The 115,343-nt window shown below is 55.6% G+C and carries 99 protein-coding genes, 1 tRNA gene, 5 pseudogenes and 1 riboswitch (2 of these 106 cut by a window edge); of the genes and pseudogenes, 45 read left to right on the forward strand and 60 right to left on the reverse strand.

Annotated features, from left to right (window positions below; genetic code table 11):
* The 9 genes from ACT3RU_RS01610 to ACT3RU_RS01650 form a co-directional block, all read right to left on the reverse strand.
* Positions 1 to 999, reverse strand: partial view of an amino acid ABC transporter substrate-binding protein gene (locus ACT3RU_RS01610; protein WP_192527769.1) — the 5' portion only. The gene continues 12 nt to the left of window position 1, outside the view; only the first 999 of its 1,011 coding nucleotides appear in the window; its start codon is at positions 997 to 999; its stop codon lies off the left edge, out of view.
* 83 nt (positions 1,000 to 1,082) lie between these two features.
* Positions 1,083 to 1,943 carry a polyamine aminopropyltransferase gene (gene speE / locus ACT3RU_RS01615; RefSeq protein WP_192527768.1) on the reverse strand — a complete coding sequence of 287 codons (861 nt, stop codon included), beginning with the start codon at positions 1,941 to 1,943 and terminating at the stop codon, positions 1,083 to 1,085.
* A complete protein-coding gene (hemE, locus tag ACT3RU_RS01620) occupies positions 1,943 to 3,055 on the reverse strand; it encodes a uroporphyrinogen decarboxylase (RefSeq protein ID WP_192527767.1) in 1,113 nt (370 codons plus the stop codon). Before hemE ends, speE begins: the two co-directional genes overlap by 1 nt.
* Before the next feature lie 220 nt (positions 3,056 to 3,275).
* The gene (gene mnhG / locus ACT3RU_RS01625; RefSeq protein WP_192527766.1) at positions 3,276 to 3,677 is read right to left on the reverse strand and encodes a monovalent cation/H(+) antiporter subunit G; all 402 of its coding nucleotides are present in this window, start codon (positions 3,675 to 3,677) and stop codon (positions 3,276 to 3,278) included.
* On the reverse strand, positions 3,674 to 3,952 hold the full coding sequence (locus ACT3RU_RS01630; protein WP_087110601.1) for a K+/H+ antiporter subunit F: 279 nt from the start codon (positions 3,950 to 3,952) through the stop codon (positions 3,674 to 3,676). Before ACT3RU_RS01630 ends, mnhG begins: the two co-directional genes overlap by 4 nt.
* A 12-nt stretch (positions 3,953 to 3,964) precedes the next feature.
* Positions 3,965 to 4,462, reverse strand: a complete 498-nt coding sequence (locus tag ACT3RU_RS01635) for a Na+/H+ antiporter subunit E (protein WP_192527765.1) — start codon at positions 4,460 to 4,462, stop codon at positions 3,965 to 3,967.
* Entirely contained in the window at positions 4,459 to 6,078 is a 1,620-nt protein-coding gene (locus tag ACT3RU_RS01640; protein WP_192527764.1) for a monovalent cation/H+ antiporter subunit D, read from the reverse strand. Before ACT3RU_RS01640 ends, ACT3RU_RS01635 begins: the two co-directional genes overlap by 4 nt.
* Positions 6,078 to 6,419 (reverse strand): Na+/H+ antiporter subunit C, encoded by a 342-nt coding sequence (locus tag ACT3RU_RS01645; RefSeq protein WP_192527763.1) that lies wholly within the window; start codon positions 6,417 to 6,419, stop codon positions 6,078 to 6,080. The genes ACT3RU_RS01640 and ACT3RU_RS01645 overlap by 1 nt, the downstream gene beginning before the upstream one ends.
* The gene (locus ACT3RU_RS01650) at positions 6,419 to 9,325 is read right to left on the reverse strand and encodes a monovalent cation/H+ antiporter subunit A (protein ID WP_192527762.1); all 2,907 of its coding nucleotides are present in this window, start codon (positions 9,323 to 9,325) and stop codon (positions 6,419 to 6,421) included. The genes ACT3RU_RS01645 and ACT3RU_RS01650 overlap by 1 nt, the downstream gene beginning before the upstream one ends.
* Positions 9,326 to 9,670: 345 nt before the next feature.
* Here ACT3RU_RS01650 and ribA point away from each other — a divergent pair, with 345 nt between their 5' ends.
* From ribA to trhA, 3 genes are all read left to right on the forward strand, one after another.
* Positions 9,671 to 10,306, forward strand: coding sequence for a GTP cyclohydrolase II (gene ribA, locus ACT3RU_RS01655; RefSeq protein ID WP_087110611.1), 636 nt, complete (start codon positions 9,671 to 9,673; stop codon positions 10,304 to 10,306).
* A gap of 240 nt (positions 10,307 to 10,546) precedes the next feature.
* Positions 10,547 to 10,810 (forward strand): hypothetical protein, encoded by a 264-nt coding sequence (locus tag ACT3RU_RS01660; RefSeq protein ID WP_225733842.1) that lies wholly within the window; start codon positions 10,547 to 10,549, stop codon positions 10,808 to 10,810.
* Positions 10,811 to 11,000: 190 nt separating this feature from the next.
* Complete coding sequence (trhA, locus tag ACT3RU_RS01665; RefSeq protein WP_087110613.1) at positions 11,001 to 11,672, forward strand: PAQR family membrane homeostasis protein TrhA; 672 nt, start codon at positions 11,001 to 11,003, stop codon at positions 11,670 to 11,672.
* Between the two features lie 14 nt (positions 11,673 to 11,686).
* On the opposite strand, the gene ACT3RU_RS01670 is transcribed toward trhA, so the two are convergent.
* Together ACT3RU_RS01670 and djlA are read right to left on the reverse strand one after the other, a co-directional pair.
* Positions 11,687 to 12,307, reverse strand: a complete 621-nt coding sequence (locus ACT3RU_RS01670) for a glutathione S-transferase family protein (RefSeq protein ID WP_087110615.1) — start codon at positions 12,305 to 12,307, stop codon at positions 11,687 to 11,689.
* 151 nt (positions 12,308 to 12,458) lie between these two features.
* Positions 12,459 to 13,226, reverse strand: a complete 768-nt coding sequence (gene djlA / locus ACT3RU_RS01675) for a co-chaperone DjlA (protein ID WP_192527761.1) — start codon at positions 13,224 to 13,226, stop codon at positions 12,459 to 12,461.
* 639 nt (positions 13,227 to 13,865) lie between these two features.
* Here djlA and cheZ point away from each other — a divergent pair.
* A complete protein-coding gene (cheZ, locus tag ACT3RU_RS01680) occupies positions 13,866 to 14,549 on the forward strand; it encodes a protein phosphatase CheZ (RefSeq protein WP_192527760.1) in 684 nt (227 codons plus the stop codon).
* A gap of 125 nt (positions 14,550 to 14,674) precedes the next feature.
* On the opposite strand, the gene dxs is transcribed toward cheZ, so the two are convergent.
* Genes dxs through ACT3RU_RS01695 form a run of 3 tightly spaced genes read right to left on the reverse strand, consistent with a single transcriptional unit; the run spans position 14,675 to position 17,769 of the window.
* On the reverse strand, positions 14,675 to 16,597 hold the full coding sequence (dxs, locus tag ACT3RU_RS01685) for a 1-deoxy-D-xylulose-5-phosphate synthase (RefSeq protein WP_172116924.1): 1,923 nt from the start codon (positions 16,595 to 16,597) through the stop codon (positions 14,675 to 14,677).
* Positions 16,598 to 17,488 (reverse strand): (2E,6E)-farnesyl diphosphate synthase, encoded by an 891-nt coding sequence (ispA, locus tag ACT3RU_RS01690; protein WP_192527759.1) that lies wholly within the window; start codon positions 17,486 to 17,488, stop codon positions 16,598 to 16,600. It lies immediately after the preceding gene.
* Entirely contained in the window at positions 17,482 to 17,769 is a 288-nt protein-coding gene (locus ACT3RU_RS01695) for an exodeoxyribonuclease VII small subunit (RefSeq protein WP_172116926.1), read from the reverse strand. The genes ispA and ACT3RU_RS01695 overlap by 7 nt, the downstream gene beginning before the upstream one ends.
* Positions 17,770 to 18,032: 263 nt before the next feature.
* Between ACT3RU_RS01695 and serA the strand changes: the two genes are divergently transcribed.
* Positions 18,033 to 19,277 carry a phosphoglycerate dehydrogenase gene (gene serA, locus ACT3RU_RS01700; protein ID WP_192527758.1) on the forward strand — a complete coding sequence of 415 codons (1,245 nt, stop codon included), beginning with the start codon at positions 18,033 to 18,035 and terminating at the stop codon, positions 19,275 to 19,277.
* Between the two features lie 120 nt (positions 19,278 to 19,397).
* Here serA and ACT3RU_RS01705 read toward each other — a convergent pair whose 3' ends face one another.
* Positions 19,398 to 20,087: a pirin family protein gene (locus ACT3RU_RS01705; protein WP_172116928.1), complete on the reverse strand. Its 690-nt coding sequence runs from the start codon at positions 20,085 to 20,087 to the stop codon at positions 19,398 to 19,400.
* Between the two features lie 240 nt (positions 20,088 to 20,327).
* Between ACT3RU_RS01705 and trhO the strand changes: the two genes are divergently transcribed.
* The 4 genes from trhO (at position 20,328) to ybiO (ending at position 25,301) form a co-directional block, all read left to right on the forward strand.
* Positions 20,328 to 21,287, forward strand: coding sequence for an oxygen-dependent tRNA uridine(34) hydroxylase TrhO (trhO, locus tag ACT3RU_RS01710; RefSeq protein WP_172116929.1), 960 nt, complete (start codon positions 20,328 to 20,330; stop codon positions 21,285 to 21,287).
* A gap of 177 nt (positions 21,288 to 21,464) precedes the next feature.
* Positions 21,465 to 22,286 (forward strand): IclR family transcriptional regulator, encoded by an 822-nt coding sequence (locus tag ACT3RU_RS01715; RefSeq protein WP_172116930.1) that lies wholly within the window; start codon positions 21,465 to 21,467, stop codon positions 22,284 to 22,286.
* Between the two features lie 18 nt (positions 22,287 to 22,304).
* A complete protein-coding gene (locus tag ACT3RU_RS01720; protein ID WP_172116931.1) occupies positions 22,305 to 22,739 on the forward strand; it encodes a YqaA family protein in 435 nt (144 codons plus the stop codon).
* Between the two features lie 216 nt (positions 22,740 to 22,955).
* Positions 22,956 to 25,301 carry a mechanosensitive channel protein gene (ybiO, locus tag ACT3RU_RS01725; protein ID WP_216657992.1) on the forward strand — a complete coding sequence of 782 codons (2,346 nt, stop codon included), beginning with the start codon at positions 22,956 to 22,958 and terminating at the stop codon, positions 25,299 to 25,301.
* 107 nt (positions 25,302 to 25,408) lie between these two features.
* Here the strand turns inward: ybiO and ACT3RU_RS01730 are convergent, their stop codons facing one another.
* Positions 25,409 to 26,155, reverse strand: coding sequence for an SDR family oxidoreductase (locus tag ACT3RU_RS01730; protein WP_192527757.1), 747 nt, complete (start codon positions 26,153 to 26,155; stop codon positions 25,409 to 25,411).
* 160 nt (positions 26,156 to 26,315) lie between these two features.
* Between ACT3RU_RS01730 and folK the strand changes: the two genes are divergently transcribed.
* The 3 genes and pseudogenes from folK to hglS all read left to right on the forward strand — a co-directional run bounded on the left by folK (position 26,316) and on the right by hglS (position 28,683).
* Positions 26,316 to 26,762 (forward strand): 2-amino-4-hydroxy-6-hydroxymethyldihydropteridine diphosphokinase, encoded by a 447-nt coding sequence (folK, locus tag ACT3RU_RS01735; protein ID WP_192527756.1) that lies wholly within the window; start codon positions 26,316 to 26,318, stop codon positions 26,760 to 26,762.
* Positions 26,763 to 26,832: 70 nt separating this feature from the next.
* A pseudogene (locus tag ACT3RU_RS01740) lies at positions 26,833 to 27,063 on the forward strand (flagellin); the annotation flags it as partial.
* Between the two features lie 258 nt (positions 27,064 to 27,321).
* Positions 27,322 to 28,683, forward strand: coding sequence for a 2-oxoadipate dioxygenase/decarboxylase HglS (gene hglS, locus ACT3RU_RS01745; RefSeq protein ID WP_192527755.1), 1,362 nt, complete (start codon positions 27,322 to 27,324; stop codon positions 28,681 to 28,683).
* A gap of 56 nt (positions 28,684 to 28,739) precedes the next feature.
* Here the strand turns inward: hglS and ACT3RU_RS01750 are convergent, their stop codons facing one another.
* From ACT3RU_RS01750 to ACT3RU_RS01760, 3 genes are all read right to left on the reverse strand, one after another.
* Positions 28,740 to 29,636 (reverse strand): LysR substrate-binding domain-containing protein, encoded by an 897-nt coding sequence (locus tag ACT3RU_RS01750; protein WP_192527754.1) that lies wholly within the window; start codon positions 29,634 to 29,636, stop codon positions 28,740 to 28,742.
* A 94-nt stretch (positions 29,637 to 29,730) separates the two neighbouring features.
* Positions 29,731 to 31,284, reverse strand: a complete 1,554-nt coding sequence (locus tag ACT3RU_RS01755) for a BCCT family transporter (protein ID WP_192527753.1) — start codon at positions 31,282 to 31,284, stop codon at positions 29,731 to 29,733.
* A 260-nt stretch (positions 31,285 to 31,544) separates the two neighbouring features.
* Entirely contained in the window at positions 31,545 to 32,279 is a 735-nt protein-coding gene (locus tag ACT3RU_RS01760; protein WP_192527784.1) for a DUF481 domain-containing protein, read from the reverse strand.
* Between the two features lie 134 nt (positions 32,280 to 32,413).
* Here ACT3RU_RS01760 and ACT3RU_RS01765 point away from each other — a divergent pair, with 134 nt between their 5' ends.
* From ACT3RU_RS01765 to ACT3RU_RS01785, 5 genes are all read left to right on the forward strand, one after another.
* Positions 32,414 to 34,105, forward strand: coding sequence for an ATP-binding protein (locus ACT3RU_RS01765; RefSeq protein WP_172116946.1), 1,692 nt, complete (start codon positions 32,414 to 32,416; stop codon positions 34,103 to 34,105).
* Between the two features lie 26 nt (positions 34,106 to 34,131).
* Positions 34,132 to 34,863 carry a response regulator gene (locus tag ACT3RU_RS01770; RefSeq protein WP_172116947.1) on the forward strand — a complete coding sequence of 244 codons (732 nt, stop codon included), beginning with the start codon at positions 34,132 to 34,134 and terminating at the stop codon, positions 34,861 to 34,863.
* A 172-nt stretch (positions 34,864 to 35,035) separates the two neighbouring features.
* On the forward strand, positions 35,036 to 36,034 hold the full coding sequence (locus ACT3RU_RS01775; RefSeq protein WP_192527752.1) for a Bug family tripartite tricarboxylate transporter substrate binding protein: 999 nt from the start codon (positions 35,036 to 35,038) through the stop codon (positions 36,032 to 36,034).
* Positions 36,035 to 36,134: 100 nt separating this feature from the next.
* A complete protein-coding gene (locus ACT3RU_RS01780) occupies positions 36,135 to 36,617 on the forward strand; it encodes a tripartite tricarboxylate transporter TctB family protein (protein ID WP_192527751.1) in 483 nt (160 codons plus the stop codon).
* Between the two features lie 84 nt (positions 36,618 to 36,701).
* Positions 36,702 to 38,195: a tripartite tricarboxylate transporter permease gene (locus ACT3RU_RS01785; protein WP_087110673.1), complete on the forward strand. Its 1,494-nt coding sequence runs from the start codon at positions 36,702 to 36,704 to the stop codon at positions 38,193 to 38,195.
* Between the two features lie 65 nt (positions 38,196 to 38,260).
* Here the strand turns inward: ACT3RU_RS01785 and ACT3RU_RS01790 are convergent, their stop codons facing one another.
* The 3 genes from ACT3RU_RS01790 to atzF all read right to left on the reverse strand — a co-directional run bounded on the left by ACT3RU_RS01790 (position 38,261) and on the right by atzF (position 44,512).
* Positions 38,261 to 38,956 (reverse strand): GntR family transcriptional regulator, encoded by a 696-nt coding sequence (locus tag ACT3RU_RS01790; protein ID WP_087110675.1) that lies wholly within the window; start codon positions 38,954 to 38,956, stop codon positions 38,261 to 38,263.
* 67 nt (positions 38,957 to 39,023) lie between these two features.
* A complete protein-coding gene (gene uca / locus ACT3RU_RS01795) occupies positions 39,024 to 42,656 on the reverse strand; it encodes an urea carboxylase (protein WP_087110677.1) in 3,633 nt (1,210 codons plus the stop codon).
* Between the two features lie 14 nt (positions 42,657 to 42,670).
* Entirely contained in the window at positions 42,671 to 44,512 is a 1,842-nt protein-coding gene (gene atzF, locus ACT3RU_RS01800; protein WP_087110679.1) for an allophanate hydrolase, read from the reverse strand.
* A 371-nt stretch (positions 44,513 to 44,883) separates the two neighbouring features.
* Between atzF and urtA the strand changes: the two genes are divergently transcribed.
* The 5 genes from urtA to urtE all read left to right on the forward strand — a co-directional run bounded on the left by urtA (position 44,884) and on the right by urtE (position 50,590).
* Positions 44,884 to 46,203 carry an urea ABC transporter substrate-binding protein gene (gene urtA, locus ACT3RU_RS01805; protein WP_140398999.1) on the forward strand — a complete coding sequence of 440 codons (1,320 nt, stop codon included), beginning with the start codon at positions 44,884 to 44,886 and terminating at the stop codon, positions 46,201 to 46,203.
* Between the two features lie 84 nt (positions 46,204 to 46,287).
* Positions 46,288 to 47,898, forward strand: a complete 1,611-nt coding sequence (urtB, locus tag ACT3RU_RS01810) for an urea ABC transporter permease subunit UrtB (RefSeq protein WP_087110683.1) — start codon at positions 46,288 to 46,290, stop codon at positions 47,896 to 47,898.
* Positions 47,899 to 47,901: 3 nt separating this feature from the next.
* Positions 47,902 to 49,050, forward strand: a complete 1,149-nt coding sequence (urtC, locus tag ACT3RU_RS01815) for an urea ABC transporter permease subunit UrtC (RefSeq protein WP_087110685.1) — start codon at positions 47,902 to 47,904, stop codon at positions 49,048 to 49,050.
* The gene (gene urtD / locus ACT3RU_RS01820; RefSeq protein ID WP_087110687.1) at positions 49,047 to 49,883 is read left to right on the forward strand and encodes an urea ABC transporter ATP-binding protein UrtD; all 837 of its coding nucleotides are present in this window, start codon (positions 49,047 to 49,049) and stop codon (positions 49,881 to 49,883) included. The genes urtC and urtD overlap by 4 nt, the downstream gene beginning before the upstream one ends.
* Positions 49,883 to 50,590: an urea ABC transporter ATP-binding subunit UrtE gene (gene urtE, locus ACT3RU_RS01825; RefSeq protein ID WP_087110689.1), complete on the forward strand. Its 708-nt coding sequence runs from the start codon at positions 49,883 to 49,885 to the stop codon at positions 50,588 to 50,590. The genes urtD and urtE overlap by 1 nt, the downstream gene beginning before the upstream one ends.
* 107 nt (positions 50,591 to 50,697) lie before the next feature.
* On the opposite strand, the gene ACT3RU_RS01830 is transcribed toward urtE, so the two are convergent.
* From ACT3RU_RS01830 to ACT3RU_RS01860, 7 genes are all read right to left on the reverse strand, one after another.
* Complete coding sequence (locus ACT3RU_RS01830; RefSeq protein ID WP_303393867.1) at positions 50,698 to 52,800, reverse strand: TonB-dependent receptor; 2,103 nt, start codon at positions 52,798 to 52,800, stop codon at positions 50,698 to 50,700.
* Positions 52,801 to 53,048: 248 nt separating this feature from the next.
* A complete protein-coding gene (locus ACT3RU_RS01835; protein ID WP_172116955.1) occupies positions 53,049 to 54,020 on the reverse strand; it encodes a siderophore ABC transporter substrate-binding protein in 972 nt (323 codons plus the stop codon).
* Positions 54,017 to 54,793, reverse strand: a complete 777-nt coding sequence (locus ACT3RU_RS01840) for an iron ABC transporter ATP-binding protein (protein WP_087110694.1) — start codon at positions 54,791 to 54,793, stop codon at positions 54,017 to 54,019. The genes ACT3RU_RS01835 and ACT3RU_RS01840 overlap by 4 nt, the downstream gene beginning before the upstream one ends.
* Positions 54,790 to 55,737 carry an iron chelate uptake ABC transporter family permease subunit gene (locus tag ACT3RU_RS01845; RefSeq protein WP_087110697.1) on the reverse strand — a complete coding sequence of 316 codons (948 nt, stop codon included), beginning with the start codon at positions 55,735 to 55,737 and terminating at the stop codon, positions 54,790 to 54,792. The genes ACT3RU_RS01840 and ACT3RU_RS01845 overlap by 4 nt, the downstream gene beginning before the upstream one ends.
* Positions 55,737 to 56,678, reverse strand: coding sequence for an ABC transporter permease (locus tag ACT3RU_RS01850; protein ID WP_087110699.1), 942 nt, complete (start codon positions 56,676 to 56,678; stop codon positions 55,737 to 55,739). Before ACT3RU_RS01850 ends, ACT3RU_RS01845 begins: the two co-directional genes overlap by 1 nt.
* Positions 56,678 to 58,438: an ABC transporter ATP-binding protein gene (locus ACT3RU_RS01855; protein WP_225733845.1), complete on the reverse strand. Its 1,761-nt coding sequence runs from the start codon at positions 58,436 to 58,438 to the stop codon at positions 56,678 to 56,680. Before ACT3RU_RS01855 ends, ACT3RU_RS01850 begins: the two co-directional genes overlap by 1 nt.
* 2 nt (positions 58,439 to 58,440) lie before the next feature.
* Entirely contained in the window at positions 58,441 to 60,243 is a 1,803-nt protein-coding gene (locus ACT3RU_RS01860; RefSeq protein ID WP_192527748.1) for an ABC transporter ATP-binding protein, read from the reverse strand.
* Between the two features lie 201 nt (positions 60,244 to 60,444).
* On the opposite strand from ACT3RU_RS01860, the gene ACT3RU_RS01865 reads away from it, so the two are divergent.
* The gene (locus ACT3RU_RS01865; RefSeq protein WP_087110705.1) at positions 60,445 to 61,062 is read left to right on the forward strand and encodes a TetR/AcrR family transcriptional regulator; all 618 of its coding nucleotides are present in this window, start codon (positions 60,445 to 60,447) and stop codon (positions 61,060 to 61,062) included.
* Between the two features lie 63 nt (positions 61,063 to 61,125).
* Here ACT3RU_RS01865 and ACT3RU_RS01870 read toward each other — a convergent pair whose 3' ends face one another.
* The 6 genes from ACT3RU_RS01870 to ACT3RU_RS01895 form a co-directional block, all read right to left on the reverse strand.
* Positions 61,126 to 62,046, reverse strand: a complete 921-nt coding sequence (locus ACT3RU_RS01870; RefSeq protein WP_087110707.1) for a metal ABC transporter permease — start codon at positions 62,044 to 62,046, stop codon at positions 61,126 to 61,128.
* On the reverse strand, positions 62,043 to 63,134 hold the full coding sequence (locus ACT3RU_RS01875) for a metal ABC transporter permease (protein WP_087110709.1): 1,092 nt from the start codon (positions 63,132 to 63,134) through the stop codon (positions 62,043 to 62,045). The genes ACT3RU_RS01870 and ACT3RU_RS01875 overlap by 4 nt, the downstream gene beginning before the upstream one ends.
* A gap of 3 nt (positions 63,135 to 63,137) precedes the next feature.
* Entirely contained in the window at positions 63,138 to 63,920 is a 783-nt protein-coding gene (locus ACT3RU_RS01880) for a metal ABC transporter ATP-binding protein (protein ID WP_087110711.1), read from the reverse strand.
* A 15-nt stretch (positions 63,921 to 63,935) separates the two neighbouring features.
* Complete coding sequence (locus tag ACT3RU_RS01885) at positions 63,936 to 64,910, reverse strand: metal ABC transporter solute-binding protein, Zn/Mn family (RefSeq protein WP_087110713.1); 975 nt, start codon at positions 64,908 to 64,910, stop codon at positions 63,936 to 63,938.
* 398 nt (positions 64,911 to 65,308) lie between these two features.
* Positions 65,309 to 66,679: a PepSY-associated TM helix domain-containing protein gene (locus tag ACT3RU_RS01890; protein ID WP_087110715.1), complete on the reverse strand. Its 1,371-nt coding sequence runs from the start codon at positions 66,677 to 66,679 to the stop codon at positions 65,309 to 65,311.
* An 85-nt stretch (positions 66,680 to 66,764) separates the two neighbouring features.
* Positions 66,765 to 68,936, reverse strand: coding sequence for a TonB-dependent receptor domain-containing protein (locus ACT3RU_RS01895; RefSeq protein WP_087110717.1), 2,172 nt, complete (start codon positions 68,934 to 68,936; stop codon positions 66,765 to 66,767).
* 213 nt (positions 68,937 to 69,149) lie between these two features.
* Between ACT3RU_RS01895 and ACT3RU_RS01900 the strand changes: the two genes are divergently transcribed.
* From ACT3RU_RS01900 to ACT3RU_RS01910, 3 genes and pseudogenes are all read left to right on the forward strand, one after another.
* Positions 69,150 to 69,356 carry a hypothetical protein gene (locus tag ACT3RU_RS01900; protein ID WP_225733841.1) on the forward strand — a complete coding sequence of 69 codons (207 nt, stop codon included), beginning with the start codon at positions 69,150 to 69,152 and terminating at the stop codon, positions 69,354 to 69,356.
* A gap of 403 nt (positions 69,357 to 69,759) precedes the next feature.
* Complete coding sequence (locus tag ACT3RU_RS01905) at positions 69,760 to 70,644, forward strand: urease accessory protein UreD (RefSeq protein WP_087110721.1); 885 nt, start codon at positions 69,760 to 69,762, stop codon at positions 70,642 to 70,644.
* Positions 70,645 to 70,666: 22 nt separating this feature from the next.
* A pseudogene (locus tag ACT3RU_RS01910) lies at positions 70,667 to 70,756 on the forward strand (urease subunit gamma); the annotation flags it as partial.
* On the opposite strand, the gene ACT3RU_RS01915 reads toward ACT3RU_RS01910, so the two are convergent.
* Positions 70,755 to 71,608, reverse strand: a protein-coding gene (locus ACT3RU_RS01915) for an IS5 family transposase (RefSeq protein WP_087110723.1) whose coding sequence is annotated in 2 segments (ribosomal slippage) — positions 70,755 to 71,252 and positions 71,255 to 71,608 — 852 coding nt in all. Because the reading frame shifts where the segments join, the coding sequence is not laid out codon by codon here. The pseudogene ACT3RU_RS01910 and the gene ACT3RU_RS01915 sit on opposite strands and share 2 nt — an antisense overlap.
* Positions 71,609 to 71,670: 62 nt before the next feature.
* On the opposite strand from ACT3RU_RS01915, the pseudogene ACT3RU_RS01920 reads away from it, so the two are divergent.
* The 6 genes and pseudogenes from ACT3RU_RS01920 to ureG all read left to right on the forward strand — a co-directional run.
* A pseudogene (locus tag ACT3RU_RS01920) lies at positions 71,671 to 71,889 on the forward strand (urease subunit gamma); the annotation flags it as partial.
* A gap of 80 nt (positions 71,890 to 71,969) precedes the next feature.
* Entirely contained in the window at positions 71,970 to 72,290 is a 321-nt protein-coding gene (locus ACT3RU_RS01925; protein WP_087110727.1) for an urease subunit beta, read from the forward strand.
* The gene (gene ureC, locus ACT3RU_RS01930) at positions 72,287 to 74,002 is read left to right on the forward strand and encodes an urease subunit alpha (RefSeq protein ID WP_192527747.1); all 1,716 of its coding nucleotides are present in this window, start codon (positions 72,287 to 72,289) and stop codon (positions 74,000 to 74,002) included. Before ACT3RU_RS01925 ends, ureC begins: the two co-directional genes overlap by 4 nt.
* Before the next feature lie 401 nt (positions 74,003 to 74,403).
* Entirely contained in the window at positions 74,404 to 74,928 is a 525-nt protein-coding gene (ureE, locus tag ACT3RU_RS01935) for an urease accessory protein UreE (RefSeq protein ID WP_192527746.1), read from the forward strand.
* Positions 74,918 to 75,628, forward strand: a complete 711-nt coding sequence (locus ACT3RU_RS01940) for an urease accessory protein UreF (protein ID WP_087110732.1) — start codon at positions 74,918 to 74,920, stop codon at positions 75,626 to 75,628. Before ureE ends, ACT3RU_RS01940 begins: the two co-directional genes overlap by 11 nt.
* A 12-nt stretch (positions 75,629 to 75,640) precedes the next feature.
* Positions 75,641 to 76,273, forward strand: a complete 633-nt coding sequence (ureG, locus tag ACT3RU_RS01945; protein WP_087110734.1) for an urease accessory protein UreG — start codon at positions 75,641 to 75,643, stop codon at positions 76,271 to 76,273.
* A gap of 416 nt (positions 76,274 to 76,689) precedes the next feature.
* Here ureG and ACT3RU_RS01950 read toward each other — a convergent pair whose 3' ends face one another.
* The 5 genes from ACT3RU_RS01950 to ACT3RU_RS01970 are packed head-to-tail and all read right to left on the reverse strand — an operon-like array spanning position 76,690 to position 82,729.
* The gene (locus ACT3RU_RS01950; RefSeq protein WP_087110736.1) at positions 76,690 to 76,938 is read right to left on the reverse strand and encodes a formate dehydrogenase subunit delta; all 249 of its coding nucleotides are present in this window, start codon (positions 76,936 to 76,938) and stop codon (positions 76,690 to 76,692) included.
* Positions 76,939 to 76,966: 28 nt separating this feature from the next.
* Complete coding sequence (fdhD, locus tag ACT3RU_RS01955) at positions 76,967 to 77,806, reverse strand: formate dehydrogenase accessory sulfurtransferase FdhD (RefSeq protein WP_087110738.1); 840 nt, start codon at positions 77,804 to 77,806, stop codon at positions 76,967 to 76,969.
* Entirely contained in the window at positions 77,803 to 80,685 is a 2,883-nt protein-coding gene (fdhF, locus tag ACT3RU_RS01960; protein ID WP_483392489.1) for a formate dehydrogenase subunit alpha, read from the reverse strand. Before fdhF ends, fdhD begins: the two co-directional genes overlap by 4 nt.
* Entirely contained in the window at positions 80,682 to 82,238 is a 1,557-nt protein-coding gene (locus tag ACT3RU_RS01965) for a formate dehydrogenase beta subunit (protein WP_192527745.1), read from the reverse strand. The genes fdhF and ACT3RU_RS01965 overlap by 4 nt, the downstream gene beginning before the upstream one ends.
* Positions 82,235 to 82,729 carry a formate dehydrogenase subunit gamma gene (locus ACT3RU_RS01970; protein WP_087110744.1) on the reverse strand — a complete coding sequence of 165 codons (495 nt, stop codon included), beginning with the start codon at positions 82,727 to 82,729 and terminating at the stop codon, positions 82,235 to 82,237. Before ACT3RU_RS01970 ends, ACT3RU_RS01965 begins: the two co-directional genes overlap by 4 nt.
* Positions 82,730 to 82,885: 156 nt before the next feature.
* Between ACT3RU_RS01970 and ACT3RU_RS01975 the strand changes: the two genes are divergently transcribed.
* Positions 82,886 to 83,953 carry a substrate-binding domain-containing protein gene (locus ACT3RU_RS01975; RefSeq protein ID WP_192527783.1) on the forward strand — a complete coding sequence of 356 codons (1,068 nt, stop codon included), beginning with the start codon at positions 82,886 to 82,888 and terminating at the stop codon, positions 83,951 to 83,953.
* A 150-nt stretch (positions 83,954 to 84,103) separates the two neighbouring features.
* Here the strand turns inward: ACT3RU_RS01975 and ACT3RU_RS01980 are convergent.
* A pseudogene (locus ACT3RU_RS01980) lies at positions 84,104 to 84,238 on the reverse strand (TRAP transporter large permease subunit); the annotation flags it as partial.
* A 232-nt stretch (positions 84,239 to 84,470) separates the two neighbouring features.
* On the opposite strand from ACT3RU_RS01980, the gene ACT3RU_RS01985 reads away from it, so the two are divergent.
* Positions 84,471 to 85,523, forward strand: coding sequence for a GlxA family transcriptional regulator (locus ACT3RU_RS01985; RefSeq protein ID WP_192527744.1), 1,053 nt, complete (start codon positions 84,471 to 84,473; stop codon positions 85,521 to 85,523).
* Positions 85,524 to 85,609: 86 nt separating this feature from the next.
* Here ACT3RU_RS01985 and ACT3RU_RS01990 read toward each other — a convergent pair whose 3' ends face one another.
* Genes ACT3RU_RS01990 through ACT3RU_RS02000 form a run of 3 tightly spaced genes read right to left on the reverse strand, consistent with a single transcriptional unit; the run spans position 85,610 to position 87,574 of the window.
* Positions 85,610 to 86,872: a TRAP transporter large permease gene (locus ACT3RU_RS01990; RefSeq protein ID WP_192527743.1), complete on the reverse strand. Its 1,263-nt coding sequence runs from the start codon at positions 86,870 to 86,872 to the stop codon at positions 85,610 to 85,612.
* The gene (locus ACT3RU_RS01995) at positions 86,869 to 87,396 is read right to left on the reverse strand and encodes a TRAP transporter small permease (RefSeq protein WP_087110751.1); all 528 of its coding nucleotides are present in this window, start codon (positions 87,394 to 87,396) and stop codon (positions 86,869 to 86,871) included. Before ACT3RU_RS01995 ends, ACT3RU_RS01990 begins: the two co-directional genes overlap by 4 nt.
* Position 87,397: 1 nt before the next feature.
* Positions 87,398 to 87,574, reverse strand: coding sequence for a hypothetical protein (locus tag ACT3RU_RS02000; RefSeq protein ID WP_192527742.1), 177 nt, complete (start codon positions 87,572 to 87,574; stop codon positions 87,398 to 87,400).
* Between the two features lie 272 nt (positions 87,575 to 87,846).
* Here ACT3RU_RS02000 and ACT3RU_RS02005 point away from each other — a divergent pair, with 272 nt between their 5' ends.
* Positions 87,847 to 89,232: an FAD-binding oxidoreductase gene (locus ACT3RU_RS02005; RefSeq protein WP_192527741.1), complete on the forward strand. Its 1,386-nt coding sequence runs from the start codon at positions 87,847 to 87,849 to the stop codon at positions 89,230 to 89,232.
* 87 nt (positions 89,233 to 89,319) lie between these two features.
* Here the strand turns inward: ACT3RU_RS02005 and ACT3RU_RS02010 are convergent, their stop codons facing one another.
* A complete protein-coding gene (locus tag ACT3RU_RS02010) occupies positions 89,320 to 90,318 on the reverse strand; it encodes a TRAP transporter substrate-binding protein (RefSeq protein WP_192527740.1) in 999 nt (332 codons plus the stop codon).
* Between the two features lie 141 nt (positions 90,319 to 90,459).
* Between ACT3RU_RS02010 and ACT3RU_RS02015 the strand changes: the two genes are divergently transcribed.
* Positions 90,460 to 90,536: transfer RNA gene (locus ACT3RU_RS02015), tRNA-Arg, on the forward strand.
* A 279-nt stretch (positions 90,537 to 90,815) separates the two neighbouring features.
* Here the strand turns inward: ACT3RU_RS02015 and ACT3RU_RS02020 are convergent.
* The 4 genes from ACT3RU_RS02020 to ACT3RU_RS02035 all read right to left on the reverse strand — a co-directional run bounded on the left by ACT3RU_RS02020 (position 90,816) and on the right by ACT3RU_RS02035 (position 95,122).
* Positions 90,816 to 92,120: a TRAP transporter large permease gene (locus ACT3RU_RS02020; protein WP_087110758.1), complete on the reverse strand. Its 1,305-nt coding sequence runs from the start codon at positions 92,118 to 92,120 to the stop codon at positions 90,816 to 90,818.
* Positions 92,114 to 92,737, reverse strand: a complete 624-nt coding sequence (locus ACT3RU_RS02025; protein WP_087110760.1) for a TRAP transporter small permease — start codon at positions 92,735 to 92,737, stop codon at positions 92,114 to 92,116. Before ACT3RU_RS02025 ends, ACT3RU_RS02020 begins: the two co-directional genes overlap by 7 nt.
* Positions 92,738 to 92,783: 46 nt before the next feature.
* The gene (gene dctP / locus ACT3RU_RS02030) at positions 92,784 to 93,806 is read right to left on the reverse strand and encodes a TRAP transporter substrate-binding protein DctP (protein WP_087110762.1); all 1,023 of its coding nucleotides are present in this window, start codon (positions 93,804 to 93,806) and stop codon (positions 92,784 to 92,786) included.
* Between the two features lie 377 nt (positions 93,807 to 94,183).
* Complete coding sequence (locus ACT3RU_RS02035; RefSeq protein ID WP_087110764.1) at positions 94,184 to 95,122, reverse strand: LysR family transcriptional regulator; 939 nt, start codon at positions 95,120 to 95,122, stop codon at positions 94,184 to 94,186.
* Positions 95,123 to 95,306: 184 nt separating this feature from the next.
* Between ACT3RU_RS02035 and ACT3RU_RS02040 the strand changes: the two genes are divergently transcribed.
* The 5 genes and pseudogenes from ACT3RU_RS02040 to ACT3RU_RS02060 all read left to right on the forward strand — a co-directional run bounded on the left by ACT3RU_RS02040 (position 95,307) and on the right by ACT3RU_RS02060 (position 100,261).
* A complete protein-coding gene (locus ACT3RU_RS02040) occupies positions 95,307 to 96,650 on the forward strand; it encodes an omega-aminotransferase AptA (RefSeq protein ID WP_087110766.1) in 1,344 nt (447 codons plus the stop codon).
* A 49-nt stretch (positions 96,651 to 96,699) separates the two neighbouring features.
* Complete coding sequence (locus ACT3RU_RS02045) at positions 96,700 to 98,190, forward strand: CoA-acylating methylmalonate-semialdehyde dehydrogenase (RefSeq protein WP_087110768.1); 1,491 nt, start codon at positions 96,700 to 96,702, stop codon at positions 98,188 to 98,190.
* A gap of 77 nt (positions 98,191 to 98,267) precedes the next feature.
* Positions 98,268 to 98,695: pseudogene (locus ACT3RU_RS02050) on the forward strand (alanine dehydrogenase); the annotation flags it as partial.
* Between the two features lie 55 nt (positions 98,696 to 98,750).
* Positions 98,751 to 99,017, forward strand: coding sequence for an Abi family protein (locus ACT3RU_RS02055; protein WP_176372233.1), 267 nt, complete (start codon positions 98,751 to 98,753; stop codon positions 99,015 to 99,017).
* Positions 99,018 to 99,139: 122 nt separating this feature from the next.
* Positions 99,140 to 100,261: a DUF8606 domain-containing protein gene (locus ACT3RU_RS02060; RefSeq protein WP_087110770.1), complete on the forward strand. Its 1,122-nt coding sequence runs from the start codon at positions 99,140 to 99,142 to the stop codon at positions 100,259 to 100,261.
* A 114-nt stretch (positions 100,262 to 100,375) separates the two neighbouring features.
* Here ACT3RU_RS02060 and ACT3RU_RS02065 read toward each other — a convergent pair whose 3' ends face one another.
* Positions 100,376 to 101,116 (reverse strand): SDR family oxidoreductase, encoded by a 741-nt coding sequence (locus ACT3RU_RS02065; protein ID WP_087110772.1) that lies wholly within the window; start codon positions 101,114 to 101,116, stop codon positions 100,376 to 100,378.
* 224 nt (positions 101,117 to 101,340) lie between these two features.
* On the opposite strand from ACT3RU_RS02065, the gene ACT3RU_RS02070 reads away from it, so the two are divergent.
* Positions 101,341 to 102,285: an AraC family transcriptional regulator gene (locus tag ACT3RU_RS02070; RefSeq protein ID WP_087110774.1), complete on the forward strand. Its 945-nt coding sequence runs from the start codon at positions 101,341 to 101,343 to the stop codon at positions 102,283 to 102,285.
* Positions 102,286 to 102,353: 68 nt separating this feature from the next.
* Complete coding sequence (locus ACT3RU_RS02075) at positions 102,354 to 103,250, forward strand: LysR family transcriptional regulator (protein ID WP_087110776.1); 897 nt, start codon at positions 102,354 to 102,356, stop codon at positions 103,248 to 103,250.
* On the opposite strand, the gene ACT3RU_RS02080 is transcribed toward ACT3RU_RS02075, so the two are convergent.
* The 7 genes from ACT3RU_RS02080 to ACT3RU_RS02110 form a co-directional block, all read right to left on the reverse strand.
* Positions 103,251 to 104,756 (reverse strand): AbgT family transporter, encoded by a 1,506-nt coding sequence (locus tag ACT3RU_RS02080; RefSeq protein ID WP_087110778.1) that lies wholly within the window; start codon positions 104,754 to 104,756, stop codon positions 103,251 to 103,253.
* Between the two features lie 46 nt (positions 104,757 to 104,802).
* Entirely contained in the window at positions 104,803 to 105,957 is a 1,155-nt protein-coding gene (locus tag ACT3RU_RS02085) for a M20 metallopeptidase family protein (protein ID WP_087110780.1), read from the reverse strand.
* Positions 105,958 to 106,207: 250 nt separating this feature from the next.
* A complete protein-coding gene (locus ACT3RU_RS02090) occupies positions 106,208 to 106,732 on the reverse strand; it encodes a TonB-dependent receptor domain-containing protein (RefSeq protein ID WP_217883886.1) in 525 nt (174 codons plus the stop codon).
* Between the two features lie 233 nt (positions 106,733 to 106,965).
* Entirely contained in the window at positions 106,966 to 107,442 is a 477-nt protein-coding gene (locus ACT3RU_RS02095) for a LabA-like NYN domain-containing protein (RefSeq protein ID WP_087110782.1), read from the reverse strand.
* Positions 107,443 to 107,811: 369 nt separating this feature from the next.
* Complete coding sequence (locus tag ACT3RU_RS02100; RefSeq protein ID WP_087110784.1) at positions 107,812 to 109,761, reverse strand: methyl-accepting chemotaxis protein; 1,950 nt, start codon at positions 109,759 to 109,761, stop codon at positions 107,812 to 107,814.
* Between the two features lie 569 nt (positions 109,762 to 110,330).
* A complete protein-coding gene (locus ACT3RU_RS02105) occupies positions 110,331 to 110,756 on the reverse strand; it encodes a pseudoazurin (RefSeq protein WP_225733914.1) in 426 nt (141 codons plus the stop codon).
* A gap of 81 nt (positions 110,757 to 110,837) precedes the next feature.
* Positions 110,838 to 111,851, reverse strand: coding sequence for an ABC transporter substrate-binding protein (locus ACT3RU_RS02110; protein ID WP_087110786.1), 1,014 nt, complete (start codon positions 111,849 to 111,851; stop codon positions 110,838 to 110,840).
* A 73-nt stretch (positions 111,852 to 111,924) separates the two neighbouring features.
* Positions 111,925 to 112,117: riboswitch (cobalamin riboswitch) on the reverse strand.
* A 112-nt stretch (positions 112,118 to 112,229) separates the two neighbouring features.
* Here ACT3RU_RS02110 and ACT3RU_RS02115 point away from each other — a divergent pair.
* Both ACT3RU_RS02115 and ACT3RU_RS02120 read left to right on the forward strand, forming a co-directional pair.
* Entirely contained in the window at positions 112,230 to 112,694 is a 465-nt protein-coding gene (locus ACT3RU_RS02115) for a DUF2243 domain-containing protein (RefSeq protein ID WP_087110788.1), read from the forward strand.
* 2 nt (positions 112,695 to 112,696) lie between these two features.
* On the forward strand, positions 112,697 to 113,506 hold the full coding sequence (locus ACT3RU_RS02120; protein ID WP_192528424.1) for a cytochrome c oxidase assembly protein: 810 nt from the start codon (positions 112,697 to 112,699) through the stop codon (positions 113,504 to 113,506).
* A 24-nt stretch (positions 113,507 to 113,530) separates the two neighbouring features.
* Here ACT3RU_RS02120 and ACT3RU_RS02125 read toward each other — a convergent pair whose 3' ends face one another.
* Together ACT3RU_RS02125 and ACT3RU_RS02130 are read right to left on the reverse strand one after the other, a co-directional pair.
* Positions 113,531 to 114,805: a vWA domain-containing protein gene (locus ACT3RU_RS02125; RefSeq protein WP_192528423.1), complete on the reverse strand. Its 1,275-nt coding sequence runs from the start codon at positions 114,803 to 114,805 to the stop codon at positions 113,531 to 113,533.
* 39 nt (positions 114,806 to 114,844) lie between these two features.
* On the reverse strand, positions 114,845 to 115,343 hold the 3' portion of the coding sequence (locus ACT3RU_RS02130) for a hypothetical protein (RefSeq protein WP_225733913.1). 2 nt of this gene lie beyond the right edge of the window; only the last 499 of its 501 coding nucleotides appear in the window; only part of the start codon is in view: it crosses the right edge, with 1 base visible at position 115,343; it ends in the stop codon at positions 114,845 to 114,847.

Consider the following 115,343-nt stretch of genomic DNA (forward strand, 5'->3'; position numbering starts at 1 on the left):
CGGGGCGTACTGAATGCCGCCATCGCGCCATAGGGCATTTAAGCCACGGGTAATATTGAAGTTAGAGTCTATGCCCACGTTGCGATCATACATTTCGGCGTAGTTGCCCACCTGCTTGACGATCTGATAAGCCCAGTCGTCATTGAGTCCCATGCCTTCACCAAAATTGCCGTCCTGGCCCAGCAGGCGGGCAATATCTGGATTATCGGAATCCGCGTGTTCATCAATATTGGTGCTTGAGACACCCAGTTCTTCAGCGTTGAGCATGGCAAACAGCGACCATTTTACGATATTGAACCACTGGTCATCGCCTTGGCGTACGGCGGGGCCAAGCGGTTCCTTGGAAATAATCTCTGGCAGCACCACCGCCATGTCGGGGTCGGCAAGCTGCATGCGTTGGGCATACAACTGCGAGGCATCGGAGCTTAGGACGTCGCAGCGCCCGGCTTCAAAACCGGCAATCGACTGTTCGGGAGAATCAAACACCACTGCGTCATAGTGCATGTCGTTAACACGGAAATAGTCTGAAAGGTTCAGCTCGCTGGTCGTGCCTGACTGCGTGCACACCGCCGCGCCGTCAAGGTCTTCAGCACTTTGCACGCCCAGGTCGCTTGCCACCATGAATGCTTGGCCATCGTAATAGCTCACCCCGGTAAAGTGCATACCTTGGGTGGTATCGCGGCTGGAGGTCCAGGTCGTCGTGCGCGAGAGCAGGTCCACTTCGCCGGATTGCAGGGCGGTAAAGCGCTCCACCGAGTCGAGCGGTACGAAATCAACCTTGCTGGCATCGCCCAATGCCGCTGCGGCAATCGCGCGGCAGACATCGGTGTCCAGGCCGCGATACGTATCGTTATCGTCCAGTGAGGAGAAGCCGGGCTGGGCGGCGTTCACCCCGCAGCGTACGCTATCGCGGGATTGAACGGTTTCTAATGTGGTGCCCAAGGCAACCGTCGGGGCCAGGGCGCACGCGCCAATGCTTATCCATTTAAGGGTTTTCATTGTTGGTTCCTTAACGTGGTGACACAAAAAAGGCCGAGCAGTGCCCGGCCTCATCGCTTGCTGGCGTGCTATTCAAATAAACGTCAGCTGAACGCTTTACGCATGAACGGTGGCAGCGCCAGGGCGCCCCGGTGGGCATCTACTGTGTAGTACTGTAGCGGCATTTCGTGGCTAGCGGCAGCCTCTTCGCGGAAGCTTTCCACGTTGGTGCCTTTACCGGCCAGTGTCACGCTCCACCAGCCGGAAGGATAAACCGGCTGTGGGAAGGGCAGCGTGGCGACACTGGCAAAGCCCGCTTCGCGCATGTCATGGCGCAGCTCACGAATAATCGAGCCACTGTGATAAAGCGGTGATTCACTCTGCTGTACCATCACGCCATCGGCTTTCAAAATGCGGTGGCAGCGCTTAAGGAAGTCAGTCTTGAACAACCCTTCGGCGGGGCCGACCGGGTCGGTAGAGTCGATAATCAGCACGTCGATGCTTTCATCGGCAGCGTCATCCACCCACTTGACACCATCAGCGAACAAAAGCTCGGCACGCGGGTCGTCGTTGGCTCCCACCAGTGCCGGGAAGAAGCGCTCTGCGGCCTTGGTGACTTCTTCATCGATATCGATCTGGGTGACTTTTTCAACGCCCGGGTGGCGCAGCACTTCTTTCAGTGTGCCGCAGTCTCCGCCGCCGATAATCACCACACGCTTGGGCGCCGGGTGAGTAAACAGCGCCGGGTGAGCGATCATTTCGTGATACAGGAAGTTGTCACGGTCGGTGAGCATCACGCAGCCGTCCAGCACCATTAGGTTGCCGTAGGTCTCGGTGGCGTACACTTCCAGGTGCTGGTACTCACTCTGCACATCCAACAGCTTTTCAGAGATCTTCAGCGAGAAGGCGCTGCCGTGGCTATCAAACACTTCGGTAAACCACTGGTCGTCGCGTAATTCGCTCATCAATTGGCTCCTGGTTGTGATGGGTTGGATTGGGCCGGAATACCCCGGTGATATTGCGGGCTTAGTTCGTGCAGCGCTTCCATAAAGGCGGTGACGTTATCCGGATTGGTAAACTGGCTAATGCCGTGGCCCAGGTTGAAAACATGCCCCGGGCCATGGCCGTAGCTTTCCAGCACGCGGGCGACTTCGGCACGAATCGCAGACGGGCGAGCAAACAGCACGTTGGGGTCGAGGTTGCCCTGAAGCGCAACTTTATGGCCTACACGAGCGCGGGCGTTGGAAAGCTCGGTCGACCAGTCGATACCGAGTGCATCAGCACCGGCGCAGGCGATATGTTCAAGCCACTGGCCGCCGTTTTTGGTGAACAGAATCACCGGTACGCGGCGCCCGTCGTGCTCGCGGATCAGCCCGGAGACGATCTGCTCCATATAGCGCAGCGAGAACTCCAGGTACGCAGGGGTAGACAGCGCCCCGCCCCAGGTGTCGAAGATCTGCACCGCTTGGGCGCCTGCGCGAATCTGCGCGTTCAGGTAATCGGTCACCGACTGCGCTAGGGTATCCAGCAGTTGGTGCATGGTGTCCGGCGTATCGTAAAGCATGGTTTTCAGGTGGCGGAAGTCTTTGCTGGAGCCGCCCTCCACCATGTAGGTCGCCAGCGTCCAGGGGCTGCCTGAAAAGCCGATCAGCGGCATGCGCCCGTTCAGCTCACGGCGAATGGTCGATACCGCACGCATGACGTAGTCCAGATCGCGCTCGGCGTTGGGCACGCTTAGCGCGGCTACTTCTTCTGGAGTGCGCACGGTCTTGCGAAACTTGGGGCCTTCACCGGTTTCAAAATAGAGCCCCAGGCCCATGGCATCGGGGATCGTCAAAATATCTGAAAACAGAATCGCCGCATCCAGCGGGTAACGTTCCAGCGGCTGGAGCGTTACTTCGCAGGCCAGGTCCTGGTTGCGGCACAGGTCCATAAAGCTGCCCGCATCGGCGCGGCGCTCACGATACTCAGGCAGATAGCGGCCTGCTTGACGCATCATCCATACCGGCGTGCGGTCAACGGGCTGGCGCGCCAGGGCGCGGAGAAAACGATCATTTTGCAACGGTGTGGAAGTCATAAACACGTGCCCTTGGGAAATTTACCTGTAGTGTATTTTAAACGGTATACAAACCAGTGCTGACACTTTACTTGAAACATGATTGAGAAGGCGCTTGGCTCAGGTCTCTAAACCTTAAGGCAGAGGTGAGAGTGTACTTGAGAACGCCCCAGTAAGCGGCATGCCGACGTCAAAACGTGCCTCAACCTATCTTCTACGAACAGGCCAGAGCGTCACGAAGCTACGGCTCTTCCTTTGATGAAAAGGGATAAACCTCGGTCGTTGTCTTGCTCTTGTTCGCGCTAACGATTGGGCGGCGGTCACGAGCACGCAGGTCACGATAAACAGCGGTGCGCATCAGCAGCATGGCCACCACCGGTGCGGTGATCATCACAAAAACAGTGATCAATAGCTCATGAATGACCAGCCGTGACTGTAGTGCCGAGAAGTAGATCATGGAGGCAATCAGAATAGAGCCGGTGCCTAGCGTAATCGTAATCGCAGGGCCATGAATGCGCTGGAAGAAGTGCGGCAGCCTAACAAGACCCAATGCACCGATCAGTACAATCGCGCTTCCAAGTAGCAATAACAGGGTAATGGGCAGGCTGGCCCATAGTGGCAGTGACTCCAACTGCGGGTTCATTCAATCACCTCGCCACGCATCAGAAATTTGGTAAGCGCGATGGTTGATACAAAGCCCGTCAGGGCAATCAGCATCGCGGCCTCAAAATAGATCACGCTGCCAAACCGGATGCCCAGCGCCAGGGCAAACAGCATGGCGCACATCCATAGTGTATCGAGTGCCAGTACACGGTCTTGTGCGGTTGGCCCACGCAGTAAGCGCACCGTACACAGCAGCATGGCTAACAAGACGCTAAGTAGCGTGATATTAATCGCCAGAGAGAGCAGCGTAGTCATACAGAACGCCTTTTATTCATGTTCAAAGATCTCGATTAATGGCTGTTCGTAGCGCGTTTTAATCGTGTCGATCCACCACTGTTCATCGTGAAGGTCAAACACATGCAGCGCCAAATCATTGGAGTCTGGCAGCTGTTCTACCCACACGGTGCCGGGAGTTGAATTGATCAGGCACGAAAGCAACGCCAAGCCGTACGGGTCTTTAAGATCCAGCGGCACTTGGATGAACTGCGATTGCACGCCCTTGGCATTGAACAAGATGATGCGGCTGACGTTAAAGCAAGAGCGTATGATTTCGATCATCGACATCAACAGCAGGCGTGCCAACACCCGCGGTTTACGCAGTGGCGCCGGGGCAAGCGGACGCAGTGGCTTGGCAAGCAGCGGTGCGGCAATGGCCAGGGCGCTGCCCAGTAGCATTTGCGCAGGCGCAATGCTTTGATTCAACAGCAGCCACATGATTAACAAGGCGCCCGATAAGGCAGGAGAGGGAAGCCAGCGCAGTGTCATTGGTCCGACTCCCCGAACGTACCGCCCACCGCAGCGGTTGATCCTAGACGGTTCAAATAGACCTCAGGCTGGTTGAGCGCGTCTGTACTGCGCTCCAGATACGCCATCGTGGGGCCTGCTTGAACGGTGAGCAGCAGGCAGGCCAGTAGCAGGGTGATGACAGGCATGACTTCGGAGCGCTGCAAGTGGGGCGCGACCGGGTTCTGGACGGCCCAGAAGGTCCGTACCCCAAAACGCATTAACGAAATAATACCTGCCAACCCGGAAAGCACGACCAGCGCAATGACGACCCAAGTGACTATCCCTCTCTCGATCAGCATGTCGGTAGGATTCAACAGCCTATGAAAAAGACTGAATTTGGCGATAAACCCTGACAGCGGCGGCAACCCGGTAATAATCAGGGCACAGCAGGCGAAGGCCAGCCCCAAAAAGGCCAGCGCGCCTGGAATCGCCTTGCCGACAGGCTCCTCGGGCGTATCCTCAACCGCGAAAGCCTCCATGGTTAATGCCAGCATCGCTGCTCCCGGTGTGCGGATACGCTCAATTAACTCTATCAGCAGCAAAAACGCGGCAACCGCCAGTGTCGAGCTGATCAAGTAAAACAGCGCCACGTTGATAAGCGCCGGTTGGCCGTAACCGACGGCGGCCAGCAGCGTGCCTGATGAGATGACCGCCGCGTAGCCTGCCATACGGCCAGGTTCCTGGCTTGCAAGAATACCGATGGTGCCGAAAGCAAGCGTGACAAGGCCTCCCCAGAGCAGTAGGTCAAAGCCGAAACCGGCGGCAGGACCTTCCGAGAACAGCAGTAACCACAGCCGAATCAGCACGTACACGCCGACTTTGGTCATCAGCACCATCATGGCAGCCACCGGCGGCGAGGCCGCCGAGTACGTCGTGGGCAGCCAGAACCCCAGTGGCCACATGGCGCTCTTGGTGAGAAAGGCTAACGCCAGAATAACCACGCCAATTTTTAACAACATGAGGTCTTCCGGCGATAGCATGCTCAAGCGCATTGCCAAGTCGGTCATGTTAAGCGTGCCGGTCGTCGCGTAAATCAGGGCCACGCCAATCAGGAAGAAAAACGACGCTAACAAATTCACCACAATGTACTGCATGCCTGCTCGGATGCGCACGCTGTTATAGCCGTGCAGTATCAAGCCATACGAGGCCGCCAACATGACCTCGAAGAACACAAACAGATTGAACAAGTCATTGGTAAGAAAGGCCCCGTTAATGCCCATTAGCAAAAACTGGAATAACGAGTGAAAGTGCACGCCAATGCGGCTCCAACGGATCATGGCAAAGATCAGAGAAACGCTCGCCAATATTGATGCAAGTAGCAGCATCACCGCTGTTAGCCGGTCAACCAACAAGACAATGCCAAAGGGAGCTGTCCAGTTAGCAGAAAGGTAGAGGCCAATGCCATCGGGCCAGTATTCATTGTCTGCCAGCAAAAGCAGTGCTACCGAAGTCGCCAGCATCGCCAGCGTACTGGCCAGGTTAATAAAAAACTTTTTTTGGTGATGGCGCTCATTCACCAATATCAGCCCCGCCCCGAATATCAAGGGCAGCAAAACAGGAGCCAGCATTAAATGGTGCAGCCAGGGAAGACTCATCAATGGGGCTCCTTGCCATCAACGTGGTCGGTGCCTGTAAGACCGCGAGCACCAATCATCACCACCAGATAAAGGGCTGTTGTGGCAAAGCCGATCACGATAGCCGTTAAGACCAGCGCCTGGGGCATCGGGTCGGCATACAAAGCGGGGTCAATAGTGCCCTCGGCAAGCGTTAAGGGGGGCTGGTTGATGGAGAGACGCCCCATGATGAAGATGAACAGATTAACGGCATACGAAATAAGCAATAAGCCAGTAATGACCTGAAAGGTACGTGGACGCAGCAGCAGCCACACCCCGGAGCCGAACATGACGCCCATTGCAATGGCCATAACAGCTTCCATTAGTGGGTCTCCTGTTGAGGGTTGAGAGGCGCTGGCGCCGTGGTAGCGGGTAGGCGGTGGCTGCGTACGGATTGGTGTGCCAGCGCCACAAGAATGAGTATCGAGGAGCCAACGACCACGCCAAACACACCTAAATCAAATATAAACGCACTCGGCAAGTGCACCTCGCCAAGCACAGGAAGCGTGAAGTGTGCGGTATGAGTGGTCAGGAAAGGATAACCCAATAGCCAAGCGCCCAAACCCGTTGTGCAGGCCGTCAGCAAGCCAAACGCAATCCAGCGATGAGGACGAAGCCGTAGATGCGTTTCAACCCACTGCGTGCCTGCCAGCATGTATTGAACAATAATCGCAACCGCAAAGATCAAACCAGCAACGAAACCGCCGCCGGGCAGGTTATGGCCTCGAATAAAGAAGTAGGCCGCCATCACTCCCATAACGGGCAGCAGCAAGCGTAAATAAACGCTGGGGATCCTGAGATAGCCTGTTGCCACTTGCTGGATAGGTGTTTGCCCTGCCGCCGGGTCAACGCTGTTGGTCTGCTGAGCGGGAATGGGCAGGCTTTCAGGCGCGGGGCGAAAGCGCCGCAGCAGTGCGTAAACGGTCAAGGCGACAATGGCCAACACCGCAATTTCGCCCAACGTATCGAAATTACGGAAATCGACCAGTAGTACATTGACCACGTTACTGCCCCCGCCTTCACTTAAGGCATGGGTAAGGAAAAAGTCAGAAATACCGCCTTCAGAAGGTGTGCGTAGCAGTGCCGTATAGCTGACCAACGCCATTGCCAGCCCCGCACACACCGCAATGACGATATCGCGTGAGCGACGAAATAGTGCGCGGTGGGTGGTGGTAATGTTCAATTCCCGCGGCGCGATACGCGGGGGAAGCCAGCGTAGACCCAACAGGATCAGCACCGTGGTAATGGTTTCCACCATTAGTTGGGTAAGGGCCAGGTCGGGCGCCGATAGCCACAAAAACGACAGACTGGTAATAATGCCTACGCCGCCTACCAGGCTAAGCGCTGCCAAGCGATGATATTTTGCCTGCCAGGCCGCCGCGACGGCGCAAATCGCCCCCATCAGCCATAGCCCGGCAAAGAGCCAAGAAAATTCCCCATTGGCAGGCAGAGCAAGCAGCGAGATGGGGCGTATCAGCAAAATGGGCGCCGCCAGGAGCATCACCACCATGAGTAAGAGCTGAGGCTGTAGGCGCCGTGTGCTGAGTATTTTTTCCAGCAAAGAGGCGATGGATGAGATCCGCAGCATGGTGTTTTCGTAGGCTTGCTTGCCGTTAAAGCGTCCCAACAACGGAACATGGGTGGCTTGGATTAGCCCATAGCGGACACGTAGCCAAATATAGAACGCCACACCGCCGATTAACGCGACGAAACTCATTGCCAAGGGCAGATTGAAGCCGTGCCAAACGGCGAGGCTGTAGTAGGGCGTTGCCTCGCCTAATACGGAGGTAACGGCAGCGTGCAGGAAGGGGCCAATACTCAGGCCTGGGATAATGCCCACCACCAGGCAGCAAAGCACCAAAAACTCGACAGGGAAGCGCATCCAGCGCGGTGGCTCATGCGGTTGGCGAGGCAAGTCATCGGGCAGCTTGCCGAAAAAAACGTAGGTAAAGCGAAGCGAATACGTAACGCCAAATACACCCATCAACACGGCCGCAATGGACATCCCCCAGTTTTGCGCGGAGCCAACGCTCAGCGCTTCGGCAAAGAACATCTCCTTGGAAATAAACCCGTTAAGAAACGGGACGCCGGCCATCGCCGCACTGGCGACAATCGCCAGCGTGGACGTATAGGGTAGCGCTTTATAAAGGCCGCGCAGGTGGCGCATATCCCGGGTACCCGTCTCATGGTCAATAATGCCTGCGGCCATGAAAAGCGAGGCTTTGAACGTGGCATGGTTAACGGTATGGAAAATCGCGGCCACTAGGGCCAAAGGGGTGCCAATGCCCAACAGGACCGTAATCAATCCCAGGTGGCTGATGGTTGAGTAGGCCAGCAGGCCTTTTAAATCGTGCTGGAAAATAGCGGTGAAGGCACCAATCAACATGGTGCATACCCCCGCCCCCATGATGATCCAGCTCCACTCAGGCGTTCCCGACAGCGACGGCCAAAGCCGCATGAGCAAAAAAAGGCCCGCCTTGACCATGGTGGCTGAGTGCAAAAAAGCCGATACCGGTGTCGGCGCTGCCATAGCATGCGGCAACCAAAAGTGAAAAGGGAACTGCGCGCTTTTGGTCAGCGCCCCTAACGCCACCAATACCAGCATGGGGCGATAAAGCGCGTGATTACGGATGAGATCACCCGAGGCCAACACAACATCAAGCGAGTAGCTGCCTACCATATGGCCAAGCATCAAGACACCGACCAGCAGACAAAGCCCCCCGGTTGCTGTCACGGTGAACGCCATGCGTGCGCCGCGGCGGGCGTCGGCGCGATGATGCCAATAGCCAATCAACAAAAACGAGGTAATGCTGGTTAACTCCCAGAACAGCACCAGCTGTATGAGGTTGCCTGATAACACCACCCCCAGCATTGAACCCATAAACGCGAGCAGAAACGAAAAAAAGCGAGGCACGGGATCAGCAGGCGACATGTAGTAGCGGGCATAAATAATGACCAGTAGGCCGATGCCCTGAATGAGCATGGCAAATAACCAGGCCAGGCCATCCATACGTAATACGACGTTTAGACCGGCACTGGGAAGCCAGCCAAATTCACTCCGAACAATCTCCTCGGCGCCTACCTGGGTATAGAGAAAACCGGTAATCAGCAGCCCCAAAAGCGTTACGCCGCCCGCCAGCCATGCTTCCCGATTACGGGCATTGGCGGGCATTAATGCGGCCATCATACTGGCGATAAAAGGCGCTGTGATAAGTATAAGTAGCAGCATAATGTTCCGTCAGATGGTGAAAATTCGGTTGTCTCAGCGGTTATCACGCTGCGGGTAAATGGTCTGACTGTTAATTAAGCGAGCTTGTGAAGCACCCGCGTTGTTGCATTATTGCAACCCTATAGGGTTTTACATCGTAAAACCTGCGTGCATGAGGGCGTTGCATTATCTTAATCCACGCACGGTAAATGTATATGCTAGAACAGGGTGAACCACGCTCACTCTTCTCTGCTTTAATTTTAGCGAGTAACAGCCGTGAGGCATGGCTCGCTTCCTGATAAACTACCCGCCCACTTTGCCCATACTGTTGTGGTTAACTGGTTTGGTTAATCTGCGAGGTAACCTGTGACCATTCGCTTCATTGCTGCTTCCCGACTGCCCACTCCCTGGGCCACGTTCACCATGCACGGTTTCGAAGACAACGCGACCGGTAAGGATCATATCGCCCTGACGCTGGGCGACCTCACGGGTGACGCGCCGGTACTGGGGCGTGTTCATTCCGAATGCCTGACCGGCGATGCGCTGTTCTCCATGCGTTGCGACTGTGGCTATCAACTGCAGGAAGCGCTTAAGCGTATTGCGGAAGAGGGCCGCGGCGTACTGCTTTACCTGCGCCAGGAAGGCCGCGGCATCGGGCTTCTAAACAAGATTCGCGCCTATCACCTGCAAGACCAAGGGGCGGATACGGTAGAAGCCAACGAACAGCTCGGGTTTGGCGCCGATATGCGCCGTTATGACCTATGCGTGCCAATGCTCAATCATCTAGGCGTTACCGCGCTTAAGCTGATGACCAACAATCCCCGTAAAGTTGATGCGCTGACTCGGGATGGCGTTAATGTGGTCGAACGGCTACCCATCACCACCGGTTTAAATCCGCACAATGAACAGTACCTTGCCACCAAAGCGGGCAAGCTTGGCCATATGATGGCGCTGGGAGATTTTACTCAGGCAAGCGATGTCGATATTGAGCGAAAGGGCTGAAATAACGCTTTATTGCTGCTAAAACCTCGAAAAATTGCTTTTCCTTAAACTTTTTTGCCTAACGTCTGAGCTATGTTGATAAAGGCCGGTGTCGATACAGAACAAAGTTGATGCAGACCATCGTTGATACAGACCATCGTTGATACAGGCCGACACTGATACATAGCAGGATGCTAATTATCTGCAAAAGAGTAAGGAGGAGCAACCACGAAAACACGTTGCTGGCACGACAAAAACGACGTGCGCTACGATACGGTTCCCGATCACGAAATAGAGCATCCCCGTGATGCGATTACCAACGTAAGCAGTTGTGCGATCTGCGGCTCCTACCTTCATCTTTACGATCACTTTATGCCCGGCATGATGGCCGCCGTGGATATCTGCTGGGCTCAAGCTTTCACCAAGCGGCACGCCTACCGGCGGGTATCACGCCGGATTGCAGCCACCGCAGGATTTGAAGCGCCCCGTGGAATAGAAAACGCGCTGCCCTATCCTCCCATTTAACCTATTTATTTAACTGCCTATTCACGGCGCTCATCAACATCCAAACAAAACCCAAGCGCTGTATCTTCCGTGTTTGGGTTTTGTCATGTTTCAGCGCTATGGTGATGGCTCTATTATCCAGAACTCTATTATCCAGGTTAGCCGCGTCGTTCGCTGCTACTCATGACCGTTAACACACGGTGGAGGGGATATGAGCCACACAGCCAGCGTCAAGTCTGAAGAGTTCAGTGCATTAGAAGAGCGCTTACATAGCATCAGCCATGGGGTGGGCGCATTGTTAAGCGTTGTTGGGGCAGTGGTACTGCTGGTCATGGCGAGTATTGCCGCTCAGGTAGACCCATGGAAACTGACAAGCCTTGGCTTGTACGGCATGACGCTGGTATTGCTATATACCGCCTCTACGCTTTATCACGGTATCCCGCATCGGCTTTGGAAGCAGCGCTTTCAACTGTTGGACCACTGCGCGATTTACTTGCTGATTGCAGGCACCTATACGCCTTTCTTACTGGTGAATATGCGCGGCCCAACGGGCTGGGCACTGTTTGCCGCCGTGTGGTCGCTGGCGCTGATAGGCATTACCTGCAAGCTGCTGTGGCCGCAGCGGCTGTCGATTTTTCGCGTGGTTATTTATTTGCTGATGGGGTGGATGATCCTGCTGGCATCAGAAGAAATGGCGGCGAAGCTCTCGGTAACCGGCATCGCCTTACTGGCCGCGGGCGGCATTACGTATACGGTGGGCGTCATCTTCTATGCCGTGCGTGCGATTCCCTACAATCACGCTATTTGGCACCTCTTTGTGGTGGGAGGAAGCATCTGCCACTACTTTGCAGTAGTGGCAACGGTACTGCCTCATACGGTGTAAAACGCGGTGCTGGCTTACTGAGCGGCGGCTTGCTCGCGCTCACCGGCTTTTGCCAAGCCCGGACGCTGCGTATGGCGTTTGTGGTAGATCAAGAACGGCTCGGGGAGGCGATGCTTCATGCCGATGGCCCAGGAAAGCGTATGGGTGAGAAACAGGTCGGCCAAGGTGAAGTCGCCGCCAAGTAGCGTTTCCTGGCCCTGAAAACGGCGTTCAAGAGCGCCCAATGCGCGCTGAAACTCCCACTCTGCGGTAGGAATTACGGCCGGTACGCGTTTGTCTTCAGGTAGCGCAAAGGTGTGCTTGGCTTGGGTCCAGAGCGGCTGTTCGACTTCGGTCACGATAAAGCTTAACCACTGGTCGACCAGGGCACGCTCGGCGGCGTTAGTCGGCAGCAGTTTGCCGTTACCGTAGTGCTCGGCCAGGTAGCGGCAAATGGCCGACGATTCAAACAGGGTAAGTTCGCCATCCTCCAGTACCGGTACTTTGCCAGCCGGATGATGTGCCAGATACGCCGAGGTTTGGCCTTCCCCTTTATCCAGCGCAACATGCTGACACTGGTATTCAAGGCCCAGCTCTTCAAGCGTCCAGGCGGCACGTAGCGAGCGTGAGCGAGGATAGGTGTATAGCGTGATCATGGCGCGCTCCTGACAAGGTGCCAGCCGAGGCTGGCGAAAAGAAGACACTTCCAATTTAGCGGCCTGGTGTCAGGATGTCGATATTGGCAGGATGGTGGACGCGGCCTTTGCGGGGCCGCGTGCTTGGACTGACCTTCATCTTATAAGCAGCTTACGCTTGGTTATCGCGCGCCTTGCGAATGCGTTCGTAGGCATTGCCGATTTCACTGGTGCGCGCCTGGGCCACTTCACGCATGCTTTCAGGCAAGCCTTTACCGGCCAGCTTATCCGGATGGTTTTGGCTCATTAAGCGACGGTAGGCTTTCTTGATCTCGGCATCGCTTGCCTCTTCACTCACACCCAGCACGCGGTAGGCGTCCTTAAGTGCCTCTTCACTGGCTCCTTGGGAGTTGGCGGCTGCGCCATGCAGCATGGCTTCAATCTGCTGTACCTCTGCTTCACTACAACCAATCCCACGCGCTACCCGCACGATCATTTCATGCTCTTCAGGATGCAAGACACCGTCAGCGGCGATAGCCGACAGCTGAACCTGTAAAAACACCTGGCGCATAACCGGTTGATGGCGGGTTAGGCGCCCGACGTTGGCAAGCTCAGCATCCAGGTCAAAGTTATCCGCACGGCCTCGCTCAAAGGCAGCGCGTGCCTTGGCCCGCTGCGCCCCCTGCAAATGCATCTGGTCAAACAGCTTTTCGGCAACGCTAAGCTCGCCTTCGGTCACTTTGCCATCGGCCTGGCAAAGGCAGCCCATAACGGAAAAAATCGACTCTAAAAAGCCTTCCTGAAGGCGCATGCGCGCCTCTCTTAACCGCTTGGCGAGGCGTCGTGCCAGCCACCATCCCAGCACACCGCCAATGAACAGGCCAGTGGCGCCGCCGATGGCATAACCCACCAGGGCAAAAAATATAATCAGAAGTAACATGGCTCTCTCTAAGCGTCAGAAGTCGTGGGTTTGCAGCTAGGGGCGGGCATTTTCAGCTATTGTCGCTTGACCAAACGGCGTTTTTCGCTGAACGTAAGGCGGTAAAAGAAAGCGTGCTAACTTTTGTTGCCAGGCTTTCTGTCCGTTTGTTTGGAGAAGCGCAATGCCCTCGTTCCACCCGGGTGCCCCAAAAAAACTCTACGGTACACGATCTCAGGGTTTTTGAGTATCACAACCCGGCAGGCGGCCAACGCCCGTGCCCGTTCACTGTTTAAGCTCAACCAGCCCGATGGGTTCGATTACCCCGGATGCACATAGGGCGACCCTGAATATGACTCCTCGTTTGAGTTCTGCGAGAACGGGGTAAAAGCCGCTTGAGATGCTGCATAACGGTACTTCTTCCCAAGTTGGGTGGCGCGTGCTGGTACTGCGTGAGTGATCTCATCCGTTGAATAGGTCTAAAAGCGCCAGACAAGGGCTTTCAAATAAAGCAAACGCTCAAGTTTTAGGAGGGTACGCCGAAGATAGTTAACGGGCTTTAACGCTTGTCTGTCTGAAAACCATAGCGGATACGTATATTGATGGTGACCAGATCATCAACAGCGACATTCAACAAGTTTTTTCCACAAGAGGATTGTCATGAGCACTGTTAACAACGCCCACGACACGACCATGCCGTCGGTGCTGGGTAAAAAAGACAGTAATGATGAGATGGTGCATCGTATAGGCCACTTGACCCGCCTGCTGCGGGATAGCATGAAGGAGCTGGGCCTGGATCAGCAGATCAGCCAGGCAGCGCAGGCCATACCCGATGCCAATGACCGGCTCAACTATGTGGCCTCAATGACGGAACAGGCGGCTGAGCGGGCACTGAATGCCGTTGAACGTGCGCAACCCGTGCAAGACAAGCTTGAGGAGGAGGGCGCCGCGCTTAATACGCGCTGGCAGGCAGCGGCGGCTCTAGCCGTTGTAGAAAGCGACCCATCGCTTATCAAGGACACGCAGCTCTATTTGAGTGATTCGCTTCCGACCGCCACGGGGTCTACGCAGAAAGAGCTGCTTGAAATCATGATGGCTCAGGACTTCCAGGATCTAACCGGCCAGGTGATCAAGAAGATGATGGAGGTCATCCAGCTAATTGAAGAGCAGCTTGTTCAAGTGTTGGTCGACAATGTTCCTAACGTCACCGATGGGGTGAACATTGATGATAATCGCGATGAGCATGCCAAACTGCGCAATGGCCCGCAGGTAAGTGAAGGCAAGGTAGATGCCGTGTCAGGGCAGGACCAGGTAGATGATTTGCTGGATGAACTCGGTTTTTAAACCAGCATCTCTTTCCCGGTGGCTTGGCGCCCATTGTCTGGCACTTGCTTTGCGATGGCCGCCCGTAATAGGGCGGCGCTTATCTCGCTAATGAGGGTGCTTGTCGATCAGTCACGGTGTTGCTTTTAACTTGAGAGTGAAGGCAGCCGCTGGCGAATGGCGGCTTCGATGCCCTCTGCGTCCAGACCACAGTCCCGCAGCAATTCATCCGGCGTGCCGTGCTCTACAAATGCGTCGGGCAGGCCGAGATTGAGCACTTCTACCTGCACACCTTCAGCGTTGAGCAGTTCGTTAACAGCGCTTCCCGCGCCACCCGCAACGACGTTCTCTTCAAGCGTTATTAGAAGCTCATGCTCGTCGGCCGCGTGGAGGACCGTGTCGCGGTCCAGCGGCTTGATAGAGCGCATGTTGATATGCGTGGTGTTGAGCTTTTCGGCAACTTCAGCGGCTGCGGTGTTCAGGCTACCAAACGCGAGTAGCGCAATGCGCACGCCATCGCTTTGTGACTGACGGCGTACCTCCGCCTTGCCAATCGGAAGCGATTCCAGGTGCTCAGGGATTTCCACGCCGGGGCCAGTGCCGCGCGGGTAACGCACTGCCGCAGGGCCGGGATGATGATAGGCCGCACTCAACATGGCGCGACACTCGGCTTCATCGGCAGGTGCCAGGATGACCATGCCGGGTACGCAGCGTAAAAAGGACAAATCCATGCTGCCGTGGTGAGTGGGGCCGTCTTCACCCACAAGCCCTGCCCGGTCGATGGCAAAGGTGACGTCCAGCTCCTGCACCGCTACGTCATGAATGAGCTGGTCATAGCCGCGCTGCAAAAATGTTGAGTAGATGGCCACCACCGGCTTCATGCCTTCGCAGGCCATGCCCGCCGCGAGCGTCACGGCGTGCTGTTCGGCAATGGCTACATCAAAGTAGCGCGCTGGGTACTCTTTGGAGAAACGAATCAGGTCGGAGCCTTCGCGCATGGCGGGAGTAATCCCTATCAGGCGTGAATCGCTTGCGGCCATATCGCACAGCCAGTCGCCGAATACGTTGCAGTACTTTCTCTTGGGGGCGGATGGCGCTTTGAAGGGTGGGGCGGGCGCCACGCTGGCTTTCTCAAGTTTGGTGATGGCGTGGTAGCCAATCTGGTCCGCCTCGGCGGGTAAAAAGCCTTTGCCTTTGCAGGTTTTGATATGCAGAAACTGCGGGCCGTCCAGCTCGCGCAGGTTACGCAGCGTCTCGGTCAGTGCCTCAAGGTCGTGCCCGTCAATCGGGCCGATGTAGTGAAAACCCATTTCCTCGAACAGCGTGGCGGGGCTGACCATGCCTTTCATGTGCTCTTCGGTGCGCTTGGCAATTTCCAATGCGCCTGGCAGATGAGAAAGTACTTTTTTGCCCTCTTCGCGCATTTTTAGATAGGGTTTGCTCGACATCATCCGGGCGAGGTACGTCGCCAGGCCACCGACGTTTTCCGAGATCGACATCTCGTTGTCGTTGAGCACGACCAGCATGTTGGCGTTGACGTGGCCGGCATGGGCCAGCGCTTCAAAAGCCATGCCCGCCGTGAGCGCGCCATCACCAATAATCGCACAGACGCGGCGATTATCGCCTTTGGCCTGAGCAGCCAACGCCATGCCGAGCGCTGCGGAAATCGAGGTGCTCGAGTGGCCCACGCCAAAGGTGTCGTATTCGGATTCAGCACGGCGCGGAAATGCCGCCAGGCCGCCGTGCTGGCGAATGCTGAGCATCGCTTCACGGCGGCCGGTGAGAATCTTGTGTGGATAGGCCTGATGGCCTACGTCCCACACCAGGCGATCCTTGGGCGTATGAAAGGCGTGGTGCAGGGCCACGCTCAGCTCTACTACCCCCAAGCCTGCGCCAAAGTGGCCGCCGGAAACGCCCACGCTATAAAGCAGGTAGGCACGCAGCTCGTCAGCCAGTTGGGCAAGCTGCTGGGTATTCATGGCCCGCAGCGCAGCGGGATGATCAAAAGAGTCGAGCAGCGGCGTTGCCGGACGCTCGCGGGGAATCTCGTCGAACAGCTTCATGGGCATCTAGTGGTCGCGCTCGATCATATAGTGGGCTAATTCGGCCAAGGGGGCGGCTTGCTCGCCTAATGGGGCGAGAGCGGCAATGGCCTCGTCAATCAGGGTGCGCGCTTTTTGTTGCGCGCCTTCCAGCCCCAACAGGCTGGGATACGTCGGCTTGGCGCGTGCAGCGTCAGCGCCGGATATTTTGCCGAGTGTCATGGTGTCACCCGTCACATCAAGGACATCATCATGAATCTGGAAGGCTAGACCAATGGCGCGCGCGTAGCGAGTCAGGGCATTTATACGCGGGTCGCTCTCGTCAACGGCAATCAGCCCGCCCATACGCACCGCCGCCACAATCAGCGCACCGGTTTTATGAGCGTGCATGTGCGCCAGGGCGTCCACGTCAGGGTGGCCGCCGATAGCCGCCAAGTCCAGTGCTTGGCCTGCCACCATGCCCTCACGGCCAGACGCCGTGGTAAGCGTCGTGATCAGGCTGCCAAGCCGCGGGTGAGCGGTGCGTGCCAGCACGTCAAAGGCCAGGGTTTGTAGCGCGTCGCCTGCCAGAATCGCGGTCGCTTCGTCATAGGCGATATGCACGGTGGGCTGGCCTCGGCGCAGATCATCGTCATCCATGGCGGGCAAGTCGTCATGAATCAATGAGTAGGCGTGGATGAGCTCAATGGCGGCGGCCGGGGCGTCGAGGTCTTTATCGCGTGCCCCCAGCGCCTGCCCAGCAAGATAAACAAGCAGCGGGCGCAAGCGCTTGCCGCCGACTAAAAGACCGTGGCGCATGGCGTTATCAAGCCGCGGTACCACGGCGCGCTCGTCAAAAAGCGCGTTTAGCGTGGCATCTACCCGGGCATTGCTGGCCTGACGTAAGGCGGTCAATGAGGGGGCGTTGGTCGCTACCATGGGGGCGTCTCCTTACCCTCGTCAGTGGCATCCTTGGGCGATTCACTATCAGCAAACGGCGTGACGTTTAAACGGCCTTCGCTATCTTCGCTCAGCGCGCGGACTTTTAGCTCGGCACTGTCCAGGCGTTGCTGGGCGTCGCGCGTCAACCGGACGCCCTGCTCAAAGGCGCCCAGCGCATCTTCCAATGACAGCTCGCCTGACTCCAGGCGTTCTACGATGGTTTCCAGCTGGTCAACCGTGGCCGCAAAATCCTGCGGTGAAGGTGTGGTATCGCTCATTGGTCAATGCCTACTGTTTTCTGGCGCCCCATCAAAAAGGCTGCGCGTGTGCCTGCCATGACAAACGCACAGTATACACCGAGGGCAGGGGGTGGCGTCTGCCCCAGGCCGCTTTGTGCGTATGACTTGCACTGTTTTCATCTTGATAACGCACACATTTCATCAGTTCGTATCGGCCTGATGGGCGTGCGGTATGCTACTATACGGCCTTTTCGTGAACCGATACACGGCGCACGCCGCCGACCATAGAGGTTGATTCAGCCATGGCTAAAACGTCCCTGGAAAAGAGCAAGATCAAGATCCTGCTACTCGAGGGCGTCCACCAAAGTGCGGTGGACAATTTTCAAAATGCCGGATATGAAAATATCGAGCATCTGCCGACATCGCTAGATGAAGCATCGTTGATCGAAAAGATCCGTGATGTACATTTCATCGGTATTCGCTCGCGTACCCAGCTTAATGAGCGCGTATTTGCAGCGGCAGAGAAGCTGGTCGGCGTTGGCTGCTTCTGTATCGGAACCAACCAGGTGGACCTGAATGCGGCGCTAAAGCGTGGTATTGCCGTGTTCAACGCGCCTTACTCCAATACTCGTTCGGTCGCTGAGCTGGTATTGGCAGAAGCGATCATGCTGTTGCGTGGCATCCCTGAAAAAAATGCCCGTGCTCATCAGGGCGGCTGGCTGAAATCAGCCAAAAACTCGCACGAAGCACGCGGTAAAACGCTGGGTATTGTTGGCTACGGCAGCATCGGCGCGCAGCTTTCTGTGCTGGCCGAGTCGCTGGGCTTTAACGTTATCTACTACGATATCATCACCAAACTCGGCATGGGTAATGCAAGCCAGGTCACCAGCCTTGAAGAGCTGTTAAACCGCTCGGATGTGGTGAGCTTGCACGTACCGGACTTGCCCTCTACCCGCTGGATGGTTGGCGCGAAAGAGATTGCTGCGATGAAACCAGGCGCCATCTTCATCAATGCCTCACGCGGCAGTGTCGTGGAAATTGAACCCTTGGCGGATGCCATCAAAGCAGGCCATCTCAACGGCGCTGCGGTGGATGTGTTCCCGGTGGAGCCCAAGGGTAACGATGAAGAGTTTGAAAGCCCGTTACGTGGTTTGGAAAATGTGATCCTGACCCCGCATGTGGGTGGTTCTACGCTCGAAGCCCAGGAAAATATCGGTATTGAAGTTGCCGAAAAGCTGACGACCTACTCGGATAACGGCACCACGATCACCTCGGTCAACTTCCCCGAAGTGGCGCTGCCTGCCCACCCCGATAAGCACCGCTTGCTGCATATTCATGACAACGTGCCGGGCGTACTGTCGGAAATTAACCGCGTGCTGTCCGAAAACGGCATTAACATCTCGGGCCAGTACCTGCAGACCAACGATAAGGTCGGCTATGTGGTCATTGATGTCGACAAAGCTTACGGTCCGCAAGCGCTGGAAGCATTGAGGCAGGTAGAGCACACGCTGAAAATCCGTGCACTTTACTCAGCGCACAATAGCTAGGATTGATTGGCAGCTGCGAGGCTTGGTGACAACGCAAAACACTGGGCTGATGGCGTAAAAAAACGGCTCCCGAAAGGGGGCCGTTTGGGTTGTTAAGGCGGGTAGCACTGAGTAAAAGGGCTAAGCAAGATCAAACAGCAGTACTTCGCTTGTATCCTGGCCGGTCACGCTGATCGCGTCGCCAGGCTCAAACGCAGCGGCATCGCCGGTACTGAGCTGTTCACCATTGACCTCGACCGCGCCCTTTACCACGTGCAGCCAGGCATAGCGCGTAGCCGGTGTCTTGACGCTGTCGCCTGCATCAAATGAGCCTGCATAAAGATTAACGTCCTGGTTCAGGCTCACTGAGCCTTCACGGCCCTGCTGTGATGCTACCAGGCGCCACTGGTTTTGGCGGCCTGCGGCTGGAAATGCTTTCTGCTCGTAGCTGGGCTTAATGCCAAGCGCTTTGGGCTCAATCCAGATCTGCAGGAAGTGCAGTCCGTTCTCTTTGGAGTGATTAAACTCGCTGTGCACAACGCCGGTGCCCGCTGACATGCGCTGTACATCGCCCGGGCGCATGACCTCGCCATTGCCCATGTTGTCCTTGTGCTCCATTTCGCCTTCCAGCACGTAGGAAATAATCTCCATGTCCCGGTGCGGGTGGGCACCAAAGCCATGACCACCGGCGACGCGGTCTTCGTTGATCACCCGTAGGGCGCGAAAGCCCATATGCTTGGGGTCATGGTAATTGGCAAACGAGAACGTATGGTACGAACGCAGCCAGCCGTGGTCTGCATAGCCCCGCTCATCCGCGCGACGAATTTTCATGGTGTGCTCCCAGTTGTGTTGAAGGAGTAGCTGTTGAAGGAATGCGCTCAATATACGCCTGAAACCGCACGGCGTGGGGTGAAGGTTTCTGCACGATAACGTCGATTAAATCGACGAATTTTTAAACCGCGAGTGACCTGCGTCAATCTGGCAGGATTCAAGCGCTGCGCCGTTTGCGCTAGACTATGCGCGTTTATTAACCCGGTCCGCCCTTTACGAGGGTGACTACTGGAGCTTGTTATGTCTGCACCTGTTTCTGAAGCTGGCGATATGCCGCGTATTGTCGTGGCAGCATTGTATAAATTCGTTACGTTAAATGACTTTGAAGCGCTGCGTGAGCCGCTGCGCCAAGCCATGGTCGATCATGATGTTAAAGGCACGCTGCTGCTCGCTAAAGAGGGCATCAATGGCACCGTCGCGGGGACTCGCGAAGGTATTGATGCACTGCTTGGCTGGCTGACCGCTGACCCGCGCTTGACCGATATCGACCATAAAGAGTCTTACTGCGACGAAACCCCGTTCTATCGCACCAAGGTTAAGCTCAAAAAAGAGATCGTGACGCTGGGCGTACCAGGCATTGATCCTAACAACACCGTTGGTACCTATGTTGAGCCTGAAAACTGGAACGAGGTGATTTCAGACCCCGAAGTGCTGGTGATCGACACTCGCAATGATTACGAAGTGGCGATTGGCAGCTTCGAAGGCGCGGTTGACCCAAAAACCACCACGTTCCGTGAGTTTCCCGACTACGTGCGTGAGCATTACGACCCAGAGAAGCATAAAAAAGTCGCCATGTTCTGCACCGGCGGTATTCGCTGTGAAAAAGCCTCCAGCTTTATGCTCAAAGAGGGGTTTGACGAGGTCTACCACCTCAAGGGCGGCGTTTTGAACTATCTGGAGAAAGTCCCGGAAGAGCAGTCGTTATGGCGTGGCGAGTGCTTTGTGTTCGATAACCGCGTTACCGTGCGTCACGACCTGAGTGAAGGCCTGTTCGAACAGTGCCACGCCTGTCGTATGCCGATTTCCGAAGACGACATGCAGTCATCAGCCTACGAGCCTGGGATTAGCTGCCCACACTGCATCAACTCGCTGCCCGAGAAAACTCGCGCCGCCGCCCGTGAGCGTCAGCGCCAAATTGATCTTGCCAAAGAGCGTGGCCAGCCCCATCCGCTGGGTTATAACCATCGCGAGAAGGCCTGATAGCGGCGCCAAGGAGTGGCGTAATGTCGGCGGCCACGCCTGTGGCCGTTTTCTATCTATAGCGATGTTCTGCCATTCGCTAGCTTCCTCCATTAGTGGAATTCGTTTCCGTAAACGCGACAGCGGCCTTTGCGGCACGTTATCCTGTTACTCTTTACGCCTTTAGGAGAGAGCAGGGTGAGTGAAGCCAAGCGTAGGACGGTCGGGCGTCCGGCAAATGCCGCTAAAGCGAGTGGCGGGCATAGCCAGTCGCTGGTACGCGGCTTAACGTTACTGGAGTTTTTAGCGGCAAGCCCACTAGGGCTTGCGCTGTCAGACGTGGCTGAAAAAGCCGAGTTAGCACCTTCTACCACCCACCGCTTGCTCCAGGCTCTGCAAAGCCAGGGGTTTGTTAGCCAGGAGAACGAGCAGGGCTTATGGCGTATTGACGTCAAAACCTTCCGTATCGGTAACAGCTTTTTAGAAGCTCGCGATGTGGTGGCATCAAGCCGCCCCTTTCTACGCCGCTTAACCGCTGAAACCGGCGAGACTGCCAATTTAGGGATCCGCGATGGGGATACGGCGGTATTTCTGGCCCAGCACGAATCGCCTCAAATGATGCGCATGATTACCCGCTTGGGCTCACGCGCCCCGCTGCATGCCTCTGGCGTGGGTAAAGCGCTGTTGGCATGGATGCCCACTGACGAACGCGCTCGCTTTTTGGATAACCGTGAACTCACCCGTGTTACCGACAATACACTGTGCAGTCCAGACGCACTGACCGCCGAAATGCACCAGGTGTGTGATCAAGGTTTTGCCTGTGACCGCGAGGAGCACGCCATTGGCCTGCATTGCGTCGCGGCCTGTATCTTCGACGAGCACGCCACGCCGCTGGCGGCTATTTCTGTTTCAGGCCCCATGGCGCGTATCCCTGAAGCACGCCTGCTGGCGCTGGGTAAGCTGGTGCGCCAGGTCGCCGATGAAATTACCGCTCAACTTGGGGGCCAGGTGCCGCAGTAACGTTCGGCCACCCGTTGCATGCTGAGTCTTTTCCTTGTTGCGTTTGTTAGTGCGACCCTGCTGCCTGGCGGCTCTGAAGTTTGGCTTGCCAGACTTTGGTGTTTGGGGGAGCCGGCTATTTTACTCTGGGCGGTAGCAACGGCGGGTAATACGCTGGGCAGTCTGGTCAATGTGGCGATGGGCCGCTATGCACGTCAGTTTCAGGATCGCCGGTGGTTCCCTGCATCGCCCAAACGCCTTGCCCAGGCCGAGCGCTGGTATCACAAGCTTGGCGAGGCCAGCCTACTGCTTTCCTGGCTGCCGGTGGTGGGCGACCCACTGACGGTACTGGCCGGATTGTTTCGGCTTCCCTGGTGGCGTGCTTTTTTGTGGATTGTGGTTGCCAAGGGCGTACGCTATGGCGTGGTGCTGGGCCTTGCAAATCAGTGGCTGTTACCGCTTTGTCAGAATTGAGCGTCACGCGATCACGGGTTAGTTGCGTCAAGTTAACGGCCAGACCTTATTATGTTCCCATGTTACGCTGTACGCTTTATACGTTATCAGCCTGCTTGGTGCGTGCATTTGTAGTTGCATAAAGCAGGCTAGCAATTAAATTTAAGAAAGCATTTCTCTAACGGAGGTACAGGCGTGACGTCAATACGTATATTTCCCTGGCTAGGTATTTGGCTAATGACACTGCTTGTGTTTTTTGCCACGCCGGTATTAGCCCAAACGACGACGGTCGAAAGTGATCGTGCATCGCCTCCAGCGGAAGTGCCCGCTTCTTACGAAGCACTTGCTGATCTCCTCGAAAATGAGCAGTCGCGCCAAGAGCTAATTGATGTATTACGTCAACAGGCATCCGCGTTGCCCGCCGGTTTAGAGGCTGAGTTATCCCCTGAAGCCGCCGCTCAAGGAAGCGATTTGGCTCCAGAGGATGTCTCATTGCCGCGCCAGTTGGCGGAGCTGACAAGCGATGTTGTCAGTAATATTGGCCTGCAGATTGAGCAAGCTTTTTCCATCATGGGTAACCTGTTTACCGGGCAAGGCGCGAGTGCTTTTGATTCGTCAGCTTTCGTCCAGGCCGCGATTAATCTGGGCCTCGTGATCGTTGCGACCTTCGTGATTTTCTTCGCACTACGTCGGATGGCCAGGTCTGCCTTTACGCGGGTGAGCAAATGGTCGCTCAATGGCGCCGGAATGACGCCAGTGCTGCGCTTGATTTGCTGCGTCATTATTGCGGCACTTATTGACTTTATATTGGTAGGGCTTGCGTACGTGGGCGGTAACCTGGTGGCCACGTTCGCGATTGGTGAAACGGGCGAGCTTTCCACGAGGGCTTCGCTGTTTCTCAATGCCTTTCTGGTCATTGAGTTGATGAAAGCAGTGATGCGGATGCTGTTTTCCTCACACTACGAAGGCCTGCGATTGTTGCCAATTTCAACCGGTGAAGCCTCCTACTGGAACCGTTGGATAGCACGTCTTATCGGCATGGTCGGTTACGGACTAATGGTTGCCGTGCCGCTGATCAATTTCTACCTGGCTGCCAGCGTAGGCCAAGCGGTTGGCACATTAATTATGATTGTGGCCTTTGTTTATGCGGTCAGTGTGGTGCTCAAGAACCGTATTCGCATCCGAGGGCACTTGAATGATGCGGCGGCCAATACGTCGATGGTGGCAAGCCGTGTATCGCTTCAGCTCTTTGCACGTACCTGGCACTTTTTTGCGCTGATCTACTTCTTAATGGTCTTCGTTTTGATACTGACGCGCCCTGGCGATGCACTGCCTTTCGTGCTTTTTGCAACACTGAAAACATTGGCTGCGGTGGTTATAGGGCTTCTGGTATCGACCTTCCTGACCCAAACGATTGGGCATCGCATTCGCCTGTCGGACGATTTGCGTCGTAAGTTGCCGCTGCTTGAGCCGCGTCTTAACAGCTACGTTCCCAACGCGCTGCGTGTGCTACGCACCATCATCCTGGTCGTCGTTATCATGGTGGTGCTGGATGCCTGGGGTGCGTTCAATCTAGCCAATTGGTACGCTTCTGAACGCGGAACGATGCTGGTAGGGCGACTGGTCAGCATTGTCTTGATTCTGATTGTTGCGCTGGGCGTGTGGTTAGGACTTGCGAGCCTGATTGAGCATAAGCTCAATCCGGAAACCGGCGGTGGTGAGCCCTCTCCTCGAGCTAAAACGCTATTGAGCCTGTTCCGCAACGCGCTGGCTATCGCCATGCTCACGATTACCGGGATGATCCTACTGTCCGAAATCGGCATTAACATCGGCCCGCTGATTGCCGGTGCCGGGGTACTGGGTTTAGCTATTGGTTTCGGTGCGCAGAGGCTGGTACAGGATGTTATTACCGGGGTCTTCATTCAGATCGAGAATGCCATGAATACAGGCGATGTGGTAACGCTGGGTGGCATCACCGGGACTGCAGAACGATTAAGCATTCGTTCGGTAGGCATTCGGGATCTTTCGGGCACCTATCACATCATTCCCTTCTCAAGCGTTGACACCGTTTCTAACTACATGCGCGACTACGGTAACCATGTCGGTGAGTACGGCATTGCTTATCGTGAGAGCATTGATGATGCGATTGAGCAGCTCCAGCTTGCCTTTAATGATCTGAAAGCCAGCGAAGAGTATGGCTATAAGATCCTTGCTGATCTGACGGTCGCCGGTGTTATAAGCCTGGGCGACAGCGCCGTCAATATTCGTGTGGTTATCAAAACCACGCCGGGCGATCAGTGGGGTGTTGGTCGGGCGTATAATCGTCTGGTCAAGCTGCGCTTTGATCAGGCGGGCATTGAGATACCGTTCCCGCATACCACGATGTACTTCGGTCAGGACAAGTCCGGTTCAGCGCCGCCTGCCAACCTGCGCATTATGCAGCAGGACTTCACTATCGATGGTAGCCCTGCTGGGCAGCCAAAGGCAGGTGAAAGTGAGGTAGATGACCGTTTTTCACCTCGCCGGAAAGATAAGTCTAGTGAGACGACTGAGCAAAATCTACCCACGGGTGACGATGTCTAATGCTTAGGCGTTAGCACACCTACTTTGCGTTTTGGGGCCGCCTTTGGGCGGCCCCACTGCGTTCTACGTTGTTAGAAATGTTCTTGGAACGGCTGTTAATTTGGTTGTTACTCTAGATAGTTCTCCGAATGCCTGCCTTCCAGGTAGATCGACTCACCTCCATCGACACATAACACTTGGCCGGTAACAAAATCGTTTTCCAGCAGGTAGTACAGCGCCTTTGTTAAGTGGGCGGGCGTTCCCTGCCGGTTAAGGGGGATGCCTTCCAGACGCCATGCAATATAGTCGTGGCTACGCTGGGAAGTGGGCAGTACTACGCCGGGAGAAATACCATTGACCCGGATACGCGGTGCGAATTCGAGTGCGGCCATTTGGGTCATCTCTTTCAGCCCCTTTTTAGACAACAAATACGCCGCATAAGGGTATTGATGATAGGCCACTTTATTGTCAATGATATTCACCACACAGCCGTTAGACACCGCGTTAGCAAAATGTTGAATTAACAACAGCGGGGTAAATAGGTTGACGCGAAACTGCGTCTCCAGGAGTGCCATGTCCGTTTGAGCAATGGGTGCGGCTTGGTAAGTGGAGGCGCTATTAACCAGCACATCTAAATGCGGAAAGCGCCGTATGGCGGCTTCAATCAGTGTATCCAGCGGATCGTGCAAAAAATCACAGGGCAGTATTTCGCACTCGCGCCCTTTGTTGCGGATAGTGCATGCTACCTCTTCAGCTTCATCTCGTGAGCTATTAACGTGGAGTGCAATATCATAACCTGCATCTGCTAACGCTTCTGAAAAATGCCGTCCCAAACGGGTAGCGCCCCCGGTCACTAATGCTGCTTTAGTCGTCATTGTTATCCCTGTCTTTAATCATTATATGGCGTGCTTCGTTTATCTTGCGTTTGTTATTAGTTGTTTGGTTGCTTGCACACTTAGAGCATAGCGCTAGTCTGAGGTATGATCATTACAGTGATTAAGAATATTTCGACTTCTCTCTAGTTGAGTAATCGTTATGTCAACAACGGCGTTACGAGCCGGGCGAGATACACGGCTGCATGAATGCCTCATCTCGATAGGCTCGAATATTGAACCTGAGATGAATGTCACACGAGCGTTGTCTCTTTTAAACAGCGAATGCGACCTGGTCACGCACTCTCAGCCAATCCGTACCTCCCCTGTTGGCTTTTTACAGCAGGCCGATTTTCTCAATGCCGCGCTATTGGTGCGCACGCCGCTTCCCTATGCAGCATTTCGGCTGTATTTAAAAGCGGTCGAGAACCGCTTGGGTCGCGTACGAGGTCTGAATAAATCAGGCCCACGAACCATGGATCTGGATATTGTGGCGTGGAATGGCGAGTTAATGGATCAGGGATACCTTGAGTATGATTACGTCAGGCTCCCTATCGATGAAGTGTTGGCCGCTAGTGGGCGCTCATTAACAATAAAGCATGAGCGGTAAAAATAATTAATGCTTTACCCGTTCAGGCCGATAAATACGTCACTGACGTTGTTATTGGCAAGTCGCCGGGCAGCGTAGTTACTTTGGCGCGATGCAAAACCGCTTTGAAAGCGTCATCGACGGGCTCAACAACAATATCGTCAATCTATCAGCGGCCCAGTCGCGCATCCAGGATGCAGATTACGCCCGGGAAGTTTCCAACTTGATCCGCGCACAAATTCTCCAGCAGGCGGGCATGGCGATTCTTGCCCAAGCTAACCAGCAGCCGCAGATGATCCTGCGTTTGCTGGAGATCCTGTAGCGTTGCTCTGCTATTTCATAACTGTTATCCATTCCTTTTTTTGACCTGCCTTTCGATATGACGGTTTAGAGTGCGTGCTTCTCTGCTTATGCATTCCAATTTGGCATGCGTTAAGCGTTTTTTTTCGTTTGTGGTCTTGTCTGGTAATTTGCTTTGATAACGCCATTCACCCCTGAACGGCAGGAAAATAATGGCAATGAACCTTCCCTTGTCGGCCATGGGGTCCATACTGAATTGGATGTCACAGAGAGCTGTAAAATGACTCAGTCTTCGTTTTTAGCCACCAATGTTATTCGTGATCGCTTCTCCAGCGCCATGTCGGCGATGTACCAAACGGAAGTCCCTCAATACGGCACGCTGCTAACGTTGGTTGAGCAGGTCAATCAGGAGACGCTTCGCCAGCAGCCAGAGTTACGCCGTCGCCTGGAGGCTCAGGGCGAGCTTGCGCGCCTGAGCGTAGAGCGCCACGGAGCGATTCGCGTGGGTTCAGCCGCAGAGCTATCCACGCTGCGCCGCCTGTTTGCCGTGATGGGCATGTATCCGGTGGGCTATTACGATCTTTCTGAAGCTGGGGTGCCGGTTCACTCCACCGCGTTTCGCCCTATTGAGGATGATGCGCTGGCCTGTAACCCGTTCCGTATTTTTACCTCGCTGCTGCGCCTGGAACTTATCGATAGTGCGCTGCTGCGCCAGCGTGCTGAGGAAATCCTCGCCCAACGAAATATTTTTACCCCCAAAGTGCGTGAGCTGATTGAACGCTTTGAGTCACAAGGCGGGTTAACCTCAGAGGAAGCAGGTCAGTTTGTTACAGAGGCCTTGGAAACGTTTCGTTGGCACCAGGATGCCACGGTCGATCTGGATACTTATCAAGCGCTGAGCGATGAACACCGCCTGATCGCCGATGTGGTGTGTTTTCGTGGACCGCATATCAACCATTTAACGCCGCGCACGTTGGATATCGATGAAGTGCAGCGCCGCATGCCAAGCGTCGGTATGAACCCGAAGGCTGTCATCGAAGGCCCGCCGCGCCGTGAAGCGCCCATTTTGCTGCGTCAGACAAGCTTTAAAGCGTTAGAGGAGTCGATCCGCTTTGCAGGCGATAACCAAGGCACGCACACTGCTCGCTTTGGCGAAATTGAGCAGCGTGGCATGGCGCTAACGCCGAAAGGACGCGCGCTTTATGACCAACTGCTGAATGAAGGTCGTCAACAAACGGCGGGACTTGATAACAACGCTCACCAAGCCGTTATGGATAAGGTCTTTACCACCATGCCGGACAGCGATGAGGCAATGCGCCGCGAAGGTCTGGCCTACTTCCACTATCACCTCACAGAAGCCGGAAAAGTTGCTACAGGCGATGCCAGTACCGATATGGACGCCCTAATTGCCAAAGGCCTGGTGGAAGCACAGCCGATTACCTATGAAGACTTCTTGCCGGTCAGTGCGGCGGGTATCTTTCAGTCAAACCTAGGCGGCGGCGAAAACGAAGCCTATGCGGGCAATGCCAATCGTGAAGCGTTTGAAGAGGCGCTCGGCGCCCCGGTGACTGATGAGTTGGCGCTTTATGCCGAAAGGGAGCAGGCTTCTAAGCAGCGTGTGCTGGCGTCATTAGCGGTTTAATCCACTTTCCAGCATGCGGTTGATACTCAGGCTGCCTAGCAGGCAGCCTGAGTTGTTTATACGCGGCATTCGGCACTCGCCGTTATATGCGCCACAAACCGACGTACTTTGCCCAGCTCGCCCAGGTGCTCAGGGTAGACAAGATAATACGCACTTTCGCTGTACAACCGATGCGGCCATGCGAGCACAAGGCGTTCGGCGGCCAGCTCTTCATCCACGGTAAAATGAGGCACTAAGGCAACGCCGCCGCCGGCCATGGCGGTGCGTACTAGCATGGGAAAGGTTTCAAAGCGGGTACCGTGGTAGCTGCGATCAGTGGCGATCTCTTGACCTGCAAACCAGTGGTGCCAGGCATCCGGGCGGGTAGACAGGTGAAGTAGTGGCAACTGGGCCAAGTCGCTCGCAGTATGGATGGGGTACCGAGCCAGAAGCGATGGGGCGGCAACCGCGACCATCTCCTCATCCACCAGCTTATGGCAGTCAAGGTTAGGCCAACTACCGTGACCGTAAAACAACGCAATATCAATATCCTGCTGCTCAAGATCAAAGTCTTCCACCCGGTCGTGAAATTCCAGACTAATGCCCGGATTGGCGGCTAAAAAGGAAGGAAGCTTGTCCGCTAGCCAGCGGCTGCCAAAGCTTGGCAGGGTGGCCACTTTAAGTACTTCACTGTTGCCGCTATAGGTCATGATGGCGTGGGTCGACATCTCAATCTGGGTGAGTACCTTACGTACATCACTTAAAAAGATGGCACCCTCCGGCGTGAGCACAAGCGTGCGTCTTACGCGGCGAAACAGCTTATGTTGCAACGCTGATTCAAGGTGGGCGACCTGCTTGCTGACGGCACTTTGGGTCAGGCTCAGCTCATCGGCCGCCCGGGTAAAACTCATATGGCGCGCTGCCGCCTCAAAGCACTGCATAGCGGCGGTTGAAGGAAGGTTGCGTGAGGCCAAAGGGGGGGGGCTCCTGATCACCTGTTCATCATGGTGATCATAGCGTATGAGGCGAGCAGATTCGCCTCATACGCAGCAGGTGCTGGGCTAGCGGTTAGTCAATAATCCCCTGCTCACGCGCCATGGCAAACGCTGCTTTGGGGCCATCCCAGAGTGAGGGCAGCAGGATCAGCGATACTGGCACGGCGGTAATTACGATGAATTGCTGCAGCGCGGCGATCTGTCCTTCACGCATGGCCAGCAGCACCGCAGCCATGATCGTCATGATCACGCCCCAGAAGGCGCGTAGAAAGGGGCTGGGCTCGTCGTGGCCGGCACCGACCATGGCAATGGAGTAACTCATGGAGTCGCCGGTGGTGGCCACGAAGATGGTCGTCAGCAGCAGGATCGCCAGCGCCATCCAGGTGCCGCCGGGCAATGCTTGGGCCAAGGCGAGCGTGGCGATGTCGAACTGAAAGTTCGTCAGCGCATCGGTCAGATCGATCACGCCGGTCAGCTGGTAGTAAATGCCCGAGCCGCCCAGCAGCGTGAACCAGACCGTGGTGGCGATGGGGGCGATGACCGCCACGGCCAGAATCATCTCGCGAATGGTGCGCCCGCGGGAGATACGCGCCACGAAGATCGCCATCAAGGGCGCAAAGGCGATGAACCAGGCGTAGAAAAACACGATCCACCACTGCATCCAATCCGCCGGTGCGGTTTCCGCGGTGGTGGTGACCATCTTGAAGAAGTCGTCCAGATACGTGCCCATGCCGGCAAAGTAGCTGTTGAACAGAAACAGTGTCGGCCCGAACAAAAAGATGACCGCGCCGATGCCCAGCGCCAGCATGACATTGAAGCGGCTCAAGAGCTGCATGCCCTTGTGCACACCGCTGACCGCGGAAAGCACGTACACCATGCCCAGGGTCGCCAGAACAAAAAGCCGGGTAACGAAGGTGTTGGGCAGCCCGAACAGCACCTCAAGGCCATGGCTGACCTGGGTGGCCAGAAAACCGACCGGCCCGACGGTGCCCGCTACTACCGCCAATACGCAGCAGGTATCCACCACGCCACCCAACGGACCACGCATCACGCGCTCGCCGAATAACGGGTAGAGCAGGGTGCGCGGTTGCAGTGGCTGGCCTTTCACGTAGTGGGCGTGGGCCAGCACGATCGCGGTGAGCGACCCCAGTATCGCCCAGCCGACGAACCCCCAGTGGGTGAACGACTGCGCCAGTGCCCCGGGCACCGCAGCGGCCACGCCTGGGTCGGTGTCGAAGGTAGGCGGCACGTTCACGAAGTGATAGATCGGCTCACCGGCGGCAAAAAAGACGCCCCCACCGCCCAGTAGCGTACACAGGATGATCGAAAGCCACTTGAAGGTACTCAGCTCCGGTTTATCCAGGTTGCCGATCTTGGCGTTGCCGGCCGGGGTCAGCACAAGTCCGATGGCGATAAAGAACGTCAACAGCATCAGAAACTGGAAGTAGGTGCCGAAGGTCAGCGCGCTCCAGGCAAAACCCTGGCTGATCGAGTCGGCGACAAGGTCCAGGTCGTAAAAGGAAAGTGCTAGAAAAAGCACGATAAATCCTATGCTTAGCGTGAGTACGATGGGGTCGCCAAGCGATGGGTGCTTATGGCTTTCAGCACCGGAGGTTGGTTGGTTCATCAATAAGAACACCTTGGGTGGAACATGAGGAAACAGCGCAAATGCGGAAAGCGCAGCAAAAAAAAAGCGCCATTCATTGAATGGCGCGAGGACAGGAAACTGGCGCTAGTATATCGTGCCACTAGACCAAAGTCGAACGCGATTAAAGGGGAGGCTTAAAATGAGGGCTGGAAAACAGGCCAATGCCCCCCCATTGAAGCACTGCAAAAACAGCGACGGTGCTTCTATTGGCGGGCCAGTCACACCTATCGTCGCTTTTGCTACCAGTGGTACAGCAACGAGGCACTGGTGGTGTTATCGGTACGTTCGCTGGCATCATCCGGCGGTTGAGAGTTGTGCTTAACCTCATGCGACAAGCGTAACGACATACGAGAGTTGAGCCGTGCGGTGAGCGCCGTTAGCGATCTGCCTGTGGTGTTTTTATCGGTATATTCCACCGACATTTCTTGATCAATATCGGCGTAGTCCGAAAATCCCCAATGATAGACCAGGGCGGTATAGGCAACCGCGAGCTGTTCGTTGTCGGCATCACGCAAGCGGTCATTTCGGTAGCCGGGGCCTGCCTCAAGCGAGAGTGAATGGCGCGAGCCTTCTAACAGCTGGCGCCCATACCCGCCAATCATGGAAAGTTGCTGGTCGTAGCCCGCAAAGCGATCTTTCTCCCAGCGGGCAAATCCAAATACATAGTGCGGGCCTTTAAAATCGTAGCGCTCGCGGGCAGCGAGCAAATATTGCTCGGCGCTGGTTTCGCCATCCTTACTCACGTTCCGCACCTCGCCGCGCAGCGAGTGAATAAAATTGCCGGTTAGCCAAGTCAGGCGGGTTTTGCCAATCAGTGTCTGGCTATTGGTGTTGCCAGAAAGGTGCGTAAAGCCAAGTTCAGCGTCGCCGCTAAAAATCGGCGCGTCGTCGGTAGGCGGCGGAGGTGCATAAAAAGGATTAGCGGCCGCAGGACTGATAAGCACAAGGCTGAAAAAAGTAGCGCTGACAAACAGGCAATAGCTCGCCGAAATAACGCGGTTAAATATACTGAACACCCAACGCTTCCCTTAATGACAGAAAAGATGGCGATTAACGCCCCCTTACCGCGCATGTCATAATGACGCTGTCGCGCACTTTGAGTTCCACCATGACTAATTCCCGCCCCCGTACCTTAGCTGAATTACAGCGCTGGCGCCGTACGCGCACTAAGCGGCGTTGGTATAAACGCAGTTTTCGTTTGCAAGTGATGTTGCTGGTGGGGTTACTGCTGGCCGGCATGCTACTGGCTCAGGGGGCATATCTCAATCATCGTAAGGCCGATATCATCAGCCATCAAATGGGCGAGAGGGCGTTGGCGGTGGCGAAAACAGTGGCAGGCATGCCACAGCTCGTTAGCGCCTTTGACACGCCTGACCCGGCGATGATTATTCAGCCGCTGGCAGAGCGGGTGCGTATAGAAACCGGAGCGCGCTATGTGGTCGTGGGCAATGCGCAGTCGATCCGCTATTCACACCCCGTGCCTGAGCGCCTTGGCGAGGCGATGGTGGGCGGCGATAACGACCAGGCGCTGATTTATGGGCAGTCCTACGTGTCCGAGGCGACCGGCACGTTAGGCACCGCCATGCGCGGAAAAACGCCCGTTTGGGATGAAGAGGGTAATATTATCGGGCTCGTTTCCGTCGGCTTTATGATGGATCGGGTCGAAATGGATGTTGCCCGTTATACAAGCTTTGGTTGGGTACTGGTTGGGCTGATGATTGTGCTGGGGTTTGCCGGGGCATACTGGCTTTCCCAGCACCTTAAAAAGGTCATTCTGGGTCTGGAACCTTATGAAATCGCCCGCTTGGCGATGGAAAAAGAAGCGATCCTGCAATCCATTCACGAGGGGATTCTGGCCGTCAACCGGGATGGCCACATCACGCTGGTCAACCAGCAGGCCAAACGCTTTCTTAACCTGCCCGATGAGCACGTCATACTGGGGCTGCCGATTCAGGACGTGGTGCCTAACACTCGTTTACTGGAAGTGCTGAAGCACGGTGAGCAGGAGTTTGACCAGCAGATGTGGCTGGGCGATCACCCGGCCATCGTCAATCGGGTGCCCATTCTGCATGATGGTGAAATCGAAGGAGCCGTGGCCACGTTCCGTAGCCGCCGCGAAATTGTTGATCTTTCCCAAGCGCTTACCCAGGCAAGCCGCGATGTGGATATGCTGCGTGCCCAGGCGCATGAGTTCTCCAATAAGCTCTATACCATTTCAGGGCTCCTCCAGCTTGAACGCATCGATGAAGCGCTGGCGCTGATTCATCAGGAAACCGAGCGGGCTCAAGCTCAAATGAGTTTTTTGATGCGCCATGTTGCCGACACGGTGCTCAGTGGTACGTTGCTGGGTAAGCTTACCCGGGCGCGCGAGCTGGGCGTAACGCTTGAGATCGACGAGCAGAGCTCGCTCTCCTGCCCACTAACGCCCACTGGGCAAGAAGTCATGATGAGCGTGGTCGGTAATCTACTGGATAATGCTTGCCATGCCGCGCTTAATGGCCCGAATAGCAGTATGCCCAGCGTGCGGCTGTTTTTCACCGATCTGGGGGAGCAATTGCTGCTCGAAGTAGAGGATAATGGGCCAGGCGTGCTACCCGAACATGCTGAATCAATATTCGAGGAAGGCTTTTCTACCAAAACGGGCAAGCACTGCGGTATCGGCCTGGCGCTGGTGGCAAGGTTGTGTCGCCAGCATGGCGGAGCCATCACGCTTGAGGAGAGCGAACTGGGCGGAGCCTGCTTTATTGCGGTGCTGGACCGCTCGCTATGCGCTGAACCTGATACGCACTACTCACCATAATAATGACGACCGTAAGAGGAGTGAGCATGTCTGCAGCTCAATACGGCATTCTGATTGTCGAAGATGATTTTCGCATTGCCGATATTCATAAAGCGTTTATTGAACAGGACGAAGGCTTTTATATCGCAGGCGTTGCTCGTAACGGCAGCGAAGCCAAGGCGTTAATGGCGGAACAGGCTGCCGCTATCCACCTGGTATTGCTGGACGCCTATCTGCCTGATGTAGAAGGGTTGGAGCTTCTATGGGCGATCAGGCGTGACTACACCCATGTGGATATTGTGATGGTCACCGCCGCCCGCGAGGTAGAAACCATCAGCGAGGCGCTGCGTGGAGGCGTATTTGATTATCTGATCAAACCGATTGAAGCTGCCCGCATGGAGCAGATGCTGGCTCGTTTTCGTCGTGAGCGCGAAGTGCTTTCAGGGCGTAACGAGATGAACCAGGACGAGCTGGATCACGTGTTTAAAAGACTGCAGCCAGGCGAGGCGCCGCGCCCGACGCCCAGCGCGCTGCCCAAAGGCATCGACCGGCTAACGCTGCGCCGAGTGGGGGAGGCCATGGCCGCTGAGGCGACGCCGCTGACCGCCATGCAGGTTGCCCGCATTATGGGGGCTAGTCGCTCAACCGCTCGACGCTACCTGGAGTTTCTGGTGGCTGAACAAAGAGTCAGTGCCGAACTTGGCTACGGTGATGTGGGTCGGCCAGAGCGGCGCTATCAGCTGCTTGAGGCCGCCCATAGCTGGCTTAAGTCGCTTTAGGTTGGCTGGTTAACGTGCTTGTGAACAAAATGAACAAAATGCGCACAAAGAACATTTTGTTTTTTATGTTCACAAGCTTGTCGTAAAGGCCCGGCGCTTCTAACGTTCGCGGCGTAACCACGACATAATAACAGTGGACCACACAACAACATTTATATGTGGAGAACGCCAAATGACCGTACTTTCCTTGAAGCGCTTAGCCGTGATCGCTCTACCGATGGCTGCCCTGGCAGGCATGACGGCCTCCGTTCAGGCACAAGAGTGGACACCGAGCAAATCGGTTGAGTTCGTGGCACCCGCCAATCCGGGTGGCGGCTGGGATACGCTGGTACGCACTGTATCGCGCGTTATTCAGCAAGAAGGGCTTGCTGACGAGAACTATGCTGCTATCAACGTACCAGGCGGCGGCGGTGCCGTGGCTTGGGCGCAAATCGCTCGTGATAGCGGTAATCCGCATAAGCTGTTTGCCACTAGCCCGCCGATCATTCTGGTGCCTCTGGCCGGTGCCTCACGCTATGACCACACTGATTTCACGCCGGTTGCTCGCCTGATTACTGACTACTCCATTGTACTGGTGTCGGCGGACTCTGAGTACGAGACGATCAACGACCTGTTTGATGCACTCAAGGAGAATCCTGGCTTAAGTGTAGGCGGCGGCAGTGCGCCAGGCTCCATGGACCATATCTCTATTGCGGGTCTGGCATCCGCAGCGGGCCTTGAGGCTTCAAGTGTCAACTACATTCCGTTCTCCGGCGGCGGCGATGCCATGACTAACCTGATGGGCGGTCATATCGAAGCGGTAATTACCGGTGCCGGTGAGTCGGTGGGGCAGCTGGGTGAAGGCAGTCAGATCCGTGCGCTAGGTGTCTCTTCACCGGAGCGCCTGGGTGGCGGTCTGGCCGAAGTGCCGACCTATCAAGAGCAGGGTGTGGATTACACCTTCGATATTTGGCGCGGCATAATGGGCACCCCGGATATGCCGGAAGAAGCAGTGACCTACTATCAGGACCTGTTTGCCGAAATGCTCGAAACTGATGGCTGGCAGGAAGCTCGCGACCAGTTGGGTTGGATCGATGCCTACCAGAACAGTGAAGAGTTCGGTGTCTTCCTTGATGAGCAGCAAGAGCAGTTCAGCGGCGTGTTAAGCGAACTGGGCCTACTGCGTCAATAAATAACCTATAGTGCTATAGCGTGTTATCCCGGTGGCCTCGTTGTGCCGCCGGGAATGCCTGTTCGTGACGATTAGGTACGTGCTCCTCGGAGAAACTCCAATGACGAAATTAAATACCAATCAGTGGTTAGCGCTGGTGTTGGCATTAGTGGCGGCTGCGTATATCGCCATGGCATGGCAAATCCCCACCTTTCCCTTGCCGCGACCGGTCGACTCTGACCTGTTCCCTAAAGTACTCGGCTTTTCGCTGCTGATTCTCTCTGTGTTTCTGTTTTTCGAGAAACCCTCACCGCTTGCCGGTGCCGATGAGATTGATCACGACGCGCAACAAGGCCCGCTGCTGATGACGCCATGGGGACGCGTGATTGTTACGTCACTGGCCATTGCCGCGTATGCGCTACTTCTGGTGCCATTGGGGTTTGTACTGGCCTCAACGCTTTTGTGCACGGGGTTAACGGCTTACTACGGCTATCGTCGTCATGCGGTCAACCTGGCGACATCGCTAGGGGTTGTGTTGGCGCTGTATCTGACGATGACACGGGTGATGGATGTTTACTTGCCGACCGGTGTTATCCCCTTCTAATGCCGATGTGGTAATGCCTCCTGCGTTGTTTCTGGGCTGGTTTTTAAGCTGGTTTTTAAGCTAGTTTTTAAGAGAGTAGATCCCATGGATGCCTTAAATAATTTGATGTACGGCTTCGGCATCGCGCTTGAGCCTATCAATATCGCTTACGTATTTGCCGGTGTGTTTGCCGGTACGATTATCGGCATGCTGCCCGGCCTTGGGCCGATCAGCGCGCTGGCTTTAATGATTCCTATCACCTTTGCCATGGAGCCTTCATCCGGCTTGATCCTAATGGCAGGGGTGTACTATGGCGCCATTTTCGGTGGTTCCACCTCCTCTATCCTGCTCAATGCCCCGGGCGTTGCAGGTACGGTCGCCACGTCTTTTGATGGCTACCCAATGGCCAAAAAAGGCATGGCGGGTAAAGCGCTGGCCATTGCCGCCTACTCCTCGTTTGTGGGGGGGACCATCTCGGTTATCTTCTTGATGCTGGTCGCGCCCTTGCTCTCCAAGGTAGCGGTCAGCTTTGGCCCTGCTGAGTACTTTGCATTAATGGTGCTGGGCTTAACCGCCGTGGTCTCATTGTCGGATAAGTCGCTGATCAAAGGCCTCATCGCCGCTGTGGTCGGGGTGATCATCTCGATTGTGGGCATCGACCTGCAAACCGGTACCGAGCGCTTTACCTTTGGCTCTATTCAACTGCTGGATGGCATCGACTTCCTGGTCGTGGCATTGGGTATCTTTGCGTTAGCCGAAGTGTTCTACATGCTGCTGCGCGGCGGTGGCGGTAAAGAAGCCCCGCGTAATGCCATTGGTTCGTTAAAACTCACTCGAAGTGAAGTAAAAGAGATTGCAGGCCCTGTCAGCCGTAGCTCTGTACTTGGGTTCTTTACTGGCGTACTGCCGGGCGCGGGGGCGACGATTGGCTCGTTTCTGGGCTACAGCATGGAAAAGCGTCTTGCCAAAGACGGTGACACCTTCGGTAAGGGTAATATTAAAGGCGTTGCGGCGCCGGAAGCAGCCAACAACGCGGCGTGTACCGGCTCGTTTGTACCGCTTTTAACCTTGGGTGTACCGGGCTCGGGCACCACGGCGGTACTGCTGGGTGCGCTACTGGTGATGGGCGTTACACCAGGCCCGATGATGCTTGAGCAACGCCCGGATGTGTTCTGGGGTGTGGTAGCCAGTATGTATATCGGCAACATCTTCCTGCTGGTCTTGAACCTGCCGCTGATCCCGCTGATTGCCAAAATCCTCGACCTGCCCAAGCCGCTGCTGCTCTCACTGATTCTGATTTTCTGCATGATCGGCGTGTATGGCATGAGCTTTAGCGTGTTTGATCTGTTGCTGCTGTTGGGCTTTGGCCTGTTGGGCTTGGGCATGCGTCTGTTTGGCTTCCCGGCGGCGCCGCTGATCCTGGCGTTGATTCTGGGCAATATCATGGAAGAATCCATGCGCCGTGCGCTGCAGATCTCTGGCGGTGACTGGATGACGTTTATTGATAAGCCAATCTCGCTCTCTCTGCTGCTGATTGCCCTGCTGTCGCTGGGTCTGCCGCTGCTGAAGAAGCGTCGCAAGCGCGCTATTGCCGAGTAGACGGTATCGTCTCAACATTGGACGCGTGGCTGATAAGCGCCCTGGGTTAACCTAGGGCGCTTTTTTTAAGCGCTAGCGCTGCGTTGGCGCTGCTCTTCGGCAGCTTCACGAAGGCGCTCCATGGTGATTTCCTGAACGGCGCCATGGCTGCTTCGGATATGCGACCCCAGGCGTTGGGCGGCGAGCTGAGCATCGTTTTCGTCAAGAGCCGTCAGAATGGCGGCGTGTTCGCGATAGGTGGCATCAACCCGGTCATCGCGGGTGAAGTCCAAGCGTCGAATGACGCGCAGGCGCTCGGTAATTTCACGATGAATACGGCTCATCTCCTGATTGCCAGCGGCCACCACTAAATCGCCATGGAAACTTTCATCCAGTGCACGAACCGTACTGCCCACCGCCCGATCAGCGTGGCTGGCGGGATTCCAGATATCGCGTAAAGTTCGCAGCACCAGCGGCTTTTCAGGCAGGGCACAAAGCTTGTGAACGGCCGCCTGTTCCAGAGTAATGCGTAGGTCGTAGAGTTCAGCGATCTTCTGGAAGTCCAGCGGCTTCACCTGCCAGCCGCTGCGAAAGAGCACATCGACATACCCCTCTCGCTGGAGCTGAAAAAGCGCTTGGCGCACCGGGGTTCGGCTTGCCTCCAGCCGGTCACCGATATCGCCTTCGCTAAATTTATCGCCGGGAAGAAGGCGAAACTCGAAAATATCGTCTTTCAACGCATCGTAGACACGGTCAGCGATGGATGATTTACGCAACGCCATGGCAATAGGCCTTATTGAGAGAGGCCGCCGCATGATGCGGCGGCACGCCAGCAGCAATGTGAATGCCTTAAACTTCAATACTCAGCAGCGGCTCCCCTGGCGTTACCGCTCGGCCCGTGGTGACGTGCATAGCGCTTATTGTGCCAGAGTGTGTCGCCATGACTTCAAATTCCATCTTCATGGCTTCAACAATCACTAACGGATCGCCTTTGATGACGTTATCGCCGGGTTGCACAAGGCACTTCCAGATATTGCCCGCAATCTCGGCACTGATCAGCTCGCCATAGCCAGCCAGGTCATCCGCCTCTGCGGGGGGCGGTGCTTTGGCCAAACGGTCCAGAGCCTTCTCTTCGCTTTCACGCCATAGCGCCACCTCTTTCGCGTAGGCATCCTGTTGAAGGGCGCGAAATTCGGCGATGGCCTGCTGGTTGACATCTAAAAATGCCTGGTGTGATTTCAGGTCAAACGTATCTTCCTCGATCTCGATAGCTAGCTTACCCGCCCTAAACTGATCGCGCAGGTTATCCAGTTCATCCTCGCTGACCGGGTAGTAGCACACTTGATCGAAAAAGCGCAGTAGCCAGGGAGCGCCTTCTGAAAACTGTTTGTTTTTTAGATGCTTGTTCCAGATGGGCAGAGTGCGCCCCACCAGCTGATAGCCACCGGGCGAGTCCATGCCGTAAATACACATATAAATGCCGCCGATGCCGACGGTGCCTTCGGCAGTATAGGTGCGCGCCGGGTTGTATTTGGAGGTCAGCAGCCGATGTCGAGGGTCCAAGGGCACGGCGCAGGGCGCTCCCAAATACACATCGCCTAGCCCCAACACTAAATAACGCGCCGAATAGAGCACATCCTTGACCTCGTCACGGTTGGCGAGGCCATTGATGCGCTGCATGAAATCGACGTTGTTAGGCAGCCAAGGGGCGGTGTCGCGCACCGATTGACGATACTTTTCCACCGCTTCCAGCGTCGCGCTATCTTCAAACGCCATGGGAAGATGAATCACCCGGCTGCGCACCTTCAGCTCGTCGGTCGGTGGCAGGGTGGCTTCCAGGTCGAGCAGGTAGGTCATCAATGCCTGCTGGGTCAGCGTCAGCGGGTCGTAGCGCAGTTGAAGCGAACGCACGCCGGGGGAAAGCTCAAGCAGACCACGCGGCTGGATATCGGCAATCGCCTCCATCAGTGCGTGGAGGCGCATACGCGCGCCTAAATCCAGCACATTAGGACCGTATTCCAGCAAAATGTACTGATCGCCTGCCTGACGGTAGGTAACTTCCGGGCGCTCCTGCATCGCCTCAAGGTGGGCCAACACAGTGGCGGAGAGGCCGTTGAACGGCGCCAGGTCGGCGCTGTTTAGGGTCACGGCAGGTGGCGCGGACAGGTACTTGACGGCCAGCTCCTGGCGTTCTGCGAGCTTGACGGCGGTGGCGTTGTCGATGGCGACAAAGCGGATAGTATCGCCGGGTTTGACCTGACCCACTTTCCACAGCTCGGCCTTGGCGATGGTAACCGGGCAGACAAACCCACCCAAGCTGGGGCCATCTCGGGTCAGAATAACTGGCATATCACCCGTGAAGTTAATCGAGCCGATCGCATATTCGCAGTCATGAATATTTGAAGGGTGTAGCCCCGCTTCACCGCCATCTGCCCGGCTGAATTCAGGTTTAGGGCCATTCAGGCGAATGCCCAACCGGTTGGAGTTGTAATGGACTTCCCAGTCCTGTTGAAAGAAGTGCTCGATGGAGTCTTCGGTAAAGAAGTCGGGCGCGCCGTGCGGGCCGTAGAGCACGCCTATTTCCCAGTGGCTCGGGTAATTCGGGATGAGCGCCGGGTCAACGGGGGCAGGGTCGTGGGTGGGCGCTGGCGTGGTGCAGGCAGGTAACCCCGGCTGGCTGATGCCGAGCAGATCGCCTGGGCGCAGCGGTCGCCCGCCGTGACCGCCAAACTGGCCAAGGGCAAAGGTAGCGCGGCTGCCAAGATACACTGGTACATCAAATCCACCACGCACAGCAAGGTAAGTGCGACACCCTCGGTTGGCTTTGCCCACCACGAGCGTTTGGCCGGCGGTGACGTGGATAGGCGTCCAGAAATCCACCGGAGTATCGTCGAGTGTGGCGTCGGTGACGGCGCCGGTCAGCGCCACGACGGTCGCCTGATGAAACGTAAGGCTTGGACCTATCAGCGTGGCTTCCAGCCCGGCAGCCTCTGGGTGGTTGCCGACAATCCGGTTGGCGATGCGAAAGGCGAAGTCATCCATCGGGCCGCTGGGCGGCACGCCGATGTTCCAGTAGCCGACCCGTCCCGGGAAGTCTTGCACCGTGGTGTAAGTACCTGGATAGACTACCTCGGCAACGCAGGGTTGAAAGTGAAAGCTTTCCAAAGCGCGGGTCGAGACCTTGCCTTCGGCAAAACTCGCTTGGGCGACCACCTGACGCAAGTAGTCAAGGTTGGTGGCAATACCCATCAGGCGGGTTTCATCCAGTGCTTTACGCAGCTTGGCCAGAGCATCCGCGCGGTCGTTACCATGCACGATCAGCTTGGCGATCATGGGGTCGTAGTGAGCGGATACCTGGCTGCCATTTTCGACCCAGGTGTCGATACGCACGCCATCACCGGGCCAGTGTACGTCGGTTAATTCACCGGGCGAGGGCTGAAAATCCTTTAACGGGTTTTCGGCATAGATGCGCACTTCCATGGCCGCACCGCTCAAGCTGAGCGTAAAATTAGCCAGGTCCAGGTGGTCGCCCGCGGCGATCTTGAGCATCCATTCGATCAGGTCAAGGCCGGTCACGGCTTCGGTGATTGGGTGCTCTACCTGCAGTCGGGTGTTGACCTCCAGAAAGTAGAACTCATCACGCTCGGCGTCGTAGATGTACTCAACGGTACCCGCTGAACGGTAGTTGACCGATTCACCCAGCGCCACGGCCGCATCCAGCATCCTTTGACGGGTGGCCGTGGGCAGGCTGGGGGCCGGCGTCTCTTCCACGACTTTCTGATTGCGGCGTTGCAGTGAGCAGTCACGCTCACCTAATGCCACTACGTTGCCGTGGCCATCGCCGATAATCTGGACTTCCACGTGGCGGGCACGGGCGATAAAGCGCTCAAGAAAGACGCCGCTGTCGTTAAAGAAATTTTTGCCCTGGCGTTGAACGGTTTCAAAGGCGTCTTGCAGCTCTTTGGCACTATTGCAGCGGGTCAGTCCGATTCCGCCGCCGCCTGCGGTGCTTTTGAGCATGACCGGGTAACCCAGGCGTTCAGCGGTGGTCAGTGCCTCTTCCACGCTGTCGAGCAGCCCACTGCCTGGGGCTAGCGGCACGCCTGCTGCTTCGGCCAGCTCACGGGCACGGTGCTTTAACCCGAACTCGCGCATCTGTGTGGGCGTGGGGCCGATAAAGACGATGCCCTCACGCTCACAGGTTTCGGCGAAGTCGGCATTTTCAGACAGAAAGCCGTAGCCGGGGATAATGGCCTGCGCACCGGTCTTTCGGGCGGCATCCAGAATCTGGCGTTTATCCAGGTAAGTTTCGCTGGCGCCATTGCCTGTAAGGGTCACGGCTTCGCTGGCGCTTTCCACATGCAGGCTGTGGCGGTCTTCATGGGAATAGACAGCAACGCTGCCGACACTGAGCGCCTTTAAGGTGCGGTTGGTACGTACGGCGATTTCACCGCGATTGGCAACTAATACTTTATTGAACATGGGTCGTAGCCTCGTTATGCGTGGGAGGTTTGCGCCTTGATGTAGGCACGCCAGCCACCAAACTCGGTGACATCCTGAGCATCTGTGATTCCATGCCCTTCGCAGATAAAGCCGTTGATCCAGCGGCCGTCGGCAAGCTCGACACTGCCGATACCCAGCGGCGCGGGGATCAGGTCGACAAACGAGCCAAATTCCGACGCGGCCATTTCCCATACTTCAACAATGATGGCGGCACCGTTTTCGTGAACGCGCTGCAGGCCGGGCTTGGGCGGTACGGTGTTGGGCAGGGCAAACAAGCGGTAATTGGCGGACGTTGTCGTGGACGCCACGCGCCAGGCATGGCGCTCGGTCAGTTGGGTATTCAGCGGCATGCCGGAAAGATGAGCGCCTACCACAGCGACCTGAACGGTGGGGACGGCAAGGGTGGTATGAACGGTTTCCGGCGGGCGTGCCTGGTCAGTGGCACCCAGCGGCGTCGGGTGGGCATTTAGCCAGCGGCTGGCCAGGGTCTGCAGTTCCCGATCCTTCCAGGCGCCGCTCACCAGGGTAACGCCAAAAGGCAGTCCATCGTCGCGGAACCCGGCGGGTACCGCCAATGCGCAAAAATCGGCCAGGTTAACGAAGTTGGTATAGGTGCCGAGCTGGCTATTGAGCGTTAACGGGTCAGCATTAACCGCTTCGATAGTGGGCGCGGTAGGGGCGGTGGGGACTAACAGGCCATCGATATCATCCAAAAGATTATCGATCACCCTAACCAGCTCTTCCTTGCGGTATTGCGCCTTGAACGTATCGGTGGCGCTGTATTTACCCGCGTTACTAATAATGCCGCGCACCACGTCATTCATGTTCTGGGCATGTTCGGCCATGAAGGTTTCCACGGCGGCGTGGCGCTCTGCTACCCACGGCCCTTCATAAAGCAGGGCGGCCAGTTCAAGCATGGGGGCAAAATCAAGTTCGACGAGCGTTACCCCTTCAAGCTTTTGCCATTTTTCCACGGCCGTTTGCCATGCCTTTTCAGCCACCACGTCGCCGAAGAACTGGGGCGACTGGGGAATGGCAAGCCTGGCTAGCGGGCCAGGACGGCGTATGGCCGGGGCATCCAGGGGGAGGGCGCTTGGCGCCTTGCGTGAGAAAGCGTCGGCAGGCTCGAAGCCGGCCATTAGCTCGGCGATCTGCCCGGCATCATTGACAGTCAACGAGAAGATGGAGACGCAGTCCAGCGAGCGGCACGCCGGTACTACACCATCAATGCTGAACAGGCCTTTGGTGGGTTTAAGCCCGACCAGGTTATTTAAGCCAGCGGGCACGCGACCGGAGCCTGCCGTGTCGGTACCCAGTGAGAATGGCACTAGCCCGCGTGCCACCACGGACGCCGACCCAGAACTCGAGCCGCCGCTCACCACTTCAGGATTGAAGCTATTGGCCACGGCACCAAACGGCGAGCGGGTACCCACCAGGCCGGTGGCAAACTGATCCAGATTGGTCTTGCCGATGAGTACTGCGCCCGCGGCGCGCAGCTTGTCAATCAGAGCAGCGTCACGGGTGGGTTGATAGGCGTAGGCCGGGCAGCCCGCCGTGGTGGCAAACCCGGTGGCATCAATGTTGTCTTTCGCCGCAAACGGAATGCCGTAAAGCGGCAACTTGTCTATCTTGCCGTCTGCCTCGTCCAGACGTGTTTGAAGTGCTGCCAGGGCATGAGCCAGCCCCTCCTGGTCGAGAAGTGAAATCCAGGTATTGTCGGCACTATCAAGTTTGGCCAGTTGCGTGATCAATTCACCGAGTAAGGCTCCCGGGGTTGCGCCCTCGTTATATGCCTGCCGCCATTGTTCGAGTGTCCAGCCGCGTGTGGTCATCATGTTTGGCCCTTGGTTATCCATGGTCTTGTATACAAGTCATTTTGCAAACCACAGGCCAAGAAAATGCTAAATGTTTTAAAAACAGAAGCTTGGCGATAAAAGGATAAAAATGGACAGTTTTTATGCACTTTTATCGTGCGAATCAGACCGCTTTAGCACCAATGAAGTGCTTTAAGACCCTGAATCAAAGATGGAAAACTCCTGTAAAACAACTTGTATACTTTTTATATGGTTGAATTTTTTATGTTTTTTTAAAGTGTGGAACGCATCGTGCAATGTGCAGGACGAGTTACAGGCGCTTTCAGGCAATTGAGTACACCTGATTAATGACAAATATCTAGCTGCCCGCTTGCAGCTTGGGGATGCGAAACATGAACTTGAAAAAACAGGCACTGCTGGGTCTTTCTGCACTGGCCCTTTCGGTATCGTTTCATGCGTCAGCCAATGATGACCCTATCAAAGTGGGTATCCTTCACTCCCTTTCTGGCACCATGGCTATCAGTGAGTCGACGTTAAAAGACACTGTTGAAATGCTGATCCAGCAGCAGAACGAAGCCGGTGGTCTGCTGGGTCGTCAGCTGGAAGCCGTGGTAGTGGACCCGGCCTCCAACTGGCCGCTGTTTGCCGAACGCGCCCGCGAGCTGCTGGCCCAGTATGAGGTAGACGTGGTGTTCGGCAACTGGACATCGGTATCACGTAAAGCGGTGCTGCCGGTGTTTGAAGAACTCAATGGTCTGTTGTTCTACCCGGTGCAGTACGAGGGAGAAGAGTCGTCTGCAAACGTCTTCTATACCGGTGCCGCGCCCAACCAACAGGCGATTCCCGCTGTCGAGTATTTGATTAACGAAGTCGGCATTGAGCGCTTTGCTCTGGTGGGTACCGACTATGTCTATCCGCGCACCACCAACCGCATTCTCGAAGCGTTTCTGAAAGATGAGCACGGCGTGGCAGGCGACGACATCATGGTCAACTACACGCCCTTCGGCCACTCCGACTGGCAGAACATCGTCTCCGAGATTCGTCGCTTCGGTGAAGAGGGCAAGTCTACCGCGGTGATCTCGACCATCAACGGCGACGCCAACGTGCCGTTCTACCGCGAGCTTGCCAACCAGGGTATTGATGCCGCTGATATTCCAGTGATTGCGTTTTCGGTAGGTGAGCAGGAGCTTTCCGGTATCGACACTGCGCCGCTCGTTGGCCATCTGGCTGCCTGGAACTACTTCATGAGCGTGGATACCGATGACAACTACGACTTTATCGACGCCTGGATTGAGCACACCGGTAATGAAGAAGCGGTCACCAACGACCCAATGGAAGCCCATTACATCGGTTTCAACATGTGGGCCGAGGCGGTGCGTAAAGCGGGTACCACCGATGTAGGCGCGGTGAAGGATGCCATTATCGGCGTGAGTGTGCCCAATCTCTCGGGTGGCTATGCGGCGATGATGCCCAACCACCACATCACTAAGCCGGTACTGATTGGCGAAGTGCAGGACAATGGCCAGTTCGATATCGTCTGGCAAACGCCCTCAACCGTTGCCGGCGATGCCTGGTCCGACTACTTGCCCGGCTCGCGCGACCTGATTGCCGATTGGCGCAAGCCCATGGAGTGCGGCAACTTCAACGTTGTGAACGGCTCATGCGGTGGCAGCACCGCTACTGAAGAAGCCGAAGCGGCGCTCGCCGAATAATACTGGCCACCCCTTGCCGCCCGCCTGATCGGGCGGCAAGGGAGCACGCTAACTCTCCACCTTGACCACCAAAGGAACAACCCCATGAGGCGTTTCCTTTCCTGGGGGTTTTTGTGCGCTGTGTTGTTGGGCATAACACTCAACGTACAGGCACAGACAGGCCCCGATACTTCTGATAATGACGCCGCGCTTGAGCTTCTTGAGGCGCTGGATGTCGATTCCTACCGCGATAAAGGCGAGGCGATTACCGCCATATTGCAAAGCGACGACGAGCGCGCCCGTGATTGGCTGCAGGCTCTGCTGGATGGCCGCTTGCAGCGTGCCGACGATGGTCAGTTTGTTGTCGTACTCGATAACAGTGGCCGAGAGTGGCCGGTGGCCGACGCCTTGACGAATGAACCGCTGGGTGAGATGTCACGCCGCGACCTGGACCGCGTGGGCATCAATAACGCCCTGCGAAACCAGCTGCGCAGCGCGATTGCTGTGGTGGACCTTTACTCGCCCAATCTGGATCGCCGCCGTATCTCTGCCGAACGTTTGCTGGGTGAAGTCGATGGTGAGCTGCTTGAACCCATCAATGCGCTCATTCTGGAAGAAAAGGATAGCCAGGTACGTTATCGGCTGAGCCAAGCGGTCGCCATTTACCGTGCTGAGCAGGGTGAAATGGCGGGTATCGAAGCGCTAACCGGAAGCCTTCATCCACGCGCTAGAGTTGCGCTAAGTCGTGCGGCCAATGGCGACGACACCGTAGCTGCGGATGCCGCCCGCGCCGCGCTTGCCAGCGTGGAACAGAACCTGAAAATCAACCGTGGGGTTGAAACGCTCTACTTTGGCTTGAGCCTGGGGTCAGTGCTGGTACTGGCCGCCATTGGTCTTGCGATTACCTTTGGCGTGATGGGCGTCATCAACATGGCCCACGGTGAGCTGATGATGCTGGGCGCCTACACTACCTGGATGATGCAACAGCTGTTGCCCGGCCAGCCGGGGCTGGCGTTGATTCTCTCTATTCCGGCAGGTTTTCTGGTCGCCGCATTGGTGGGGGTTGCCATTGAGCGCAGCGTGATTCAGTTTTTGAAAGGCCGCCCGCTGGAGACGCTCCTCGCCACCTTCGGTATCAGTCTGATCCTGCAGCAGCTGGTGCGTACGGTGATCTCGCCGCTCAACCGCACGGTAATTACTCCGGAGTGGATGAGCGGGTCGCTCATTATCAATGACGCGCTGTCGCTGACCATAAACCGCATGGTGGTACTGGGTTTTGCGCTGGTGGTGTTTGCCGGTTTGATGCTGATCATGCGCCGCACCCGCCTGGGCCTTGAAGTACGTGCCGTGACCCAGAACCGCGCTATGGCACGCTCCATGGGAATTCGCGCGACCCGTGTGGATATCCTGACCTTTGCACTCGGCTCTGGTGTAGCCGGCCTTGCCGGCGTGGCGCTTTCCCAGCTTACCAATGTCGGCCCGAACCTCGGCCAGAACTACATCATCGACTCGTTCATGGTGGTGGTGTTCGGCGGTGTGGGCAATCTCTGGGGGACGCTCGTGGCCGGGCTGTCATTGGGGGTGATCAATCAGGTGCTGGAACCCTGGGCGGGCGCGGTACTCGCCAAGATTATCGTGCTGGTCTTTATCATTCTGTTTATTCAAAAACGCCCGCGTGGACTCTTCCCGCAGAAGGGCCGGGCTGCGGAGGGCTAACCCATGATGTCACAACTACCTTCAAGCCAGTTTTGGCTAACCCGCCCGTTTGGTGAGCGTGCCACACAGGTCTTTTTAGGAGTACTGTTCACCGCGCTGCTGGTCGTGACGGTACTCCACGTGGCACTGCCTCAAGGCAGCCCGCTGCATGTGAACGCCTACACGGTGAACCTGTTTGGCAAGTACCTAAGCTACGCGCTGCTGGCCGTGGCGGTTGATCTGGTGTGGGGATATCTCGGCATTCTTAGCCTGGGCCACGGGGCGTTTTTTGCGATTGGCGGTTACGCCATGGGCATGTACCTGATGCGCCAGATTGGTGACCGGGGCACTTACGGCCACCCGGTGCTGCCGGACTTCATGGTGTTCCTAAACTGGGAAAGTCTGCCCTGGTACTGGCAGGGCTTTGATATGGCTTGGTTCGCCTTTGCCATGGTGCTGCTGGCGCCGGGTATGCTGGCGCTGGTGTTCGGCTTTTTGGCGTTTCGCTCGCGGGTGACGGGGGTTTATCTCTCGATCATTACCCAGGCGTTGACCTTTGCGCTGATGCTGGCATTTTTCCGCAATGAGATGGGCTTTGGCGGCAATAACGGGCTGACCGACTTCCGCGAACTTTTGGGCTTCAACCTGCGCAGCAACGATACTCGTCTGGGACTTTTTCTGGCCACCGGCGTGGCGCTGGCGCTGGGTTATATCCTCTGTCGGGCGATCGTGACCAGCAAGCTGGGGCGTGTGTGCGTGGCCACTCGCGACGCCGAGGCGCGCACGCGCTTTATCGGCTACCGGGTAGAGCGCTTTCAACTCTTCGTGTTTGTGGTGTCCGCGATGCTCGCGGGCCTGGCAGGCGCGCTTTACGTACCTCAGGTGGGCATCATCAACCCTAGCGAATTCTCGCCGCTGTTCTCGATTGAGATCGTGCTATGGGTGGCGCTGGGTGGTCGGGCCACGCTGTACGGCGCGGTGATCGGCGCAATTCTAGTCAACTATGCCAAAACTATTTTCACCGGTGTCATGCCTGATGCGTGGCTGTTTGCTTTGGGCGCAATGTTTGTACTCGTCACGGTACTGCTGCCCAAGGGCGTGGCGGGGCTGTTGCGCAAGCGCCGTCGCGCTGTTGAATCCGATAACGCAGGCACCAAGGAGGCTATTGCATGAGCTTGCTGCAGTCATTCAAAACCCGCGACCGGGTATTTGACTTTATAGCGCCAGCCGCCTCCCCGGTGGACGTACGCCACGGCCCGATTCTGTATATGGAAGACGTCACGGTGAGCTTTGATGGCTTTAAAGCGATCAACAAGCTGAATTTGACCATCGACGACGGCGAGCTGCGTTGCATTATTGGCCCCAACGGGGCGGGAAAGACCACCATGATGGATATTATCACCGGCAAGACGCGGCCCACTGAGGGCAGCGTATGGTTTGGCAGCCGTCATAACCTGCTCAATATGAACGAGCCGGAAATTGCCAGCCTCGGGATCGGGCGCAAGTTTCAAAAGCCCACGGTGTTTGAAGTACTGAGCGTGTTCGAAAACCTGGAGCTGGCCATGGCCGCCGACAAACGGATCTTTCCCACCCTGACTGCGCGTATGACCGGTGAGATCAAAGACCGCATCGACGAAGTGCTGGAGACCATTGGTTTGACTCAGTTGCGCTTTCAGCCTGCGGGCATTCTCTCTCATGGTCAGAAACAGTGGTTGGAAATCGGCATGCTGTTAATGCAGCGCCCACGGTTACTGCTGGTGGATGAGCCGGTCGCCGGTATGACCGAGCAGGAAATGGAGCGTACAGCCGAACTGCTGACCGGTTTGGCGGGTAAGCAGTCGGTGGTCGTCGTGGAACACGATATGGGCTTTGTGCGCTCAATTGCCCGCAAAGTGACCGTGCTTCACCAAGGCAGTGTGTTGGCCGAAGGCAGCATGGATCAGGTCTCAAGCGACCCCAACGTAGTCGAAGTGTACCTGGGTGCTGACGATGAGGAGGCTGCCTGATGCTGGCAATTGAAAAGCTCAACCAGTTTTATGGGGAAAGCCATACACTTTGGGATCTGGACCTGGACGTACCCGCTGGCCAGTGCACCTGCGTGATGGGCCGCAACGGAGTGGGTAAAACCACGCTGATGAAAGCCATCATGGGTGAAGTGGCGGTAAAAAGTGGCCAGTTGCGCTACCAGTCGAGCAGCGAAGCGGTTGAGTTAACCCAAAAAGCCGTGGAAGCACGTTCACGGCTGGGCATTGGCTTTGTACCGCAAGGGCGGCAGATTTTCCCGCTACTCACCGTAGAAGAGAATCTGCGTACCGGCCTTGCTGCACGCAGTGACAAGCTGAAAAAAATCCCCGAGCGTATCTATGAACTGTTTCCAGTGCTCAAGGAGATGAAGCACCGCCGCGGCGGTGACTTATCCGGCGGGCAACAGCAGCAGCTTGCCATTGGCCGAGCGCTGGTAATCGAGCCCAAACTCTTGATTCTGGATGAGCCGGGGGAGGGCATTCAGCCCAATATCGTCGCGCAAATTGGCCAGGTGATTCGCCAGCTGATTGCCGAAGACGCCCTAACGGTGCTGCTGGTCGAGCAGAAGCTGCCCTTTGCGCGCAAATACGCCGACCGCTTTGTGATAATGGACCGCGGCCGCCCGGTGGCCAAAGGTGATATCAGCGAGCTTTCCAACGAGCTGATCAAGCAGCACCTAACGGTTTAAGTTATCCACACCTACGCCCGCTCGGCGAGCGTAGGTGGGGAGGTTTTACGGAGTTAGTAGTGAAAAATATTCGGTGTTATGGCATTAGCACCGCTTGTTACAGTCGTCTAGAAGTCCAGTGAGGCCGAAAACATAAAGGTGCGGGGGGCGCCTAATGCGAGGCTTGAGAGTTGTGGCATTGCCCAGTACGTTTTATCGGTCACATTGTTAACAGTGGCACGCAGTGTGAGTGGATAGCCGGAAAGGTTAGAGGCGTAGCGTGCTCCAACGTCATAAATAGTGTGTCCGGGTACTGATAGGGAGTTGTCACTATTAATGTACTGCTCTGACATCGCGGTGGCATTAGCGGTCAGTGTCAGCCCTGGTGCTACGGATAGATCCCATTCAGTGCCTAGCTTGGCTTGCAGGTCTGGTACGCCGGTTGCCTGATTGCCTTGTTCTTCATCGCTCGCGGCGCGCGTGATTTCTGGGTTTACATAAGCGATGCCCCCCATCAGGCGCAGGTTGCTGAGAGGACTGCCGAAGAAACTCCACTCCACTCCTCGGTTCCGCTGCTCGCCCCCAACCGAGAAGATATTGGTTGCCAGGTCGGTGTAGCTGCTGGGCCGCTTTATTTCATACAGGCTAAGCGTGTGTGAAAAATCACCCAGATCAAGTTTCACGCCAACCTCGCTCTGTTTGGTCTTGTAAGGCTCGAACACCTCACCAGCGTTGGCGGCAGTCATAGGTGCCGTGGCCCCCTGGCTGAGCCCCTCGATATAGTTGGCGTAGAGCGATACCTGGTCGGTCGCTTTGAAAAGTAGTGCTGCGGCGGGTGTGACCGCGCTTTCATCATAGCGGGAGATACGTGTGCCGGTCATCACGCTGTAGGTGTCGCTCACCACTTCCTGGCGTCGGGCGCCGAGCGTCAGCTGTATGCGATCATCGGCAAACGAGAGCGTGTCTGCCAAACCGTAGCTGTTCAAGCGTAGCTCTGTATGCATGATGTGCGGTGTAATGAAATCAGCGGCGGGGCCCCATTGCGGATTGTATAGGTTGGTGATCCAGTCCGCATCGGGAACGCTTCTGCGCCCGTAATCGTGCTGCTCGTGCTCATAATGGGTGGCATTGACGCTGATGTCGTGACTGACAGCGCCGGTCTGGAAGTGACCGCGAACCCCGACTTCCGCCGATGTTTTTTCGACATCGAAGGCAAGCTGACCAACGCTTGTGCGATAGTTGCCTTGATCATCAAGCACCTGGGCTGACATGGCACCGTTGTAGGTGTAATTGGTTTCGCTTTGACCTATTGACGCGTACCCCATGATCTCGTCGGTAAAGTCGAATTCGCCACGCAATATGGCCCCCTTGTCGCGCGTGTCGGCAAAGGCCCAGTCCGGGTTGATCAGTGTATCGGGGGCGGGAGGCGTCGGAACTGCCAGGCCGGGGGCCAGGTTGATACCTCGAGCGGGTCCATCAATATGGTCGTCCGCACTGTACAAGTCGGCTGATAGTCGAGCGTGATCACCGCGCCAGTCCAACCCCAGAGAGCCCATTTGAACCTTTGGTGTCTGGTTATCCACAGCCCCCTCGCCGTCGCGGTATACGCCGTTAACGCGAACGCCAAACTGCTGGTCGTCACCCAGGCGTCGGCCGACATCAAGGTGCCCGCCAATCTGGGCGTCGGACATATACGTGGTGGTGAAACGCGTCAACGGTTCATCGCCAGCCCGTTTGGGAACCAGGTTAATGGCACCGCCAACGGAGCCACCTGGCGGCATCCCGTTGAGTAGTGCCGAAGGCCCCTTGAGCACCTCGATACGCTCGAACATTTCTGGAGACGTACGGTAGTAGGGGGCCATCCCGGCCAGACCACCGAACGTGACGTCACGTGTGCTGGCGTCAAAACCACGGATCGAATAGGTTTCGCTCCAGGCACTGGTGACGCCGTTGCTGAAGACACTCGGATCCGTCGCTGCAATTACATCGGTAATACTCTGAGCTTGTTGATCCTGGATAAAGCGATCCGTATAGCTGATGGCATTGAAAGGCGTCTCCATGAAGTCTCTTTTCCCCAGGAAGCCCGCCCGGTTGCTGTAGGTGACTTGGCCGCCGGCATACGTATCGTTAACGGATGTCGCTTCTCCGTGTACGGTGATGGGTGCTAGGGCAGTAGTACTGCGGGTCTCGGTCTCCTGGGCCTGTGCGAGAGCTTGTGAAGACAGCAGCATGACAGCACTCGCGCTCAGAGCGAGCAGAAATGCGCTCCTGACGAGCGATAAAGGGTTTGAGCAAGAGGCGCAATGTAGTGCTCTCGTCGGCTGTAGGGGACGGTGGTGGCAATGTAAGGGCATGTCGATCTCCATTTTTAAACACAGAGGAACTACACCGCTTCAATTGAGCGCCTGTTAAAAGGCGCATTGAAGCAGTCGATGAAAGCGTTTTTTTAGGTGCTTTAGTGCTTTAGTGCTATGGTCTGCTAGTGCCGGTAGCCGTCGATAATGTCATCCGCGATGATCGCCAGAGCGCTGACGCTGGCGGCGGTGACATACCAGGCTTCGGGGTCGACAAAGACCACCCGGTCATTTCGCCAGGCGTTAGTTTGGCGTAATAGGGGGTTGGCCAGGCTGTCGGTACTCATGGTGGGCCGGTGCTCCATTACGGCAGTACGATCCACGACATAGATGATGTCGGGGTCGGCCTGCTGGATGAATTCGCTAGAAACCGGCTGGCCGTGCAGGCCGGTATCGATGTCGGGAGCGGCGGGGGCAACGCCGAATTCAGTGAAGATGAAGCCGTAGCGTGACTGCACGCCAAAGGAGTGGAAGGCCCCATTATTATGCAGCAGGATAAGGGCTTTCTCAGGGCGGCCTTGGGTAACACGCCGGACCTCCTCGACGGTATGAACCAGCTCGGCTGCCCGCTGACGGGCCAATTTCTGTTTGCCAAAGATCTGCCCAAGATCCATGAGATGATCCATGACAACGTCAATGTGGTTGGTCTGACTGTTGCGGTAATCCACGTCAAAGTGCAGCGTGGGTGCGATCTGAGTCAGCTCGTTATAGTCGTTGGCCTGTAACGACGTCATAAGAATGAGGTCAGGGTTAGCGCGATGCACTCGCTCAAGGTTAGGGCGTACGATAGCGCCCAGATCTTCAATCGTCGGGTCGTCTCGATACTTCTCCAGAAAATGGGGAATAAAGTCCTTTGGCATGCCCACCACCGGAACGTCCAACTGATCCAGAAAATCGACTTCATTCATGTCTAATGCCGCTACCCGGTGTGGACGGTGATCGATCACGGTGCTTCCCAGCGCGTGGTGAATCGTGATCGGTGTTATGGCCTCCTGTGCGGACATATTGTTGGCTGAGGGCTGATCGCACCCTTGTAGCAACGCCACCAAGGCGAGTGGGAGAAGGCGTGCCAAGCGGTTGTTTAGAGATCGTTTCATTCCAGGTTTCCTGAGGGCTTGAAGTAATTACATAGATAACCGCGTTCGTTATGGGCGATGTCGAACTTCAGTCCGTAAAGCTCACTCAAGCGCCGTTCGGTGATGACGTCGGTGACGTTGCCATCGCAGTGCACTTCCCCATCCTTCATGGCGACGATGTAATCGGAGTAGTTGGCGGCAAAGTTGATGTCATGAACGACCAGGATGACCGTTCGTCCATGCTCGTCGCAGAGACGGCGAAGAGCCTGCATGATCTGAACGGCATGTTTGATATCGAGGTTATTCAGTGGCTCGTCGAGCAGCAGGTAATCGGTTTGCTGTGCAATGGTCATGGCCAGGAACGCCATCTGGCGTTGGCCGCCGCTGAGCTCGTTCAGATAAGCACCGCGTAGTGCCGTCAGCGATAGAAACGACAGGGCGTCGTCAATCACACGATGGTCGTGCCGAGTGAGTGTGCCACGGCTATAGGGAAAGCGGCCAAAGGCGACCAACTCCTCGACGGTCAGGCGTAGGTTGAACTCAGGCGTCTGGCGTAGCGTGGCCACCTGCCTGGCATACTCGCTGATGGGAATGCGCGTTACCTGGGAGCCGTCGAGTCGAATATCCCCCCGAGAGGGCTTAAGTAGTCTCGCGAGCATCATCAGAAGCGTCGTCTTACCCGCGCCGTTGGGGCCCACCAGGGACGTCAACTGACCTGATGGAAAGCAGAGATTGATCGCCGATAGCACCGAACGGTCGCCGTAGGTTTTATGAAGGTCTTGAACCGTGATCATGCTGCGCCTCGCGTACGCACCATCAGCGACAGGAAGTAAGCCCCACATACGAGGTTGACGAGGATGCCGACGGTGGTTGTGTAGTTGAAGAGATGTTCGACCAGCAGTTGGGCGAGGATGAAAAGGGCGATGGCGAGGGCACAACCCACCGGTAGCGTGACCCGATGACGGTAAGTGCCTGCAAGCGCATAGGCCGTATTGGCCACGAAAATGCCCATGAACGCCGTGGGGCCAAGCAGGCTGGTCGATACAGCCACCAGCGAGGCGATCAGAAAGAGCTGGTGTTGCACGCAGCGTCGATAATCGATGCCAAGTGACATGGCCTGCTCTCTGCCCAGCAAGAGCACATCTAGCATTGGGAGGCTTTTCAGTCCCACCAGACAAATCGCGGCCACGATCAGTGTGGCGTATAGCAGTTGTGTGGTGCTGGCGTTACCGAAAGCGGCTTGGCTGTAACCCATCAGAATGGAAAACTCGCCTGGACTCATTTTGAGCTGAACGAACTGTGTGAAAGTGGTAATGACCATTGTCAGTACCAGTCCTACCAGCAGCAGGAAATAGACATTGTCTCTGCCGTCTCTAAACAGCCATCGATGCAGCGTCCAGGAGTAGCCAAGCATCAGCAGGACCGAGAGTGCGGCGTTGCCATGCTCGCCGAGCACCATCAGACTGTGGGTGCCCAGCACCAGCATCAACAGGGCCTGAAACAGCAGATAGACGGCCTCATAGCCCATGATGGCAGGCGTTAATATCCGGTTACCGGTAAGGCTCTGAAACGTAATGGCGGACCAGGCGACACAAATGCCACCGATCACCATGGTGGCCAAGCGCTCAAGTCGTTTCGGTATCACATACTCGAAGTCGAAACCGGAGCGTACAAAGACAAAAGCGAGCGCAAGAGCGATCACGGCCGCCCAAACGGTGTGGCGAGCTTTGATAGTCATCACTGTGCCCTCCTGACAATCAGGATCAGAAACAGCACGCCTCCGACACAAGCCGACGTTAAGCCGATGGGCACTTCAAAGGGATAGATCAGCAGGCGTCCCGCAATGTCGCAGACCAGCAGCAGTGTTGCCCCCGACAGTGCTACGGCGGGTAGGGTGCGAGCCAGGTTATCGCCGTAGTAGAGCGCTACCAGATTGGGAACCACTAATCCGACAAAGGGGATGGCGCCCACCGCGATGACCGTGACCGAGACAGTAATGGCCACCAGCATCAGCCCAATGGCGGAGGTGACGAGATAGTTCACGCCTAAACTCGTCGCCATGTCTTCGCCCATGCCCAGCACCGTGAAGCGATGAGCGTAGACGTAGGCGAGCACAACGACCGGCAGGATTAGGTAGATGATTTCGTAATGGCCCTGGACGATCTTTGAAAAATCTCCCAGCAGCCAGCCCTGCATGCTTTGCAGGATGTTATGGCGGTAGGCGTAGAACTCGGCTAGGGCGCTTAGCACGCCGCCGTACATCAAACCGATGACGGGAACCAGTACCGTGTTGGTGAACTTGATGCGGCGAACGATAGCGATAAAGACAACATTCGCAGCGAAGCAGAAGAGCAGGGCTGCAAGCATTCGTGATCCAGCGCCAGCCGTAGGCATTAGAGACAGCGATACGAGAATGCCCAGTTTGGCGGCATCAAGCCCACCCGAGGTGGCGGGCTCCACGAACTTATTGCGCACGATATGCTGCAAAATCACACCGCAAATCGCGAGGCCCACTCCGGTCAAGGACACCGTGATCAGGCGCGGCAGTCGGCTGGCCGTCAACGTCAACCAAGCATCATCTGACAGGGTGATAAGTTGGTACCCGCTTATCTGCCGCGCGCCTGTCAGTAATGACATCCCGCACAGCAATACAAACAGGAGAGGCAGATACACGCGCATCACTGTGAGGTTTCTCCCGTTTTATCCGGGGTGATGCGCCACCCTTTGGTGGTTTGGCGTTGGTCAAGAAACGTGGCGTATCGCCCCTGCTGAGCGAGCAGTTCATCGGGCGCGCCTTGCTCAATGATGCGTCCGTCATCTAGCACGATGATCTGATCAGCCATGCTCACCGTAGAGAGTTGGTGGGCGATCACCAATAGCGTACGTTGGCCTCTCAGTCGCACCAGCGCCTGGGTAATGATGGCTTGATTTTCCGCATCCAGTGCGGCAGTCGCTTCATCCACCAGCAGAATGGGCGCATTCTTAATGAGTGCTCGGGCGATGGCGATACGCTGCCGTTCGCCGCCGGAAAGGCGGGCGCCTCCCTCGCCCACTGGTGTGTCCAATCCTTGGGGCAGGCGTTCGACGATCTCGATGACACCGGCCAGACGCACGGCGTCCATCAGGTCGGCATCGCTGGCGTCGGGATGGCCAAAGCGAATATTGTCAGCAATGCTGCCGGCAAACAGGTAGCTCTCCTGGAAGATCTGGCTGACGTGATCCGCCAGCTGGGTACTAGACATATCGCGGACGTCCACGCCGCCGACGAGCACACTACCGTGATCTGCATCGAAAAATCTCGCGACCAGGCGCGCCAGAGTGGTCTTGCCTGAACCTGACTCACCGATCAATGCGGTCATGCTACCGGGCGTGATAGATAGGCTAACCCCGTTGAGCACGTCGGGCTCATGCGGCGCATAGCGAAAGCGGACGGCTCTCAATTCGATGGAGGCATCGCGCGGTGGCTGAGGGACCGTTGGCTCGGTTAGGGGGGCAGCGTCGAAAATCGCCTGGATCTCTTCGAGTTGCCCCCTTGCACTACGCAAAATGTCGCTGTGTTGAGCGATGTCCAGCAGCGGTTCGACGAACCGGCTTACCAGTACCAGCGCAATGATGACGCTTATAATGCTCGCTGCCGTCAGTGATCCTTCCAAAAGCGTATTGATCCACAGGGTTGTGACGATCAGCAGCACGGCAAAGACTGTCTGCACTGCCCAGGCATTGAGCAGCGCCGAAAGTGCCGATAGGCAAGCCAGCCTTGTTCCCGAGCGGTGCTGTTGTTCCATGGCCTGTTCTAAGAAGCGTGTGCTGTGGTTGTTCCCACTAAAGGCGCGTAAGACTGTCTGGGCACTGGCGAACTCGACCATGCGCTGACTGGTATCAGAAAAGTGTTGCTGGAAGGCCCTGTCGGCATGCTGGGCAAGCTTGGCGGTGAGTAATAAAACCCCCAAAAGTAGCGGCAGCGCGACCAGCGCCGCAATGCCCAGCGGTGCATGCAACACCAATAGCGCGGCAAGGAGAACGATAGGCGTGACAAGCCCGCTGATCACCGGTGTAAAGACGTGAGCAGGAAGCTGGGCCACCGCCATCATACCCTGCGTGGTTACATGGCTAAGGCGCGCGGTATTTGTCGCGGTAAACCAGCCAACCGGCAGATGGATCACGTGTTCGCCAAGGCGATGGCGGCCCGACTGCAAGATGGCGACGCCGACACGGACGCCTGCCTGCTCCACGTGCCATCGCACTCCCCAACAGATTAGGATGCCGAAAAGCAGCACTACTAGCCATGTGGTGGCCACACTGAGTTGGCCAATCAGGAGGTAATAGAGAAGAGGGATAAGGGCCAAGATGGTCAGACCGCTTAGCACACCATAGACAGTGACCAGACCGAGATAGCGACGCAAGAGCGCGGTGTCTTCGCCAAGCAGTTGATTGAGCATTTTCAGCACGCTGCCACCTTCGATTCCAGTGAGTTTGTTTTCTCTTCCAGTGCCCAAAGGCGAGCATAAAGGTCATTGCTGGCCAGTAGCTGGTCGTGATTGCCTTGCTCAGCAACCGTGCCGCCATCGAGTACCAGAATATGGTCGGCGTGGATGATCGACTTTAGGTGATGCGAAATAATCACAAGCGTCCGCCCCCGGGTTAAACGCGACAGAGCCTGCTGGATGGCCAGCTCATTGCTGGCGTCAACCGCTGCTGTCGGCTCGTCCAGCACCAATAGAGGCGGATCAAGTAACATGGCGCGGGCAATACTGACGCGCTGTTGCTCGCCACCTGACAGTTGAATATCCTCGCCAACCATCGATCGATAGCCGTTAGGGAGTGCGGCGATACGTTCGTGAATATTCGCCGCGCGAGCGGCATCCTCGATTTCCTGTTGGCTGGCCGAAGGGCGGCCCAACGCAATGTTGTCTCGAATGCTGGCATGGATCAGACGCACGTCCTGCAGAACAAAACCAATCCGCTGGTAGAGCGTTGACATCTCAAGATGGCGCAGATCCACCCCGCCTAACGTAATGCGCCCATGGGTGGGGTCAAAAAAGCGCAGCATCAGGCGTGCCAGGGTGGATTTGCCTGCCCCCGAAGGGCCAACAATCGCCGTAACGCTGCCAGGTGCAAGAGTAAAGTGCAGGTTCGATAGCCCGTTTTGGGCATTGTTATAGACGTAACTGACATTTTCAAAGCGAACTTCATGATCGTTGGGGAGCTGGCACTCACTGGAGGGGATTGATGGCAATACCGGCGTTTCAAGCAGTGCCATGACGCGTTGGGCGGCGCCAACGGCACTGCCTAAGTCGTGCAGCAAGGTATGCAGCAGCAGTAACGGAGCACAGATACCGGGGGCTACTAGAATGAATGGCAACAGATCGACCGGTTCTGACCAGCCGTTGGCGACGCAAAATATGCCAACCGTGAGCGCCAGTCCCAATATCGTCACCGTTGTCACCATCGCATGAACATGTGCCATAGAAGCGACCAGAGGGCGGGTAAATTGCTCAAATGCATGGGCAAAGCTATCCACTGCTGCTTGGTAGCCACGATAGGCTTGTCCGGTCGTACCGAAGGCCTTGACGACGGGAATGCCGCAGACAAATTCATTAATGGCGTTATTCATGCGCTCAAGCTGGGCAATAAACTCACCCATATTGGCTTTGCTGGCTTGCATGAGTCGGCGCAGGAAAAGAAAGAAACCGGGAAGAGGCAGTAACGTAATAACGGCGACTTTCCAATCCAGCATGATCAGGTAGACCACCGAGATCAGTAAGGCGCCAAACGCGCGTCCTACCGCCGTGTAAAAGTGCGCGGTCAGGCTGTGCAGCGTCGCAATATCGTCTTGCATCGCCTGTTTTACGTCGCCGGATGCGCGGCTGGTAAACCAGCCAAGCGGTGCTTGGGACAAGCGTCGCATAACAGCCAAGCGTAGCTGGTAGGTGAGTTTGTTATCCGCCAGGTGCGCTACCAGCTCGCCGAGAAACATGCACCCCATGCCGACAAAGAGGCTCACGATGCTGGCTGCTACCACCCAGCCGATTTCACGCATGCTGGCGGTTGATAACTCCCAGGCGGCGCCTGGATCAGACACAAGAATCTTGGCGATATGTGCCATACCGGCAAGCGGCACCATCGTTAATATCGTGCCGATGCCCGCCAGCATTGCCGCGGCAAAAAGCCGTGTGCGTATAGGGGCCAACACTTGGCTGATGGGGCTCTTACCTTGGGATCTCGATGTATCGTGCGTGCTCATGAAGCGTTATGACTCGGCCATAGGGGATTATCGAACCTGCATAGCAGTAGTTTGTAACGAGAATTAGTCGCGTTTAAATAGGCTAATAGATAATTAGTTTCATGGCAATAAACTAATTAATATAATTGCATGCCAATCAACTAATTGACCCTAAAGTGAGTGAGTGGCTAGATAAGGAACGTCAGCGATTAAGGATGCAATATGACCACGCAACAGCCAGTTAAAGCACGCGGGCGGCCGCCTACCATCACGCTTGAGCGTATTGCGAATGCGGGTATCGAAATCGGCCTACCCAACATCACCTTTGTCGGGGTGGCCAGCGCGCTAGGCATCAGCCATATGGCGCTTTATAAGCATGTGCCCAATTTAAAGGCGCTGAAATGCTTAGTGGCCGAAGAAATATTTCAACGTTGGAATATTCCACGAGCTTCCAATGATGCGCCCGGGGAATTGAAAGAGTATCTATCCACTTTTGCCGCATCGATAAGCGAGTTTGTCAAAGCTCACCCAGGATTAACGCCCTATGTGATCCGTCGCTTGGCTGCCACTCAGCCCATGATTGAAAAAATTCGTGCACATCAAAACCATATTGCTGAGGTTTATGATATCTCCCAGGAGCAAGCTCGCTGGCTTCTGGCGACTATAGCTTTTCAATGCTTTTCCGTCGCCGATACGATTTATTCGGTAGTGGGGAAAGAGCCTGTCGAGGGGGCGAGCCGCGGCCTGGAGGAGGCCGAAATGGAGGCGGAATTAGAGGAAGGTATGCGAGCGCTTATTACTGGTGCGCTAGTAATACTGAACGAGCGCTCACGTGGATAGGGCCTTTATAAAAGCGTGCGTCTTCGTCGTTGCAAGTGGCGCCCTGGTCTGGCGTTTAGCCTTTCAAAACAATGAAGGCGGCTCCATCGGCGCCTGCCGCGCCCGGCGGCGCTTCAGCATTTGGGTAATCAGCCCGTAGCGCGGCCCGCCCAAAAAGGCCAGTATCAGAAATACGCCGGTCATTACCGCCATCATGCCACCGATGGAGACGTTGAAATGCACCGCGAGGAAATAGCCGGAAATGCTCGAGGCGATCGAGATCAGCGCGCCGAAAATGAACATCATCCACAGGCGGTCAGTCAGCAAATAGGCGGCGGAGGCGGGAACAATGGCAAAGGCGATGAACAGCACCGCCCCCACGGCGTCGAAGGCCGCCACGGCGGTGGAGCTGGTCAGCATCAAAAGTACATAGAACAGGATCGTCGGCATGAAGCCAAAGGTTTTGGCCAGCGCGGGATCGAAGGTGGCGAGCTTCAGCTCTTTATAGAAGAGCCCGATAAACGCGTAGTTGAGCAGCGTCATTACGCTCATCGAGACCAGCGCCTGGGGAATCGGCAGGCCGAAAAGCTCGACGGTATCCAGCCAGACAAACCCGATTTCACCCAACAGCACGGTGTGGGTGTCGATATGCACGTCGTGGGCGTAGATATTGAGTAGTAACACGCCAATGGAGAAGAGTGCTGGGAACACCAGTCCGATGGCGGCGTCCTGCTTCACCCGCTTGGTATTGGCCAGCGCCTCGGTGAGAAATACTGTCAAAAGCCCGGTCAGCGCGGCGCCGATGAGCTGCACCGGCCCGCTCTGCTGCTTGGTCAGTATCCAGACGATCACGATGCCGAACACGATCGAATGGCTGATGGCATCCGACAGCATGCTGTTGCCGCGCAGCACCAAAAACGTGCCCACCGCTGATGAGGCGATACCCACCATGGCGCCGACCAGAATGATGGGAAGCGCGGTACTGTTGAGAAGCTCTGCGATCATGGCGCGACCTCCTCGAACGTGGCGACCACCTGGCGCGCTTTTGCCTGCCCTGTTGTCGTCAGCCCCCAGTCCGCTTCACCTTGTGAGCGGGTCAGGTAGCCTTGGCGTTTTAACAGGGCAAGGGTGAGCCGTGCGCTCAGCGATAAACGCCGTGATGCAGGCCGGGCCGGGTGTTTATATAGCGTGTAGAGAAGCTGGCGTTTTTGAAGCTCGGCTTTCTGGAGGTAGTGTTTCATGATGCCCCATAAAAGCCCGCGCCCTGGCGCCAGCGCCAGCGACAGCAGCACGATGGCCGTGGCGGTTAGTACGATCAGCGGGCCGGTAGCAAGCCCGCGCGACAGCGTGCTGATCGTCGCGCCGGAGACTCCGCTGACGATACCCACGCCCGCCGCGATGGCAAGCATGGTGCCCAGGTGGCGGCTCCACTGGCGCGCGGCCGCCGCCGGGGCAACGATCATCGCCGCCATCAAAATGACGCCGACCATCTGCAAGCCGACCACCACCGCCAGTGCGACCATGGCGGTCAGTGTCGCCTCGATGGCCGTGGCGGGCATGCCAAGCGTTCGGGCGTACTCGGCGTCGAACGTGACCAGCTTGGCCTGCTTCCAGAAGGCGGCGAGCAGCGAAAGCGTTACCAGCGTCACGCCACCCATCACCCACAGATCCGAGCGCAGCGTGGCGGCGGCCTGGCCGAATAAAAAGGCCTCAAGCCCGCCCTGGGCGGCGTTGCTGGTGCCTTGAATGTAGGTGAGCAGCACGATACCAACGGCAAAGAAGAGGCTCAGGCAAACGCCTAGCCCCGCATCGGTTTTCAGGCGGCTTTTGCGGGTGAGCAGCAGCATGATCAGCGCGGCAAGAGAGCCGGTAGCAAGCGAGCCGATCATGATGCCGCCAATATCGCGGCTGCCGGTAATGATGAAGCTCAGGCATATTCCCGGAAGAGCCGCGTGGGAGATGGCGTCGCCCAGCAGGCTTTGACGGCGCAGCACCGCAAAGCAGCCCAAGGGGCCGCTGATCAGGCCCAGAAGCGAGGCGCCGATCACCACGTTTTGAAAGGTATAATCCGATAGAAGTTCGAGCCACTGCATGGGTCAGGTCACTTTTGAGGCGGGAAACGTTAATGACTCGTGGTCACCCAGCAGCGCGATCTGGCCGCCGTAGGCCTGGCGGAGGTTGTCGATCTTGAAAACGTCTTTGGCGTCGCCACTGGCAATCACGCGCACGTTCAGTAGCAATAGCCAGTCGAAGTAGGTACCGACAGTTTGCAGATCGTGGTGGACGACGATAAGCGTCTTTCCCGCATCACGCAGGCGGCGCAGTATATCGATGATCGCCCGTTCGGTGGTGGCATCGACCCCGGCCATGGGTTCGTCCAGAAAGTAAACGTCGGCCTGTTGCACCAGTGCGCGGGCCAGAAACACGCGTTGTTGCTGGCCGCCGGAAAGCTGGCTGATCTGGCGGTGGGCAAGCTCGCTCATGCTGACCATGTCGAGCGCGTCCATCGCCTCTTTACGTTCTCGGCGCCCGGGGCGCTTGAACCAGCCAAGGCGCCCGTAAAGGCCCATGGTCACCACATCGAGCGCGGTGGTGGGAAAGTCCCAATCCACGCTCGAGCGCTGGGGCACGTAGCCCACTCGCTTGCGCTGGGCGGCATAAGGCTTGCCGTGCACCAGCACCTCGCCGGAAAGCGATGGCACCAGCCCTAAAAGGCTTTTGATCAGCGTGCTTTTGCCTGCGCCGTTGGGGCCGACAATTCCCGCCATCACGCCCGCCGGGATATCGAGATTGATATCCCAAAGCACGGGCTGGTTGTGATAGCTCACGGTCAAATTGTTGATGCTGAGAGCGGGCTCGGCACTTGCAGATGTTACCATCGAGAGTATGCCCTTTTATCCCTGTTGGTCGAGCTGCCACTCGCTTGCCCAGTCGTTGAGCTCATCGGGCAGTGGGGAAAGTGTGCCGCCGAGTGCGTTAACGATATGCTGGGTATTACGGTAGATCATACCCATATAGGTGCCGTCGACGGTACCGTCATCGCCCATGGCGTCGGAATAAAGCTCGCCGCCAACCACAACGTCATGGCCACGCTGCTTGGCCGCGTCGATCACCGCCTGGACGGTGCGCGGATTGATGGTGCTTTCAACGAACACCGCCGGTACGTCGCGCTCTACCACACTCGTCGCCATGTTGCGGATATCGGCAATGCCGGTTTCGGTTTCGGTGCTGATGCCTTGAATACCTTCAACGTCGATATCGTAGGCGCGCCCATAGTAGCTAAACGCATCGTGGGCGGTCACCAGCACGCGCTGACTCTCGGGAATGGTCGCGATACTCTCCTTGACCCACTTGTGGAGCGCCAACAGTTCGGTCTGGTATCGTTCGGTGTTGGCCTCAATAGTATCCGCGCAGTCGGGGCGCGCTTCAATAAAGGTATCGCTTAGCGTCGGCAGCGTTTGCGCCCAAAGCGAAACATCCATCCACAGGTGCGGATCGATGCCGTAGATATCCTGCGCGGTAATCAGCGATGAAGGGTCGATCGAAGAGGGCGCGACAGCAAGCGTCGGGGTGCGCGAAGAGAAATTTTCCAGCACCGAACCCAGCTGGCCTTCCAGGGCGTAGCCCGAGTAAAGAATCTGTTCGGCGCCGCGCAACAGCGAAACATCGCTGGCGCTGGCCTGGAAAAGATGCGGGTCGATCCCGGGGCCCATCATGGCCTGGACGCTAACGCATTCGCCGCCTACCTCCTGTGCCACATCGGCAATCATGCCAATGGTTGCCACCACGTTGAGGGGCGTTTCATCAGCCGCTGCCAAGGTACTGAAAGGCAGCATTCCCAATAGAATCACAGCATGTTTTGTTGCCATTATTAAGCTCCAGACTCGACATGAGGTAGATAGTAGACGAAGCAGTGTCACTCCGTGTAATCATTTTGCGCTGTGGAAACAAGTATAGCCTCGGCTAAGTTTGTGGCGCAAATAATTTAATGTCAAGCGGATAAACGTGCTGAGGTAGACTGAAATAGGCATGAGTTTATGAGGCAATAAGCGCAAATGCGCTATTAATGTATCGCTTTAGTTGGCCAAGGCATCAACGGGTCTTGCGCTGGCATCGTTCGATACTTGAAGGCATACCGATAGTGGCTATTCTGTGGCGCGTGTGAGTAGCGGGAAAGATAGAGCGAGAGGCGTAAATTGAGATTTAGATAAACCTGAGCTTCTGGCCCCAAGGGGGCCAGAAAGAGGGAGTGATAGAAACTGAGGTGTTACCTTGGCTGGTTAACCAGCCTCCGCTCCTGGAGCGGGCGCACAATCAGCCAATCAAGCAGCAGCATGACGATCAACGACGCGCCTACCAGCGGGAAAATCAATCCGCCTATCGCCAGAATGGCAATCAGACCCCGGAAAACGCGTTTGTCTGCCGGTAGTGGCGGTACGCCCATTGCGCGTGAGGGGCGGCGCTTCCACCACATTACTGCGGCCGATACCGCCAGCAGGATAATCGCCACGCACACGGTCAAAAAGAGCAGTTGGTTGGCCAGACCAAACTGCTGGCCCATATGCACGTTGATACCAAATTCCAACCAGCGACCCAGGGGCCCGTAATCGGAGTAGCTCATGTCGATCAAGCGCTCGCCGCTGTACTGATCAAGATGCACCACGCGCTGTTGGCTAAGGTCATTAGGATAGACTGATCCGGTGTACACGCCGGTCTCTGTGGTGGGCAGGCTGACCGCATAGCCATGATGCAATCCCAGCTCATCGAAGATGGCGACAGCGCCGTCAAGGCCAATGCTCGTTGCCTGGCCTGGTCCCTGTGTGGATTCTGGAATTTGTGCCTGTTCGAGTGACCAGTTTGTCGGGCTTTGCGCGTTTAAACGCGCTTCCGACATGGGCACTTCAACGCGCACACCAGAGGGGTAGCCGAAATTGTTACCGTTAGCCCACTGATTAACCTGCGCGCCCCACACGCCCGACCAAGGCATTCCGGTGATCGCCAGAAAGACGATAAACCCACCGACAAAAATACCCAGCACGGCATGCAGATCACGCCAGAACACGCGGCTTTTTGGCTTGCCGCGCACGCTAATCACGCCGCCTTTGCCTTTACGCCGTGGCCACCAGAGGTAAATGCCGGTGAGCACTAGCAGGGTTGCCCAGCCGCCGGCTATTTCAATCAGTTTGCGCGCTGTAGGTCCAAAGTATTTCAAACTGTGCAGATAGCGAACGGTCCACATCACCGTGCCGCGGTCATCCAGCGCCCCCAGCACATTGGCAGTATACGGATTGACGTAAACGGCTAACCGCTCGCCCGAGGCAGTATTCACTGTGATCTCCGCCGAGCTTTTCGGCGTGGCGGGGTCGGTGAATTTTACGGCAGTGCCAGGGTGAGCCGTAAGGGCTGCGCTTACCAGCGTAGAGGGAGGGAGCGTCGCCTCTTGAACGGCTACGCGCTTCACATCAGCGTGTATGAGTGCATCCAGTTCGTCCTTGAAAAGATAAAGGCCCCCAGTAATTGCCAGGGTGATCATGAACGGCAGAACCAAAAGGCCGGCGTAAAAGTGCCAGCGCCAAACGGCGCGATACAGGTCGAAGGTCTTGCGTTTACCTTCTTGTGGGGGTGACGTGGTCGACATGAAGTCTCTCCAGACCACCAGGCATCTAGCCTGGTGGTTTTAAGCGGTAAGGGTAAACAGGTGCTCTACTGAGCACCTGAATGAATCAGAAGCTGAAGTCGGCCCGTGCCCACACCATGCGGCCAGGCTCATTAATGCCGCGATCCAAATCAGCGGGATAGCCAAAGGCTGCATTACCCGCCAGATTCAAGTGTTCGGTGTAGGTGGTATCGAAAACGTTATCCACCCCCACACTTAGCGTTAGGTGGTTGCTTGCTTGATAGGCACCGTTAAGCGAGAACACCCCGAAGCCTGACGACGATTCCAGATCCTGGCCGACGACATTGCCTTTTTCGAGCGCAATACGGTTTTGTGCCGCAACACCACGCCATAGGCCACCCACAGAGTAGTCATCGTGTGCATAGGTCAGGCCGACCTTGGCTTCCAGCGGTGGGATCTGTGGTAATGCCTCATCGTCGTTGGCATTTCGCCCCCAGGCATAGGCCAGCGAGGCATTGCTTACCCAGTTGTCGGTTAGTTGATAGCTAGCGCCCACTTCGGCACCCGCAATCTGAGCATCAATGTTATCGATCTGAGTACCGCCCATGCCCGCGGTGTTGTAATCAAACAAGATGAAATCGTTAACGTATCCTGCATACCCGGACACCCATGCGCTTAAGCGCTGGTCGTTATACTGCGCGCCTATATCCAACTGGGTGGTTTTTTCGGGTTGAACACCGTCAAAGGCATTCAAACTACCGGCCGGGCCTGCCTGACTAGAGCTCAATTCCCAGTAATCGGGAAAGCGCTCCACATGCCCGACCCCGGCATACCAGGTGACCGGTGCTGAGGCTAAATCCTGCTCATAGCGGATAAAAGCGCTGGGCAGAGTGTCGCGGCGGGTGAGGCCTGTGGTAGCTGTGTCCAGGCTTTCGTCACTGACGCGGTAGCGGTCTACGCGGGCGCCGCCAATAAGACGGTCACGTTCATCGATAAAACGGGTGACTTCGCTGAAGGCGCCAAACTGGGTCTGCTCGTAGTCGGGCTGCCAGTGTTCGCCATCCAGATTGCGATGTACCTGATGCTCGACATCGACACCGGCCGTCCACGTGGTGTTTTCCCACTCCCACGTTGATGCGACGCGCGCGCTGCGGGTGCGACGGTCTAGCCGCATGGCCATGCCGTCACTCATGTCCATACCGCCATCCATATCCATGCCGCTGCCCATGTCCATGCCGCCGCCCATGTCCATGCCACCACCCATGTCCATGCCGCTGCCCATGTCCATGCCACCACCCATGTCCATGCTGCCCGGTGAGCGCAGCGTGAAGTTATCCATAATATGGTCGGCATAGGCATAGTTGGCCTGCATTTCCAGACGTTTCCAGTGTTCACCTAAATTCTCGCGCTGAAAACGGATGCCCACGGTTTCGCGCAGAAATTTGCTGCCATCCATACCTCGCCCGGCATAGCGCGCTTCGCCGTTTCCTCGGCCTGCGGTGACTTCAAGCCAGGTATCGTTGTCGGGTGTCCATCCAAGCGCTATGTCACCGTTCCACTTATCCCATAACGAGGGCACGGCGTTGCCATCGCCATCCTGATAGTCATTAGCTTCGGATTGATTGCCGGTAATGCGCAGGTAGCCGTCTTTATTGCCTAAAGCGGCATCAATGCGGCGATCAAAGCGCCCATAGGTACCCAGCATGACGCTGCCATCCACTCGCACACCGGCTTCATCGAACTCCTCCGGGCCGCGGTCAAAGCGCACCGTTGCCGCTGAAGCGCCGGGGCCCCACAGAACGGACTGCGGCCCTTTGGTGACGGTGAGGCTGTCGTAATTTTCAGGTGAGATATAAGACGTAGGCGCATCCATTCTTGCCGGGCAGGCGCCTAGCATTTGGCTGCCATTGGTCAGCACGCGAAGACGTGAGCCAAACATGCCACGGAACACCGGATCACCGTTGGTGCCACCGTTACGAATGGCAGAGAACCCGGGGATGGTCTGAAGATAGTCGGCGCCGTCGCTGGCAGGGGCCGGTTGCCGCGGTATACGCGGGTCGGTTTCCACCGTGAGCGGTGAGCTTAGCGGTACAGCGGTCACGACCATCGTGTTTAACGCATGATGATGCTCGTGGTGAGCGGCAGGCGCCTGTGCCCATACGCCTTGAGCAACAACGCTCGATGCGGCAGCGACGCTTAATGTCAGTACGTGTCGTTGAAAACGGTTTTTTAAGCGGGCAGGCGTAACGACGCCATGCCCAATAGTTAGATGCGGCATGATGATCCCTTTTTTTGGTGTAGACAGCCGCCAGCCAGAAGCAAACTTCAGGCTAAAAAGGCTGACGATGTGGCGTTATACGATCCGAAAAAAGGGCGGGGCGCGCGTTAGCGCGTGGGGGTAGTTATCACAGGACTTTATAGCCTGTGTCGGTTGCGTCAGCAGCTGGTCATGCGTAATAAACGCTTGCAAGCTGATCGGAGGGAGAGAGGTATGCGCCGTTGGAAACTGTTGCCAGATGGCACAGTAACCACATTGGTGGAACCAGTTGAATATCGGTTCTACTTCTTCAGCATGGCCCGCATGATGATGGTGGCTTGCTTGAGGGGCAGTATGTTGATGATGACCGCCGCCTTGATGGCTAGAGTGATGACTAGCTTCGTGATGCGCGTGATGTTGCCCATCGGACTGATACTGTGAAATCAGCGGCCCAACTAACAGCAGCTGCATCGCCACAAACGCCATACAAAGCGCAATGCGATACCAGAGCTTGTTTGCTGAGCATTGTAACTGCACGAAGCCATCTACCTTGGTGGGCAACAGACAAGCTGTTGACGGAGGATGGCCCAATAGTATCGGAAAGTTCCCAAATAAGAAGTGTTGGGCGTGTGGTCTTTTGCCACACAAGGGGCGGTTAACTACTTGTTATTTTTGGTGCGGCCGACCCTTTTAATGATCTTTTTTGGTGCAAAAAGCCGTTAGTGCTGATGGGTTATGACGGCTAAAACTTTGCAGCGATAGTAAAAGTCCACTTTTCCCCATTTTGGCGCATTCCTTGCATTTGAAAGGCTATGACCTATTCAAAAGGATGCGACTGTCTTCCATGACCTTGCGCGAACTCGCCCCACCGCTTGCGGGCTCCGGCCACCGCTTTGACCAGGAACGCCACTGGGCGGCCTCACTGGCGCTGCGTTTTGCCAAGCGCGATGGCGCCACGCGGTTAATCCAGGCACGCCACCAAGGGCCACTTCGGGTCCAGCGGCCGTTTTATCCTGAAGGCAGCCAGGAGGCGTGCCATATCTACGTACTGCACCCACCCGGCGGATTGGTCAGCGGCGACGCGCTCACCATCAAGGCTCACGTCGAGCAGGGCGCACATGCCCTGTTGACCACCCCGGCGGCGAATAAGCTTTATAAGGCCGATAGCCAAGGCGTGGCCTGGAGCCAGCGCACTGAACTTGAGGTCGCCGATGGCGCAACGCTTGAGTGGCTACCTCAGGAAACCATTGCCTTTGATGGCTCTAAAGGCGAACAGCGTACCCATATTGATCTTCACGGCAGTGCTCGCTGTTTAGGCTGGGAAGTCATGGCCTTGGGCCGCCCGGCGAGCGAGTTGCCATACTTATCAGGACGCATTGAGCAGTATTTTCGTTTGACGCTGGATGGCAAGCCGCTGTGGCTAGAACGCCAGCCGTTAGACCCGTTACACCCGCGCTTTATGGGGCGCTGGGGGCAGGGCGGCGCTACGGTGCAGGCCACGCTTTGGGCGGTGGGAATGAGTGATGCGCCAGCGGCGATTGAGGAGCTGCGTAATGCCCTGCCGGATAACCCACGCTGGGCGGTAACGGTGCGCCAGGACGTTTTATTGCTGCGCTATCTGGGTGACTCACGAAATGAAGCCTGGGCGCTGTGCGAACAGGCCTGGCAATTGCTGCGCCCGCGCTGGATTGAGCGCGAGGCCCATATTCCACGTATTTGGTTAACTTAATCGATTCTGATGGAGGCGCCCTATGGAATTAACCCCAAGAGATAAAGACAAGCTGCTGCTGTTTTCCGCCGCCCAGCTTGCCGAGCGGCGCAAAGCGCGAGGGTTGAAGCTTAGGCTTTGTACGAAAAGTTGGCTCGCAAGCAACGCTCTATGCAGGCTACGCATACCATCGCTCTGAAACTGCTCGCTAATTTTTCGTAGCGCGTTGCAAATCGACGTAACTCTTTAAGCCATCCAAAGCAGCGTTCTACCGCGTTTCTCTGGCGGTATCTGTGCTGATCAAAACGCCTCGGCAAACCAGGGCGTGTCTTGCGATGCATTTGACGTTGCGCAATAACGGGTTTTATACCGTGCCTGTCACAGTAACGGCGCAGTTCATCACTGTCATATCCTTTATCAGCGACCACGTAGCGGCTACGTTTGCGAGGCCTTCCAACACGGCCTGGTAGATAAACACTCTCCAGCGTCGAGATGAAATGTCGAGAATCAGCCTGCTGTCCTGGAGACAGGGTAAATGCCAGCGGCCAACCATGGGAATCACATACCAGGTGGATTTTTGTCGTTAAACCACCACGACTACGCCCCAATGCGTGATCTACCGGTTCTTCTGAGCCCCCTTTTTGCCGCCTCCTGCGGCAGCGCGGGTGGCACGTATCGAGGTCGAATCAATCATCCACGTATCCAGATCCATCAGTCCATCTTCACGCAGCCTGAGCTGTAAGCGAGAAAGGATAGCTTCAAACGTGCCATCATCCCGCCATTTTCGAAAGCGCTCATAGGCAGTTGACCAGGGACCATACCGCTCGGGTAGATCTCGCCATTTGGCACCAGAACAGAGCACCCAGAAAATACCATTGAGGACCTGCCGGTCATCCCGCCGGGGCCTGCCCATCACCTGAGTTGGCGACACAATATCTGTAATCTGCGCCCAGTTCTCATTGGATATCTCGTACCGGCCAACCATAATTCATTTCCCCCTATGCTTCTATTGCATGGGAAAACTTAGCAGATATCACTTTTCGTACAAAACCTAACTATCCCGAAGCGGTCGCGCTGATCAGTTTCGAGATTATCGAAGGTGCTCGGGACGGTCGCAGTGTGGCGGATTTGATGAGCTACGGGCGCGAGATTCTGAGCCGTGATGACGTGATGGAAGGCGTGGCCGAGATGGTCGACGAAGTCCAGGTCGAAGCCACTTTTCCGGATGGTACCAAGCTCGTGACGGTTCACACGCCTATTGTGTGAGGGGTGAGGAGTGAATGGTTAGGGGTAAGCGGTATTACTCCTCACATCTTACTCCTCACAACAAAACAAGGAGTAAGTAGATGATTCCCGGTGAGTATCAGTTAAAAGAAGATGATATTGAGCTATGCGTGGGGCGTGAGCGCATCACGGTGGACGTGGCGAACACCGGTGACCGGCCGATTCAGCTCGGCTCCCACTACCACTTTGCTGAGGCCAATCCCGCGCTGGTGTTTGATCGCGACAAGACCCGCGGTTTTCGCCTCGATGTGGCCGCAGGCACAGCAATCCGCTTTGAACCTGGCCAGACCCGTGAAGTCACGCTGATTCCGTTTGTGGGTAAGCGAGAGATCTACGGCTTTCGTGGCGAGGTGATGGGACCGCTGGACGGAGATAAACAATGAAACCGGGTAACAAGATTAGTCGGCAGGCCTACGCCGATATGTACGGCCCCACGGTAGGCGACCGGGTGCGCCTGGGCGATACCGAGCTGTGGATTGAGGTCGAAAAAGACGCCACCCACTATGGCGACGAGGTCAAATTCGGCGGCGGCAAGGTGATCCGCGATGGCATGGGTCAGAGCCAACGTAACGATGAAACCGTCATGGACACCGTCATCACTAACGCGCTGATTCTCGATTGGTGGGGCATCGTCAAAGCCGATGTGGGGCTACAGAACGGACGTATTGCTGCGATTGGCAAAGCGGGCAACCCAGACGTGCAGCCCGATGTGGATATCGTGATTGGCCCCGGTACGGAAATTATCTCGGGCGAAGGCAAGATCCTGACCGCGGGCGGCATCGACGCGCATATCCACTTTATCTGCCCCCAGCAGGTAGACGAAGCGCTGATGAGCGGTGTCACTACCATGCTGGGCGGCGGCACCGGCCCGGCCACCGGGTCGAATGCCACCACCTGTACGCCGGGCGCGTGGCACATTGGCAAAATGCTTCAGGCGGTGGATGACCTGCCCATGAATATCGGCCTGCTGGGTAAAGGTAATGCCAGCCTGCCGGAAGCCTTGGAGGCCCAGCTGGAAGCGGGCGCCATGGGCCTCAAGCTTCACGAAGACTGGGGCACAACGCCCGCATCAATTGATACCTGCCTGAGCGTGGCCGAGCGCTATGACGTGCAGATCGCCATTCACACCGATACGCTTAACGAATCGGGCTTTGTGGAAGATACTTTGGCGGCGTTTAAAGAGCGTGGCATTCACACCTACCACACTGAAGGCGCGGGCGGCGGACACGCGCCGGATATCCTCACTGCGTGTTCCAAAGAGTACGTACTGCCGTCATCGACTAACCCCACGCGGCCCTACACGGTGAACACCATTGATGAGCATCTGGATATGCTCATGGTTTGCCACCACCTGGACCCCAACATTCCCGAAGACGTGGCGTTTGCCGACTCACGCATTCGCCGTGAAACCATTGCTGCCGAAGATATCCTGCACGATTTGGGCGTGATCTCAATGATCGCCTCCGACTCTCAAGCCATGGGGCGGGTAGGCGAGGTGGTCTGCCGCACATGGCAAACCGCGCACAAAATGAAAGTACAGCGTGGCTTGCTGCCTGAAGATGAAGCGCTTGGTGCCGATAATCTGCGTGCCAAGCGCTATATCGCCAAGTACACCATCAACCCGGCGATCACCCACGGTATCGCTCACGAGGTGGGCTCTATTGAGGTAGGCAAGCTTGCCGATCTGGTGCTCTGGAAACCGGCTTTCTTCGGCGTTAAGCCGTCGCTGATTTTAAAAGGCGGCATGATCGCGGCAGCACCCATGGGCGACCCTAACGCTTCAATCCCCACGCCCCAGCCGGTTCATTATCGACGCATGTTCGGCGCTTTTGGCCGCGCGGCCAGCCAGACCCGGCTCAATTTTGTCAGCCAGGCGGCGATTGATGCAGGCCTCAAGGAGCGCTTGGGGCTTCAGAGCACGCTTGCCGCGTGCAAGAACGTACGCGGGGTGCGTAAGAAGGATATGAAGCTCAACGATGCCTGCCCCGAGCTGACCGTGGATCCGCAGACTTATGAAGTGCGCTGCGATGGCGAGCTGTTAACCTGCGAGCCCGCCACAGAGCTGCCGTTGGCTCAGCGTTATCATTTGTTCTAGATGCAACCCCGGCAGCGCTGCGCACTGCATCGCTAGCTGAAGCTACTCCTACAGGGGGGCATGCACTTTAACCGGTAGGAGCTGAGTTCCACTCGGCGATGGCGGCGCAGCCGCCCTTGGGTGACGGGGCGCGGTGCATGGTGTTAGCCACCAGCCTTGGCAGCGCTGCGCACTGCATCGCTAGCTGAAGCTACTCCTACAGGGGATGCATGCACTTTAACCGGTAGGAGCTGAGTTCACTCGGCGATGGCGGCGCAGCCGCCCTTGGTTGGCATGGCGCGGTACATGGTGTTAGCCACCAACCCGGCAGCGCTGCGCACTGCATCGCTAGCTGGAGCTGCTCCTGCAGGGCGTAGGCTGATTGGAAAGGTTCAATGTATTGGGCGATTAAGAGGTTAATGATGCTGAAACTGATAGAACGTTTAGGCCCGGTGGATGAAAGCGCAGCCAGCGATACGCTCACACTTCCCTTTGAACTGCGCATCCGTGGGCGCCTAAAAGCCGAAAGCGACAATGGCCAGGCGCTGGGGCTATTTTTAGACCGTGGCCCCGTACTGCGCAGTGGTGAAGGGTTAAAAGCGGAAAGCGGCGAGGTCATTCGCGTATGCGCCGCCATTGAACCGGTAGTGACCGCACGAGTAAGTGCTGGCTTACCCCTGGCGCGGTTGGCCTACCACTTGGGCAACCGTCATGTGCAGTTGGCGCTGGGCGAAGACGAGCGCGGCGGCTGGGTACGCTTTCCGCCCGATCACGTGCTGGAGGAGCTGGCTGAACTGCTGGGCGCAACGCTTGAACGTCACGCGGCCACGTTTGATCCAGAGCCGGGCGCCTATAACCAGGTGGGTGGACATGGTCATTCACACAGGCACTCGCATGCTCACGACCACGACCACGACCACGACCACAGCCATCACCATGCCCACTGAATCCGCAGCGTTGGGCAGCCAGCCTGATCTAGCCCTGCTCGGGCTGATGCAGCTAGTCAGCCCGGCACTGCCCATCGGGGCCTTTGCGTTTTCTCAAGGGCTGGAAAGTGCCTTTGAACTTGGCTGGGTTCACGATGAGCAGACGTTGGCCGAGTGGCTTTCCGGCGTGCTGGAAGATGGCCTGACCCGCTGTGAACTACCGGTAATTGTCCGCTTATATACGGCGTTTACGCAGCACGACAGCGCGGCGATTGCCCAGTGGGATGGTTGGCTGAGTGCCACGCGGGAAACCGCCGAGCTTGCCGCTGAAGACAGTCGCTTGGGAGCCTCTCTCAAGCGGCTGTTGGGTAGCCTTGGCCTGCTACCCAGTGAGGGCTTACTACCGTCCTTGTTACCGGTTCAGCCGGGCTATGTCACGCTGTTTGCGTTTACCGCCCATGCGCGAGGCGTAAGCATTCGTCAGGCGCTGATCGGGTTTGCCTGGGCATGGCTTGAAAACCAGCTGGCGGTGGCCTGTAAAGCGCTACCTCTTGGGCATACGGCCGCTCAGCGGATTATCGAACAGCTGCGATCGCCGCTGGTTAGCGCGGTAGATGAAGCATTAACGCTCGACGATCACGACCTTGGCCCCATATTGCCGGGGCTGGCGCTAGCCAGTGCCCTACACGAAACTCAATATTCACGCCTATTTAGAAGTTAGGAGATACTTACCATGACTCACTGTTTACGTATTGGTGTGGGCGGCCCCGTTGGTTCGGGTAAAACGGCGCTACTCAAGCAGCTCTGTCTGGCGCTGCGCGACTATTACGATATCGCGGTGGTGACGAACGATATTTATACCCGCGAAGACGCTGACTTTCTGCTTAAGCATGACGCCTTGGCCGCTGATCGCATTCTGGGCGTCGAAACCGGGGGGTGTCCGCATACGGCGATTCGTGAAGACGCCTCGATGAACCTGGCGGCTATCGATGAATTACAGGCGCGCCATCCTAAGCTTGAGCTGGTATTGGTAGAGTCTGGGGGAGATAACCTTTCTGCGACGTTTAGTCCCGAGCTTTCTGACCTCACGCTTTATGTGATTGATGTCTCGGCGGGAGACAAAATTCCGCGTAAGGGTGGGCCGGGGATTACCAAGTCGGATCTACTAATTATCAACAAGATCGATATCGCCGAGCAGGTGCACGCGTCGTTAGAGGTAATGGAGCGTGATTCAAAGAAAATGCGCGGCGAGCGGCCCTTTGTATTTACCAACCTTTACGATGGCGTAGGGCTTGAAGAGATTGTTCGCTTTATTCTTGATAAAGGAATGCTGGATGAGCGGCGCCCTCAGGCAGCGCTGGCGTAGTGGTTGAAACGCTGTCTTTGAACGTTCGCTGTTGAAAATCCGCTGCGGGACAGCCGCTATTGAGACATGGCTGCCAAAGTAACGTGACGTTAAAAAGTAAAATGCAGTGCAATAAAAAGCTGCCATGACCAGGCGGTACAAGGTCATGGCAGCTAAACTGTAGGTCGGCATCTTTGCCAAAAACGGGCCATCCTTGGCCACCACATCCACACAGTGCACCTTATGCTCGGTAAACACCTTAACTTGGGTTATGGAAACAGGTTTATATTCTAAAATAGCAACTAGTAGACTCGAAATGTCCGATTTTTAACGGAAATAATGATTTTTATTAACTTTTGCTAAAACCATTGAGCTTCTCGTGTAAGTCGCTGTGGCAAGACTAAAAGCTAATGTTATTGAGCTTTTATTGTGATGTGCTAACGAGAGACTTGCTGTTCTGATAGCCGGGTAGCCAGCAGTGTTGCAGCGCGGCGTGCCAAGGGGGAAAACTCCACGCTCTCAAGTGCCAGGCTGGCAACAAGGCGCTGCTTCATTGAGCGTGCCCAAAAGGTTTCCAGGTGACGGCAGATAGCCGCTGCTGCTGCCTCTTCATCACGACCGCTGCCCAGGTTGGTGGCGATCTGGTTAGTCATACGGACCAAATTGGCATCGTTGTTGTTTGACATAGGGTCTCTCCTCAACGCGGTAAAGGGCTCAGCCCTTGGCAGTGACAGGGCGGTGATAAATTACATGACGGCCTGGGCGTGCAAAACCGGCTAACAGAAGACCTGCTGCCTGCGCCTGTTCAACGGCCAGGGCGGTAGCTGCCGAGACGGCAACCAGCGCGCCGATCCCCACGCTTGCGCACTTGTGTACCATTTCATAGCTGGCTCGGCTGGAAACTAGTACAAAGCCCTCCTGGAGTGGTACGTCATCGCGTGCCAGCGAACCGATCAGTTTATCCAGTGCGTTGTGACGACCCACGTCTTCACGCACTCTTTGTATACGCCCCTGCAGATCACACCAGGCCGCGCCATGCACGGCGCCTGTTGCTTCCTTTAGAGGCTGATGGTCATCTAGCGTACAAAGCGCATGCTGAATGGCTGTGTCGTCAAGGTGTGGTGCACTCACCGTAGGGATGGGCCGAATGGCCTGCTCCAGGGCTTCTGTACCGCACAGCCCACAGCCGGTACGCCCGGTTGTGCTACGGCGGCGTTGTTTAAGCTCGGCCAGCCGCTGGCTGGCAATGCTTAGGTGAACCGCCAGGCCTTGAGCCTCTTCATGAAGCTCAAGGTCGTAGCACTCGTGAGAGTGGGCCAGGATGCCTTCAGAAAGACTGAACCCCAGGGCCAGATCTTCAAGATGCGAAGGACTTGCCATCATGACCGCATGGGAAATGCCGTTGTAGACCATCGCTACCGGCACTTCTAGCGCTAGCGCGTCCTCCTGCACAGTAGCGCGCCAATTGGCCGCGCTACTGTGGACTTCAACCGACTGGCGCGCCAAGGCGTCAGCCGGTTGCGCGGGTGCGTCGCGTTCACGCACTGCACTCATGACGCCTCCTGCTGCGCCTTGGCCAAGTGGCCACGCTGGGCCTTGTCAAAGGAGGAGAAACGCTGCTGCCAAGCGGAGGGCTGGCTGACTTTTTCTACTTGCACGGCGGTAACCTTGTATTCGGGGCAGTTGGTGGCCCAGTCCGAATTATCGGTAGTAATCACGTTGGCGCCACTACCGGGATGATGGAACGTAGTGTAGACCACCCCCGGCTGCATTCGCTCGCTCAGCCGCGCACGGAGCACCGTATGGCCTGATCGGCTGGTAATGCCGAGCCAGTCGCCGTCGCGCACGCCACGTAGCTCGGCGTCGCTTGGGTGCAACTCTAATATGTCCTCATCGTGCCAGTGTTGGTTGTCGGTGCGACGGGTTTGGGCACCCACGTTGTATTGGCTAAGAATCCGCCCGGTGGTGAGCAGCAGTGGGAAGCGGCGGGTGGCGCGCTCCTCGGTGGGCACGTATTCGGTAATCGCAAAGCGCCCGAGGCCAATGGGGAAGTTGATTTCGTGCATGGTCGGCATTCCCTCAGGATACTCGGCATTACACGGCCACTGTAGGCTGCCATAGACTTCCAGCTTTTCGTAGCTCACCCCGGCAAAGCTCGGCGTTAGTTGAGCGATCTCGTCCATGATTTCAGAAGGATGCGCGTAGCGCATCGGGTAGCCCAGCGCGTTGGCCAGGTCCTGGGTGATTTCCCAATCCTGCTTACCGGCTAGCGGTGGCATGACCTTGCGTACTCGGTTGATACGTCGTTCGGCGTTGGTGAAGGTGCCGTTCTTCTCCAAAAAGCTGGAACCCGGTAGAAGTACATGGGCGAATTTGGCCGTCTCGTTCAAGAAGATATCCTGAACAATCAGGCAGTCCAGCGAACGCAGCGCAGCCTCAACGTGCTGCGTGTTGGGGTCAGACTGGGCGATATCTTCGCCCTGCACGTAAAGCGCCTTGAAAGTTCCTTCGATGGCGGCATCGAACATGTTGGGAATGCGCAGCCCCGGTTCATCGTCGAGCTTGACGCCCCAGACGCTTTCAAAGCGGCCACGGGCAATCGGGTCGGCCACGTGCTGGTAGCCCGGCAGCTCATGCGGGAAGGAGCCCATATCGCAGGAGCCTTGCACGTTATTCTGGCCGCGCAGCGGGTTCACGCCCACGCCTTCACGGCCAATATTGCCGGTGGCCAGGGCCAGGTTGGCAATTCCCATCACCATAGTGGAGCCTTGGCTGTGCTCGGTCACGCCCAAGCCGTAGTAAATGGCGCCGTTGCCAGCAGTGGCGTAAGTGCGCGCTGCCTGTCGCACAGCCTCGGCGGGCACGCTGGTAATCGCTTCGCTGGCTTCCGGAGAGTGGCGCGGGTCGGCGATAAACGTGCGCCAGCTTTGGTACGCTTCGGTGTCGCAGCGGCTAGCCACGAACGCCTTGTCTTCAAGACCTTCAGTGACCACCACATGCCCAAGCGCGTTGATCAGCGCGACGTTGGTACCAGGGCGCAGCGGCAAATGCTGGGCGTCGCTCAGGTGAGGCGTTTTGAGCAGATCGATAGAGCGTGGGTCAGCGACGATTAGCTTCGCGCCCTGTCGCAGGCGCTTGCGCATCAACGAGCCAAATACCGAGTGGGCATCGGTGGGGTTGGCGCCAATCACGATAATCGCGTCGGCTTTCATTACCGAGTCAAAGGTCTGGGTGCCGGCAGATTCGCCCAGCGTGGTTTTCAGGCCGTAGCCGGTGGGCGAGTGGCAGACCCGTGCACAGGTGTCGGTATTATTATTGCCAAACGCTGCGCGAATCAGCTTCTGCACCAGGTAGGTCTCTTCGTTGGTGCAGCGCGATGAGGTGATACCACCAATGCTCTCGCGGCCATGCTCGGCCTGAATCGCTTTTAGGCGATTAGCGGCAAACCCAATGGCTTCTTCCCAGCTGGCCTCGCGCCAGGGCTGGTCGATGCTGTCGCGGATCATCGGCGTGGTCAGGCGGTCGGGGTGAGAGGAGTAGCCGAACGCAAAGCGCCCCTTCACACACGAGTGGCCGTGGTTAGCGTCGCCGCCCTTGTAGGGCACCATGCGCACCAGCTTGTCACCTTTCATTTGCGCTTCAAACGAGCAGCCCACACCACAATAGGCGCAGGTCGTGACTACGCTGCGGTCCGGCACGCCGTGATCAATGACGCTGTTTTCCATCAGCGTGGCGGTCGGGCAGGCCTGTACACAGGCGCCACACGAAACGCAGTCTGAATCCATAAACGCTTCGTCTTGCCCCGCGGCCACTTTGGAATCAAACCCGCGACCGTCGATGGTCAAGGCGAAGGTGCCCTGCACTTCCTCGCAGGCGCGCACGCAGCGGGAGCAGACGATGCACTTGCTGGGGTCGAAGCTGAAGTAGGGGTTGGAGGTATCTTTGGTGGCCTGAAGATGGTTCTCACCGTCAAACCCATAGCGTACTTCGCGAAGACCAACGCTGCCCGCCATGTCTTGTAGCTCGCAGTCGCCATTGGCCGGGCAGGTCAAACAGTCCAGCGGATGGTCGGAGATGTACAGCTCCATCACGTTGCGGCGCAGTTTGGCGAGTCGCTCGTTCTGGGTGGTCACCTGCATGCCTTCCACCACGGGGGTGGTGCAGGAGGCTGGCAGCCCACGGCGGCCCTCTACCTGTACGGCGCATAACCGGCAAGAGCCGAACGGCTCCAGGCTGTCGGTGGCACATAATTTGGGAATATTAATATCGGCCAGCGCCGCTGCACGCAGTACCGAAGTGCCTTCCGGCACCGTGATGGTAATACCATCAATTTCCAGGTTCACCAGCGCCGTACCCGTTGGGAAAGGCGTGCCCAGGTCTTTATCGTGGGCGGCGCTTCTGGCGTACTGTTTGGGGTCAAAGTGTCCGATCATGATCTGTCTCCGTTCGCGGCCCGCTGAAAATCGTCAGGGAAGTGGTTCAGGGCGCTTTGCACTGGGAAGGGGGTCATGCCCCCCATGGCACAGAGCGAACCATCCACCATCGTTTCGCAGAGGTCATGGAGCAGGGCGAGGTTGGCCTCGCGGTTTTGGTCGGCGCGGATACGATCAATCACTTCCACGCCACGGGTTGAGCCGATACGGCATGGCGTACACTTGCCGCAGGACTCCACCTTGCAGAATTCCATCGAGAAGCGCGCTTGTTCGGCCATATCCACGCTCTCATCAAACATCACCACACCGCCGTGACCTAGCACCGCGCTCTCGGCGGCAAAGGCTTCGTAGTCCAGCGGTAAGTCCCATTGGGATTCCGGCAGGTAGGCGCCCAGCGGGCCTCCCACCTGCACGGCACGCAGCGGTTTGTCGCTTAACGTGCCGCCACCGAACTCCTCCATCAGGGTGCGCAGCGTGGTGCCGAAGGCAAGTTCCACCAATCCGCCGCGCTGAACATTACCCGCCAGCTGAAGTGCCAAGGTGCCCCGCGAGCGGCCCATGCCATGCGAGGCGTAAGCCTCAGCGCCTTCAGCGAGGATAAACGGCACGGCGGCCAGCGAGAGCACGTTGTTAACCACGGTAGGAAGGCCGAATAGTCCTTCAATAGCGGGCAGCGGTGGTTTGAAGCGTACCAGGCCGCGCTTGCCTTCCAGACTTTCGAGCAACGAGGTTTCTTCACCGCAAATGTATGCCCCAGCGCCCAAGCGCACTTCCAAATGAAAAACGCGGCCACTGCCACACAGGTTCTCACCCAGATAACCGGCCTGTTCGGCATGGGCGATGGCCTCGTCAAGAATCTCCTTGGCCAGCGGGTATTCTGAACGCAGGTAGATGTAGCCTTGGGTTGCGCCTACTGCAAGCCCGGCAATCGTCATGCCTTCAATCAGCAGGTAGGGGTCGCACTCCATCACCAACCGGTCGGCGAAGGTGCCGGAGTCGCCTTCATCAGCGTTGCAGACGATATACTTTTGATCGGCCGGTGTGTCCAGCACCGTCTGCCACTTGATGCCAGTAGGAAACGCCGCCCCACCGCGCCCGCGCAGCCCAGAGGCTTTTACTTCCTCAACAATGTCCTGTGGCGCGCTTTGCAGCGCTGCCTCCAGACCGCGAAACCCACTATGCGCCCGGTAATCTTCAATCGAGAGTGGGTCGGTAATACCAATACGGGCGAACGTCAGGCGCTGCTGGCGAGCGAGGTAATCGATCTCTTCGGTTGGCCCCAGGGCCAATGAATGGGTGATGCTGCCCTGCAGCATGCCGCTGTCCAGCAGCGCGGGGATATCGGCAAGTGCCACCGGGCCATAGGCAAAGCGGCCGGTGGGTGTTTCCACCTCAACCAGCGGCTCAAGCCAGGCAAGCCCGCGTGAGCCGTTGCGCACCAGCGTAATGGGTTCACCATGGGCAGCGGCTTCTCGTGCCAGCCGGTTGGCGATGGCATCGGCGCCCAGCGCCAGCGCGGTGGTATCTCGGGGTACGAAAACACGAATGCTCATGCGATTACCTCCAGCGGCCTGGTTTGCAGCTCATCCAATAATGCATCGAAAGCTTCAGGCGTTACCCGACCGCGCACGCCATTATCCACGCGAACGGAGGGGCCACAGGCGCAGTTGCCCAGACAGTAAACGGCCTCAAGGGTGATATCGCGGTCGCTGGTGGTCTGGTGGTAATCGATGCCCAGGCGCGCTTTGGCGTGAGCCTCAAGCTGGCGCGCGCCGACGGCCTGGCATGCCTCGGCGCGACAGATCTGCACCACGTGGCGACCCGGCGGTGCGGTCCGAAAGTGGTGATAAAAGCTAATGACCCCGTGTACTTCAGCGCTGGTCAGCTGTAATGACTCGGCGATGAGAGGCACGGCATCCGGAGGAATAAAGCCGAAGCGGTCCTGGAGGGCATGAAGAATCGGCAGCAACGCGCCTGGTTTGTGGCGTAGCGCATTGATCTCGGCCTGAATCGACTGCGACGACCATTCTCGAGACTCATTCATCATGTCTCTCCTGGTGCTGATTTATTATTTAGTAAACATGCACAGCTCTGCCTATTTTAAGCGATGTGTTAAAAAGAGCGTGCACCACGGTCAGTGCAACGCTAGCATCAACGCTATAAGTACAAAATATGAAAGATTATGCCTATGAAAAAAGCCATGCAAAAAATCAGCGTTATCCCCTCTTGGTGCTTTCGCGATGAGGAGGGTAATCAGCTTGATATACATCTACTTCGCTTGCTTGAAGCGGTTTATCGGCGGGGAAAACTCACGCTCGCCGCAAGCGATGTCGGCATCTCGTATCGCCATGCTTGGAACCTTTTGCGCCAGAGTGGGGAGTTCTTTGGCGTACCGCTGGTAGAGATGCAGCGTGGGCGCGGCGCACGGCTTTCACTGCTAGGTGAAAAGTTGTTGTGGGCCGAGCAGCGTGCGATTGCCCGCCTGGGGCCGCAGCTGGAAAGCCTGGGGTCTGAACTGAACCTGGCGATTCAACAGCAGCAGCAAGGGGCGCTATCGGTGTTGCGGCTGCACGCCAGCCATGGTTTTGCTGTCGAGCTACTTCCCAAATACCTGCACGAAATACCCCTGGACTTACAGTACTGCAGCCCGCAAGAGTCGCTGACGGCCCTTCATCGGGGCAGTTGCGATGTGGCGGGTTTTCATCTGCCGCGTGGCAAGGTCGGTGAGCGCGTACGCGATACTTACCAAGGGCTTTTAAAGCCGCGTCAGCACCGAGTGATTGGCTTTATCGCCAGGACTCAGGGGCTGATGGTGGCGCCGGGTAATCCGCTTGGTATCACGGGGGTCGCATCGCTGGCTGATAAGTCCGTGCGGTTCGTCAACCGCCAGGCTTCGTCAGGCACGCGCTCGCTGCTGGACTGCCTGTTAAAAGAGGCGGCGGTTTCCAGCAAAAAGATTCGTGGGTTTGAAATAGAGGAGTTTACCCACTCTGCGGTAGCTGCTTACGTCGCCGCTGGCATGGCTGATTGCGGCTTTGGTGTAGAGGCTGCCGCTCAAAAGTTTGGGCTTGATTTTTTACCGCTGGCTATCGAAGACTATCTTTTGGCCTGCCATCACCGTTCATTAAAAGAACCACGGCTATGTGCCTTTCTGAAGGCATTGCAGGGTGAGCCCTTTCAGGAAGCGGTCAAGCGCCTGCCGGGTTATAGCCCAAGCCAGTGTGGTGAGGTGATGCGGCCCGAGGATGTACTCACGGCAAAGAAATGAGTGCTCTGTTAAACACCAGGAGACAGAAAAGCAGAACTTCGCTTATCCAGCGATCAATAACCCAATCAACGGCCCGCCCTCAACGCAAGAGCGGGCCGTTTGCTCACCCTGGAGCGTTGGATGGAGGAACGTTTAGTAGCTGGTAATCCATAAAATGATGCCAAACCAGATGGGATCAAACCCCAGGCTTGTGATCATGGGAAACGTAATAGGCAGCGTCATTAGCAGTAGTGTTATGCCATCAAAGAAGCAACCCGGTACGATATAAATGATAACAATCATCAGCTGCCAATCGCGGCAAACATGATAGAAGCATGTTTAAAGCACCCTTATTGACGCTTCATGCACTGTTTTATATTCATGAACGGCGACGGGCGACCATAGAATGGCTAACAATTCCTTGCACACTTATCCTGGCCAGCAGTGATGCGATGCCAATTGATTACCTTTCAGGTTATGTTGGTATCTTGAAAACGCCCCCTTTTGCACCGTCGTCGTGGTCAGGTTGAGGGAATATATGAAAGATAAGTTTTGTAGCTTGTTGAAAAATAAAAATATGGCCTATTTACCACCAGAACAAACGCTGGCAGTGCCCGCAAAAGTGAAAACAGTCGTTTTTTTGTTGATGGAAAATTTTTCCATGATGGCATTTACAGGTGCTGTTGATGCGTTGGTAACAACGAATTTGATGAACGCAACGACCACTTACAACATAAGGGTTGTCGGTAATGGCAGCGCCGCTGTGCAATCAGACTTGGGGATTGAAATTAACGCTGATGCATCTCTTGCGGATTTTGATCTTTCCAACGAAAAAGTAGATGTATTGATAGTGTGTGGTGGCTTGAGAGTTAAAGCGCAGTCCTCAGCGCTTGTGCGTAATAAGCTAAGAAAGGCAGATAGTCACGGCGTTGTATTGGGTGGTTTATGGAATGGCGCCTACTTTCTTGCAGACGCAGGTCTGTTGAGTGGCTATCAGTGCGCGTACCATCCTGACGGACGCGCCATGATGGCTGAGGAGTTTCAAGACGTTACTATCTCTGCTCGAAGCTACGTTGTGGATAGAAAGAGATTAAGCTGCGCGGGCGCGAGCAGCTCCCTAAGCCTCATGCTAGAAGTTGTTAGAGCCGATTGTGGTGACCAAGTAGCCAGTGCGGTTGAGGAAATGCTCAGCTGTGACAAGGAAATAGAACTGCCAGACATTTCAACGATTAACGTTGATCAAAACCATACGTTACCAGAAACGCTTAAAACAGCCCTTCAGTTGATGAAAAACAATATTGAAGAGCCGTTATCTATTGTTGAAATAGCCAATTGGGTGGGTATTTCACGGCGCCAGCTAGAGCGATTGTTCTGTCACTATATTGTCGCTAGCCCTTCTCGGTATTACATGGAGTTGCGTTTAACACGGGCGCGGCAGCTATTGCAGCAAACAAATAAACCGATAGCAGAGGTGACCGTGGCAACAGGGTTTGTGAGTGTTTCGCACTTTAGAAACTGCTTTTATCAACTGTTTGGCGTGTCCCCTGGCCAGTTTAGAAAGTCGTTTCAAAAGGGCGGCCGTTTCCTGTGACCTTGTGCATGAATGGCGGCGTACTGATAAATACGGGATTCAAAGGGAGCCGGGCAGGCTCCCTTGAAGAGCATATCTGGACGATATTAATTTCCCGACCACCCCATGAATATGGGGACATAGACCACTAGCAGCAGCACGCCGATTAGACCCAGCAGATAAGGCACGATGGCGCGTGTAATACGCTCAAGCGGTAGCTGTGTCACTGAAGATGCAACGTACAGGTTGATCGCCACGGGTGGCGTGATCATGCCTATCGAGAGCCCTACCACAATAATCAGACCGAAGTGGATTGGATCGACCCCCAGCTGCAGCACCAGCGGTAGCAGCACCGGCGTTAAGATAATCAGCGCGCTTGCCGTTTCGATAAACACACCGGTCAGCAGGATGACGGCGACCACCAGCAGCATGATAATCAGCGGGTTGGTGGAGAGCGACAACACCGATTGTGCGATAGCACCAGGCACCTGCCAGCTAGACAGCGTCCAGCTCAGCACCGCCGACATGGCAATCACTAGCATGATCACTGCAGTGGTGATGGCTGAGCGGATCAGCAGCCGATACACCTGGGGCAGGGTTAAATCACGATAGATGAATAGCGATACCAGTAGCGCATAGTTGACGGCTACCACCGCCGCTTCAGAGGGCGTAAAGATCCCCGTGAAGATACCGCCCAGAATAATCACCGGCGTCATCAAGCCCCAGCTTGCCGCCTTGAACGTGCGCAAGATGGTGGTGATGGACAGCGGTGTCCCCTTGGGGTACTGGCGTTTATAGGCTTGGGTAATAGCAATCGCCATTAATCCCAAACCCATTGCCAAACCAGGTAAAAAACCGCTCAAAAACAGCTTGGATACCGACTGCTGGGCAATCACCGCATAGATAATCATGGGCACCGAGGGCGGAATGACCACGCCAATCGTGCCACTGGCGGCAATCAGGCTGGCCGCCGATGCGGGGTCGTAGCCCTTTCGCTTAAGCTCCGGCACCAGGCTTGAACCGACCGCCGCCGTGGTGGCTGCCCCCGAACCCGAAATAGCGGCAAAGAACATGCCCGCCATGACCGATACGACCGAAAGCCCGCCACGCATAAAGCCCACCAGCGAATCGGCAAAACTCACCAACCGCTCGCTCACCTTGCCCTGGGCCATTAAGTCACCGGCAAGAATGAACATGGGAATCGCCACCAGCGCGAAGGAGTTGATGCCCTGGAACATCTGCTGGGTCACCACCATCAGCGGCACGCCCGACTGATACAGGGCAAACAGAGTGCTTGCGCCAATCGCAAAGGCAATTGGTACGCCCATTAGCATAAACAGGAAGAACAGGCCAAATAGCAGCATGGTCATGGTGTCTGTTCTCCAGTGGGTTGCGAGGGTTTGCCTTCAAGCACCAGTTCAAGCAGATCGACCAACGCATACCAGGCCATGATGGCTGCACTGATCGGCATTACGGCATACACGTACGACATCGGCACGCGCAGCGAGGCGGATTTCTGAAAGCTCTGTACCTGCATGTAGCGATAGCCGATCACTACCAGCGTGATCATAAAAGCGATAACCACCATCACCGCCAGTATTCGCGCTATTTGGCGTAAACGAGCGGGAAGCGCGTCGACGGCAAAGGTAACGGCGATATGATGGCCGCGCTGAAAAGCCAGCGTGCCGGCTAGAAAGGTAATCCAGATGAGCAGAAAACGGGCGACCTCTTCGGTCCAGCCAAAGGCGGTGAAAAACACTCGAGAGACAATTTGCAGCGTAATCACGCCGATCAAGGCCGCCATGCCCGCAAAGACCACTGGCTGGAGAACCGTATCTAGACCGCGCTCTATGCCTCTTAATAGCGCCAATAAAGGTTGAGAGAAAGTGGCCACGTTACTGCAGTGCCTCCTGGGTGCGAGGAAGGTGGTTACTGAACTGTTCGCCAAATAGCTCCTGAGGGGGTGTCGCCGCACTTGGGTAGCTGTCGTCGCTATTCATTACGAAGGCAATCGCCCGTGTAGCGTGTTTACGTAAATGGCGGGGCGTGCGGGAAGAGGGGGCGTTATCCACGTTATCTCCTTGGAATGATCTGTGTTTTTATAGTGTAGAGGGGGGGAGGCCTTAATCAGCGCGTCATCTATACCATATTGGTTTTAGCGAACAAATAATTGATTGTAATCCCGCCATTCGTCGTAGAGTCTGCCGGAAAACCACGCTGGCAATAAAAAACGTTTTAGATCGTAGCCTTGAGCAAATACACCGTTGGCGATAGCCTCTCTGCCTACGTATAAATACATAGCCAGGCTTCACGCCGCACCGACCGGCCCTGACAGGAACAGAAAATGGACACGCTGATTAATAGTCTTACCGACATCGTAGGAAAAACAGGCGTACTGCTGGGTGATGACGTTGCCCAGCGCAGTGTCGACTGGTTCACCAAAGCGTCTTGTCAGGCAAAAGCAATTATTCGACCGCAATCCACTGAACAGCTCAGCCAAGTCATGACGCTTTGTTATGAGGCCAATCAGCCGGTGGTCACCCACGGTGGATTAACCGGCGTCGTGCATGGCGCCGTTGCCAGCCCAGACGAACTCGTGGTGTCACTGGAGCTAATGAACCAGATTGAGCATATCGACGCCGTGGGCTCCACGATGCAGGTACAGGCGGGCGTGACGCTTCAGCACGTTCAGGAAGCCGCTCAAGAGATCGACATGCAGTTTGCGCTGGACTTGGGCGCGCGCGGTTCCTGCACCATTGGCGGTAACATCGCCACTAACGCGGGCGGCATTCGGGTGATTCGCTACGGCATGATGCGCCAACAGGTATTAGGGCTGGAAGTGGTTCTCAGCGATGGTACTGTGGTCAGTTCCATGAACACTATGCTGAAAAACAACGCCGGTTACGATTTAAAGCAGATGTTTATGGGTAGCGAAGGCACCCTGGGGATTGTTACCCGGGCCGTGCTGCGCCTGCATCCGAATATGCCTAGCGAGCAGACCGCGTTCGTCGCGGTGCCCTCGTTCGACGCGCTGACATCACTGTTGAAAATGGCCTCCAAAGAGCTTGCCAACAGCCTGAGTGCCTTCGAAGCGCTATGGAACAATCACTACGCGTTGATGACTTCCGCGACGACCAAACACACCGCATTGCTGGCCAACAACTCGCTGTTCTACGCCATTATTGAAACGCTTGGCTCGGACGATGAGAAAGATGCCGAAGCGTTTGCGAGTGTACTGGAAAAAGCCCTCGAAGCAGAGCTGATCACGGATGCCGTGCTGGCCAGTTCCAGCAGCCAGCGCGAAGGTATCTGGGCCGTGCGCGAGGATATAGAAACCCTGGTGCACGCGCTTGACCCGATGTTCTCCTACGACATTAGCCTGCCGATCACCCACATGGATGAGTACGTAACGGCACTGGAAAGTAAGTTGAAGGCGCAATGGCCAGAAACCTGCGAGCTGGTCGTGTTTGGCCATCTGGGCGATGGCAACCTGCACATCATCGTCACGGTGCGTGACGCCAGCCAGGATGCTCGGCGTCAGGTCGAAGAGTTGGTGTACGGTTCGCTGGTGAAGTACAACGGCTCGATCTCCGCTGAACACGGGGTGGGCCTGGAAAAGCGCGACTACCTGACACTTTCACGCTCACCAGAAGAGATCGCCCTGATGAAGCGCCTGAAACAGGCAATGGACCCTAAAGGGCTGCTTAACCCCGGAAAAATTCTGGCCTGAGCACCTGGTTAGTCATCGCATTCAGCCAACAGGCCACCGTGAGGTGGCCTGTTGGGTTCATTAATCAATCAATTGGTGAGGCGAGGCTTACTCCGCCAGTGCTGCTTGAATGCGTGGCAGGTAGTCACCAAACTGCTGGCCGTACTTCTCGTACACCGGCACCACCGCGGCTTGGAAGGCCTCAATATCAGGCGAGTCATTAATCTCCATACCGGCTTCCTGCAGAGCGGCTAGCTGTTCGGCTTCCATATCGGCATTAACCTGGCGTTCGTACTCAGCGGCTTCCTGGGCCGCCTCTTCCAAAACGGCCTGTGCTTCTTCCGGCAGTTGGTTCCAGGCCGACATGCCCATCACAAAAATAGCCGGGGCATAGGTATGGCGCGAGAGCGTCATATAGTTCTGCGTTTCGCCCAGCTTAAAGGAGTAGACCACGTTTACCGGGTTTTCCTGACCGTCGATGGTGCCCTGCTGCATCGCCGTGAGTGCCTCGGTCCAGGCCATCGGGATAGCGTTGGCGCCCAGCTCGCGGAAGGTATCGGTGTATACCGGATTCTCCATCACACGAATGCGCAGACCGTCCATATCGGCTGGCGTGTTCACTGCGCGCTCGCTATTGGTCAGATTGCGAAAGCCGCGTTCGGCGTAGGCCAAGCCTTTCAGGTTAACGTCGGAAAGCTTATCTAAAAGCTCCTGGCCGATTTCGCCGTCCAAAACCCCATAAGCCGCCTCAGGGGACGGGAACAGGAAGGGCAGCTCAAACACTGCCATCTCTTCGACAAAGTTGGCCACCGGACCATTGGTAATCAATCCCATATCCACGGTGCCAATCTGCATGCCTTCCAACAACGTACGCTCATCGCCTAATGAAGCATTGGGGTAGATATCAATGATCACCTTGCCGTCGGTGCGCTCTTCCACCAACTCCTCAAACTTGGTAGCAGCGATATGAAAGCCATCCTGCTCGTTGACCACGTGCGCCAAGCGCAGAGTCACGGGGTCCATATCGTCAAAATTAGCCGCGTAGGCTGAGCTGCAAAGCGCCAAGGAAACAGAGAGTGCCAGCGCATGTTGTGCGAATGTTTTCATTTTTATAGGTTCCGGATGTGTAATAAAGGAAAGTGCCTGCAAAGCATGCATCACACGAAGCAAAACGGTCAATTAAGCGAACAGTAAAGCCGCCGCGCGGCTAGACACAGCACGCCCGCACAGGTACGATACGCACCCAATGCGCCCGTAGCTCAGTTGGATAGAGTATCGGCCTCCGAAGCCGAGGGTCGCAGGTTCAAATCCTGCCGGGCGCGCCAGACATATCAAGGGCTTACGTTTATTCGTAAGCCCTTTTGTTTTGTCTATGACCATTTGTAAACGCGCGTCGGTTTTGGCATAGTCTGGCACAACAATTGGGACAACCTTCTTGGCAGTGATTAGCTCTTTTCTTGCAGCCTATTTGGCACTGGATCGAAACAAGACCACTTTTCATCTTGTTGATCTGCCCCGACCCGGGTCGGTAACGTTTAGTTTCGGTGAATCATATTTTACTAAAAGTAAGCTTACGTCTTATCTCACTCGATAGGGCATACCTGTTAGGTAATGCCCAAAATAAACCTAGGTAGGGCCAGTGATAACTCAGGTATGAAGGTCACTATCAGTACCATTGGAAGGTGGCCAAAGAGCAAAAACTTCATTGTGACCCCAAAGTACTTATCGAGAGATATTTTACTAACGCCTGCAGCCATATAAAGCATAGGTGCGCATGGTGGTGAGACATTACCTAACCCTAAATTGACGCCAACAATAGCGGCAAAATGAATAGGATGTACGCCAATAGCAGTGGCTAATGGCAGCAGCACAACTGCAGCTAAGATGCTGCCGGAAATGTCATCGACAATCATGCCGATTAAAAGCAGAACGAGATTTATAAGCAATAGAATGACGAGTGGGCTGTCTGATAGTCCCAGTAGAAAGCCTGTCACTTGGCTCGGCACCTGTTGAAGGATCATGGCGCGGCTCATCATGAAGAGAAAGAAAAGCACGGCAATGATTGACCCAATCGTCAATGTGGCTTGAATCAAGCCATTCCAGAATGCCTTGACGCTAAGAGTGCGGTAGAGCACAAATCCAGCAAAGGTGGCGTATACGAAGGCTATGGCTGCTGCCTCAGTAGGCGTCGCTATGCCTCCATAAATGGTGCCCAGGATGATGATAGGCATTAGAAGTGCCCAAATTGCGCTTTTACCGCTTTTCAGGATCTTAATGCCAGCCTGTCGTACAGGCAGTTTTTCATCAACTTGTATGTTGGGGTTGTTGCGCAGGAAAAAGAAATTCAACCCGACGTAGATAATCATCAGTAATACGCCGGGAATGACGGTGGAAAGAAAGGCAGCGCTAACGGAAAGCCCACCCGTTATCGCGAAGACGATCATCGGTACCGAAGGTGGGATGAGCAGTGCAAGTACCGAAGAGCATGCTACCAAGGCGGTTGCATGGCCAACAGGATAGCCCTCTCGAACCATTCGCGGAATCATAATCTGGCCAATCGCTGCGATGGCGGCAGAAGATGAGCCAGAAATGGCTCCAAAAAGAGCACACGTTATAACGGTAACAGCTCCCAGGCCGCCCTTAACTCTTCCTACGAAGGCATTGATGAAGTTGAGTAAGTGTGTGGATATCCCCGCTTGGGCCATTACCACGCCCGCTAATACGAAAAGAGGTAGCGCTAATAACGCAAAACTGGTTGTCGTTTGAAATGCATAAGGAATAAGGAATGAGATATCAGCACCAGTGCTGAGCAAATAGACAAGAGCACCAAGACCAAAGGCGAAGGCTATCGGCATTCCCAAGAGTAATAAAGCTACAATAATCCCGAGAGCTAGGGAAAAAATCAGCATCGTTGCCTCTCTTCTTTTTGTATGCGACGAAGGTCAAGGAACTGGTTAATCGTTTGCATGAGCAACGCTAATATAGTGCCTAAAAAGCCCACTACTAATGAGGCAGACCACAACCACCTAGGCCAGCGCATATAGGAGCTCAAGCGACCTCGATCGAAATCAAACATGGCGTACTTAATGGCAAAGTAACCAAACACCACGCAGACAGCTATGCTCAGTAGGGACATGCAGAGATTGATGATTTGGGTCTTGCTACGAGATTTAACAATAAGATCTAATATGCCGCCGCGTATATGCTCGCCCTCTCTAGTGGTATAGGCAATAGCCGGAAAATAAATCCATGCTCCTAGCAGCAGCGCAATCTCTTCAATGCCTAGAAATGGGGAGTTAAAGACGTAGCGCATTAGCACTTGACCAAACATCAAGCCACCCAAAAGAATGCTAAATATTGCCAGCGAACTTTTGAGAAGCATTGCATAAGCGGCTTCACACTTTAAAAAAACTGAATAGAGTGGGCTAACAGGAAAGTTTGGCACGGCAGTCACTTCTGCCACCTGGCTTACCTGATGGCTTTCATCCGCAGGGGAAAAGTCTTTTTCCTTTTCTTGTATTGGCATCACTTTACTCCAAAGAGAAAGGCCCACTAAACGCGGGCCTTGGGTCTTACTCAATACCAGCGGCTTGTCTCAGTTTTGCCATAATTTCGGAGCCGACCAGCTTCTCCATTTCAGGCCATTCTGTTTCATGAACAATTTGTGCAGCAGTGGCAATCTGCTCATCACTGAGTTCGACGACATCAATGCCTGAATCTCGCACTTTATCCAGGAATTCTTCACTCAAGCTCTGAGCCTCATCCCAAGACCACAGCACAGTGTCGTCGGCAGCGCTCTGTAGTAAGTCGCGGTTCTCCTCAGAAAGTCCTTCCCACCAGTCTTTATTCACTAGCCAGAAAGCAGTTTCAAAGTAGTCATTGGTAAGAATGTTCGTTTCCAGAACATCTCGCTGCTGGTAAGTTTCTACTGCAGTCGAAAAGGCTCGGGCATCGACTGTACCTAGCTGTAGGGCGGTATAGACCTCTGAGAGTGGAATAGGTACTGATGCGAAGCCAAGGTTACGGAAGCGGTCAATGGCGATAGGGACAGGTGGTACACGGACCTTAATATTGTTGCCATCTTCGGGGAAGTTGACAGGGACTTCTCCTACGCCTTTGCGGATAACAAGGGAGCCAAAATCGGTAGGGATAATGCCGATAGTATGCAGGTCGAGATCATGAAATATGCTGTTATAGACTTCTAGCATTTCGCCATTAGGCCCATAGACATCCCGAGCGTCTTCCCAGTTCGAAACAACATAACCAAGCCATGAGAGGTCGAGGCGTTCGTCAAATTCCGAGGCACCCCAAGTCAGCGTCATCGGCACAACGCCTTGCATGGATTGCTCAAATAGAGACGTCCAGTCTCCTAAATCACCACCTTGGTGGTAGGCAATCTGAAACTCCTCACTTTCCTGAATCTCGTCGATAAAACGCTCAGAAATAGCGTGGAAGATATGATCGCTTGGCATGGCATGTGCCAATATGAAGCGCTCATTAGCTTGCGCTTGGGACGTAATGCCCACGCTCGCCATAGCAACGGCTGCAATCGCTACGCTTGTGCGAATCTTCGTAAGCGGTAATCTTTTCGGCATCTCTACTACTCCTTTCTTGTACTTTGTTTATTAAGAAGAGTTTTATAGTATATATTAGCTTAATAGACTGGGTGTTGAGCTTTAGTGCATGGTTTTTAGTTCTTGAAAATTATCCGCTATTGCTGTTTATGTTTTCTAGATCTAGATAAAGATTAAAGCCACCTTTGATCAACTTCTAGTTAATCAAAAATAGATTTACCCCTCCTGTCACTAATAGGTTTTTTTGATTTATATCAAGCTCTTCAAATAACTTGACATTGCGAAGTTCAGGCTAGGGTAAATAATTTTTATTTTAAATAAGTATTTGATTAATCTAACGTAAGGTTTTGTTTAACATAGTTGGTTTTTGGCACGTAATTACCCCGTCTCTATTATGCTTAAGTATTAGTGTTTGGAGAGGTGCTGATCAGTTTATTCAACTCATCAAAATATGTTTCCAAAACTAAATTAGAAAACCCTCCTTTACGGGTGATGGCGCTGTAACCTGTGAAGTAATGCCATTTATTGGGTGGCAGTGCTTTCATCTGCCCGTCGCGTACCCATCGCTCAGCATAATGAGTGGGTAGGTATCCGATATAGCTCCCAGACAGTATAAGAAAAGCAACGCCCTCGCGGTCGGTCGCTGACGCTGATGCTTTAAGCGGTTCATGCATTGCCTTTATTTCTGGTGTTTGGGCATAAGCGGGTACAACAGCGTCGTAATGTGGTAAGTCTTCTTCCGTAATATTGTTCGCGTGAAATAGTGGGTGTTCAGTCGAGCAGTAAAGTCTTGAGGTTTCTTCGTACAGTGTCAGGTAGTCAAGCCCTGGTAGAGTTTTGAGATTAGGAATAACGCCGGTATGTAAGCGTCCATCAAGAACGGCTAGCTCAATATCACTAGGCGGAATCATGCGAATGTTGATACGAACATCGGGGCCTTTCTCTTTGAGTGCATTAAGCGCATGAGTTATATGCATTTCGGGCATGGTTACTAGGTTATCGGTAATACCAATGTTGAGCTCACCTTTGAGCTGGGCATGCAAGCCGTTGACTTGAGTGCGAAATCCCTCAACTGCCGCTAAAAGCTGTAGAGACAATTGGTAAACTTCAGAGCCTTCATTCGTTAGGGCAAAGCCACTACGGCCACGTTGACAAAGGCGGAGGCCAAGTCGTGTTTCCAAGTCATTCATTGCCATGCTAATGGCAGCACGGCTAATGCTTAATTCGACTTCAGCCGCTGAGAAACCCCCGCATTCCACGACTTTTCGATAAATTCTGAGGAGCCGAAGGTCAGAGTCGCTTGGTTGCCCCATTGGCGCTACTTTCCGAAGTGCCATATTTTTCTTGCTCCTTACCTACACAGTGAGATTTATGTAACCCCCATCGTAGCGTCATCGTGCTTAAAAGTTAAGTAAGTAGTTATTTGAAATAAACTAGTTGTTTATTTAACTTATCAAAGAGGCGTTCTAGGCTGGTTTTCTAAACCCCATTAATGACAAGACTCTATAGAGGGTAATAGATATGTCAGCTCAAGAGTTTTCCCCTACTGCCGGGCTCAGCGTCGAGCAACTCGACGCATACTGGATGCCTTACACCGGCAACCGTCAGTTCAAACGCGACCCGCGTATCATCACCGGTGCCAAGGGCAGTTATCTCACCGATGCCCAGGGTCGCCAGGTTTTTGACGGCCTCTCCGGATTGTGGACGTGTGGCGCTGGGCACTCTCGCCCAGAAATCGCCGACGCGGTAAGCAAGCAGTTGCGCGAGCTGGACTATGCACCTGCTTTCCAGTTCGGGCATCCCAAGGCGTTTGAACTTGCTCATCGTCTGCGTGAGCTGACACCTAAAGGTCTGGATTACACCTTTTTCACCGGCTCGGGTTCCGAGAGCGCCGATACGTCCTTGAAGATTGCCCGCGCCTACTGGCGTAAGAAAGGAAAACCCACCAAGACCAAGCTGATCGGGCGTGCCAAGGGCTATCACGGCGTCAATTTCGGTGGTTTCAGTGTGGGCGGTATTGGTGCCAATCGGGCGCTTTATGGGCAGGGCGTCGATGCTGACCACCTGCCCCACACCCTGATTGCTGAGAACGCCTTCACCCGTGGCATGCCCGATCGCGGTGCCGAGAAGGCCGACGAGCTGCTTGAGTTGATCGCGCTGCACGACGCTTCCAATATCGCCGCGGTGATCGTCGAGCCACTGGCTGGTTCCGCAGGGGTAATCCCGCCGCCGAAGGGGTACTTGCAGCGGCTGCGCGAGATCTGCGACCAACACGATATCCTGCTGATCTTCGACGAGGTGATCACCGCCTTTGGGCGCATGGGATCTATGACCGGTGCCGAGGAGTTCGGCGTCACTCCCGATATAATGAATTTCGCCAAGCAACTGACCAACGGTGCGGTCCCCATGGGCGGCGTGATCGTTCAAAGTGAGATTTATCACACCTTCATGGAGCAGGGTGGTGCCGACTACATGCTTGAGCTGCCCCATGGCTACACCTATTCCGGGCACCCGGTGGCCTGTGCCGCAGCCCTATCGGCTCTGGACGTGCTCGAGCAGGAATGCCTGATCGACCGCGTGCGCGAGATGAGCCCAGTCTTCGAAGAAGCGCTTCACGGGCTTAAGGGCACGCGTTATATCAGCGATATCCGTAACTATGGACTCGCTGGCGCCTTGCAGATCGAACCCTACCCTGGTGAGCCGGCCCGCCGACCCTACGAGATCGCTATGAAGTGCTGGGAAAAAGGCTTCTACGTGCGCTACGGCGGTGACACCATTCAGCTCGGCTTGCCCTTTATCGTCGAGCGTGAGGAGATCGACCGCGTCGTCAATGTGATAGGCGATGCCATCAGCGAACTGAACTGAAGCTCTTACTTCTGCAGACTAAACCGACAGACCCAACAAGAGGCAACTCATGACAACACTCGGCCATCTGATCAACGGTGTGCGTGTCGACCGCGAAGAGCGTACCCAGGATATCTTCAACCCCTCCGTCGGCGAGGTTGCCGGCCAGGTGAGCTTGGCGAGCAAAGCTACCGTCGAGGAGGCCATTGCCGCTGCCGAGGCCGCCTATCCGGCCTGGCGTGACACCCCGGCCGCCAAGCGCGCCCGGATCATGTTCCGCTTCAAGCAACTGCTGGAAGAGCATGCCGACGAAATCGTCCGCCTGGTCGGCCAAGAGCACGGCAAGATAGTGCATGATGCGCGGGGCGAACTCGCCCGGGGTATCGAGAATGTGGAGTACGCCTGCTACGCCCCGGAGCTGCTCAAGGGCGAGCACAGCAAGAATACCGGCCCCAGCATCGACTCCTGGAGCGAGTTCCAACCCTTGGGCGTGGTGGCTGGCATCACGCCGTTCAACTTCCCGGCGATGGTGCCGCTGTGGATGTATCCCATGGCCATCGCCTGCGGCAACACTTTTGTTCTCAAGCCCTCCGAGCGTGACCCCAGCTCGGCACTCTACATTGCCGAGCTGGCCCAAGAGGCGGGGCTGCCCGCCGGCGTGATCAATGTGGTCAACGGTGACAAAGAAGCCGTCGACACTCTGCTCGACGACCCGCGCGTGCAGGCCGTCAGCTTCGTCGGCTCCACTCCGATCGCTGAATACATCTACTCCCGGGCAAGCGCTAGCGGCAAGCGTTGCCAGGCCTTGGGCGGCGCCAAGAACCACGCCATCGTCATGCCCGACGCCGACATGGACAACGTGGTCAACTCCTTGAACGGGGCGGCCTTCGGTTCGTCGGGCGAGCGCTGCATGGCGCTTTCCGTTGCGGTGGCCGTGGGCGACGAAGCCGCCGATACGCTGATCGCCAAGATGCAGGAGCAGATGAAGTCGCTCAAGGTCGGCCCCTTCTCCGACAAGAGCAACGATTTCGGCCCGGTGATCACTAAGGCGCACCAGGAGAAGGTCTGCGGCTATATCGACAGTGCCGAACAGCAGGGCGCCACCATCGTGGTCGATGGGCGCGGTGTTCAGGTGCCGGGGCACGATAATGGCTTTTACGTGGGCGGCACCCTGATCGATCGGGTGACACCCGAGATGACCTGTTACCAAGAGGAGATATTCGGCCCGGTACTACTGGTGGTGCGCGCCGGTTCCATGGATGAGGCGATGAAACTGATCGACGATCACGAGTATGGCAACGGCACTTGCATCTATACCCGCGATGGGGAAGCGGCACGTTATTTTAGCGACCGTATTCAGGTTGGCATGGTGGGCATCAACGTGCCGCTACCGGTGCCGGTCTCCTACCACAGCTTCGGCGGTTGGAAGCGTTCGTTGTTTGGCGACCTTTCCGCCTATGGCCCCGATGCGGTACGTTTCTACACGCGGCGCAAGACGATCACCCAGCGCTGGCCGTCGGCCGGGGTTCGTGAGGGCGCACAGTTCTCTTTCCCCTCCTGATCGAGCCGGGTCTACCAATATCAGCGCATGACCGGAGGGTCATGCGCTCGGCCTCCTAACAAAAAGAGATAATGATCATGCAGATTGCTATTTCCAAGGAAATCAAAACCACGAATATCGTGTCGCCTTGACCCTCGCCGGCGCCCGCGAGCTGGTCAGCCGTGGTCACACCGTCACCGTGCAGGCCGGGGCAGGAGAGGGCGTTGGTTTCGCGGGTGCTACCTATGAAGCCGCAGGCGTCCGCACCGAGGCTGATGTGGCTAAGGTGTGGGGCAGTGCTGAGCTTATACTCAAGGTTAAGGAGCCGCAGTCCGAAGAAATCAAACGCCTCAAGGGGGGCCAAACGCTGTTCACTTACCTCCTCTTGGCCGCCGAGGAAGCCTTGACCCGGGGCCTTATCGAAAGTTGTGCCACCTGCATCGCCTACGAGACCATCACCGACCGTCAGGGCGGCCTACCTTTGTTGGCTCCGATGAGTACGGTTGCCGGACGCATGGCTGCGCAGCTTGAATTATTTACGCAATGTATGTGCCCATCATAGTCGGTTGTGGAATCGCAATATGACGGACCAGCCGCGTAAGCCCGCCCATAGTGAGGCCTCTCTATTTTCCCTGGGCTGGCAAAACTCCCATGTTCAGGCGCGTCCTTTCCTACTGTTCTGTATTGTTCAGTACCTATTGATGACGGTTAACCCGACGAGCACTTGGTGGGCCCGCTTATCAGAGTTGTTAAGCAGTTTCCCAGATTTGCGCGAAGCAGGGCTAAATCTAAAAGGCATGGGAATTATAGAAGGCTGGGAGCAGTGGGAATGGGAAGCAAGGCAATAAAAAACCCCTAAGCAATGCTACTGCGTGGCAGTTTCACCGATAGGGGCCGTGTTGGCGTAAATACTAGGCGCCCACGTTTCGAAAGGCAACACTTTTTAACACCTGTAGGGTGGCAAATTACTATGGCCATTGAGCAAGGAATCTGGAAGCTCGCGAACACTCCTGGCGCGCTTCCACAAAAGCTGCTACCAACGGGGCTGGCGGATGAAAGCCTGCTGGAAGAGCAGATTATGCAGGATGTCTCAATTCTGAATCGGGACTGGCTGCTGATCGGCCGTCAGGTGCGTACCGGCTTTGGTAAGCTGATCGATCTACTGGCCGTAGACGCCAACGGCACGGTAATTGTGATAGAGCTAAAGCGCGATAAAACCCCGCGTGATGTCGTCGCTCAGGCTATCGACTACGCCTCTTGGGTGGTGACACTTGCCGATTACCAGTTGATTGATATTTACCAGCAGTTTGCCGAGTGCTATGGGCGTACGCTTGTCACTTTGGGCGAAGCCTTTGAGGCCAAGTTTGGTATGGCGCTGGATAGTGTGACACTCAACGAGAGCCATCAACTGGTCGTGGTCGCTACGCAGTTGGATGCCAGCAGCGAGCGCATTATCAACTACCTGAACGAACACGCCCAGCTGTCCATCAATGCCATGTTCTTCTCCGCGTTTGAAGATAACGGCAATCGCTATCTCAGCCGCGCCTGGATGATTGACCCTGATGAGCCGCCTAAGCCGGTAGCACGTAAAGCCAATAAAGAACCGTGGAACGGCGAGTTCTACGCCTCATTTGGTGACGACCGGCCGTGGGAGCTTGCTCGGCGCTTGGGTTTTATCGCCGGTGGCGGTGCTACGTGGTATTCCAAAACGCTGGCAATGCTTTCAGAAGGCGACCGGGTGTGGGTCAATATCCCTAAAACAGGTTACGTGGGCGTTGGAGAGGTTATCGGCGAGCGCAGCCAGGCCACGGAATACCCGTTTGAAACGGAAAACGGCCCCAAAACGTTACTCGATATAGTGCGTCCAGATGATTACCCGCACTTGTATCAAGAGCTTAATGACGAGGAAGACAACGCTGAGTACCTGGTGCCGGTGCGCTGGCTCTATACCGTCGAGCGTGCGCAGGCGTTCAGCGAAGTGGGGCTGTTTGGTAATCAAAATACGGTGTGCAAGCCTACCGCGCCTAAGTGGTCGCATACGGTTAATCGGCTTAAGCAGATGTGGCCGTTAGATGTTCGTTCTCCAGCTTGATGCTAATTCTCTAGATACAGTAATTACACCCTCGGAAAGTGCCTTAACGCTCACCAAGGACGTGCCTGATTACCACCTCAGCCCGATACCCAGGCACGTTTCACCACTAAAAAACTACTGACTAGCAGTAGGCCGCACCACAATATCGCTGGTGTCGACGTCGTCAGGCTGGTTGATAGCATGGGCGATGGCGGCAGCAATGGCCTCGGGTTTAAGGGCAATCTGGCGGTAAGCTTCCATGGCCTCGGCGGCTTCCTTGTCGGTGATGGTGTTGGCCAACTCCGACTCCACAACGCCGGGATAAACGCAGGTGACGCGCAGGCAGTTGGTTTCCTGGCGCAGGCCGTCAGAAATGGCGCGCACGGCGTATTTGGTCGCGCAGTACACGGCGGCGGTGGGCACGACACTCAGCCCGCCGATGGAGGAGATGTTGATAACCTGCCCCGCCTGTTGCGCCTGCATGGTGGGAAGAACCGCCGCGATTCCGTTTAGTACGCCACGAATGTTCACATCGATCATGCGGTTCCACTCATCTACCTTGAGCGCTGCCAGCGGGGAAAGTGGCATAACGCCTGCATTATTGATGATGACATCGATGCGGCCATGGGTGGTGATCGCAAACTCGGCAAACGCCTGCATATCTTCACGGCTAGTGACATCCAGGGCCTGGTAATCAACTGTGCTGCCGTTGGCACACAATTCGCGCGCCAGTGCTTCCAGTCGGTCGGTACGTCGCGCACCAATAATTAGGCGATGGCCTTGCTTGGCCAGTTCGCGGGCCGTGGCTTCACCAATACCGCTGCTGGCGCCGGTCAATAAAACAACTTTAGAGGGGACGTTCGATAGGCTGGTCATGCGTTTTTCCTGTTGTGGGAAAGTACAGGGAAAGCGTAGGGGATGCCCACGAACGGCAATATAGACGATCCTCTTGCATGCTTGCCTAAAGCTATTAATTGGCGGGCTGGAGGCAGGAAACTGACCCAACAGCCTATACTATTACTCTTATGTTGGCTCAGACACTGGCAGTCTCAGTGGCGATCAACGAGGGCGAATAGTGAGAGCATTGAACGAGGTTGCTCATGGTAGCGAGTAGCGATGCGGTAGTGCAGCGCCGGATAATCGAACGGTTATATCAACTCGCCCCGCGCGAGGGATATACCCAGTCGCTGGTGGATGAGGTGCGCCTGATGCGCTCAAACCGGACGCTCAAAAACACCCCGGTGCTATATGAGCCGAGCATCGTCATCATCTGCCAGGGGCGTAAGCGGGGCTATCTGGGCAGCGAAGTGTATCTTTATGATGCGCATCACTATCTGGTGCTAGCGGTACCTCTGCCGTTTATTTCAGAGACAGAGGCGAGCCCTGACGTACCGATGCTGGGGATTGCGATCCGCCTTGATACAGCGGTCATTGCAGAGCTTGTCACCCAGCTGGATGAAACGGTCGATGTTCAGCCAACCCCACCCCGCGGCATGCTTTCCACACCGCTTGATCAATCGCTTGCCGGTGCAACGCTACGCTTGCTGGATGCGCTGGCAACGCCTGCGGATGCACGCATTCTAGCACCGTCCATCGTGAGAGAGATTTGCTACCGGGTACTGACCGGCGAGCAGGGCGGAAGCGTTCGCTCGGCGTTATCCCACTATGGGCAGTTCGGGAAGATAGCCAAGGCGCTACGCCGCATCCATGTACATTACGCCGCTCCGCTGGAAGTGGGCACGCTCGCCCATGAGGTGGGAATGAGCGCTCCGGCGTTTCATGCGCACTTCAAATCCGTCACTCAAACCTCGCCTATCCAGTACATCAAATCGACGCGCTTGCACCATGCGCGGCTGTTGATGATTCGTGATGGATTGACCGCCGCTGCTGCGGCGAGCCGGGTAGGCTATGAAAGCCCTTCCCAGTTCAGCAGGGAGTTCAAGCGGCTATTTGGTCAGCCACCTGCAGAGGAGGTGCGCGCTATGAAATTGAGTCTGGCGTTATCACCGCCTGCTCCTATCACCGATATCGCTTCATTGCATTGAGAACGATACGATGCCAGATGCTAACTCATTAGCACATTTTATAATCTCTCAGCCTATACGAGTTACCAATGAACATACTCGATAAACGCGCCTTCTACCTGCTGGAAGTAAGCAGTTGCGGCGGTATTCGCGCGGCGGCTGAGCATTTGCATATTAACCCCTCCGTGGTGAGTCGGCAGGTTCGCAGCCTTGAGCGAGAGCTGGGAATGGCGCTATTAGAGCGGCAGGGGCGCCATATGATGTTAACCGAGGCGGGGCTGCTGGTGGTGGATAGCTTTCTTGCCCAGCGGCGGCTCAACTCGGAGCTGGGGGATACGCTTTCCCGGTTGCGCAATCTACAGGCGGGGAAGGTCGTGGTTTCGGTGGGCGATGGGTTTGTGGATAGCTTTATCAACTACGTGATGAAGCGCGTCTCCGAACATTACCCGGACGTGCTGATCGAGATCAAAACGGGCATCTACTACCCCCGTGAGCCCCACGAGATGGTGGCCAACGACGAGGTGGATATTGCGATTACCTATGGGCCAATCTCGGATCCGAGGCTGGTGGTACACTCCTTTGAGCGCGGCCCGCTATGTGCCCTGGTGGCACCTTTTCATCCGCTGGCCCGGCAGGAGAGTGTTACGGTAGCAGAGCTTTTGCAGCACAAGCTTATTTTTCTGCCCGATGTATCGGGGTCGCAGCAGTTTGTAAATGCGTTGTTTAGCGCCGCCGGGCAACCCGCCACGCCCGCCTACCGTTGCAACCTGCATTCTGTTTCACGGCGCATGGCGAGTGCCGGTATTGGGGTGTCGTTCATGACCGCGGCGGCTGCACGCAATGAGGTGGACGAAGGGCAGCTCAGAGCAATTCCCGTGGCGCACCCACTGGCAGCCAGCAGTCAGGGCAATCTGGTAAGAAGAGTCGGCAGAAGGCTTTCACCCGCTGCCGACTATTTATGGAAGCTGATGCTGACGATGCAGTAATCAGTTCGCCATCATGTAAACGCCGGGGCCGATCGGCCACCCCATGGCTAGCCAGAACATCAAAAAGGCGGACCAGGCGAGCAGGAAGGTAACCGCTAGCGGCAGCATGGTGGCTATCAGCGTGCCCAGCCCCATGTCCGGCTTGTAGCGCTGCATGTACACCAGGGCAACCGAGAAGTACGGGCTCATGGGGGAAATGATATTGGTGCTGGAATCACCGATGCGGAACATGGCCAGTACGAAAGCGGGGTCGAAATCGATCATCATCAGCATCGGCACGAATACTGGGGCCATCAGCGCCCACTGGGCCGAGCCGCTGGTCATGAACACGTTGAGTACCGCACTCATGGCAATGAATGCCCCCACCAGCGGCAGGCCGGTAAAGCCGGTGCTCTGCAGAATGTTCGAACCCTCGATGGCAATGTACTGACCAAGCTCCGACCAGCGGAAGTAGGCGATGAACTGTGCAATGGCGAAGAACAGCACCAGCGTGGGCGCCAAGTCGCTTGCTGATTCGGCCATGCGCTGGGGGACGTCGCGGCTGGTCGTTATCTTGCCGGTGGTAATGCCGTACACTAGGCCGATGGTCACGAAATAGCCAAACATGAGTGGCACCAGCGAGCGTAGGAAAGGTGACGGAATTAGCCCGCCCTCTTCGTTACGCAGCGGGGATGCTTCAGGAATAACGGCAATCAGGATCAGCGCCAGATAGATCAAGGTGGCGAAGCCGACCCGCTTAAGGCCTAACTTCTCTTCCGGTGTTAACTCCGGCTTGACGATATCCGTCTTAAAATCCTTGCTCATCGGCAGCGTGCGCGTGAGCCGCGGTTCAACCACCTTATCGATAATCAGCGTACCCGCAATGGCAAGCACGAATACTGAGCAGGCCACAAAATAGTAGTTATCAACTGGCGAAATATAGGCATCAGGATCGACCAACCGTGCTGCTTCGGTAGTGATGCCGGCAAACAGCGCGTCCCCGACAGTAATAAACAGGCTGGCATCAAAACCTGCACCGGCGGCGGCGTAGGCTGCGGCAGCGCCCGCAATAGGGTGACGGCCCACCGAGTGATACAGCATGGCGGCCAGCGGTATCAAAATCAGGTAGTTGGCATCAGAAGCAATACTGCCGCAGATGCCCGCCAAAAATACGCAGAAGGTTAGCAGTGAGGGCGGGGCTTTGGCGACGCTTACCTGCATCAGCGTCGACATCAGGCCGACCTTATCGGCCAAGCCAATACCGAACATCACCACCAAAATAAGCCCAAGCGGTGGGAAATTGACGAAGTTACTGACCACACTGGTCAGCATGAATTCTAAACCATCGCCTGATAGCAGGCTTTGGACATAGACGGTGTCGCCGGTTTGTGGGTTGATCGCCGAGACGCCAAACGTGGCGAGCATGGCTGAGATAACTACAACCACTACGGCGAGGATGGTAAATAGGATGAACGGATGAGGAAGTTTGTTACCTACGCGTTCAATAGAAGCGAGTACAGACTGCATAGTGTTAACCCTTGTTTTTAGAAATTTTTTGGTTGTAAAAAGGTTGTCAGCTGCGTAACAGTAGCCCTTTTGCTAAAGCAACAAACATGCCACCTGCTACCTGTAATATGTTGTCGTTAAAGTCGTAGTGTTCGTTGTGAAGATAAGCGCTGTCGCCGTTACCGACGAAGAAAAAGCAGCCAGGCACTTCCTGTAGGTAGAACGCAAAGTCTTCGGCACCCATGGTGGGCATGTAATCCAACTGCTGAATGTCGTTACTGACTACATATTTGGAGGCGAGTGCTAACACCCGTTCAGACCATTCGGGATCATTGGATAGTGGTGGAATCTGGTGAATGTGTTCAAGTTTGAAGCTGGCGCCATGGGCATCACACACGCCTTTAGTGACCTGCTCAAGCTTGCCAGCCAGCGCATCGCGGGATGAGGGGCGGTCACTTCTAATATTCACCACGAGCTCTGCGGCGCCGGGGATTACGTTGGCTGCATCGCCTGCATGAAAGGACGCTACGGTAATCACACCGGATTCCAAGGGTGATTTGTGACGGGCCACCAACCCTTGCAATTGTTGTACTAGCGAGGCGCCAACGTAGATCGGATCAATGGCCAAGTGAGGCATGGCCGCATGGCCAGAGACGCCCTCGATGATGACTTTGAACGTGTCGTTGCCACCCATAGCCGGACCGGGCTTTACGAACAGTTGGCCTTCAGGAAAGCCGGGGCGATTGTGGTAGCCAAATACGGCTTCCACTCTAGGGTTTTCAAGCACCCCAGCCTTGACCATCGCATCCGCACCGTTGCCGCCTTCTTCCGCTGGTTGAAAAAGCAACTTGAGATGCCCACACAGTTCATCACGCTTTTCCATGATGACTTCGGCGGCGAGTAGTAGCGTGGCGGTGTGTCCGTCATGTCCGCAGGCGTGCATAAGACCTTCATTCTGCGAACGATGGCCAAACGTATTGGCTTCGTGAATAGGAAGCGCGTCCATATCAGCACGAAACGCGATCACAGGACCTTCGCGGCCGGTATCCAGTTCCGCCAGGATCCCTGTTGTCGCAATACCCTCAGTTACCTTGTAGCCAAGCGCGCGTAATCGTTCGGCGGCTAGCTTGGCGGTTTGGGTTTCTTGGTATTTAAGCTCAGGCTGCTTGTGGAGAGTTTGTCGCAGAACGATTGCATCTTGTATTTGCTTATCGGTAAACATTGCCTGTCCTTGCCGTTATTGATGTGCCTATTGGCAACGTTATTAGGAAGACTAACCCTAAGTGACTTCACGGGTGGAAAGGAGAAGCAGGAACGTTATCTTTGTTGCTTTTTGAGCAACATTTAAATTAGATCCATGGTTTTAGTGCAAGATTTAGAAGTTATGTAGCTCAATAAAAAGCCGCGCAATCGCGCGGCTGCCTCATTTACTCTAAACCCCTTAAAACTCAGTCCTCAACGTAAGCGAGGCACTACGTGGGGCGCCGTAAGCCGTAGCGGTTGTAGTAGCGTTGGTCGAGCAGGTTGTCGACGTTAAGCGTTACGCTGGTTTCATCGTTGATATCGTATTTTGCCATGGCGTTAACGATGGCGTAGCCGGGCCAGTTGACGGCAGTGGAACCTGTGCTGACGCCGTTTGTAGGTTGGCCTGCCGGGCCTGATATCGCATGGGTGTTGCTTTGCGCGTACACACCGCCGCCGAAGGTCATGCGGTTCAAGAAACCGGACGGTTCATACGTAGTGGAAAGCTTGAACAGATGCGATGGGTCGCTGCTGCCATCCGAGTCCACACGGCGGAAGTGCAGGTAAGTGTAGCCACCGTAAACATTCCAGTTGGGCGTCAAAGAGCCGGCGATCTCCAGGTCGATGCCATCGGTTTCATAGCTGTCGCCCACGATGGGTTTAACCGTGGCGCCGCTGGTGGTTTCACGGGTTTGCGGCGTGAATGTGCTGGTGTAGCTTGCATATAGCGAGTGATTGTCCGTGAGGTCATACACCACGCCCGCGTAGGGGTTACCACGCCGTTTTCGTGCTGACTTGAGTGATCACTTGTGCGCAGTATCGTCATGGCGCATCGCGGCAGATTGGCGCTCAAAAACCGAACCGGTGGCGGGCTACGTGTTGTAATGGCGCTACCCGCCTGTGCTGACACGTCAAGGGAAAGCGCCTCTTGATGCGTGTGGCTTCGGCGCGGGGATAGGGCTTGAGATGAGCGGGGCAAGCGTAAGAATTAGCGCAGCAGCAGGTCTTCCTTAATGGGAATAAACGCGCTCGCTTCGTTCATTAGTGACGCAGCGGTGAGCTGGGGGACGCCATATACCTCTACTTTTTTCCCATACTTGACGCGAATTTTATTCACCAGCAGGTCAAAATCGCCATCACCCGTTACCAGTACGATAACGTCGGCGTGCTCTGCGTACTCGATGGCATCCAGCGCAATACCCACATCCCAATCGCCCTTGGCAGAACCATCGGCGCGTTGAATAAAGGGCTTTAGCTTCACCTCAAAACCAATGGCTCTGAGTATATTTTGAAACTCGCGCTGTTTCTTATCGCCTTTATCAATGGCATAGCAAAACGCACCCACCACGTCTCTGTTGGCGGTGGCTTGCGCCCAAAACCGGTTGTAATCAAAGTTTCTCCGATATGCATCCCGCGTGGTGTAGTAGACGTTTTGTGTATCAATAAAGATGGCGACGTTGGTCATAAGTATGGCTCGTTGCGAACTATCCCATCATGCGGGCATGTTGGTCCCATAGCATCCAGATCGTACCGGCCACGATGATAAGCACGATCAGTGTGGTGAAGAGGATACGCTTTAGAGCGTCCCGGTGCGATTTAGCCTAGCCAATATGTAGGAAAAAAGCGCAGATGAACAATGAAGTGCACCAGTGCGAGCGCACCGAATACCATGAGGGCAGGCATGCCTGTTAGCAGGCTCAGGGAGATATTTGCACATGACTCACTCTGAGCTGATCTTGCAGGCAAATGAGCGCTGGATAGGCCATTCATTATTGGCACGTCATTCATGAAACGCCCCGCCATGTTTCGTCGGCGGGCGTTTCATGAAAGGGTCTCAGTAGCTGTGATGCGCTAATGCGAATGTATTACTTTCCTCGGTGACCTTAAAGCGACCTACCATGCTGGCCATGTCGCCTGCTTGGTCGTCCAGTGAGCGGCTCGCTGTGGCGACCTGCTCGACCAGCGCAGCATTCTGCTGAGTGACTTCTTCCAACTGGGTTAACGCCTGATTAATTTGCTCAATGCCTGATGACTGTTCGGTGGTTGCTGCGGATATTTCTGACACCAAAGCAGCCGTATGCTGAGCGCGTTCTGCAATGTTTTTTAGCGTATCGCTTGTTGAGGTAACAAGCTCTTCCCCGTCTTCTATACTTTTAACGTTATTGTCGATCAGCTTTCGAATCTGCTTGGCTTCTTCTGCACTTCGGCTTGCCAGGTTACGTACCTCTGAGGCTACCACTGCAAATCCACGCCCTTGCTCCCCGGCTCTTGCGGCTTCTACGGAGGCATTCAAGGCTAGGATATTGGTCTGGAAAGCGATGTTATCAATGGCTTCCACTATCGCGGTGACTTGCTGATTGGCTTCATGGATCTGCTCCATCGCCATACGCGCCCGTTCGGCTATATCGTTAGCGGAATTTGCCTGGCTTGCCATGTCCTGTGTAGAACGACGTGCTTCCTGAGCCGTATCTGCACTTTGCTTCACGGTGGCCGTAATCTGCTCCATGCTGGATGCCGTTTCCACAAGCGACGCAGATTGCTCTTCGGTGCGCTGGGCAAGGTCTGCATTCCCCTTGGCAATCTCCTTGCTGGCAACTTCGACAGACTGAGCACCCTGCTTGATGCTGGCCACCAGCTCTTCCGTTTTAGCCGTTGATTCGTTGAACGCCTGATAAAGCTGTGACAACTCATCGCTTCCTGGAATCGCCAAGCGCTGAGTCAGATCTCCTCCACGTGTCTGGATGTTTTCAAGCGCTATTTTTAGCGGGCGTACAATACTGCGGACAATGAGCACAGAAAGCAGAACCGCTAACAGAGCCGCCGCTAAGGAGCACGCCAGATAATACGCCAGCTCGCTGACCGCGTTGTCACGCAAGCTCTGGGCTGTTTCAAGCAGAAGATCGGCCGCTTCTCGTCCTACTTCCGCCTGGCTGTCAATCAGCATGGTTTGTTGGTCAAACCACTGCTGGTGATTGATATTGAAATCTCCAGCCGTGCCTTGCTCCACCGCGGTACGTCGCATGTCAGCAAGCGTTTTAGCAAGATCACTTTCCAGTATAGCTGCCAGCTCGCTCTGCAGGCTGGCATTGGAAAGCTGATTAAACGTTTTAAGGTATGCTTCTGATCGGCCTGTGATCGACAGCAAATTGGCGAACGCGGTAGAAGACATGGCGTCTGCACTAAAAGCGGTTGTTAACATGGCCCGCTCAATACCCGCTAGTTCTTTTATGTTTAACAAATTGTAATAAGCATTGAGCTGTCGAACAATTTCTCCGCGCTCAACGCTAAAGGTAAGTTGGCTGACAATGTTGATTAAAAAATCATTAATGTCCGTATAATAACGGTTGGATTGATCGCCTGGTATTTCCAGCCTGTCGGCGCGCAAACGGATTGTGTTTATCTCATGCAAAATTTGTTTAGCTTGAACTACCTGCTCTTGAACGCTTGTGTCATCTTCAGAAAAGATAAGATTTTCGGTATAAAGATTGAACTTCTCAATCTGTCCATCGGTCACCTTGCGCTGGCTAGGCAGCTCAGTGCGAAAGTTTTGCCCGCGGCTGCCTAAAAAGGCGGCTGTCATACCACGCTCGCGCTGAAGTTCATGAACCAGGTCACCGGCATACTGGCTCAGTACCGTCATCTCCTGAAGATGATTCATTTCAGACACAATCGCTTTACGTTCTAAAATACCTGACACTGCTAGCCAGGTCATGGCTAGCAATGGCAAGGCGAGAACCAGAATAAACTTACGGCCTATAGTAATACGGTGTAATACCTTCAGCATTATGTTTTCTCACATGAAAAGGATAATTTATGACAACGACGTTGAAAAGCTGACCATAACCTGCGCGTGTGCCTGTGCATTAATGGCTTGCTTACTTTTATCGGCAATGAGCGTTATAGCTGAAGCCATGAGGGGAGAAGATGATTTTAGGCTTGATCTAAGTCAAATTTAGTTAAAAATCAGACTTGTCTATCTTGACGGTAAGTTTTTATGACTTTTTTGAAGTCTATAGTTGATGTGTTTAAAGTGATTTTTATTTTTTCTTATCAGTTGTTTCTTTTTTTAATGGTGGCGTCGCTGTTAGATAGCAAGGTGTCGTAAAGGAGATGGTGGGGCGATGTGCGATCTAAGTGGCATGTTGGTGGGTGTTAACGTCGTATGTTTAATGTCTGCTCACTTGGTTATCTGAGTGGATAGAGAGCAAAGAAGATCAACATTACATGTTAGATAGTTCACCCAGAGAGCTTCTTCATATCAAAAGTGACCAAAACTCGCGAGGTGATAAATAAATGCTGATCTTGAAAGGCGGTTTGATGTGGCAAGCCGCCCTAATAGATAAAGTAATATAGTTAATTGTTTGCCTGCCGTGACAGGATTTCAACAAAACGCTGGCGTGCCGGTGCAGGCAGGTTGTCGGGCAGATCCTCTTCCGTCGCGGTGGTATCGCCGACTTGAATCAGCATCACCATGCCCATGGTGTAATGTGGCGAGCACTTAATGCCCCAAATGCCCTCGGCATTCAGTGTTACCTCAATCTCTTCGTTAATATTGCCTACAAATGCCTCGCCGCCTTCGGGGATCATGCCGTCAATGGTGGCCGCATTATGCCCCGGGGCGGTGGCTAGAAATTTCACCGTATCGCCAGGTTGAACAATAAGATAGTCCGGTGCGAAAGGCATTGGCCCGGTATCATTGCGGTTCAGCATCTCAACGGTATGTGTGTTGGCTAGAGCCGCCAGCGGTAGCAGACCAAGCAGAACAATAAGTCGTTGCATCATTTTCATAGTGAGTAAGCCCATACATTAATGAGTAAGAAGCGCGCCCTTGGGGCACGCTCAATGTGGCGGCGCAATGCCTCACGGTGATAGGTCAAATTCCGCTAACTGGTTGGCGAGTGCTTCCAGCGCAAAGATCGCTCGAACCGAGGGGTCCATCGCATGGGCATCAATCTCAATAATGCGGCCTTGTTGCACGGCTTCGGTCATGCTGGTGACAGGGTCTGACGCAAGATACGCCCGCTTGGCGGCAATGTCGTCGGCTGGGAACCGACGGCGATCCATTCTGGCGGCAGCAATAAACGTGGGATCACTTCTAACAATGGTTTCCCAACCGACGGTGGGCCACTCCTCTTCTGATGTCACGACGTTAGCGATGCCCAGCTTCGACATCATCCAGCCGGGCACGCTATTAACACCTGCCACGTAAGGGTCGATGCCCAGGTCGGCGGAGGAGTACCAAAACACGCCGGTAGTATCGTCCGGTAAATCAAGAGCCGCCGCTTTTTCGATGGCCGCAGCTTCACGCGCCTTCAGTTCGGTTATCAGCTCGTCACCGCGTTCGGCAACATCAAACATCTGCGCAAGCGTCGCGATGCTGTTGTAAAGCAGTTCGGTATCAAACAGCGTTGTGCGGGCGCCGTCCATGCTCTGGTGGTTGCTTTTGCCAATACACTCCGTGGGCATGGTCCAGCTGGGAATGCCCACATCGGCAAACATCTCAGGCGTACCGACCACGCCTGCGGGTCCAATCATCCACTCATAGGCAGATATCACCAGGTCGGGCTTGGTAGCCACCACGCTTTCGTAGCTTGGTGCATCATCCGCCAACCGTTCGACATTAGCGTCAATGTCAGCAAACTCCTCCAGTACCGGGTTAATCCAGAGTGCGGTGCCAGCAACCGTATCTTCAAGGCCCAGCATGTAAAGGATCTCGGTGGGCGCTTGGCCGATACTCACTACCCGCTCAGGGGGCGATTCTAGTGTGATCTCGTGCCCGCAGCTTTCAAGCGTCAAGGGGTAATCGGTGGCGGCATTGGCGGTTTGCCCAAGCCAAAGGCTGGCGACAGCCGCCGTGGTTAATCTCAACATCATGTACACTCCCGTGCATGATGAGCAGGCCGCTGGCGTGTAGCTGGCTAAGTAGCCAGCCGAGCCGACCCGCTCGATGAAGGTTAGGGTGTCGGCAGGTCTCCTGACTGACGGGTCGTCGCTAGCTCACCTTCCCAGACATAGCGTCCAGTGGCATTGTCGAGCATCGCTCGCCGCCTACAGTTGCGGGGGCAGTTCCGTTTCGCGGCCAGGCCACGGCGGATTCTCTATTAGGTTCTCGAAAGAACACCGACGTGGCTATTCTAGGGGGTAACGATGAGGCTTAACATGGTTAAAATTAGCCTGGGATCACCTCTTTCTGGTTGCGATAAGCGCGTGGCGTACCTAACTTGAGGGGAAACTTCCAGGAGCAAGGATGCCATGGCTAGCTACCCCGCCTCATCAGTATTTGATACCCAACGCTCGCTGTGGGCAGCCATTCTGATGGGAATTGGTGTCATGGCCGCTGTCGATGAAATCGTCTTCCACCAACTGCTTCAATGGCACCATTTTTTCGATTTCTCCACACCTGCGTTTGGGATTCTCTCGGACGGTTTGCTGCATGCCTTTGAACTCCTTGCCATCGTGGTTGGGGTGTTTATGCTGCTTGATCTTTCCCAGCGCAAACGGTTGTCGATCCCATGGGCTCAAGCGGGCTTCTTTCTGGGGATGGGCGGGTTTCAGCTTTTCGATGGTGTTATTAACCACAAGATTTTACGCCTGCACCAGATTCGCTATGGGGTTGATCCGCTGATGTATGACGTGGTGTGGAATGGCGCGGCGATAGGATTATTGTTGGTAGGCGTCTGGCTGCTTTTTCGCGCCAAGCATTTGGCGCGTCGTTAAGCATGCAGGCTCACGATCACGCCGCTCATGGGTCGATGCTTGATTGGCTGCCCGTGGCACTGATCGTTCTACTTACGCTGGCGTATCTTCTGGCCGCTTATGCCCAGCGGCAACAAACAGCCGGATGGAGCGTTTGGCGAAGTATCTTTTTTAGCCTGGGTAGTCTGCTGATAGCTATCGCCGTGGCGCCCCCTTTAATGGCTTGGGCGCACCATGATCTAGTGGGCCACATGGTTTTGCATCTATTAATTGGTATGTTTGCACCGCTCGCTTGGGTACTGGCGGCCCCTGTTACGTTACTGCTACGCGCCTTGCCTCAGGCGGGCGGAAGACGAGTCGTCGCTTTGCTACACAGCCGGTTTGTGCGCTTTGTTTCACACCCGGTTAGCGCACTTGTGCTCAATATCGGCGGTATGTACGTGCTCTATTTAACGCCGCTTTATGCGCTATCTCTCCATCACCCGATAGTGCATGTTGTCATACACCTGCACTTTCTTTTGGCCGGGTACCTGTTCTGCTGGACGATTCTGGCCGAGCCTGATGTGTCGCCCCATCGGCTGAGCCTGCTTTTTCGGATGGGCGTACTGTTTGCGTCTATTGCCACTCATAGCCTGTTGGGCAAGCTGATGTACGGCTACGGTTGGCCTCGTGGTACTGGCCATTCGCTTGAGGAAGTACAGGCCGCCGCCCAATGGATGTATTACGGCGGCGACCTGGCGGAAGTGCTGCTGGCCGTGGTGTTGTTAACGCTTTGGTTGCGCACGCCCGTTGAGCGGCGTGAGGGTTTATTGTCAGGCGCTAGGATTGGTTAATACTATGGTTTTAAAGGCTTAGACTTAGGGGGTGCAGTACTCCTCACCAAGTGCTTCTCTTCCCGCATCTAATAGCATTGTACTAATCATTTCAGCATCTTGAGATCCGAACACGCGCCCACCTGTTTGTTCGGCGATGCAGTTTGATAATCCGCTGTTCGAAATATCCACAACGTTAATTTTGAGCCTGGGCTGTTGGCGGGCAATTTCTTGAGCAATAGCGCATTGGTCCTGACCACAGCCATCATCGCCATCAACAAACGCTAAAATAACCGCATCACGCTCTTTGCCATCAACGATATTGGCGGCCTGTAATAAGCTTGCTCCTAGTGGTGTACCGTCATTAGCCAGCAATCGATTAACACCCTTTATGAGCTGTGGGCGTTGCTCTGCAGAGAACATGCCTTGCATAACCGTAGCGTCACACCCTTGATAGGTGATCAGTCCAATATCGACACTGGGGTCAATCGCCTGCACTAAGTCGGTGAAGGCTCCTTGAGCGACAGTGAGACGTGAGGGACTGGCAATTATTTGCTGCATACGTGGATCATTGATCTGAAACTCACGCAGGGCATCGGGCATGTTGAAAAACCACAATTCATCTTCCCTGGACGTTTGAATATTCAGGTTCATGGAACCGGAAGTATCAAAGATAGCTACGAATTCTGGTGGGGGGGTGTTGTCGCTATAGCAGACAAGAGGGATTGTTTCGTCTTCGCTTGGTTGCCAAGGAAGAGAAAACGGTCCCCATCGATTAAAGGCAAGCCACAAGCCAAGCAGTATTAGCCCAACCATAAGCGGTAAGAGTAATAACGGTAATAGCAAGTGATAGCGCCGCCTTGGAGGATCTGCTGGTCGTGCCATTACAGGTTGATTGATTGGCGTTGAGGACGTAACAGGACCTGCCATCGACTGCACGGGTACCCAGTGAACTAAAAGCGGTTCGCCATTTACTGAGTACAGATTTTCGGTGCTGGGCCCCGAGGGCAACTGCCTTAACTCACTCGCAGCTGCGTTGTCTCGTTTTTCCAGTTCAGTGATCAGGTTGCTTAAAGCCAATAAGCGTTGATCAAGACGCTCTTTCAGCTTCTGCTGGTCACTGAGTGGAAGCTCTTTAAAGTGATGGGATTGTCCCGGTAACTCCGTCCACCACTCCAGACTATCGGAATTTCCCGGGCGAGGCGTGGCAAATAAGTTGCCTATGCTAGGAGGGCTGTAGCGATGGACGAGCCTCTGCAACCGCTGTGGTTGCAGAGGGTCTGCCAAAGCAAGCCCTTCCTCACGCAGAATACGCTGCATGGAGGCCCTCCAGCGAGGAGGCCGCTATCTTTTGAATCATCACGGTGCATAGCCCAGGCTTTGTTGAAGTCTGTCTACTTGCTCTTGCAAAGCTTTAAGCCGTGCTTGTCGTTCAGCGAAACTCTCCTCTTCTGCACCAGACGTTGCTAAGTCCGCGTTATTCTGCTGCGCTAACGCGTTCAGTTGATGCTGTAGCCCTAACTGATCTTGAGAGCGGCTCTGTAAGCGCACCATTAAGTGTTCAATCGTACGCTCAAGTTCATATTGTTGCTGATTAGTCACGCGTAGCTCATCTCGTGTAGCACGTTGCTGCTCTGCAATTTGCCGCTGGATATCACGAAACAGTGCATTTTCTTCTTTATCAAGCTGCACTTGCTGCTCGCCAGCATCGATACGTGACCGATAGCCGCCGCCAGCATCACAAGATAGCTTGGTGAGAAGACTGGCTTCTTGGCTGGGGTCACAAGCTTGCGGAGAAGTGGCACAGCCATTAAGTAGTATCAGGCCGCAAGCGACAGCCATAAGTTGAAACTTCATC

The sequence above is a fragment of the Halomonas sp. TP35 genome (genome assembly GCF_052375975.1).
GTDB classification, from domain to species: Bacteria; Pseudomonadota; Gammaproteobacteria; order Pseudomonadales; family Halomonadaceae; genus Vreelandella; species Vreelandella citrativorans.

Coding starts and splice junctions, on each gene's coding strand:
- urtC (WP_087110685.1), top strand. CDS start 47,902: ATGATGTCACAACTACCTTCAAGCCAGTTTTGGCTAACCCGCCCGTTT.
- ACT3RU_RS01840 (WP_087110694.1), bottom strand. CDS start 54,793: ATGATCACGGTTCAAGACCTTCATAAAACCTACGGCGACCGTTCGGTG.
- ACT3RU_RS01640 (WP_192527764.1), bottom strand. CDS start 6,078: ATGAGTCTTCCCTGGCTGCACCATTTAATGCTGGCTCCTGTTTTGCTG.
- ACT3RU_RS02055 (WP_176372233.1), top strand. CDS start 98,751: ATGACGGACCAGCCGCGTAAGCCCGCCCATAGTGAGGCCTCTCTATTT.
- ACT3RU_RS01670 (WP_087110615.1), bottom strand. CDS start 12,307: ATGATCACGCTATACACCTATCCTCGCTCACGCTCGCTACGTGCCGCC.
- ACT3RU_RS01885 (WP_087110713.1), bottom strand. CDS start 64,910: ATGGCAACAAAACATGCTGTGATTCTATTGGGAATGCTGCCTTTCAGT.
- serA (WP_192527758.1), top strand. CDS start 18,033: ATGGCTAAAACGTCCCTGGAAAAGAGCAAGATCAAGATCCTGCTACTC.
- trhO (WP_172116929.1), top strand. CDS start 20,328: ATGTCTGCACCTGTTTCTGAAGCTGGCGATATGCCGCGTATTGTCGTG.
- ACT3RU_RS01940 (WP_087110732.1), top strand. CDS start 74,918: ATGCCCACTGAATCCGCAGCGTTGGGCAGCCAGCCTGATCTAGCCCTG.
- ACT3RU_RS01965 (WP_192527745.1), bottom strand. CDS start 82,238: ATGAGCATTCGTGTTTTCGTACCCCGAGATACCACCGCGCTGGCGCTG.
- ACT3RU_RS01645 (WP_192527763.1), bottom strand. CDS start 6,419: ATGGAAGCTGTTATGGCCATTGCAATGGGCGTCATGTTCGGCTCCGGG.
- ACT3RU_RS01875 (WP_087110709.1), bottom strand. CDS start 63,134: ATGCAGTGGCTCGAACTTCTATCGGATTATACCTTTCAAAACGTGGTG.
- ureC (WP_192527747.1), top strand. CDS start 72,287: ATGAAACCGGGTAACAAGATTAGTCGGCAGGCCTACGCCGATATGTAC.
- ACT3RU_RS01895 (WP_087110717.1), bottom strand. CDS start 68,936: ATGCCGCATCTAACTATTGGGCATGGCGTCGTTACGCCTGCCCGCTTA.
- ACT3RU_RS01630 (WP_087110601.1), bottom strand. CDS start 3,952: ATGACTACGCTGCTCTCTCTGGCGATTAATATCACGCTACTTAGCGTC.
- ACT3RU_RS01635 (WP_192527765.1), bottom strand. CDS start 4,462: ATGACACTGCGCTGGCTTCCCTCTCCTGCCTTATCGGGCGCCTTGTTA.
- urtD (WP_087110687.1), top strand. CDS start 49,047: ATGAGCTTGCTGCAGTCATTCAAAACCCGCGACCGGGTATTTGACTTT.
- ACT3RU_RS02045 (WP_087110768.1), top strand. CDS start 96,700: ATGACAACACTCGGCCATCTGATCAACGGTGTGCGTGTCGACCGCGAA.
- ACT3RU_RS01695 (WP_172116926.1), bottom strand. CDS start 17,769: ATGAGCGATACCACACCTTCACCGCAGGATTTTGCGGCCACGGTTGAC.
- ACT3RU_RS02060 (WP_087110770.1), top strand. CDS start 99,140: ATGGCCATTGAGCAAGGAATCTGGAAGCTCGCGAACACTCCTGGCGCG.
- cheZ (WP_192527760.1), top strand. CDS start 13,866: ATGAGCACTGTTAACAACGCCCACGACACGACCATGCCGTCGGTGCTG.
- ACT3RU_RS01905 (WP_087110721.1), top strand. CDS start 69,760: ATGACCTTGCGCGAACTCGCCCCACCGCTTGCGGGCTCCGGCCACCGC.
- ACT3RU_RS02100 (WP_087110784.1), bottom strand. CDS start 109,761: ATGCTGAAGGTATTACACCGTATTACTATAGGCCGTAAGTTTATTCTG.
- ureG (WP_087110734.1), top strand. CDS start 75,641: ATGACTCACTGTTTACGTATTGGTGTGGGCGGCCCCGTTGGTTCGGGT.
- hglS (WP_192527755.1), top strand. CDS start 27,322: ATGACTCAGTCTTCGTTTTTAGCCACCAATGTTATTCGTGATCGCTTC.
- ispA (WP_192527759.1), bottom strand. CDS start 17,488: ATGGTAGCGACCAACGCCCCCTCATTGACCGCCTTACGTCAGGCCAGC.
- djlA (WP_192527761.1), bottom strand. CDS start 13,226: ATGTTACTTCTGATTATATTTTTTGCCCTGGTGGGTTATGCCATCGGC.
- ACT3RU_RS02120 (WP_192528424.1), top strand. CDS start 112,697: ATGCAGGCTCACGATCACGCCGCTCATGGGTCGATGCTTGATTGGCTG.
- ACT3RU_RS01650 (WP_192527762.1), bottom strand. CDS start 9,325: ATGCTGCTACTTATACTTATCACAGCGCCTTTTATCGCCAGTATGATG.
- ACT3RU_RS01990 (WP_192527743.1), bottom strand. CDS start 86,872: ATGACCATGCTGCTATTTGGCCTGTTCTTCCTGTTTATGCTAATGGGC.
- ACT3RU_RS01830 (WP_303393867.1), bottom strand. CDS start 52,800: ATGCTGCTGTCTTCACAAGCTCTCGCACAGGCCCAGGAGACCGAGACC.
- ACT3RU_RS01720 (WP_172116931.1), top strand. CDS start 22,305: ATGCTGAGTCTTTTCCTTGTTGCGTTTGTTAGTGCGACCCTGCTGCCT.
- hemE (WP_192527767.1), bottom strand. CDS start 3,055: ATGACTTCCACACCGTTGCAAAATGATCGTTTTCTCCGCGCCCTGGCG.
- dctP (WP_087110762.1), bottom strand. CDS start 93,806: ATGCCGAAAAGATTACCGCTTACGAAGATTCGCACAAGCGTAGCGATT.
- ACT3RU_RS02035 (WP_087110764.1), bottom strand. CDS start 95,122: ATGGCACTTCGGAAAGTAGCGCCAATGGGGCAACCAAGCGACTCTGAC.
- ACT3RU_RS02020 (WP_087110758.1), bottom strand. CDS start 92,120: ATGCTGATTTTTTCCCTAGCTCTCGGGATTATTGTAGCTTTATTACTC.
- ACT3RU_RS02070 (WP_087110774.1), top strand. CDS start 101,341: ATGGTAGCGAGTAGCGATGCGGTAGTGCAGCGCCGGATAATCGAACGG.
- atzF (WP_087110679.1), bottom strand. CDS start 44,512: ATGATGACCACACGCGGCTGGACACTCGAACAATGGCGGCAGGCATAT.
- ACT3RU_RS01855 (WP_225733845.1), bottom strand. CDS start 58,438: ATGCTCAATCAACTGCTTGGCGAAGACACCGCGCTCTTGCGTCGCTAT.
- ACT3RU_RS01970 (WP_087110744.1), bottom strand. CDS start 82,729: ATGAATGAGTCTCGAGAATGGTCGTCGCAGTCGATTCAGGCCGAGATC.
- fdhD (WP_087110738.1), bottom strand. CDS start 77,806: ATGAGTGCAGTGCGTGAACGCGACGCACCCGCGCAACCGGCTGACGCC.
- ACT3RU_RS01845 (WP_087110697.1), bottom strand. CDS start 55,737: ATGACTATCAAAGCTCGCCACACCGTTTGGGCGGCCGTGATCGCTCTT.
- ACT3RU_RS01780 (WP_192527751.1), top strand. CDS start 36,135: ATGACGAAATTAAATACCAATCAGTGGTTAGCGCTGGTGTTGGCATTA.
- ACT3RU_RS02040 (WP_087110766.1), top strand. CDS start 95,307: ATGTCAGCTCAAGAGTTTTCCCCTACTGCCGGGCTCAGCGTCGAGCAA.
- ACT3RU_RS02005 (WP_192527741.1), top strand. CDS start 87,847: ATGGACACGCTGATTAATAGTCTTACCGACATCGTAGGAAAAACAGGC.
- ACT3RU_RS01975 (WP_192527783.1), top strand. CDS start 82,886: ATGCAAAAAATCAGCGTTATCCCCTCTTGGTGCTTTCGCGATGAGGAG.
- ACT3RU_RS01755 (WP_192527753.1), bottom strand. CDS start 31,284: ATGAACCAACCAACCTCCGGTGCTGAAAGCCATAAGCACCCATCGCTT.
- ACT3RU_RS02075 (WP_087110776.1), top strand. CDS start 102,354: ATGAACATACTCGATAAACGCGCCTTCTACCTGCTGGAAGTAAGCAGT.
- folK (WP_192527756.1), top strand. CDS start 26,316: ATGTCAACAACGGCGTTACGAGCCGGGCGAGATACACGGCTGCATGAA.
- urtE (WP_087110689.1), top strand. CDS start 49,883: ATGCTGGCAATTGAAAAGCTCAACCAGTTTTATGGGGAAAGCCATACA.
- dxs (WP_172116924.1), bottom strand. CDS start 16,597: ATGCCCATGAAGCTGTTCGACGAGATTCCCCGCGAGCGTCCGGCAACG.
- urtA (WP_140398999.1), top strand. CDS start 44,884: ATGAACTTGAAAAAACAGGCACTGCTGGGTCTTTCTGCACTGGCCCTT.
- ACT3RU_RS01870 (WP_087110707.1), bottom strand. CDS start 62,046: ATGATCGCAGAGCTTCTCAACAGTACCGCGCTTCCCATCATTCTGGTC.
- ACT3RU_RS01950 (WP_087110736.1), bottom strand. CDS start 76,938: ATGTCAAACAACAACGATGCCAATTTGGTCCGTATGACTAACCAGATC.
- speE (WP_192527768.1), bottom strand. CDS start 1,943: ATGAGCGAATTACGCGACGACCAGTGGTTTACCGAAGTGTTTGATAGC.
- ybiO (WP_216657992.1), top strand. CDS start 22,956: ATGACACTGCTTGTGTTTTTTGCCACGCCGGTATTAGCCCAAACGACG.
- ACT3RU_RS01985 (WP_192527744.1), top strand. CDS start 84,471: ATGAAAGATAAGTTTTGTAGCTTGTTGAAAAATAAAAATATGGCCTAT.
- ACT3RU_RS02085 (WP_087110780.1), bottom strand. CDS start 105,957: ATGTTTACCGATAAGCAAATACAAGATGCAATCGTTCTGCGACAAACT.
- ACT3RU_RS01765 (WP_172116946.1), top strand. CDS start 32,414: ATGACTAATTCCCGCCCCCGTACCTTAGCTGAATTACAGCGCTGGCGC.
- ureE (WP_192527746.1), top strand. CDS start 74,404: ATGCTGAAACTGATAGAACGTTTAGGCCCGGTGGATGAAAGCGCAGCC.
- ACT3RU_RS02125 (WP_192528423.1), bottom strand. CDS start 114,805: ATGCAGCGTATTCTGCGTGAGGAAGGGCTTGCTTTGGCAGACCCTCTG.
- ACT3RU_RS01730 (WP_192527757.1), bottom strand. CDS start 26,155: ATGACGACTAAAGCAGCATTAGTGACCGGGGGCGCTACCCGTTTGGGA.
- ACT3RU_RS02110 (WP_087110786.1), bottom strand. CDS start 111,851: ATGATGTTGAGATTAACCACGGCGGCTGTCGCCAGCCTTTGGCTTGGG.
- ACT3RU_RS01835 (WP_172116955.1), bottom strand. CDS start 54,020: ATGAAACGATCTCTAAACAACCGCTTGGCACGCCTTCTCCCACTCGCC.
- ACT3RU_RS01785 (WP_087110673.1), top strand. CDS start 36,702: ATGGATGCCTTAAATAATTTGATGTACGGCTTCGGCATCGCGCTTGAG.
- ACT3RU_RS01860 (WP_192527748.1), bottom strand. CDS start 60,243: ATGAGCACGCACGATACATCGAGATCCCAAGGTAAGAGCCCCATCAGC.
- fdhF (WP_483392489.1), bottom strand. CDS start 80,685: ATGATCGGACACTTTGACCCCAAACAGTACGCCAGAAGCGCCGCCCAC.
- urtB (WP_087110683.1), top strand. CDS start 46,288: ATGAGGCGTTTCCTTTCCTGGGGGTTTTTGTGCGCTGTGTTGTTGGGC.
- ACT3RU_RS02025 (WP_087110760.1), bottom strand. CDS start 92,737: ATGCCAATACAAGAAAAGGAAAAAGACTTTTCCCCTGCGGATGAAAGC.
- ACT3RU_RS01890 (WP_087110715.1), bottom strand. CDS start 66,679: ATGTCGACCACGTCACCCCCACAAGAAGGTAAACGCAAGACCTTCGAC.
- ACT3RU_RS01880 (WP_087110711.1), bottom strand. CDS start 63,920: ATGGTAACATCTGCAAGTGCCGAGCCCGCTCTCAGCATCAACAATTTG.
- ACT3RU_RS01900 (WP_225733841.1), top strand. CDS start 69,150: ATGCGCCGTTGGAAACTGTTGCCAGATGGCACAGTAACCACATTGGTG.
- mnhG (WP_192527766.1), bottom strand. CDS start 3,677: ATGAACCCGCAGTTGGAGTCACTGCCACTATGGGCCAGCCTGCCCATT.
- ACT3RU_RS02095 (WP_087110782.1), bottom strand. CDS start 107,442: ATGACCAACGTCGCCATCTTTATTGATACACAAAACGTCTACTACACC.
- ACT3RU_RS01790 (WP_087110675.1), bottom strand. CDS start 38,956: ATGGCGTTGCGTAAATCATCCATCGCTGACCGTGTCTACGATGCGTTG.
- ACT3RU_RS02010 (WP_192527740.1), bottom strand. CDS start 90,318: ATGAAAACATTCGCACAACATGCGCTGGCACTCTCTGTTTCCTTGGCG.
- uca (WP_087110677.1), bottom strand. CDS start 42,656: ATGTTCAATAAAGTATTAGTTGCCAATCGCGGTGAAATCGCCGTACGT.
- ACT3RU_RS02115 (WP_087110788.1), top strand. CDS start 112,230: ATGGCTAGCTACCCCGCCTCATCAGTATTTGATACCCAACGCTCGCTG.
- ACT3RU_RS02065 (WP_087110772.1), bottom strand. CDS start 101,116: ATGACCAGCCTATCGAACGTCCCCTCTAAAGTTGTTTTATTGACCGGC.
- trhA (WP_087110613.1), top strand. CDS start 11,001: ATGAGCCACACAGCCAGCGTCAAGTCTGAAGAGTTCAGTGCATTAGAA.
- ACT3RU_RS01850 (WP_087110699.1), bottom strand. CDS start 56,678: ATGCGCGTGTATCTGCCTCTCCTGTTTGTATTGCTGTGCGGGATGTCA.
- ACT3RU_RS01770 (WP_172116947.1), top strand. CDS start 34,132: ATGTCTGCAGCTCAATACGGCATTCTGATTGTCGAAGATGATTTTCGC.
- ACT3RU_RS01865 (WP_087110705.1), top strand. CDS start 60,445: ATGACCACGCAACAGCCAGTTAAAGCACGCGGGCGGCCGCCTACCATC.
- ACT3RU_RS02080 (WP_087110778.1), bottom strand. CDS start 104,756: ATGCAGTCTGTACTCGCTTCTATTGAACGCGTAGGTAACAAACTTCCT.
- ACT3RU_RS02105 (WP_225733914.1), bottom strand. CDS start 110,756: ATGCAACGACTTATTGTTCTGCTTGGTCTGCTACCGCTGGCGGCTCTA.
- ACT3RU_RS01775 (WP_192527752.1), top strand. CDS start 35,036: ATGACCGTACTTTCCTTGAAGCGCTTAGCCGTGATCGCTCTACCGATG.
- ACT3RU_RS01705 (WP_172116928.1), bottom strand. CDS start 20,087: ATGAAAATTCGTCGCGCGGATGAGCGGGGCTATGCAGACCACGGCTGG.
- ACT3RU_RS01925 (WP_087110727.1), top strand. CDS start 71,970: ATGATTCCCGGTGAGTATCAGTTAAAAGAAGATGATATTGAGCTATGC.